We start from the raw sequence: 115343 nt of genomic DNA on the forward strand, positions 1-115343 counted from the left end.
GAGTACCCGCTCCGGTGCCGGGTCCTTGCGGACCGGGGTGCCGTCCCAGTGCACCTGCTCGATCGGTGCCCAGAAGACCCCACCGTCGTCGTCCAGGGTGTCGTCGGGCCGGCGGCCCCGCTGCCGGTGGCTCTGCTGCCGCACCGGCACCCGGCGTGGCACCGCGTCCACCGGCGCCCCGGTGGTCGGCTCCACCTCGACCGGCTCCGCGCCGGGCTCCCCGGTGGGCGGCGTCGCGCCGACCGGCGGGCCGGGTGGGCCGGGCCGGGCCGGGCTGGGTACGGGCGCGGACGGAGTCGGCCGGGCCGGAGTGGGCGACGGCGCGGCGGGCGTGGGCCGGGCCGGGGTGACGGATCTCCCCGTGGGCGTGGGTCGCTGCTCGCCCGGGTCGGCGCCGGGCACCGGTCGGGGCTGAGGTGCGACCCCGGCACCGCGCGGCGCGGCGGGCTCGAGGCCCGGATCGTCGCCGACCTCCGGTCCGGTGGGACGGTCCTCGTGGTCCCGCGCCGCTCGTCTGCCCGTCACGACGTTCATTGCACACCGGTCCGGGAGGTGGAACCGGCAGCTGAGCCGCGTGTCGGCGACAAATCGGACCAATGGGCGAGGGGGTCGGCCCGGTCCGCCGACCGGGCACCCCCCATTGGTTCGCGGACGCCCCGGACGGGTCACTAGGCTTGCTGCTCATGAGTCACGTTCTCGCGGCGGTGGCCTGGCCGTACGCCAACGGCCCCCGCCACATCGGCCACGTCTCCGGTTTCGGCGTTCCCTCCGACGTCTTCGCCCGGTACATGCGGATGGCCGGCCACGACGTGCTCATGGTCTCCGGCACCGACGAGCACGGCACCCCGATCCAGGTGCAGGCCGACGCCGACGGGGTGACCCCGCGCGAGCTGGCCGACCGGTACAACAGGGTGATCGTCGAGGACCTGCACGGCCTCGGTCTCTCCTACGACCTGTTCACCCGCACCACCACGCGTAACCACTACGCCGTGGTGCAGGAGCTGTTCGAGGGGATGTACCGCAACGGCTACATCGTGCCGAAGACCACCATGGGCGCCATCTCCCCGTCCACCGGGCGCACCCTGCCCGACCGTTACATCGAGGGCACCTGCCCGATCTGCGGGTACGACAGCGCCCGCGGCGACCAGTGCGACAACTGCGGCAACCAGCTCGACCCGATCGACCTGATCGACCCGAAGTCCCGGATCAACGGGGAGACGCCGAAGTTCGTCGAGACCGAGCACTTCTTCCTGGACCTGCCGGCCCTGGCCGAGGTGCTGCGGCAGTGGCTGGACACCCGCGAGGGGTGGCGGCCCAACGTGCTGCGGTTCTCCCGCAACCTGCTCGACGACCTCCAGCCTCGGGCCATCACCCGGGACCTGGAGTGGGGTGTGCCGATCCCGCTCGACGGCTGGCGCGACCGGCCCGACAAGCGGATCTACGTGTGGTTCGACGCGGTGATCGGCTACCTGTCCGCCTCGATCGAGTGGGCCCGCCGCTCCGGCGACCCCGAGGCGTGGCGTCGGTGGTGGTCCACCGACGGTCAGGGTAAGGACGCCCAGTCCTACTACTTCATGGGCAAGGACAACATCGTCTTCCACTCGGTGATCTGGCCGGCGCTGCTCTCCGGCTACTCCGGTGAGGGCTCCCGCGACGGTGAGCCGGGCGAGCTGGGCCGGCTCAACCTGCCCACCGAGGTGGTCTCCAGCGAATACCTGACCATGGAGGGGCGCAAGTTCTCCTCGTCCCGCAAGGTGGTCATCTACGTCCGGGACTTCCTGGAGCGCTACGACGCCGACGCGCTGCGCTACTTCATCGCCGCCGCCGGCCCGGAGAGCAACGACACCGACTTCACCTGGGCCGAGTTCCTGCGCCGCAACAACGACGAGCTGGTGGCCGGCTGGGGCAACCTGGTCAACCGGTGCGTCTCGATGGCCGCGAAGAACTTCGGGGCGATCCCGCCGGTCGACCCGGCCGGGCTCACCGAGGCCGACGAGGCGCTGCTCGCCGTCGCCCGGACCGGGTTCACCACGGTCGGCGACCTGATCGGCCGGCACCGGCAGAAGCAGGCGATCGGTGAGGCCATGAAGGTCGTCGCCGAGGCCAACAGGTACCTCTCCGAGCAGGCGCCGTGGAAGCTCAAGGACGAGGCCGACAAGCCCCGGATGGGCACTATCCTGCACGTCGCCCTCCAGGTGATCAGCGACGCCAACACGCTGCTCACCCCGTTCCTGCCGCACTCCGCGCAGCAGGTGCACGAGCTGCTCGGTGGCACCGGCGTGCACGCGCCGATGCCGGTGATCGAGCAGGTCGACGACCTGGACGGCGGCCCGGCGTACCCGGTGCTGACCGGGGACTACACCGTCGGCGCGCGGTGGGAGTCGGTGTCGATCGAGGCGGGCCGGCCGCTGGCCGCGCCGAAGCCGGTGTTCCGCAAGCTCGACCCGTCGATCGTCGACGAGGAGCTGGCCCGGCTGGCCGACTGACCACACGACGCGCGGCGGCGGGTCGCCCTGCCGCCGCGCGACGTCACATCGCGTACCGGGTGTCCATCACCTGATCGTCGGTCACCTCGACGCCCGGCGCCCAGGCCTCGTAGACGCCGCGTTCCTGGCACTGCGCGCCGGTCGTGAGCACGCTGTCCGGGTTCGGGTAGCGCAGGCGGAGCCGCAGCCAGCCGGCCTCCTCCCTCAGCACCAGGCAGGGCACGCCCCGCCACTGGGCGAACCGGAGCCGGCGGGCCACCGCATCCACCGGGTAACGGGCCGCCCGGGTCATCGCCAGCACCCGGAACCCGCCGGGCAGGTCGGCGACCGCCTCGTACTCGCTGTCGCCGTACATCCCGACGAGTTGGGTGGAGCGGGGCGCGTCGCCGTTCGGCACGTACTCCTGGTCCGGGGGGAGGCCCGGCACCGCCGCCAGCAGGTGCCGCCACTGCGGGCCCACCATCCGCAGCCAGCCACGCTGCTCGGCCTGGTAGGTGTAGAGCACCACCTCCACCCCGTCCGCCGGGTAGGCGATCAGGGCGGCGTTCGCCGGCATCGGCAGGTCGGCGAAGTCCCGGGTGATGAACTCCGGGATGAGCTGACCGTTGCTGGGGACGAAGCCGGTGCCCAGCACCGGCGCGCCGAGCCGGTCCCGGGCGGGCAGCGCGGTCAGGCCACGGTGCGCCTCGCCCACCGGCACGTCGTAGTCGCCCGGGTCGGACGCGCGCCAGCGCAGCGCGTACGCCACGTCCGGGCCGTCGCGGCCGGCGTCGCCATCGGTACGCAGCACCCGCGTCGTCGTCGGCGTCCGCAGATGCGCCACATCGTGTTCGCGATAGCAGAAGCCGTGCGGCAGCCATCCTCGTAGGTAGCCGGCGAGCTGCTGGGCGGAGAGCACCTTCATCATCCGGGTGCCCCGCCGGACCACCGCCGACGCGCGTGCCGTCGCCAGCACCGGGTCACCCGCCGTCGCCGGCTGCTGGCTGAGTTGGTGCAGGTACGCCCAGCCCCGCTCGCGGTGCGCGGGCATCAGCAGCGGCGTCTCCGGCTCGTCGGCCGGCTCGCTCGCCCCGTGCACCGCGGTCACCTCGGTGACGTGCACGAACCGGTGCCACGGCAGCGCGCTACCCGGGCGGGGCGCCCACTCGAAGCCGGCCACCTCGTCGGCGCTGAACAGCTCGTACGCGGCGCCCCGGGCGATCTCCTCGGCCGGGTAGACGCCGCCTCCGAACGCCACGTGCAGTCCGGTCCGTTCGCCGGCGGTGCCGCCGGCCCGGGGGGTGACGCTCATGTCGTCACCTCCCTCTCAGCGAGATGCCGTGTCGGCTTCGTGGCGCGCTGCGTCCACTCACGCGGCGACGGTAGAGTCGCGCGGCGTAGTCGAGGTGAACGTCGGGTGGCGGGAAGGTGGACGAGCCCGGTGTGTGATGCTGTGGCTGATGAGCGAGCCCACTGAATCCCGCCGAGAGCGTGCCGCCCGGCGGGCCGGAGAGTTTCCGCCCGCCCCCGAGCCGCTGCCCCGGCCGGTGCTGGACAGCCACACCCACCTGGACATCACGGTCAGCGAGGCCGGTGTGCCCGGCGGCGGGTCGGCCGACGACCCGGTCGGCGCGGCCGTCGGGTTGGCCACCGAGGTCGGCGTGGACCGGCTGGTCCAGGTGGGCGTGGACGTCGCCTCCTCGCGGTGGGGCGCGGACACCGCCGACCGGTACCCGGCCGTGCTGGCCACCGTGGCGCTGCACCCCAACGAGGCGCCCCGGCTGACCGACCTCGACGAGGCGTTGCGGGAGATCGAGTCGCTCGCCGCCCGCGACCGGGTCCGCGGGATCGGCGAGACCGGTATGGACTTCTTCCGGACCGGTGACGAGGGGCGGGCCGCGCAGGAGAAGAGCTTCCGCGCGCACATCGCCATCGCCAAGCGGTACGACAAGACACTGGTCATCCATGACCGCGACGCGCACGCGGACGTGCTGCGGATCCTCGACGACGAGGGCGCTCCCGACCGGGTGGTGCTGCACTGCTTCTCCGGCGACGCCGACTTCGCCCGCGAGTGCGTCCGCCGGGGCTACCTGTTGAGCTTCGCCGGCACCGTCACCTTCGGCAGCGCGGCGGCGCTGCGCGAGGCCGCCGCGCTCACCCCGGTGGACCAGCTGCTGGTGGAGACCGACGCCCCGTACCTCACCCCGATGCCGCACCGCGGTCGGCCGAACGCGTCGTACCTGATCCCGCTCACCGTCCGCGCGCTCGCCGCGACCACCGGCAGCGACCTGGACGAGCTGTGCGCGGCCATCTCCGCCACCGGCGACCGGGCCTTCGGCCCGTGGTGAGCCCGGCCCGACGGTCGAGCACGACCCCGTCGCTACGCTGCCAGCCATGACCGGTCTCCTCGGCCCGGCGGAGATCCGGGAACTCGCCGCCCGGCTGGGCGTCGCGCCCACCAAGAAGCTGGGCCAGAACTTCGTGCACGACCCGAACACCGTGCGCCGGATCGTCACCGCCGCCGGCCTGACCCCGGACGACGTGGCCCTGGAGGTGGGCCCCGGCCTCGGCTCGCTGACCCTGGGGCTGCTTCCGGTCGCCGGGCACGTGCACGCCGTGGAGATCGACCCGGTGCTCGCCGGGGCGCTGCCGGAGACCGTCGCCCGGCACGCCGGGGCCGACGCCGCCCGGCTCACCGTGCACCGCGCGGACGCGCTGCGCGTCGCCGCCGCCGAGTTGGCCGACCCGGCACCGACCGCGCTGGTGGCGAACCTGCCCTACAACGTGGCCGTGCCCGTGGTGCTGCACCTGCTCGCCGTGCTGCCCACCCTGCGGCACGGCCTGGTGATGGTGCAGAAGGAGGTCGCCGACCGGCTCGTCGCCGGTCCCGGCTCCAAGGTGTACGGCATCCCGTCGGTGAAGCTCGCCTGGTACGCCCAGGCCCGCAGCGCCGGCAAGGTGCCGCCGAACGTGTTCTGGCCGGTGCCCAACGTCGATTCCGGCCTGGTCGCCTTCAGCTGTCACGCGCCACCCCGCGCCGACGTACCCCGGGAACGGGTCTTCGCGGTGGTGGACGCGGCGTTCGCGCAGCGCCGCAAGACGTTACGCGCCGCGTTGGCCGGCTGGGCTGGTGGCGCGGACCGGGCCGCCGCAGCGCTCACCGCCGCCGGTGTCGACCCCGGCGCCCGCGGGGAGTCACTGACCGTCGAGCAGTTCGCCGCCATCGCCGCGTCGGCTCCGGTCGGTACGCCGGCCGCGAAGTAGGCTGACGCCCGTGCCCGCCCAGGACGCCGAGGAGTTGATCGTGGCCAAGCCGTTCGACATTCGCCTGCACCTGTGGGACATCACCCGGTGACCGAGGCCTGGCGACCGGACGACGAGGACGAGCGACGCGGAGCCATCGGACCGGTGAAGGTCCGGGTGCCCGCGAAGGTCAACCTGCACCTCGGGGTGGGCCCGCTGCGCCGGGACGGCTACCACGAGCTGAACACGGTCTACCACGCCATCTCGATCTACGACGAGCTGACGGCCCGCCGGGGGGACACCCTCGCTCTGACCATGGAGGGTGAGGGCACCGGGGAGCTGGCCCTGGACGACACCAACCTGGTGATCCGCGCGGCGCACGCCCTCGCCGGGTACGCGGGCGTGCTGCCGCACGCCCGACTGCACCTACGCAAGCAGATCCCGCTCGCCGGCGGACTGGCCGGTGGCAGCGCCGACGCCGCCGCCGCGCTGGTGGCCTGCGACGCGCTCTGGGGCACCGGGTTGTCCCGCGACGAGTTGGCCGGGATCGCCGCCGACCTCGGCTCCGACGTGCCGTTCCTGATCTACGGCGGCACCGCGCTCGGCACCGGCCGGGGCGAGGCGATCAGCCCGGTGCTGGTCCGCCCGACCTCCTGGCACTGGGTCGTGGCGATCGCCGACGCCGGCCTGTCCACCCCGACCGCGTACCGGGAGTTGGATCGGCTCCGCGACTCCGGTGCCGCCGGTGCGCCGTTGGGCAGCACCGACGCGCTGCTGGGCGCGCTGCGCCAGCGCGATCCCCGGGTGCTCGCCGGTACGCTCGGCAACGACCTCCAGGACGCCGCGCTGGCCATGCGCCCGGCGCTGGCCGACACCCTCAAGGCCGGTGAGGCGGCGGGCGCGCTCACCGGCATCGTCTCCGGCTCCGGGCCGACCTGCGTGTTTCTCGCCGCCGACGCGGCCGACGCGGAGCGGATCGCCGCCGAGCTGACCGCGGCGGGCGTCTGCCGGGAGGCGCGGGTCGCGCACGGTCCGGTGGCCGGCGCCCGAGTCGGCTGACGCCGGTTCGGGCCGGGGCTGCCGGCACGCGGCGCGGGCGTCCGGGGTGTCCGCGTACCCTTGGCAGAGGCGTCCAGGTGCCCGCCGGCACCCGGACGCCTTGATCATGAAGGGTGGAACGTGGCGAACATCGTCAATCTGGACCGGGTGTCCAAGGGGTACGGCGCTGCCGGGCGGCTCCTCACGGACGTCTCGCTCGGCCTGGACGACGCCGACCGGATCGGCGTGGTCGGCCTCAACGGCGCCGGCAAGTCCACCCTGCTGCGGCTGCTCACCAAGCAGGAGGACCCCGACGACGGTCGGGTGACCCACCGCCGCGACCTGCGCGCGCTCTGGCTGCCGCAGCAGCTCACCCTCGCCCCCGAGGCCACCGTCCGGGACGTGGTGCTCGGCACCGCCTGGCTCGCCGAGGGAATGGGCGCCGAACACGAGTGGGCCGGCGACGCCGGGGTGCGGGCGATTCTCGACGGCCTCGGCATGCCGCACCTCGGCCTCGACCAGCCGGTCGGCCCGATGTCCGGTGGCGAACGCCGCCGGGTGGCGCTCGCCGCGCTGCTCGTCCGCGACTCCGACCTGCTCATCCTGGACGAGCCCACCAACCACCTGGACGTCGGCGGTGTCGACTGGCTGGCCCGGCACCTGGTCGGCCGCAAGGGCGCCCTGGTCGTGGTCACCCACGACCGTTGGTTCCTGGACGCGGTCTGCACCACCACCTGGGAGGTCGCCGACCAGACCGTCCGCGCCTACGAGGGTGGTTTCGCCGCCTGGACCCTCGCCCGCGCCGAGCGCGAGCGCGTCGCCGCCGCCACCGAGGCCCGCCGGCAGAACCTGCTCCGCAAGGAGATCGCCTGGTTGCGCCGTGGCCCGCCCGCCCGGACCTCCAAGCCGCAGTTCCGCATCGACGCCGCGAACGCGTTGATCGCGGACGTGCCGCCGGCGCGCGACACCATGTCGTTGCAGCGCATGGCCACCTCCCGGCTCGGCAAGCAGGTGTACGACCTGGAGCACGTCGAGCTGCACGCCGGCCCGAAGGAGATCCTGCGCGACGTCACCTGGCTGGTCGGCCCCGGTGACCGGATCGCCATCCTCGGCGCCAACGGCGCCGGTAAGACCACGCTGCTGCGGATGCTCGCCGGCATCACCCGCCCCGACGGTGGCCGCCTCGGCACCGGCTCCACCGTGCGGCCCGCGTTCCTCTCCCAGGAGCTGGCGGAGCTGCCCGGGCACCTGCGCGTGCTCGAGGCGGTGGAGGAGGTCGCCCGCCGGGTCCAACTGGGGGACCGGGAGGTCTCCGCCGCGCAGCTGGCCGAGGTGTTCGGCTTCGACGACCGCCGGCTCTGGACCCCGGTCAGTGACCTCTCCGGTGGGGAACGCCGCCGGTTGCAGATGTTGCGGCTACTCGCCGGTGAGCCCAACGTGCTGCTCTTCGACGAGCCCACCAACGACCTGGACACGGACACCCTCGCCGCGCTGGAGGACCTGCTCGACTCGTGGCCCGGCACGATCATCGTGGCCAGCCACGACCGGTACCTGATCGAACGGGTCACCGACACCGCGTACGGGATGTTCGGCGACGGTCGGCTGGTGCACCTGCCGGGTGGCGTGGACGAATATCTCGCGCGAACCGCCGAGCGGGCCGGCCCGTCCCGAGCGGGCGTCACCTCGACCGCCGCGCCCGCTGCCTCCTCGGGGGGCGGCATGTCCGCCGCCGAGGTCCGCCAGGCGCGCAAGGAGTTGACCCGCCTGGAGCGGCAACTCGGCAAGCTGGACCAGCGCGAGACCACCCTGCTCGACCAGCTCGCCGCGGACGCCACCGACTACGCCCGGGTCGCCGAGCTGGACACCCAGCTCAAGGATCTGCGCGCCGAGCGGGAACGGATCGAGGACAGTTGGATGACTCTCGCCGAGGACCTGCCCGACAGCTGACCGGTCGGGCGCGCCGGCCCGGGGCCGTGTGCGGCGTCACACCGCCACATGCGCGACAATCGTCGGCGACACCTCACCCCACGGCGTTGGAGACACAGACATGGCCCACACCCCCGTCAACCACCCCGCGCGGCCGATCTACCGGGCGATCGGCGGGCTGACCGGTCTGTACCTGGTCGTCTTCGGTGTGCTCGGCATCATCGCGAGCACCGGCAACGAGATCCTCGCCCAGGACGACACGCGGGTCCTCGGCCAGGGCACCAACCTCGGCTTCTCACTGCTCAGCGTGCTGCTCGGGATCGTCGTGCTGATCGGCACCGTGCTCGGTCGCAACATCGACGTGGTGATCAACCAGTGGCTGGCGTACGGCCTGATGGTGGTCAGCCTGGCCGGCCTCGCGTTCATCCGGACCGACGCCAACATCTTCAACTTCAGCATCACCACCGTGATCGTGGTGATGACCGCCGCCCTGGTGCTGCTGATGGTCGGCATGTACGGCAAGGTCGGCACGGAGGACGAGGCGGAGGCGTTCCAGAAGGCTCGGCTCGTTCTCTGATCTTCGCTTCTGGTTGCGGCTCTTTGGTTGCGGCCGTGGGTTTTCGCCGGAGCCCGAGCTGCTCCGGGCGGTCAGGCTTGATCCCTGCGCAGCTCGGGCTCCGGCGAAAACCTGACCTGGTCCAGCGTCTCGGCGGACCTTTCGGCTTCGTGGTTCCTCGGACAGTTGCCTTCGTCTTGGGTGACAATCCTCCTGAAAACGGTCATATCAGGGGGTCTGGTCATGCCGCACTTTCCGGTGAACCATCCGGCACGGCCGATCTACCGGGCGCTCTCCGGTCTGATAGGCGTCTACATCCTGGTCTTCGGCGTCTGGGGTACCGCGGAGACGATCGGCGAGCCGCTCTTCGGCCGCAACGGCACGTGGGCGCTCGGGCTACGGACCAATCTGGCCTTCTCGCTCGCCTCGGTGATCTTCGGAGTCGTCCTGATCATCGGGGCCTCGCGGCGCACCAACCTCGGCCACTACATGAACCTCACCGCCGGCGTGGTGTTCCTGGTGACCAGCATCCTGATGATGTCGGTGTTGCAGACCGAGGCGAACATCCTCAACTTCTCGATGTCGACGGTAATCGTGTCGATGCTGTTCGGCCTGATCCTGCTCGGCACCGGCCTGTACGACAAGGTCGGCCCACCGGAGCACGCCGAGGCGGAGTTGGAGCACCGCAAGCACCCGGTGGCCGACGTGCACCGCCGCTGATCGGCGTCAGTGGCGCCGTGCGGTGATCGGCGTCAGCGGCGCCGTGCCGTGATCAACGTGGGCTTCGCCTCCAGGTGTGACAACCCGTTCCAGGCCAGGTTGACGAGGTGCGCCGCCACCGTCTCCTTGCGCGGCTTGCGCACCTCCAACCACCAGCGGCCGGTGAGCGCCACCATGCCGACCAGCGCCTGCGAGTACAACTCGGCGAGCTTCGGGTCGTAGCCGCGGCTCTTGTACTCGGCGCCGAGGATGTGCTCGACCTGGTGCGCCACGTCGTTCATGACGCTGCTGAAGTTGGCCGTGCCGGACATCAGCGGCGACTCGCGGACCAGCACCCGGAAGCCGCTGGTCTCCTCCTCGATGTAGCCCAGCAGGGCCAGCGCCGCCTGCTCCAGCAGCTCCCGCGGATGCCCAGCGGTCAACGCCGTGGTGATCCGGTCCAGCAGGGCCCGGACCTCCCGGTCCACCACCACCGCGTAGAGCCCCTCCTTGCCACCGAAGTGCTCGTAGACCACCGGCTTGGAGACCTTGGCGCGGGCCGCCACCTCCTCGATCGAGGTGGCGTCGAAACCGCGCTCGGCGAAGAGTTGCCGGCCGGTCGCGATCAACTGCTCCCGTCGTTGGGCCGCCGACATGCGGACCCGGGAGGTGGGTTTGGCCTTTGCTGCCGGGGCCGGCGCCGTGGCCCGTCGGCCGCCGACAGTCGGACCCTCATCGTCGTTGACCTCGGGCATCTCGCCGCCTCGCTGGCGCTCGGTGACGCCCTGCCGTGGAATGGTGCCTCCGCTGTGCCCGTTCACGTCGTCGCCTCACTGTCGGGCGGTCCGACCGCCCTGCCGCGCCGTTCGACCGTAACCCGATCAGGCCCGGCCCCCCGTCCCCCGAACCCTCCGGTCCCCCCGCGTGGCTCGGTCATCCGGCCATCCTGCCAGGCGGCAGCACCGTGCACCGCCCGGTTTCAGCGGGGTGCGACCGGCTTCACGAGCTTGGCCGCGAGGCGCTCCGGCTTTGGCCAGCGCACCTGGGTTGCCGCGCCCATCTTCTCGAACACCCAGATCACCCGGGCGGAGATGTCCACCTGACCGCGCAGCACGCCGTGTCGGGCGCTGGTCGGATCGGCGTGGTGCAGGTTGTGCCAGCTCTCGCCGAACGACAGGATCGCCAGCGGCCAGAAGTTCGACGCGCGGTCGCCCTGGCGCATCGCGAACGGTCGCTCGCCGTAGACGTGGCAGACCGAGTTGATGGCCCAGGTGACGTGGTGCAGAAGGCCGATCCGGACCAGGCCGGCCCAGAAGAACGCGGTCAGCGCACCCTGCCAGGACCAGGTCACCAGGCCGCCGATCAGCGCCGGGCCGAGCAGCGAGATGGCCACCAGCGCGGGAAAGAGCCGATCGACCCGGCTGATGTCCCGATCGGCGATGAGGTCCGGTGCGAAACGCTCGCGGTTGGACAACTCCCGGCGGAACAGCCAGCCCACGTGCGCGTGGAACAGGCCGCGGGTCAACGCCCAGAAGCTGGTGCCGAAGCGCCACGGCGAGTGCGGGTCGCCCTCCAGGTCGGAGAACGCGTGGTGGCGTCGGTGGTCGGCCACCCACTGGATGATCTCGCCCTGCACCGCCAACGATCCCGCGACCGCCAGGGTCACCCGCAGCCACCGCTTGGCCTTGAACGAGCCGTGTGTGAAGTAACGGTGGAAGCCGACGGTGATGCCGAGCCCGGAGACGACGTACCAGACCAGGCCGATGATCACGTCGGTCCAGCCCAGCCAGCCGCCCCAGGCCACCGGAACGGCGACCAGCAGGGCGACGAAGGGAATCACCACGAACGCCCACAGGGCGGCCAGGATGCCGGGGGCCTGACTGCCGTCGGTGAGTGGTTTGGGGCCGGGAGCAGCGGGGTTGGGATCGAGCAGAGCAGTGGACATGGGACCTCGCAGGGGGATGGAGATGATCACGAAGTTACGCCTACGTCACCGTAACTTACGGCACCGTAGATCGCACGACGAAGTTTGGAACGGTCTTCACGTAACCGTTGAAAGTCGCAGGTCAGACGGCCTTACGGTGGGTGGGGGAGACGGCCTGCTCGCTCGTCCGGACAGGTCTGAGGCGCGGAACGTTCGCGATGCGGCGGGATGAGCGATGGCGTCTGTCGGCCGGGGCGCTAAGGTGTAGCGGCGGGATGTCCATCCCTCATGCGACGTGCTCGCGTCGCTGATCGGCCGTGGTGTAATTGGCAACACCCGGGTCTTTGGTACCCGTATTTCAGGTTCGAACCCTGGCGGCCGAGCTGCCCACCTAAGTCCGTTTTAGGGTCCGGTGGGGGTAAGAGGGAAACGTGCCCGGCCCCGCGGCTAGCATGGCCGCGAGAGTGTCCGCCGTCCCGACGGGAGCCACGTCGTGCCCCAGCCCCACCTCCGTACCGTCGTCGTGCTCGCCGCCGGTGAGGGCAAGCGGATGAAGTCGACACTGCCGAAGGTGCTGCACCCCCTGCTCGGTCGGACGCTGCTCGGCCACGTGCTGAGCGCCGCCGCGCCGCTGGGCGCGGACCGCACCGTCGTGGTGGTGGGGCACGGCGCCGACCAGGTCCGGGCACACCTGTCCGAGGTCGCCCCGGACGCCACCCCGGTACTCCAGGCCGAGCAGCTCGGCACCGGGCATGCGGTACGGATCGCGCTCGACGCCGTACCGGACGGCGCCGGCACCGTCGTGGTGATCAACGGGGACGTGCCCCTGCTGCGACCCGAGACGGTGGGCGCGCTGGTCACCGCGCACGAGGAGGCCGCCGCGGCGGCCACCGTGCTGGCCGCCGAGGTGCCCGACCCGACCGGCCTCGGCCGGATCGTCCGGGACGCCGAAGGCCGCCTGGAGCAGATCGTCGAGGAACGCGACGCCGACGCGACGCAGCGGGCGATCCGGGAGATCAACGCCGGCATCTACGCGTTCGACGCGGTACGGCTGCGGGCGGCGCTGGGCAAGCTCTCCACCGACAATGACCAGGGCGAGGAGTACCTCACCGACGTCTTCGGCCTGCTTCGCTCGGCCGGCGAGCCGGTGGCGGTGCACGTGGCCGTGGACCACGTCGAGACGTTGGGCTGCAACGACCGGGTGGAGCTGGCGACGCTGCGTCGGCTGCTGCGCGACCGGGTCAACGAGGCGTGGATGCGCACCGGGGTGAGCCTGCTCGACCCCGCGACCACCTGGATCGACGTGACGGTCGCGCTGGACCGGGACGCGGTGATCGACCAGAACACCCAACTGCGCGGCGCCACGGTGGTCGGCGCGGGCGCGTTGATCGGCCCGGACGTCACGCTCATCGACACGATCGTCGGCCCGGCCGCGTCGGTGGTCCGCAGCCACGCCGTCGGCGCCGAGGTGGGCGCGGGCGCGAGCGTCGGGCCGTACGCGTACCTGCGGCCGGCGGCGCGGTTGGCCGAGAAGGCGAAGATCGGCACGTTCGTCGAGGTGAAGAACTCCGAGATCGGTACGGGCTCGAAGGTGCCGCACCTGACGTACGTGGGTGACGCGACCATCGGTGAGCAGACCAACATCGGCGCGGCCTCGGTCTTCGTGAACTACGACGGGGTCAACAAGCACCGCACGGTCATCGGCAGCCACGCGCGGACCGGCGCGGACAACATGTTCGTGGCGCCGGTCGAGGTCGGCGACGGGGCGTACACGGCTGCCGGTTCGGTGATCGTCGACGACGTGCCGGCCGGTGCGATGGGCGTGGCCCGGGCCCGCCAGCGCAACATCGAGGGCTGGGTGGTGAAGCGGCGCGCCGGTACGGCCGCGGCGGAGGCGGCGCAGCGGGCTGGTGACGCGAAGGGTGCACGGCGACCTGGCGACGCGAAGGGTGCGTCGGAGGGGGCCGGTGCCGCAAGCGACAGTGAGGCAATCCACGGGGCGGCCGAGACGGTGGGCGGCACATCCGGCCCGGGAGATACTGCAACCGAATAGTCCCTGACCCACCACCACCGGGTCGGGTACCGCCGACAAAACGGGAGCAGACGGGCCCATGGGCAGCATCGTCGCCGAAAACCGCAAAAGCCTGATGCTCTTTTCCGGACGTGGCTTTCCGGAGTTGGCCAAGGAGATCGGCGAGGTGCTCGGCGTCGCGCCGACCCCGGCCGACGCGTACGAGTTCGCCAACGGTGAGATTTTCGTACGGTTCAAGGACTCGGTACGTGGTTCGGACGCCTTCGTGGTGCAGTCCGTCACGCACGGGGTGAACACCTGGGTCATGGAGACCCTGATCATGGTGGACGCGCTGAAGCGGGGGTCGGCCAAGCGGATCACCGTGGTGCTGCCGTTCTACCCGTACGCGCGCCAGGACAAGAAGCACCGCGGTCGGGAGCCGATCTCGGCCCGCCTGGTGGCGGACCTGCTGAAGACCGCCGGCGCGAACCGGATCCTCACCGTCGACCTGCACACCGCGCAGATCCAGGGCTTCTTCGACGGCCCGGTGGACCACCTCTTCGCGATGGACATCCTGGCCGAGTACGTGGAGCACAAGTACGCCGGCCGGCCGATGACCGTGGTGGCACCGGACTCCGGCCGGGTGCGGGTGGCCGAGCGGTGGACCGACCGGCTGGGTGGCTGCCCGCTGGCGTTCATCCACAAGACCCGTGACCCGATGAAGCCGAACCAGGTCGTGGCGAACCGGGTGGTCGGCGAGGTCGAGGGTCGGGTCTGCCTGATCGTCGACGACATGATCGACACCGGTGGCACCATCGCCAAGGCGGCGGACATCCTCAAGGAGTCGGGCGCGGCGGAGATCGTGGTCGCGTCCACCCACGCGCTGCTGTCCGACCCGGCCACCGAGCGGCTGAAGAACAGCTCGATCAGCGAGATCGTGGTGACCAACACGCTGCCGCTGCCGCCGGAGAAGCAGTTGGACAAGCTGACCGTGTTGTCGATCGCGCCGCTGCTGGCGCGGGCGATCCGGGAGGTCTTCGACGACGGCTCGGTGACCACCCTCTTCGGTGGCCTGAGCTGAGTCGTACGCCGCGTTAGCCCTGTTTCCGCACCCGTACGCGCGGGCGGGAGCGGGGCTGGCAAACTGGCGCAAACGGGGCCGGCACGTCGGTGGGAGCGACACCGACGCGCCGGTCTTGAGCCGTGATCGGGGACTGCCGCAAACCCTGGAAACAGCTCGGGTAGACTGGTGCGGTTGCCACGGCGAGGGTGCCCGGCGGGCCGCTGAAAAGCGCCGCACGGAGGCACCGTCATCGACGCGGTGCTCCGGGCAGTCGTTCATGACGCATGAGCCCCAGCGAGCCCCTCGCCCCAGCACCGCCAGACGACAAGCCGCCGCAGCGAAAAGCATCAGGAGTTTCCCCGTGTCCGAGGTAAAGATCAGCGCCGAGCCCCGCACCGAGTTCGGCAAGGGTGGTGCCCGCCGTACCCGCCGGGCCGGCAAGGTGCCCGCCGTGCTGTACGGCCACGGCGAGAAGCCCAAGCACATCGCGCTGCCGTCGCGGGAGTTCGCCGCGGCGATCCGCAAGGGCGGTGCCAACCAGCTCTTCGCGATCGACATCACCGACGGCACCCAGGTGCTGGCGCTGCCGAAGGCGATCCAGCGCGACCCGATCCGGGACACCTTCGAGCACGTCGACCTGATCCTGGTCCGCCGGGGCGAGAAGGTCACCGTCGAGGTCCCGGTCCAGCTGACCGGCGAGGCCGCACGGGACACCCTGATCGTGCACGACCACGACACCCTCTCGGTGACCGCGGACGCCACCAAGGTCCCGGACCACCTCGAGGCGTCGATCGAGGGCCTGGAGGCGGGCACCCTGGTGACCGCCGGCGATGTCCAGCTGCCGGCCGGCGTCGAGCTGGCCGCCGACTCGGAGCTGACCGTCGCCTCGGTGACCGCCGCCCCGACCGCCGAGCAGCTCGAGGCGACGCTGCCCGAGGTCGAGGTGGCCACCGACGAGGCCGAGGCCGAGGTCGGCGAGACCACCGAGGGCTCCGAGGGCGCGGACGCCGCCCCGGCCGCCGAGGGCGACGAGGCGGCCGAGACGCGCGCCGAGGCCTGATCGGTTCGTACTCTGCGACAGGCGTCCCCGGAGGTTCGGGGGCGCCTGTCGGCGTATCGGGAGTCGGTGCAGTGCAGGTCGGAAGGGACGGGTCGTGACGGACGAGGCGGGGCCGTGGCTGGTGGTCGGCCTGGGCAACCCGGGCCGGGAGTACGCCGGGAACCGGCACAACGTCGGGTTCATGGTTGCCGAGCTGCTGGCCGGGCGGGTCGGCGCGCGTTTCGGCCGGCACAAGCGGGCGGTGGCCGAGGTGGCCGAGGCGCGGCTGGGCTTCGGTGGGCCGAAACTCGTGCTGGTGAAGCCACTGACGTACATGAACCTCTCCGGGGGGCCGGTGGCGGCGCTGGCGCAGTTCTACAAGGTGCCGACGACACAGGTGATCGCCGTGCACGACGAGCTCGACATCGGGTTCGGCCAACTGCGGGTCAAGTTCGGTGGCGGTGAGGGCGGGCACAACGGCCTGCGCTCGATGTCGAAGTCCTTGGGCACGAAGGACTACGCCCGGGTGCGGTTCGGCGTCGGTCGACCGCCGGGGCGGCAGGATCCGGCGGACTACGTGCTGTCGGATTTCGGCGCGGCAGAGCGCAAGGAGCTGGATTTCCTGGTGGACCGGGCTGCCGACATGGTGGAGTCGGTGATCGTCAAGGGCGTGGAGCCGACCCAGAACCTCTATCACGGCAGTTGAGCCGGGCGGGGCGTACCCGATCGGTCTCGGCAGGCCCGGTAGTCTGCGCCTTTCGGCGTGCCGCGACCGGCGACGCGAGTCGCGGCGGATCGGCCCGTGCGGGCAGTGCGGCGAGGCGACGGGAGCGGGCAGATGAGCAGTCCTCCGATGATCGATGGCGCGTTCGCCCGATGGTTGGCGTCCCGGGCTGGGCAGGCGCTGCTCGACCTGCGTACCGAGATGGGTTTCGCGGACGGCGGCGCGCTGAAGTCTGCCGGTGACAAGGTGTCGCACGACCTGATCCGCACGGAGTTGGCGAAGTGGCGGCCGGGTGACGCGGTCCTCTCCGAGGAGGACGAGGGGTCGCGGATGGCCTGGGCCGCCGAGGTGAACACCGGGGCGGTGTCGCGGTTGACCTCGGACCGGGTCTGGATCATCGATCCGTTGGACGGCACCCGCGAGTTCTCCGAGGAGGGCCGCTCGGACTGGGCGGTGCACGTCGCGCTCTGGGCGCGCAACGCGCCGAGTCCGCACGGCCTGGTCGCCGGGGCGGTCGGGCTCCCGGCGCAGCATCGGGTGCTGGGCACGGACTACCCGCCGGCGTACCCCCCGATGACCGTCGAGGCGGCCACGGCCGGTGAGCGCAAGATCCGGCTGGCGGCGAGCCGGAGCCGGCCGCCCGTCTTCCTGACCGATCTGGCCGAGGACGTCGGGGCGCACCTGGTGCCGATGGGCTCGGCCGGCGCGAAGATCGCCGCCGTGGTCACCGGCGAGGTCGACGCGTACATCCACGCCGGTGGGCAGTACGAGTGGGACTCGGCGGCACCGGTCGCTGTGGCGACGGCCACCGGGCTGCACGCTTCCCGGATCGACGGTTCTGCGCTGAAATACAACGAGGCGGATCCGCGCCTGCCCGACCTTCTGGTCTGTCGCAAGGATCTCGCCACCCGGTTGCTTGCAGCGCTGCAGAAACATTCCGGGTAGCCTGAGCGTCTTCTTGACATGCCCGACCGGAAAGGTCTGGAAATCGGATGAGCGAGCGAATCGAGCCGGTGTCATGACCACGCCCGCGGCGTACCAGGTGTCGCACCTGGACACCTTGGAGGCGGAGAGCATCTTCGTGATGCGCGAGGTGGTCGCCGAGATGGAACGCCCGGTGCTGCTCTTCTCCGGTGGCAAGGACTCGATCGTCATGCTGCGGTTGGCGCAGAAGGCGTTCGCCCCGGCCAACATCCCCTTCCCCGTCATGCACGTCGACACCGGGCACAACTTCCCCGAGGTCCTGGAATACCGCGACCAGCGGGTCGCCGAGCTGGGGTTGCAGCTCGTGGTGGCGAGCGTGCCGGAGGCCCTGGCCAGCGGCAGGGTCCGGGAGTCCGCCGACGGCATGCGCAACCGGATCCAGACACCGGTGCTGCTGGACGCGGTGGAGAAGCACCGCTTCGACGCGCTGTTCGGTGGCGCCCGCCGGGACGAGGAGAAGGCTCGGGCGAAGGAGCGGGTGTTCAGCTTCCGCGACGAGTTCGGTCAGTGGGATCCGAAGAACCAGCGGCCGGAGCTGTGGTCGCTGTACAACGGCCGGCACCACCCGGGCGAGTCGATCCGGGTCTTCCCGCTGTCCAACTGGACCGAGCTGGACGTCTGGCACTACATCGCCCGGGAACGCATCCCGCTGCCGTCGATCTACTACGCGCACGAGCGCGAGGTGATCGAGCGGGACGGCATGTTCTACGCGGTCAACGAGTTCTTCCGCCCCCGCGCGGGTGAGGAGCGGTTCAAGGCGCAGGTGCGCTATCGCACCGTCGGCGACGCCTCCTGCACCGCCGCGGTCCGTTCCGACGCGGACACCGTGGAGAAGGTCATCGAGGAGGTGGCGGCCACCCGGATCACCGAGCGCGGCGCCACCCGCGGTGACGACCGGGTCAGTGAGGCCGCCATGGAGGACCGCAAGCGGGAGGGCTACTTCTGATGAGCACCGAGATGGTGGCATCCGCGAATGCGGAGGCCCGGGCTGTTGCCGGGGCCGGGCCGGAGGCCCGGGCCATGGACCTGCTGCGGTTCGCCACCGCCGGCAGCGTCGACGACGGAAAGTCGACCCTGATCGGGCGGCTGCTCTACGACACCAAGTCGCTCTTCACCGACCAGTTGGCCGCCGTGGAGGCGGTCAGCGCGGCCCGCGGCGACGAATACACCAACCTGGCGTTGCTCACCGACGGTCTGCGGGCCGAGCGGGAGCAGGGCATCACCATCGACGTGGCGTACCGGTACTTCGCCACCCCCCGGCGCAAGTTCATCATCGCGGACACCCCGGGCCACATCCAGTACACCCGCAACATGGTCACCGGGGCATCGACGGCGGACCTGGCGTTGATCCTGGTGGACGCGCGCAAGGGTCTCGTCGAGCAGTCCCGACGGCACGCGTTCCTGTGCTCGCTGCTGCGGGTGCCGCACCTGGTCCTCTGTGTCAACAAGATGGACCTGGTCGACTGGTCGCAGGAGGTCTACGAGCGGATCGCCGACGAGTTCACCGCGTTCGCCGCGAAGCTCGACGTACCGGACCTCACCGTGGTGCCGATCTCCGCGCTGCGCGGCGACAACATCGTCACCCGATCGGAGAACATGCCCTGGTACGAGGGCCCGTCGCTGCTGCACCACCTGGAGCGGGTGCACATCGCGAGCGACCGCAACCTGGTCGACGTCCGGTTCCCGGTGCAGTATGTGATCCGTCCGCAGTCCACCACCGTCACCGACTACCGCGGTTACGCCGGTCAGGTCGCCTCCGGCGTCCTGAAGCCGGGTGACGAGGTGATGGTGCTGCCCTCCGGCTTCACCAGCCGGATCGCCGCCGTGGAGACCGCCGACGGGCCGGTGGCGGAGGCGTTCCCGCCGATGTCGGTGACGGTACGACTGGCCGACGAGATCGACATCTCCCGGGGTGACCTGATCTGCCGGCCGAACAACGCGCCGGCGGTGGCCCAGGACATCGAGGCGATGGTCTGCTGGATGGACGAGACGGCCCCGCTGCGGGTCGGCGCCCGGTACGCGATCAAACACACCACCCGCTCGGCGCGGGCGATCGTGCGCGGGCTGCACTACCGGTTGGACATCAACTCGCTGCACCGCGACGAGTCGGCCGACGAACTGCGGCTCAACGAGATCGGCCGGGTGCGACTGCGCACCACGGTCCCGCTGTTGGCCGACGAATACCGTCGCAACCGCACCACCGGTGGCTTCGTCATCATCGACGAGGCGACCAACCGCACGGTGGGCGCCGCCATGATCGTCGAAGCCGCCTAACCCCAACCCGCCTGCCCGCCCGCGCGCCCCGCGTCGCCGGCAAGATCGCGCTCGATCCAGGAAGTAGTGGCCTCGCACGACGCCACTACTTCCACGAACCAGCACGATCTCCCACCCCTCCCCACCCTCCAACCCCTCCCGCCCCCTCCCGGCCCACACCCCGCGCCCAGGCTCCGTGATCAAGAGGTTTGCGTCAGGATGCGGGCTCGGATTGACGCAAACCTCTTGATCAACCTGGTCGGGGGGTGGGGGTTAGGGGTGGGGGTTAGGGCAGGCGGGTGGCGCCGGGGGAGGGGAGGACCGTCGCGGTGGTGGGGGCGGTGAAACCCCGTTCCGCGTACGCGCTGGTGACGGCGGCGGCCACCGCGTCGGCCCGGTCGGCCTCGACCAGCGCGAGCACACACCCGCCGAAGCCGCCGCCGGTCATCCGCGCGCCCAGCGCACCGGCCGCCAACGCCGCCTCGACCGCGGTGTCGATCTCCGGCACGGTGATCTCGAAGTCGTCGCGCATCGAGACGTGGGAGGCGGTCAGCAGCGGGCCGATGTCGCGGACCCGAGCGACGCGGAGGAGCGCCACCGTGTCCAGTACGCGCTGGTCCTCGGTCACCACGTGCCGGACCCGCCGCCGGGTCTCCTCGTCCTCGATCTGAGCCAACGCTGCGTCGAGCTGGTCGACCCCCACGTCCCGCAGCGCGGCGACGCCGAGCACGCGCGCGCCGGCCTCACAGGAGCGGCGACGGGCTGCGTACTCCCCGTCCGCGTGTCGGTGCGGCGCCCGGCTGTCGATCACCAGCACCGCCAGCCCGGCGGCCTCCAGGTCGAACGGAATGTGCTCGACCGACTCGTCCCGACAGTCCAGGAAGAGGGCGTGCCCGGCGCGGCAGCGGATCGACGCGGACTGGTCCATGATGCCGGTCGGCGCGCCCACGTAGACGTTCTCCGCCCGCTGCGCCAGCCGGGGTTGCGACTCCGGGGCGAGTTCCAGCCCGCCGAGGTCGAGCAGCGCGGCCAGCACAGCCGACTCCAGCGCTGCCGAGGAGGACAGCCCGGAGCCCAGCGGCACGTCGGAAGCGATCGCCAGCCGGGCACCCGGCACCGGATGACCCGCCTCGCGCAGCGCCCACACCACACCCGCGACGTACGCGCCCCAGTCGCTGACCCGCCCCGGCTCGGCGACGTCGTCCGCGCCGAAGGTGATCGTCTCGCCGGAAAGCTCGGACCAGACCGTCCACTGCTCCCCGTCCTGCCGGTCGGCCGCGACCACGGTGCGCATCGGCAGCGCGAACGGCAGCACGAACCCGTCGTTGTAGTCGGTGTGTTCGCCGATCAGGTTCACCCGGCCCGGAGCAGCCCAGCGCCCGGAGGGCTGGCCGCCGAACTGCGCGGCGAAGCCGGCCGCGGCCCGCTCGGCGACATCACTCCTCGCGCTCACTGTTGTCCCTTCGTTCGCGACTGCGGGGCTCGCAAACCCGGCTCACTCCTCGCGCTCACCGTTGTCCCTTCGACCGCGACTGCGGGGCTCGCAAACCCGGCTCACTCCTCGCGCTCACCGTTGCCCCAGGATGTGTGCGCGGTAGAACGCCCAGGCATCGCCGACCATGTCGTGCAGGGTCGGCTTCCGCGGCACCCAGCCCAACTCCTCGCGGGCCAGCGCGGAGGACGCGACCAGCTCGGCCGGGTCGCCCTCGCGGCGTGGCGCGACCTCGACGGGCAGTTGGTGCCCGGTGACCTCGCGGACCACGTCGACAACCTGGCGGTTGGTGAAGCCGTTGCCGTTGCCCAGGTTGTAGATGCGGTGTTGGCCGCTGGTGGCCGCGTCCAGCGCCAGCAGGTGCGCGCGGGCCAGGTCGGCGACGTGGATGTAGTCGCGGACGCAGGTGCCGTCCACGGTGGGGTAGTCGTCCCCGAAGAGCTGGAGCTTCTCCCGCCGGCCGGCGGCGACGTCCAACGCGATCGGGATCAGGTGCGTCTCCGGGTCGTGCCGCTCGCCGAGCGTGACGTCACCGTCGAGGTGGGCGCCGGCCACGTTGAAGTAGCGCAGCGAAACGGCGGCCAGGCCGTGCGCGATCGCCTCGGAGGTGAGCGCCATGTCGACGGCGAGCTTGGTGGCGCCGTACGTGTTGGTGGGTGCCTTGACCGCGTTCTCGGTGATGGGCAGCTCGGTGGGGTTGCCGTAGACGGCGGCGGTGGAGGAGAAGACCAGCCGGGGCACCCCGGCGGCCCGGACCGCGTCGAGCAGGGCGAGCGTGCCGATGGTGTTGTTCTGCCAGTACAGCTCCGGCTTGACCATCGACTCGCCGGCGGCGATCAGGGCGGCGAAGTGCAACACCCCGTCGAAGCCGGCATCCGCGGTGACGACGCGGGCGGCGTCGTGGATGGACGCCTCGACGTGGGTCGCGTCCGGGGCGAGGGCCGCGCGGTGGCCGGTGCGCAGGTCGTCCAGGATGACCACCTCGTGGCCCGCGTCGAGCAGCATCCGGGTCACCACGCTCCCGATGAAGCCGGCGCCCCCGGTGACGAGCAGTTTCACGTCGTTGCCTCCTGCCTGGCCCGCCCGGGACGTGGCCCTCCGGTGATCACACTAGGGCGGTGGCTGGCACCCTCGCCGACACCCCCGTCAACCCCATTCCATCATAATCTTTCACGATTAAACAGAGCCGAACATCCCGCGTGGCGTCGCGTGATCCCCGGTGCGGTGGGCCCACGGTGTCTACCATCTCTTTCATGCGGGAAGCGGCCCGTTCCGGGCTCCGGCGACGCGCGCGGGTGCACCCCCGCCGCGACCCCGGCCCGCTCGCCCGGGCCGTCGCCCGGATGCTGGTGCGCGCCGCGGATGGGGCCACCCGACTCGTCACCGATCTGCTCGGGACCGGCCCGGCGGCCGGCCGGGAACGCATCTCCGAGGCCGACCTGCGGGATCTGGTCGCCGCGAACACGGTGCTCGACCCGGACGAGCGGCGGATCATCGACGAGGTCCTGGTGGCCGGTGCCAGTCTGATCCGTGAGGTGATGATGCCGCGTACCGAGGTGGTCTTCCTCCCGGCCCGGTTGACCATCGCCGAAGCCGCCCGACTGGTCCGCGCCGAGACGCACACCCGTTACCCGGTCACCGACGGCACTCACGACGACGTGGTCGGCTTCGTGCACCTCCGTGACGTGCTGCTGCGTCCGGATACGGACCCCTGCGTCACCGTCGGCGAGTTGGCCCGGGAGGTGAAACGGCTTCCCGGCAGCAAACGGGTGCTCGCCGCGCTGACCGAGATGCGTCGGGAGGGTCAGCACCTCGCGGTGGTGGTCGACGAGTACGGCGGCACGGCGGGGATCATCACCCTGGAGGATCTCATCGAGGAGTTGGTCGGTGAGATCCACGACGAGTACGACGCCGCCCCGGACCCGGTACACGCCGGCCTGCCCGCCGTGGTGGACGGCCGCCTCAACCTCGCCGACTTCGCCGAACGGACCGGGGTGGCACTGCCACCCGGCCCGTACGAGACGGTGGGCGGTTTCGTCATGGCCGCGCTGGGCCGGCTCCCGGTGCCCGGTGACGAGGTGCCGGTGCCCGGTGAGCCCGCCGATGCCGGCGCGTCCGGTCCGGCCGACCCGCCGGCCGGCTGGCTGCTGCGGGTGCTCACGTTGGACGGCCGCCGGGTGGCCCGGCTCGCGGTCTCCGCCGCGCGCCCGACCGAGCAGCGCCGCGCGCACGACCCGGAGCAGGACGCCGAGCAACGCCGTGAACCCACCGTCGAGCAGGCCCGGGAGGCGGTGGCGGGGCAGCACCGTCGGGTCGCGGCCGGGCCGACGCGCCGGATCGGCGCGGGCGAGCCTCGCGAGGTCAGCAGCCCGGCACCGGCGGGCCGGAGCCGACCCGCCGGCCCGTCATGACGGGCCGGCTTGCTTGCTGACAGAATTATCGCCATGTCCGACGTTCCCGCCCGGCCCCGCGTCTTCTCCGGCATCCAGCCGACAGCCGACTCGTTCCACCTCGGCAACTATCTGGGCGCCGTGCGGCACTGGGTGGCACTACAGGACACGCACGACGCGTTCTACTGCGTGGTGGACCTGCACGCCATCACCGCGGGCCACGATCCGGCGCTGCTGCGCCAGCGGACCCGGGTGGCCGCGGCCCAGCTCTTCGCGGTCGGGCTCGATCCGGAACGCAGCACCCTGTTCGTGCAGTCGCAGGTGCCCGAGCACCCGCAGCTGGCCTGGGTGCTCGGCTGCATCACCGGCTTCGGTGAGGCCAGCCGGATGACCCAGTTCAAGGACAAGTCGCAGAAGCAGGGCAACGAGCGGGCCAGCGTCGGGCTGTTCACCTACCCGATCCTGCAGGCCGCCGACATCCTGCTCTACCAGGCCAACGCGGTGCCGGTCGGCGAGGACCAACGTCAGCACCTGGAGCTTTCCCGGGATCTGGCCCAGCGGTTCAACTCGCTGTTCGGCGCGACGTTCACGGTGCCCGCGCCGCACATCGTCAAGGACACTGCCAAGATCACCGACCTCCAGGACCCGACCGCGAAGATGTCGAAGTCGTCGTCCTCGCCGGCCGGCATCATCGACCTGCTCGAAGACCCGGCCCGGTCCGCCAAGAAGATCCGCTCGGCGGTGACCGACACCGGGCGGGAGATCGTCTTCGACACCGAGACCAAGCCCGGCGTGTCCAACCTGTTGACCATCCACTCGGCGCTCAGTGGCCGTGGCATCGACGAGCTGGTGGCCGCGTACGCGGGCCGTGGCTACGGTGACCTGAAGAAGGAGTTGGCCGAGGTGGTGGCGGACTTCGTCCGCCCGATCCAGGAGCGCACCCGCTCCTACCTCGACGATCCGGCGCAACTGGACAAGCTTCTCGCGGCCGGCGCGGAAAAGGCCCGCGCGGTGGCCTCGACGACCCTGCGGTCCGCGTACGAGCGGGTCGGGTTCTTCCCGCCCGTGCGCGGCGAGTAACTCCGCGGTACAGGTGGCCGGGTCGGTGGTCGGAGGGGCGGCGCGAAGCGTGGATCGCAGTGGTGGGGTGCCGCCGACCGGCGACACCATCCAGATCGGCATCGCGGTGGACATCCCCGAGCCGTGGGGTGCCCAGCTCACCCGGCGACGGATCGAAGCCGGTGATCCACTGGCGGTGCCGGCGCACGTGACGTTGCTCGGGCCCACCGAGATCCGGACGGCCAACCTGCCCGCGGTCGAGCGGCACCTGGCCGCCGTCGCCGCCGCGCACCTGCCGTTCACGCTGCACCTGCGGGGCACCGGCACGTTCCGTCCGGTCACCCAGGTGGTGTTCGTCGCGGTGGCCTCCGGGATCAGCGAGTGCGAGTTGCTGGCCGCCGCGATCACCGCGACGCCGGACCTGCGCCGGGAGGCCCGCTTCCCGTACCATCCGCACGTCACCGTGGCACAGGACGTGGCACCGGAGGCCCTGGACAAGGTGTACGAGGATCTGGCCGACTTCTCCGCGATGTTCGAGGTCGACGCGTTCACCCTCTTCTCGCACAGCGGGCAGGCCCGGTGGCAGCCGCGTCGCGACTTCTGCCTCGGCGACTGAGCCGCCGGCGACGCGCCGGCCGGCGAGCATCGGAAGCCGGTTGCCACCACAGCGGTCGGAGATCGGCGAGGATGATCGCGTGAACGTGATCGGCCGGATCGAGGCGGGCATCGACCGCTGGGTGAGCGCCGCGCGCCACCGGTCGGGGCTCTTCGATCATGTGTGGCGGGCCGGCGCGCTGTACGCCGAGGTGCTGGCCGGCAGGTTGGCCGCGGCGATCGCCTACTACGGCTTCTTCGCGGTGTTCGCGCTGGCCCTGGTCGCGTACTCGATCTTCGGCGCGATCCTGGAGGACAACGACGAGGTGAGCGCGGCAGCGGCCGACTTCCTCAAGGAGAATCTGCCGTTCCTGGACGCCCAGCAGATCGCCAACTCCAGCGGCACGGTCGGCGTGGTCGGCCTGATCATCCTGGGCTTCACCGGGATCGGGTGGGTGGAGGCCATTCGGTCCTCGCAGCGGTTGATGTATCGGCTCAACCAGCAGCCGGGCAACCTGGTGGTCCGGCGGCTCGTCGACCTGGGCGTGATGATCGGCGTCTTCGTGCTGCTCGGCGTCTCGGTCGCGGCGGTGGACGCGCTGGAGTCGCTGCTGCGTTTCCTGCTGCGCAGCACCGGGTCGGTGGGTCTGACCACGATCAGCGCGGTGCTCAGCGTGTTGGTCAACACCGTGCTCGCCACCGCCCTCCTGCTCGCCGTGCCCCGGCTGCGGATGAGCCGGTCCCGGCTGCGCCCGGTGGTGGTGCTGGTGGCGGTCGGGATCACGCTGCTGAACACCGTGGGGCGGTACTACGTGGTGCGCACCGAGCGCAATCCGGCGTACACCGTGGTGGCCGGCGCCGTCGGTCTGCTGCTCTACCTCTACCTGCTCAACCAACTGGTGCTGTTCGGTGCGGCGCTCCTCGCCACCAGCCCCAACGGCCGGGTGGTCGACCTCGCGGAGACCCCCGCGCCGCGAGATGTCGACGAGGGCACCGACCCCGGTACGCCGGGCGGTGCGGGCTGATGACGGAAGGCGCGCAGGTGCTGATCTCGGTCGACCAGGACTCCCCGGTGCCCCCGTACGAGCAGGTGCGCGGGCAGCTCGCCGAGCTGATCGGAGACGGTCGGTTGCCGGTGGGCAGCCGCCTACCCACCGTCCGGCAGCTCGCCGCCGATCTGCGGCTCGCCGCGAACACGGTGGCCCGCGCGTACCGCGAGTTGGAGGCGGCCGGGCTGTTGGAGACGCGGGGACGCAACGGCACCTTCGTCGCTCCCGGCCGGGACGACGCCCTCGACCGGCTGCACCGGGCGGCTGCTGGCTACGCGGCGGAGGCGGTCCGGTTGGGCGTACCGCCGGCCACCGCGCTCGCCCTGGTCCGTGCCGCCCTGGACGCTGTCCGCCCCGGCTGACCGGCTGCCGATCGACCGCCGGATGGGCGGTAACTGAGGAGAAAGGCGTCGGCGCTCGCGTTTGCCGACCATGATGAGCGCGTGGGCGCTCTCATGACACTGGACCTGCCGGCGGACTCGCCGCTCCTCGGCCTGCCGTGGATCATCACCTTCGGTCCGCTCGGTGACCTCGACGAGTGGGAGCCGGTGGTCTGCGGGCCGTACGAGCGGCCGCACGCGTTGGCACTGGCCGAGGCGGTGGTGGCCGAGGAGCAGTTGATGGCCGTGGTGGAACCGCTGCTGCCGGCGTTGTCGGCCGACGAGATCCGCAGTGAGATCGCCGCCGCGCAGGTCGCCGCCGAGGACGAGGCCCGCCAGGTGGAGAGCGCCGATCTGTACGGGGACTTCGAGGACGTGATCGACGAGGAGTTGGACGCCGCAGCCGACGAGGCGGGCCACGGTGAGCCCGCCGAGCCGCCGGACGAGGCCGAGGTGCGCGCCGGCTTCACCAGGATCGCGGCGCTGCTCACCGCGAAGTGAGCCGCTGCTCACGGCGAAGTGAGCCGCTGCTCACCGCGAAGTGAGCCGTCAGCGAGTCACCGCGAAGTGAACCGTCAGCGGGTCGGCGCGCGGTCCAGCACGCAGAACTCGTTGCCCTCGGGATCGGCGAGCACCGTGAACTGCTCGGCTCCGGTCTGCCCGACGTCGACCTGCCGCGCGCCGAGGCTCAGCAGCCGCCGTACCTCGGCCTGGGGGTCCGCGTCGGCGACCAGGTCGAGGTGCAGCCGGTTCTTGCCCCGCTTGGCGGTGCCCGAGCCCTGCAACCACACGCTGGGCGTGGCGGCGGACGGCTGGCCCGGCGGCCAGAGCTTGGCGCTGCCGTCGTCGCCCTGCTCGACCTGATAGCCGAGCGCCGCGGACCAGAACGCCACCATCACGTCCAGGTCCTCGACGTCGAGCGTGCACTGAGCGATCCGTACCACCATGGGTCACCTCCGCAGCGATGGTGCCCGATGCGGTACCCGCGACGCCTGCGGGTCACACCACCGGCCGGGTACGGACACCGGCGCCGCACGGAGCGGACTCCGCGCGGCGCCGGTGGCACCTCACCCCCCACCACAAGGGGCCGGTAGCCCAGCCGCCCGTCGGCGCGGGGCACGACGAACGACCAGGTCGATCTGGAGTTACCCGTTCAGCGCTGTTCCAACCAGACTGCCGCGTCAATTGGCAGGAGATGACCGGAGCGCTGCTCGGTGAGCGTGTCGCTGGCGACGAGCGGCTGACCGTACCCGTCGATCGGGACCGGTGCGCCGCTCAGGTTGACCACGCAGGTCAGCACGCTCGCGCCGGCGGCGCGGGAGAAGGCCAACACGCCCGGCCCACCCTCCAGCCAGGTGACCCCGTCGGCGGCGGCGGTCAGCGCGGGGTGAACGTGGCGGATCCGCAGCGCGGTCCGGTACAGCTCCAGCGTGGAGCCGGGCACGTCGGTCTGCGCCGTGACCGACAACGCCTGCCAGACGGCCGGGGTGGGTAGCCAGCTCAGCTCGCTGCCGGCCGGCCCGAAGCCGTACGGGGCCGACTCGCCGCTCCACGGGATGGGCACCCGGCAGCCGTCACGGCTCTCGCCGGTGCGCAGGAACGCCGGATCCTGGCGCAGCTCGTCGGGAAGGTCGAGCACCTCCGGCAGGCCCAACTCCTCGCCCTGGTAGAGGTAGGCGCAGCCGGGCAGGGCGAGCATCAGCAGGCTCGCGGCGCGGGCTCGCCGCAGCCCTTCGGCGCCGTCGCCGTAGCGGGTGACGTGCCGTTGCTTGTCGTGGTTGGACAGCACCCAGGTGGTCGGCGCCCCGACCACGGTCGCCTCGGCCAACGCGGTGTCGATCACCTTGCGGAACGAGTCGGCCGACCAGGTGGCGTCGAGGAAGTCGAAGCTGAAAGCCTGGTGCAGCTCGTCCGGGCCGATGTAGCGGGCCAGCCGCTGGGGCGTCTCGGCCCACGCCTCGGCGACCGCCATCCGACCGCCGGGGTAACTGTCCAGGATGGGCCGCCAGGCGCGGTAGATCTCGTGTACCTCGTCCTGGTCGAAGTAGGGCAGCCGACCCCTGCCGAGCAGTTCGACCTGGCGCTGGCCGGTGGTCATCGAGCTGAAGCCGACGTCCGGCAGCCCTTCCGCTTTGATCATGCCGTGTGCCACGTCGATCCGGAATCCGTCCACGCCGCGGTCCAGCCAGAACCGCAGCACGTCCTCGAACTCGGCGCGGACCTGCGGGTGACGCCAGTTGAGGTCCGGCTGAGCCGGGTCGAACAGGTGCAGGTACCACTGACCGTCCGCGATCCTGGTCCAGGCCGGGCCGCCGAAGATGCTCTCCCAGTCGTTCGGGGGCAACTCGCCGTGCGCGCCCCGGCCGTCGGCGAAGAGGTAGCGGGCCCGTTCCGGTGAGCCGGGGCCGGCGGCGAGCGCGGCGGTGAACCAGGGGTGCGCGCTGGAGGTGTGGTTGGGCACCAGGTCGACGATGATTCGCAGGCCGTGGGCGTGCGCGTCGGTGATCATCGCGTCGAAGTCGTCGAGGGTGCCGAACATCGGGTCGACGTCCCGGTAGTCGGCCACGTCGTACCCGCCGTCGATCATCGGCGAGGTGTAGAAGGGGGTCAGCCAGAGCGCGTCCACCCCGAGGTCGCGCAGGTACGGCAGGCGCTGCCGGATGCCCTGGAGGTCGCCGGTGCCGTCGCCGTCGCTGTCGGCGAAGCTGCGGACGTACACCTGGTAGACGACCGCGGCGCGCCACCAGTCGTCGTCGGTGGCGTGCGGAGGGGTGGCGGCGCTGATCATTCGAGCAATATGCGGCCCGTCGCTGCAAGAGTCAAGCAGTTCTTGCGTAAGAGAGGCGCGCGGAAGTCGGCGCGACCGCGGTGGAGCCACGGACCACCAGCTCCGGGCGGAACAGGTACTCGGAGTGCGGGGCGCCGTGCCCGTTGATCTCGTCGACCAGGGCTCGGACGGCGGCAACCGCCATCGCGGTGACCGGCTGCCGCATGGTGGTCAACGGCGGGTCGGTGAAGGCCATCAGCGGTGAGTCGTCATAGCCCACCACGGAGAGGCCGTCGGGCACGTTGCGACCGCGTTGGCGGGCGGCCCGGATCGCGCCGAGCGCCATCAGGTCGGAACCGCAGACGACACCGGTGACGCCGCGGTCCAGCAGTCGGCCGGCCGCCGCCTCGCCACCCTCCACTCCGAACAGGGACAGCTCGGCCAGGGGGCCCAGGTCGGCTTCGGCGACGCCGGCCAGGCGGGTCATCGCGGAGCGCCAGCCGGCCACCTTGCGCTGCACCGGAACGAACCGGTCCGGGCCGGTGATCAGGCCGATCCGTCGGTGCCCGAGCGCGACTAGGTGGGCGACGGCCAGTTCGGCCGCCTCCCGGTCGTCGCAGGAGACGAAGGGCGCGCCGATGCCGGGCACGTACCCGTTGATCATCACGACCGGCAGTGGCCGGGCGAGCAGGGCGCGGTAGCGATCGTGGTTGGCGGCGGTGTCCGCGTGCAGGCCGGAGACGAAGACGATCCCGGAGACCTGCCGGTCCAGCAGCATCTCCACGTACTCGTCCTCGGTCACGCCGCCGGCGGTCTGGGTGCAGAGCACCGGGGTGAACCCGCTCTGCGCCAGTGTCGACTCGATGACCTGGGCGAACGCGGGGAAGATCGGGTTGTCCAACTCCGGCACCACCAGGCCGACCAGCCCCGCGCTGCGCTTACGCAGCCGGGCGGGGCGCTCGTAGCCGAGCACGTCGAGGGCGGTGAGAACGGCCTGCCGGGTCTCCGGGGCCACGCCGGGGCGGTCGTTGAGCACCCGCGACACCGTGGCCTCGCTGACTTCGGCCTGCTGGGCGATGTCGGACAGTCGAGCGCGCATGGCGGCACTTTAGCCCACCGGCAAGTTCTTGCGGGGTGCTCTGCAAGCCCTTCCATAATCTGCAACGTCTTGCTAACGTCCCCGCAACATGCGAGAGCAGCGGCGCACGTCCATGCGCCGGTTGGCAAGAACTTCCAGAGGTTTCCACTGGCGGGCCGTCCTTCCCCCGGCGGGCCCCGCCATGACGACAGGAGTACCGATGCGCATCCGTACCGCGGGTGTGGTCGCCCTCTTCGCCCTGGCGCTCGCCGCCTCGGGCTGTGGTGGCGACAGCGACGAACCGGCCGCGAAGGAAACCCCCAAGGCCGCCGGCGGCAAACTGGTGATCTGGGCGGACGACAAGCGGACCGCCGCCCTCAAGCCGTTCGCCGAGAAGTTCGGCCAGGAGAACGGCGTCACCGTCGAGGTCCAGGCCGTCAGCAAGGACCTCCAGACCAACTTCGTCACCGCGTCCCAGCAGGGCAGCGGCCCGGACGTGGTGGTCGGCGCACACGACTGGATCGGCAACCTGGTGCAGAACGGCGCCATCGACCCGGTGCAGCTCGCCGCCGAGCAGAAGAGCGCGTTCAACCCGACCGCCATCAAGGCGGTCACCTTCAACGGCCAGCTGTACGGCGTGCCGTACGCGCAGGAGAACCTGGCGCTGATCCGCAACACCGACCTGGCCCCCGAGGCGCCGAAGACCATTGAGGACCTGGTCGCCGACGGCAAGAGGCTCAAGACGGCCAAGAAGGCCACCGAGACGCTCTGCCTCCAGGTCGGCCAGAACGGCGACGCGTACCACATCTACCCGCTGTACACCTCGGCCGGCGGCTACCTGTTCGGGACCGGCGCCAACGGCGACTACGACCCGAAGGACCTGGGCGTGGGCAAGCCCGAGTCCGTCGCGGCCTTCAAGAAGATCGGCGCGCTCGGCGAGAAGGGCGCGGGGGTGCTCAAGCGCTCCATCTCGGACACCAACTCGATCGCCACCTTCACCGGCAAGAAGTGCGCGTACCTGGTCTCCGGGCCGTGGGCGGTGGCCGACGTCAAGAAGGCCAACATCAAGTACGACATCTCGCCGATCCCCGGCTTCGCCGGCGGCAAGGAGGCCCAGCCGTTCGTCGGCGTGCAGGCCTTCTACGTCGCCGCCAAGGGTAAGAACAAGGCGCTGGCCCAGGAGTTCGTGGCCAACTACACCAGCACGCCCGAGCTGGCCGTCGCGCTGTACAACGCCGAGGCCCGGCCGCCGGCGCTGACCGCCGCTCTCGACCAGGTCAAGGGCACCGACCCGGACCTGGCCAAGTTCCAGGAGGCGGGCAAGAACGGGCAGGTGTTGCCGGCCATCCCGGCGATGGCCGCGATCTGGGACCCGTTCGGCAAGGCCGAGGCCGCCGTCATCGGCGGGGCCGACCCCACCAGCACCATCACCGCGGCCGGCAGGACCATCTCCGGCCAGATCAAGTAATGAGTACGCCGCTGTCCGGCCCGGGGTCTGCCACGCAGGCTCCGGGCCGGGAGCCCGCCGGCTCCCGCCTTCCGCGCCCACGTCCGTCGCGCACCCGCGACGACGCCCCGATCACCCTGACCGGGCTCGCCGGCAAGGTGCTCCTGCTCGGCCTGACCGCCGGTGTCGCGGTCTGGGCGGCCTTCCCGCTCGTCTCCGCCGGGATGTGGGCCGGACTGGCACTGCTGGCGGCGTCCACCGCCGGGCTGTTCTACCTGTACCTCACCCGCCGGCACATCCCGGCCAAATACCTGGTCCCGGGCACCCTGTTCCTGATCGCCTTCCAGGTCTTCCCGGTGCTCCACACCGCCAGCACCGCCTTCACCAACTTCGGGGACGGGCACCGGGGCAGCAAGGACGACGCGATCGTCGCCATCGCGTCCTCGTCGGTCACCCAGGTGCCCGGCTCCGCCCAGTACGCCCTGTCGATCGCCACGAAGGGCGACCCGGCCACCGGCTCGCTGGTCTTCCTGGTCACCGATCCGGGCACCGGCACGGTCTCCGTCGGCGACACCGCCGGACTACGCCGACTCGACGCCGCCGACGTCACGGTCGGCGCCGGTGGCAAGGTCACCGCCGCCGACGGGTACACCGTGTTGAACGTCGGTCAGGCCAGCGCCCGCAGCAAGGAGATCACCGACCTGGTGGTGCCCACCCCCGGTGGCGCGCTGCGTTCCAGCGGACTGTCCCGCGCCTACGAGGGCAAGGCGGTGCGGGCGTACGAGGCGGGCTGCGACTGCGTCCGGGACACCGAGAGCGGGCAGACCTGGACCGCCGACGAGGAGGCGGGCGCCTTCGTCGCCGCCGACGGTGAGCGGTTGGCCCAGGGTTGGAAGGTCGACGTGGGGCTGCGCAACTTCACCCGCGTGCTCACCGACGAGAGCATCTCCGGCCCGTTCCTGAGCACCCTCCTGTGGAACTTCGGCTTCGCCATCGGCTCCACCGGGGGAACGTTCCTGCTCGGCATGCTGATCGCCGTCGTGCTGCACGCGCCCCGGATGCGCGGCACCAACGTCTACCGGGTGGTGCTGGTCCTGCCGTACGCCATGCCGTCGTTCGCGATGCTGTTGGCGTGGCGGGACATGTTCAACGCCGACTTCGGTCTGATCAACAGTCTGCTCGGGGTCGATGTGGACTGGTTCGGGCAGGCGTGGACGGCCCGCTTCGCGGTCATCCTGGTGCAGCTCTGGCTCGGCTACCCGTACATGTTCCTGGTCGCCACCGGCGCGTTGCAGGCCATCCCGCGCGAGCTGACCGAGGCCACCTCGGTCGACGGGGCCTCGCCCTGGCAGTCCTTCCGCGCCGTCACCCTGCCGCTGCTGCTGGTCGCGCTCTCCCCGTTGCTGATCTCGTCGTTCGCGTTCAACTTCAACAACTTCAACGCGATCTACCTGACCACCGACGGCGCGCCCTTCCCGCCCGACAACCCCGCCAACGGCGCCACCGATCTGCTCATCACGTACACCTATCGGCTGGCCTTCGGCGGGCAGGGCGCGCAGTTCGGCTTCGCCGCCGCGATCTCGCTGTTCATCTTCGCCATCGTCGCGGTGGTCTCCGCGGTCAGCTTCCGCCGGACCCGCAAGCAGGAAGAGGTGTACGCGTGAGCGCGAGGAGTGAGCTTGCGAGCCCCGCAGTCGCGAACAGCAGGAGGACCGCGTGAGCGCGAGCTCCGGTCGACGGCGTAACCGTTGGTGGGCCCAGGTCGGCTGGCGGCACCTGGTCGCTCTGCTCGCCGTGCTGTTCAGCCTCTTCCCGATCGTGTTCGTGCTCTCCGCGGCGCTCAACCCGCTCGGCACGCTGTCCACCACCGAGCTGGTGCCGACCGGTGGGGTTTCGCTGGACAACTTCGTCGGGTTGTTCGAGCGGACCGCCTTCGAGCGATGGTTCCTCAACTCGCTGCTGATCGCCGGGCTGGCGTCGTTCGCCTCGGTGTTCCTCTCGGCGCTCGCCGCGTACGCCTTCTCCCGGATGCGGTTCCGGGGCCGCCGGGTGGGCCTGCTCGCGCTGCTCCTCATCCAGATGTTCCCGCAGTTCCTGGCGATCGTGGCGATCTATCTGATCTTCGGCACGATCACCGAGCTCTGGCCGTCGATCGGCTTCAACACGCCGTGGGGCCTGCTGCTGCTCTACCTGGGTGGCGCGCTCGGAGTGAACACCTGGTTGATGAAGGGTTTCTTCGACACGCTGCCCCGGGAGTTGGACGAGTCGGCGACCATGGACGGCGCCTCGCACGCCCAGGTCTTCTTCCGGATCATGCTGCCGCTGGTCGCGCCGATCCTGGCGGTCGCCGGGCTGTTGGCCTTCATCGGCACCATCAACGAGTTTCTGATGGCCAACGTGTTCCTCACCAGCACCGATTCCAAGACCTTGGCGGTGGGGATGTTCGGCCTGCTGGAGGGTAACGAGCGCAACAACAACTTCGGGATCTTCGCGGCCGGCACCCTGCTCACCGCGATCCCGACGGTGCTGGTCTTCCAGTTCCTCCAGCGGTACATCGTCTCCGGGCTGACGTCGGGCGCCGTCAAGGGTTGAGGCCGGGGGGTGGTCAATCCCGGGGTGCCGCGAGGTAGGGTGCTTCGGCACCGCCCCAACGCTGCTCAGCGATAGCGGGCCAGCGAACGTGTGGCGCGCCTGCTTCACTAGCCGCTGGTGACCCGCCGCCCCTCCATTCGCCGTCCGGTGCCGTTCCCGGGGAGACTTTCGTGCAACTGTCGATCTTGATGCCGGTTTACAACGAAGCGGAACGCGTCGCGGAGGCCCTGAAGCAGGCCCTCGCGGTGCCATACCCGTGTGAGATCGAGATCGTGGTGGTCGACGACGGCAGCACCGACGACACCGCCGAGATCCTCGGCCGGATGGATGACGCGCGACTGCGGGTCGTGACGCATCCGCGCAACGCGGGCAAGGGCGCGGCGATCAAGACGGCGGTGCAGAGCGCCCGGGGCGAGTACATGGTGATCCTGGACGCCGATCTGGAGTACGACCCGCAGGACATCCCGAGACTGTTGGCGCCGGTGTTGGACGGGCACGCGACGGTCGTCTACGGCAACCGCACCTTCGGCAGCCACAGCGCCTACAGCTTCTGGTACGTGGTCGGCAACCGGGGTGTGACGACGGCGGCGAACGTTCTGTTCAACTCGTACATCGGCGATCTGGAGACCTGCTTCAAACTGATGCCGGTGGAGCTGTACCGGTCGCTGGACATCCGGTCGCGTGGGTTCGGCATGGAGGCCGAGGTGACGGGCAAACTGCTACGGCGACGGATCCGCCCCTACGACGTGCCGATCACCTACCGGGCGCGGGGCCGGGCCGACGGCAAGAAGATCACCTGGCGGGACGGCGTGGAAGCGCTGTGGATCCTGGGCCGGGAACGGGCCCGGCGCCGCCCCGAGGGTATCCCCGCGAAGACGCTCGCCGACCGATGACGACCACGAAGCACCCGGAGCCGACCACGATCGCCCGCGTCGCCGTGGCAATCGTCGGGGTGGGCTGTCTGCTGCTGACCGTCCAGGGCGCCGTGCAGGCCGCCGGTCGTGGTGTGGCGCTGATGACCGACCGGGAACACGACCTCGCCGCACACCAGTACCAGGTGGACTTCGAGACGCTCTGGCGTCAGTTCGTCGAACAGGTGCCGACGGGCAGCCGGATCTCCCTCATCCCGGCCCGCGCCAACAAGGACCTGTGGCATCAACGGTTGAGCGAGTTCGCCGCGATGCACGGGTGTGTGGTGGTCCAGGGGACGCGGTGGGACTATTCGGTGGGCGTCGCCCTGGTGGAGCGGAAACGACCCTCCAGCGCCGGCGCGCGGTTGGTCGTCCGGAAGGCCGACTGACGACATGGATCCCACCCCGGCTCTCGCCGTCCTCGCCCTGCTCCTCGCCGGCTTCCCGCTGGCTTTCGTGATCCTGCGCAGCCCCTTCCTCGCGCTGCTCCTCGCGCCTCTGGTGGCGGCGCTGTTGAGCACCGTCGCGGTGGTCCTGATGCTGGTCATCGGCGGTCCGCTCCCGCTCTGGACTGCCCTGGTGCTGGCCGCCGGCGCGGCTGCCGCCTGGTGGCTGTGGCGCCGCCCCGGCGAGCCGGTGGCGTACGGCGGCTGGTCGCACGCGCTGCTGATCGCGCTGCCGCTGCTGCCGCCGTTCCTGATGGTCTTCGAGCCGGCCTACCAGTGGGACGCGCACTCGATCTGGTGGCTGCACGCCGGCTACTTCGCCAACGGGAGCGAGTACGCCCGCGCGGCGATCGGCAGCCCTGCCTTCGTCTTCTCACACACCGACTACCCGCCGCTGGCCTCCGCGCCGGTCGCGGCCGTGTGGAGCGTCGTCGAGCCGGACTTCCGGACCGCCCAGCTGGTTGGCGCGGTGGTCACCGTCTCCGCGATCGCGATGCTGGTCCACCTGGTCCGGCGGGCTTTGGATCGGGTGTCCGCCGGGGGGGCGTGGGCGCTCGCCATCGGGGTGGGTCTGACGTCCTGGTCGACCGTGACGTACGGGGTGACCGGCGGTCTCGCCGACGCGCTCTGGTCGGCCGCCTTCGCCGGTGCGGTGGTGGCCCTGCTGCTCAGCGCCGATCCGCTGCGCCGCCCCCTCTTGCCGCTGTTGCTGCTGACCGTCGCGGCGCTCACCAAGAACGAGGGGCTGGTGGCCGCCGCCGGCATCGCACTGCTGGTCACCCTGCGGGCCCGCGCCGATTTGCGGCGAGCCGCGCTGGTCTGGCTGCCGGTGCTGGCCGGGGGCGCCTGGGCGGTGCTGGCCCGCTTGCTGAATGCCCAGTCCGACATCACCAACGGCAGTTCGGGTGGCGGCACCTCCCGGGACACCGAGCTGGTGGAGCGGTTCCAGCTCACCGTCACGGCCCTGTGGGACGTGGTCGGTTCGGTGCTGGTGGGCGCCGCCGTGGTGGCGGTGCTCGGCGCGCTGTTCCTGCGGGCCCGCCGCCGTGCGACCGGGTTGGCAGCGGACGGCTGGGTGTGGGCGGCCAACGGGTACTACCTGACCGTTCTGGTCGGGACCTACCTGACCGGTCCGAACGACATCGAGTGGTGGCTGTTGACCTCGGTGGAACGGGTGACGCTGCCGGTGCTGCTCCTGTCGGCGGTGAGCCTCGCGGGATGGGTCGCCGTCGCGTTCGGCGGCGGCGGTCTGCGCGCGCAGTCGCCACCGGTGCTCGACGAGCCGCGTGAGCCAGCTCTGTCGGGCGCCATGCCCAAGGCGACCGGCTGATCAACAGCCGCGGGCAGTTCCCACTACTACAATCCGTCGTTCATAGGGAAGTATGGCGAGCGTGGAAGCTCTCAGACTCATTCTCCTCTACGTCCATCTGATCGGGTTCGCCCTGCTGCTCGGCGGCTCGATCGCTCAGTACCTCAGCAACCGGCTACGGATCAACCCGGCCATGCTGTGGGGCGCGGTGATCCAGTTGCTGACCGGGCTCGGTCTCTCCGCGCCGCTGCGCGACGGCGACGAGCCGGCGCCGGCGAAACTTGTGACGAAGTTGGTGATCGCCCTGCTGATCTTCGTCATGGTCTTCTTCTCCCGGAAGCGGGACGTGGTCAACCGTGGTCACTTCCTCGCGATCGTCGGTCTGACCCTGGTCAACGCGGCGGTCGCGGTCTTTTGGCGGTAACGTCCGGGGCGAGGGGGACCCCTGGAAAACCGGACGTTGCGGACGCCTGGGCGCTCGGTTACCAGCACGAAGAGTGACTTGCCCCACGCAAGGGTTACACCCGGGTAACAGGCGCTCAACAGTCGTGCACGATTGTCGGCCGGTGGGTGGGCGCGGGCGTACGCTCCCGTCCGTAACGTGGGACAGCCGGCGGCACACCGCAGGTCGGCTGATGGGCTGCCACCGCACTAGGCGCGGTGTGCAATGGGAAGGAGACGTCTTGCGCTCGGTGCGTGGGATGCGGATCGCCTCGATCGTCGCGGTGGGTGGGCTCGCGCTCACCGCCGCCGCTTGTGGCGAGGCGCCCAAGGATGACAACAACGCCGGCAGTGGCGCCAAGAAGTTCAGCGCCTGCATGGTTACCGACGTCGGCGGCATCGACGACAAGTCGTTCAACGCCTCGGCCTGGAAGGGCCTGCAGGAGGCCAAGGCCGCCAACGACAACATCGATATCAAGTACGTCGCGTCGAAGGCCGAGGCCGACTACGAGCCGAACCTGACGCAGTTCGTCAACCAGAAGTGCGACTTCATCCTGGCGGTCGGTGGCCTCATGGCCAACGCCACCTCGAAGATCGCGAAGGCGAACCCGAACCAGGAGTTCGGCATCGTCGACGCGAACCCGGGCGACCCCAACGTCTACCCGATGCAGTTCGACACCGCCCAGGCGGCGTTCCAGGCCGGCTACCTGGCCGCCGGGCTGTCCAAGAGCGGCAAGGTCGGCACCTACGGTGCGGTACCGATCCCTCCGGTGACCATCTTCATGGACGGTTTCGTCGACGGTGTGAAGTACTTCAACACCACCAAGGGCAAGAACGTCCAGGCGCTGGGCTGGAACAAGGACACCCAGAAGGGCTCCTTCTCCAACGCGTTCGACAAGCAGGACGAGGGCAAGAAGGTCTCCGACGCGCTGGTCGCCCAGGGTGCGGACATCATCATGCCGGTCGCCGGCGGCTCCGGCCTCGGCACCACCGCCGCGGCCAAGGCTTCGGGCGGCAAGTACAGCACCATCTGGGTGGACGTCGACGGCTGCGAGAGCACCCCGGACTGCTCCGCGATCGTGACCACCGTGGTCAAGAACATCCCGGATGCCGTCAAGGAGGCCGTGGTGAAGGCCGCCGCCGGCGACAAGCTGCCGGCCAAGCCGGGCTTCGTCGGCACCCTGGCCAACAACGGTGTCTCGATCGCCCCGTACCACGACTTCGACAGCAAGGTTCCGGCCGAGCTGAAGGCCGAGGTCGACAAGATCAAGGCGGACATCTCCGCCGGCACCATCACCGTCACCTCGAAGGCTCAGCCGACCAAGTGACAACCGGCCGACCGCTCCGGTGAGATCATCGGGAAGGTCGGCGGGGGACAGGTACGACCGATCGGCCGCTCTGGCTCTGCGGGTTACCCCGCGGGGTTGGAGCGGCCGATCGCGCACCACGTCAACCGGCCGGTCCGGCCGGGTCGACGGCAGCTAGGCTGCACCATCGCTCGCACTCCAGGAGGTTGCGCTGAGACTCGAACTGCGCGGCATCACCAAGCGGTTCGGTGATCTGGTCGCCAACGATCACATCGACCTGACGGTGGAGCCTGGAGAGATTCACGCCCTGCTCGGCGAGAACGGCGCGGGCAAGTCGACCCTGATGAACGTGCTCTACGGGCTCTACCAGCCCGACGAGGGCGAGATCCTGGTCGACGGCAAGCCGCTGAGGCTGAAGGGCCCATCCGACGCGATCGGCGCCGGGATCGGCATGGTGCACCAGCACTTCATGCTGGTGCCGGTCTTCACCGTCACCGAGAACATCATGCTCGGCGCCGAGCAGGTCAAGGGCGGCATTACCGGCTTCCTGGACCGGCGGCGGGCCCGGCGCGAGGTCGCCGAGGTGTCCGAGCGCTACAACCTGCGGGTCGACCCGGACGCGGTGATCGAGGACCTGCCGGTCGGCATCCAGCAACGAGTCGAGATCGTCAAGGCGCTCACCCGCGACGTCGACCTGCTCATCCTGGACGAACCGACCGCGGTGCTCACCCCGCAGGAGACCGAGGAACTGCTGACGGTCATGCGGTCGCTGAAGGCGGCCGGCAAGTCCATTGTTTTCATCACCCACAAACTGGGCGAGGTCAAGGCCATCGCCGACCGGATCACGGTGATCCGACGCGGGAAGACCGTCGGCACCGCCTCGCCGGACGCCAGCCGGGACGAGCTGGCCGCGTTGATGGTCGGGCGCAACGTCCGACTCACCGTGGACAAGACCCCGGCCACGCCGGGCGAACCGATGCTCGAGGTGGCCGGGCTCGTCGTCGACGACGACCGGCAGATCCGCGCGGTCGACGGGGTGGACCTGACCGTACGCGCGGGCGAGGTGCTCGGCGTGGCCGGTGTGCAGGGCAACGGTCAGACCGAGCTGATCGAGGCGATCATGGGCCTGCGCCCGGTGCTCGCCGGCACGGTGAGCCTGGCCGGCGACCGGATCGACGGCTGGAAGCCCAAGAAGGTGCTCCGGGCGGGTGTCGGCTACGTGCCCGAGGACCGCAGCGTCGACGGCCTGGTCAAGGAGTTCAGCGTCGCGGAGAACCTGGTGCTGGACATCTACGACCGGCCGCCGTTCGGTGCCGGGCTCGCGCTGAAGCCGGACGCGATCGCCGCCTCCGCGGCGGAGCGGATCGAGCAGTTCGACGTCCGTACCTCATCGGCCGACGCGGCGGTGGGCACCCTCTCGGGCGGCAACCAGCAGAAGGTGATCGTGGCGCGGGAGCTGTCCCGGCCGCTGAAGCTCCTCATCGCCGCCCAGCCGACCCGTGGTGTCGACGTCGGGTCGATCGAGTTCATCCACAGCCAGATCATCCACGAGCGGGACATCGGCACCGCCGTCATGGTGGTCTCCAGCGAGCTGGACGAGGTGATCGGGTTGGCCGACCGGATCGCGGTGATGTACCGCGGTCGGATCATCGGCATCGTCGGCCCGGACACTCCGCGCGAGGAGATCGGCCTGCTGATGGCCGGCGTCAGCCCGGACGCGGCCCACGAGGCCATCGCGGCACCGGCCGCCGACGAGACCGGCGCGGCACCGGCAGCCGACGAGACCGGCGTGGCAGACGGGAGCCCGGCGCGCGACGCGGGCTCCGCGAGCGAGGACGAGGCATGAGCGAGCAGCGAAGCGGAGTGACGGCATGAGCAACCTGCCCAACCCGCAGTCCGGCTCCCCGGACAAGGAGCCGGTGAGCGAGGCGCAGGCCGCGCAGAACGCGCTCGGCAACACCGAGCGCGCCGAGACGGCGACCGTGCCGGGTAGCGCGACGCCGGAGCCAGAGCCGAAGCCCACCCTGGGCCGGTTGTTCCTGGACAACCTCTGGGCGGCCAACACGTTCACGGTGACCCTGCTGTCGTTGGTGTTGGCGATCGTGGTCGGCGCGGTGCTGATGATCATTTCTGATCCCGACGTGCTCTCCACCTACTCGTACATCACCTCGCGCCCGTCCGACGCGATCAACTCCAGTTGGACGCTCGTCAGCGAGGCGTACGCGAACCTGTTCAAGGGCTCGATCTTCGACCCGGAGGCGTTCTCCGGTTGGCTGGACGGCGCCAACGGCTGGCAGGCGGTGCTCGCGCCGATCTCGGAGACGCTGACCTACGCGGCGCCGCTGGTCTTCACCGGTCTGTCGGTGGCGCTGGCCTTCCGTGGCGGCCTGTTCAACATCGGCGCGCAGGGTCAGGCAACCATCGGCGTGATCATGGCGGCGCTGGCCGGTTTCCTGCTGCCGCTCCCGCCCGGCCTGCACCTGCTGGTGGCGGTGTTGGCCGGTGCGCTGGGCGGGGCGATCTGGGGTTTCATCCCCGGCATTCTCAAGGCCCGTGCCGGCGCCCACGAGGTGATCAACACGATCATGCTCAACTACGTCGCCACGTACTTCCTCACCTGGTTGATCGTGCAGAACGGCGTGCAGGACCCGACCCGTACCGACGCGATCAGCAAGGCGGTGGACAGCTCGGCCCAGCTGCCCCGACTGCTCGGCGACAACCTGCGGGTGCACGCCGGCATCCTGCTCGCCGTGCTGGCCACCTGGGCGGTCGCCTGGCTGCTGAACCGCTCGACACTCGGCTTCGAGCTGCGCGCCGTCGGTGCCAACCCGGACGCCGCCCGTACCGCCGGCATCAGCGTCACCCGGACGTACATCCTGATCATGGTCTTTGCCGGCATCCTGGCGGGTCTGGGCGGCTCGAACATGGTGCTCGGCTCCACCGCCAGTGCGTTGACCCCGCTGGTGGTCGCGCAGATCGGCTTCGACGGCATCCTGGTGGCACTGCTCGGGCGGGTGAAGCCCTGGGGGGTGCTGCTCGCCGCGCTGCTGTTCGGGGCGCTGCAGGCCGGGGGTAACCGGATGCAGTCGTACTCCGGGATCTCGCTGGAGCTGGTGACTGTGCTCCAGGCGCTGATCGTCATCTTCATCGCCGCGCCGGCCCTGGTGAAGGCGATCTTCCAGCTCCGGGCCGCACGCGCTGCCCGGTTGCAGACGAGCCTGGCGAAGGGCTGGTAACTCATGTCCACCATGGCTGTCCCCGACATCGCCGTCGCTCCGGTCGACGAGGGCTTCTGGACCCGCAGCCGCAAGGTCGGCCTCACGCTGCTGGGGCTCGGCCTGCTGGCCGCGGTGCTCTTCGGCGCGCTGGCCACCGACCAGGAGGCCCGGTTCACGCTCAGCGACGACGCCGCCGGCGCCGCATTGGAGATCAACGGCACGATCGGGGCGATCCTGTTCGGGATCATCGCGATCGCCGCCGGGGCGACGCTACTGGCCGGGGTGCCGAAGCGGTGGTTCGTCACCGTGCTCGGCGTCGGGCTCGTCGGCTTCGTGCTCTCGTTCCTCTGCTGGCAGGTATCCGCCGCGCCGACCGGGCAGAACTTCATGCCGCTGGTCAACATCATCCGGGGCACGTTCATCCTGGCCCTGCCGCTCATCTTCGGCGCGCTCGCCGGGGTGCTCTGCGAACGCTCCGGCGTGGTCAACGTGGCCATCGAGGGCCAGCTGCTGATGGGCGCGTTCAGCGGCGCCCTGTTCGGCAGCATCTCCGGCAGCGTCTGGGTGGGCCTGGTCGCCGCCGCCATCGGCGGGGCGTTCATCTCGCTGCTGCTTGCCGTCTTCGCCATCCGCTACCTGGTCGACCAGGTCGTCATGGGCATCGTGCTGAACCTGCTGGCGGTCGGCGTCACCGGCTTCCTCTACGAGCGGCTGATGCAGACCGACGCGGCGAAGTACAACAGCGCCCCCCGCTTCAGCAACTGGGAGATCCCCCTGCTGAAGGACATCCCGGTGCTCGGGCCGTCGCTGTTCCGGGGCAACATCTTCCTCTATCTCGGGCTGCTCCTGGTGCTGGTGATCCACATCGGGCTGTTCCGCACCCGGTGGGGGCTGCGGACCCGCTCGGTCGGCGAGCACCCCATCGCCGCCGACACCCTCGGCGTCAAGGTGCTGCGGGTGCGCTACCGCAACGTGCTGCTGGCCGGTGTGGTCGCCGGCATCGGCGGCGCGTCCTACACGCTGGCGCTCTACTCGTTCACCAAGAACATGATCGGCGGTAAGGGCTTCATCGCACTGGCCGCGCTGATCTTCGGCCGGTGGAACCCGACCGGCGCGCTGCTCGCCGCGCTCTTCTTCGGCTTCGCCGACCAACTCGCCACCTACCTCGGCGCAATCAGCAGCTCGATCCCCAGCCAGTTCCTGGCCATGCTGCCCTACCTGGCAACCATCCTGGCGGTCGCCGGGCTGGTCGGCCGGGTCCGTGCGCCCGCCGCGGACGGCAAGCCGTACATCAAGGGTTGATCGGCGAAGTCCGCCGCGCCGCAAGCGATGGCACCGGGTCGGGGGGCGGGGGGGGGGGGCGCCGCGGGGCGCTGACCGGCCAAGTGAAGGAGGATAGCCCGAACACCACCACCGAGGCGGTCAAAGAACAAAGCAGAGTCCTCTCCGCCGGCCGCCCGCCCCGCCCGGCCGCCCCCCCCCGGGCCCACCCCCGCCGCCCCCCCCCGGTGGCCCGGGGGTCCCCCGCCGTGGGCGCCCGACCCGGTGGCCCCTAGAAGGTGATCCGGTCGCAGCGACCGCCACCGGCGACGATCCGGTGGTTCATCGCCCTGGCGGTCTGCGGCCCGTAGACACCGTCGCTCGTGATCCCGAGCGAGCTCTGCACACTCTTGAGAGCGTCGCGGGTCTTCCCGCCGAAGTCGCCGTCCACGGTGAGGCCCTTGCGGTAGCAGGTGTTCAGGTTGGTCTGCAATTCCCGCACAGCGTTGCCGTAGGCCCCGTAGCCCATGGTGCAGCTCGGTGACAGGTCGTCGCTGCCTGGCACGTAGTTGTTGTCGTAATAGAGCGCCAGCACGCACTGTGGAGCGGCCGCGGCCGGGCTCGCGGTCAGGACCACCGGCAGGGTCGCGCTGGCGGCGACCACCGCGAGCGCCATCGTTACCTTCAACCTACGCATCGGGAACGGTCCTTCCTGATCGAAAACTGGTGGCGAGTGACGGGACCATCGTGACGATGCCCGCCACCGCCTCCACACCGTCGCGACACCGAACTGCCACATCCACCGGAGCACACCGGGTGCCGGCGATCAGGGACCGACATGGTGTTGGTACGTGCGCCGGACGGCCGGCCGTTGCTCGGTCTGCGCCGGAGGAAGGCCGGGAAGCTCGACGTATCCCGGTCGCCCCGCCCCGAGCAGCTCGAACGCCGCCCGGATGTGGGCGTACGCCGTTTCCAGGTGATGGGTGATGTTGCCGTCGAGGTTGATCTCGGCGCGGTCCGGTTGCCGGTGTGGGGCCGGCGGGGCGGCCAGCCGGCTGACCCCGGCGCGGTTGTCGACGGCGACCTGCGTCGGCGTGTTCAGCGATTGCAGCAGGTGCCGCTCCCTGGCCTTGGCGACCGGCCCCGGCTCGACGCCGAGTTCTGCTCGGAGCCGGTCGCGATAGCTGCGGTAGACCGTCAGCGAGTCGATGGACCTGCCGCTGTCGGCGAGCGCGTCCATCAGCAGTATCGAGACGTTCTCCCGGAGCGGCTCGATCTCGATCAGGGCCCGTAGCTCCGCGATCGCCCGGTCGTGGCGTCCCAGCCGCAGGTTGGTCGTCGCCAGCCGCTCCATCGCGGCCAGCCGCAGCTCGTCCAGCCGGGCCGCGTGGGCACGCAGCTCCTTGGCGTTGAGGCCGTCGAGTGCCGGGCCGGACCAGTGCGCCAGCGCCTGTTGCAGCCGTCCGGCCGCGTCGGCCAGCCGGCCGTCGGCGATCAACTCGTCGGCCGTGCGCACCTCGCGCTCGAAGCAGTCGGCGTCCGTCTCGAAATGATCGCCGCGAAGCTGGTAGCCAATTCTGTTGCGGTCGATGGTGAGGTCCCCCGGAACGGACCGGAGATTTCGTCGCATGAGCGACACGCAGTTCTGGATCTGTTCTCTGGCGGTCGCCGGAGGAGTCGACTCCCAAACGGCGTCGACCAGCCGATCAAGGGAGACCGACTTATGGTGATTTACCGCCAACATCGTCGCAATGATGGTTGCTCTCCGGCCGGCCACTGCGAACACTTCTTTTGCGCAGGGTGAACCCAGAAGCAGAAACCGCATGCCTTGCCCCCGTAGCCGTGGTGTGCGGTGCCAATGCTGTCCATAGTGCCCGGGACATTGAAGAGTGTCAAGATCATCGAGGGGCGTCGGCGCTGCCCGGGAGCGACGGTCAGAGCAGCCCTCTGCTGATCAGTGTCGGTGGTACGTCCTGCCGGCGATCCACCCACCGACCCTGGTCGGTGGACCACCAGTAGTAGCGCTCGTCGAGCAGGCGGACCCAGATCGCCAGCAGGTCGGCGAGGGACGCCGTGCGGGCGACGCCGACGTCCTCCGGCTGGGCCGACCACAGGTGGACGGGCGAGCCGCCCTGCGCGGACCGGCCGAGGTCGACGAAGACCAGGTTGCCGTCGAGGGCGAACAAGGGCAGCCAGGACGGCCGCCAGTAACCGTCCCAGTCCCGATCGTCGGCCGGATAGTGGGCACGGCCGCACACCCGCAGCATCAGGCTGCGCTCGTCCATCGCCTCGGTCAGGCTGAGGAACTCCCAGCCGCCCGGCCCGATCTGGCTCTCCACGCCCAGGCGGGTCCCCGGCTCAAGGCGGCGCACCCCGTCATGCCAGCCCCACCACCGTCGCACCTCCGCCGGCAGGTGGAGATCCGCCGCCCGGAACGCGGCGGCGAGGTGGTCGTCGGAATGCCCGGGGGCGAGCCGCGCGGCGATCGGCGCGTTGTTTCGACGCCACTGCAATTCGAGTCGCCCGAGAACGGTGGTCAGTTTCTGGTCGGCGTCGGACACGGTTGCAGGATCGCACGGTCGGCCGGGCGACACAATCCTGGGAAACGAAGAACCGGCCGATCGCCGCGCTTCTGTTTCGAAACGCGTCGACCGGCCGGTCGCTTGCCGTCAATCGCCGAAATGGTTCGTCAGCAGATGTAGAGCGTCTTGGGGATGTTTGTCGTACCGGTCAGCGGAATGGTCAGGTAGGGCTGGCCGTTGCTACTCAGGAAACGTGGCACCAGCGCGCTGTACGTGCCACTGCTCATCTGACACTTCGTGTACATCGCGCCGACCATCGACCCCTCGGCCCGGTTCTCACCGGTCGGCACCAACCGGAGCCGGGTGCTGGTCGGCGAGTTCTCACCGAGGTGGTAATCCCATGCCGCGCCCTGCTCACTGGTGAAGAACGGGAACTCGTCGCACTGCATGCCACTGGGGCGAGGGCTGGGACAGGTCGTCTGCTTGATGGCGGACAGGTTCATCCAGCTACGCGACCACCCCCGCTCCTTCTCGCTGCTCTTGACGTAGTGCAGCGCCACCCACGACGGGTTTGCCTTCAGCGCCTCCATGTCGTTGTTCGCCGCCCCGGCGGCGTCCGCCGCGGTCGGGAAGAGGATGGGCATGGTCATGCAGGGGTCCTCGACGAGCCCGCCCACCCGCGCCAGTCGCAGGCAGGTCTCCGCGGCGTTCTGCGCCTGGGCCGCGGTGATCGTCCAGCCGTCCGCGGCCCGGGTGGCCACGTAGTTGCTGATTCGACTCTGCACGGCCGAGGTCGAGCTGTAGCCGGCCAGGCTCGAGTTGACCAACCCGGCGAGCTGCCGCTGACCCTCCACGTTGGGGTGCCAACTGCCCGCCCCCGGGGTGTCCCGGCCACTTCCCGACTCCGACGTGGCGATGACGGCGTGTATCCAGCTGCCGTCCGAATCCGGGCAGGCCCCGTGAGAGTCGGGGCCGGTGCCGATTCGCCACCGGTGGTTGGGGTCGACGAAGCGGATATTGACGCCCTGCCCGTGGACGGTCTCGACGGCCTTCGCGATGCTGATGTTCAACAGGTTCGCGAAGGAGTTGAGCAGCCGCTTGCGCTCCGGGGTGATGAGATAACAGCCGTCCGCCGGATCGTCCTCGAAGAACCGCGGATAGCCGACGACCACGATCTGGGCGTTCGGCGCCCTCGTGTGGATCGCCCGGTAGGTGGCCAGCAGATGGCTCGGCAGCTGGTTACGGATCAGGTTCGTCTCGTACTGCTTGAGCGGTGCGGGGTCCACCACGTCGTTGTTCCGGGTCAGCCGGAAATCGTCGTCGTAACAGTCGCCGATCGCCAGTGAGCAGGCCTTCATCACGTCGCCGAAACGAACGTCGTTGCCGCCGACCGAGATGCTGACGTGGGTGGTGTCCTCGTCCAGATAACCCTGGTCGACCTGCGTCAGTTCCCCGTAGTGATAATCGGTTCTGCCCCAGTCGGTGCTGCCCCGCTGGTCGTCGGCGCTCGGCGGATTGTTGACGGCGTCCGCGGTCACGCTCGTGGTCATCGCCCCCGAGCAGGCGATCATCGCGAACGAGGCCTTGCCCTCGGCCGCCTGCGCGGCGATCGGTTGCGTCTGGCCCGGCAGGGTCACCAGGCGCGGATAGGCGTACTGCTGGGACCGGTGGCAGGCGTTCCGGTCGAGGGAACTGCCGCTGTCCCGGTTGTAGTCGGAGTTGCGGTCGTACGGGGCGCCGCCCTCCCCGGCCGTGTACGAGTCGCCCATCGCCACGTAGAACGCGGACGGTTTGCTGGTCGGCACGAAGGCGACGGCGTCGAAGATGATGCTGTCCTCGCCGCGTCCGTCGGCGGTGACGGTGCTCAGCGCGACACTGGCGTTGCCGCCGAGGTTGAAGGTGCCCAGGTCGACCCACCGGTTCGTCTGCCAGGTCTGGTTGAGCACCCGGTAGCGACTCTTGCCGTTGCCGAGGTTGATCGTGTATTTGGCCTGGCCGGTCCACGCGCCGTGGTCCGGCACGGAGACCATGACCCTGGTCCACCCGCTCATCGGCTGGGACAGGGTCCAGGTGCCGGTCGTCTTCAGCTTTCCACCCTCGTCGCCCGCGGTCCGGGTGTGACCGCGCCAGAAATGGCCGCCGAACCCGGCGCCGATCTGGTGGAGGTCGACCTTGGCCGGGTAGCGGCCCTGGCTGTCCGAGGCGAAGTCGAGGCGGAAGGTTCCGGCGTTCGACCACGGTCGGCCGCAGTTCGGTCGGATCGACGGGGTGCCATCCGGCATGTCGTCGATCACCTTGGCGCCGGACGGCAGGCCGGAGAGGTCGCACTTCGGCGGGAAGCTGGTCCCGTCATCCTGGTACGCGTACCCCGGGTCGAAGCGCAGGACCTCGTTGCCGCAGGCCACGCACGCCTCTCCGGGTGCTGCCTTCCAGCCGACCGGTTGGTTGTACCAGCACCGTAGATCGTAGAGGCCGGCCGCGTTCCGGTTCTCGCACGGCCCGGCCGGCTCGCCGATCACGTCGGGGTCGTCGGGAGTGATCTTCTTGGCCGGGTCGCAGTGGTTCGACTGGTTGCAGAACAGGTCGAACGGCGGCTTGGCGAGCACCCGCATCGGCACGGTGGTCCACCAGGCGGCCCGGTAACCGGCCACCAACGTCTCCGGCGACTCGTTCAGCTCGATCGGGTGGCCCGCCCAGCCGATCACCTTCTCCGGGTAGGGCCACTTCTGCGGAGTGCGGGCGTCGTCGTACGTCACTTCGAGGAAGGGCAGCCGCTGCGGGTCGTAGCGCGGGTTGATCGGATTGTTGAGCCAGCCCACGCCCCATGGCTGACCGTCGCCCTTGTTCGGGTAGAAGCCCGAGTTGTACGCCCAGACCGCGAAGAACCAGTTTTCGATGGCGGCCGGGTCGGCGTCGTGCACGGTCAGGCCGGCCGCCCTGGTCTCGTTCCACTTCTTCTGCAGGATCTGGAGACCAGCCGCGATGTTGGCGGCGAAGTCGAGGGCGACGGCCCGTTGCGTCTGGTATTCCCACGCCTCGTCGCCAGGTCCCTTCTCCTTGCCGGCGAGTCGCATGTGGTCGGTGACCTGGGTGGCGCCGTAGCCGCAGTCGGCGTCGGCCCAGTCGATGTCCCAGTCGTCGCCGGTGCTGGCGTTGTAGATGTCGATGCCGTAGTAGTTGCCGATCAGCGGGTTGGCGGTGACACCGGGCAGCGCGAACCGCGCCGCCTGCCACATGTTGGACTCCTGCGCGATGATGCCGAGCATGATCTGCGCCGGCACGCGCCCCCCGCCGGTGAGCGGCACCAGGGGAAAGAGTCCCTGCGGGCTGTAGGCGGGCATGCCCAGGTTCTTCCAGTTCGCCTCCCGGGTCATGTGCAGGGAGTCGGTGATCGCCTGGTCGACGGCCCACTCCACCTGCCGTGGCTTGGGCTGTAGAGCCTGGTTACGCGGGTCGTTGCGGGGCACCGAGCAGGTGCGCTCGGCCTCGACCGGATCGTTCGGCGAGGCGGCTGCCCGCTGGTCGGTGCCGGGTGCCCGGCCCTGCGGTGACGTGGCTCGGGCGGCCGGCCGTCCGAGCTTCGGGTGCGGCGTTCGGCCCGACGCGGCGGAGGCATTCGTCGCCACGGGTGCGACCTCGAAGGCCACGCTCTCGCCGGTCGCGGTCATCCGGGCATCGATCCGGACCGGCTCGGGGGCATCCGGCGTCACCGTCCGGGCGGTCGGGGCGCCGGTGGTCGGAGTCTGGCTGATCCTGGTGAGCGCCACGGCGCCCTCCGAGGAGACCTCCGCGCTGGCCGGGACGTCCAGCCGCCGCGTGCCGGGCGGCAACGTCGCCACCCGGGTCGCGGCGCCGGTCACAAAGGCGCGTCCGCCAGCTCCCCGGGTGAGCCCGAGGCCGCTCAGGGTGCCCTCGGCGAGAGTGGTCACGGCCGCACCGGGTCGCGGCACGGTGCGCTTGACCCGCGCGCTCTCGGCGGAGCGGTCCATGAAGACCACCCCGCCGGTACGGTCGGGCACCAGCCGGAAGGCGGTTCCCTCGGTGGCCGCGAGCGGGGTCATGCTGCCGTTCGCGGCGACGCGCACCAACCGGCCACTGCCGGCGGCGACGATGCCGCCGTCGGTCGGCACCGCCGCGCCGAGTTCCGTGTCGAGCAGGATCGGCGCGGACAGCGAACCCGCCTTGGCGTCCACCGTCAGCAGTCGGCTCTGGACGGTCCGGACGGTGGGTTCGTTGATCCGTTCGCCGCCGAACTGCGCGACGACGGCCTCCTCACCGGCGCCACAGCCAGGATTGAAGTACGCGAGCGAACTCTGCACCGGCAGCTTGGTGACCTTGCCGTCGACGAGGTCCACGACGGCGGTGAAGCCACCCCGGTCGAAGAGGTCCGCCTTGTTGGTGAAGGTTCGTGGCGCGTACACGACGACCAGCCGTCGCCCCGAACCGGTGAGGCAGGCGTTGCCGATCCACTGGTCCGCGTCGAAACCGGGTTCGGCCAGGGTCGCCACCGTCTGCCAGGTGTATCCGCTGCGAGCCGTCGCCGCGAGCACGTGGAAACCCCGTACGTCGCCCGAGGTCGTCCAGCTCACGTCCGTCGACGTGCGCCAGCCACGCGGCAGTACCTCGTCCCGTCGCTCGGGAGCGACCCGGTCGGTGCGGGCATCCGTCCCGGCCGTCGGGGCTGCGGGCCGCACCTGGGTTGCCGGACTCTCCGGTCGTGCTGCCCGCGCCTGCGTCGCGCCGAGCGGGATCGTCATGGCGGAGAGGGCTACGGCACCGAGTGCCGCCACCATCCGCCACTTCCCCGTTGATCGTCTTGTCAGCAAGCCATCCTCCTGATCTCTCCCCGTCTCCTGACCGCGAGCAGGGGGCCGCCGAAGTGACGGCGGGCGAATCATTCGGAGCGGGCACATCATCCGGCCATCACCGGCCGGGACGATCTGCTGCGGGTGGGGCGGCGACCGGGCCGCGCGGCTGTCTCGCGGGGGAGCTACCTGCGGAACCGCCGTCTTCGTCTGCCGGAACGGGCACCTGTCCGCCGCGAGCGGTGCGCGCCCCGGCGGAGAGCCGCACGGTGGCGACGTGATGTCGGCGTGATGGGGGGCGGCCCTAGCGTCCGGCGCGACGCCGACGTCACGGCGTCTCATCGGGGAAGGACCAGCAGAATGCGCAAGTCATCGATCCTCCGCAGGGGCGCGCGAATCGCCGTCGCCCTCGTCGCCGCCGCCGGGCTCGGCGCCGTCATCACGCCGGCTGCCCCCGCGGCCGCCGCCTGCAGCTCCGTTGTCGACGCGAAGTACGCAACGCTGAACGGCTCGATCATCGGCGGCTGGAAGCTGGTCCAGAACAGCGCGTGCACCGAGCGTTGGGGTCAGATCGTCGTCGACTACCAGCCCGACCCGACCGGGATCCCGTACGCCATCCGGGTCGAGCGGCAGATCTACTCGCCGTACGGCTACGCCCTCCAGGCCGCGTACAACAAGATTTCGGGCGTCGGCTCCGAGGGCACCTGGAACACCAGCCACACCACGAACACCGGTGGGGACACCGACCGGCACCGGATCTGCTGGGGCTACGCGGTGTACAGCGGCGGCTGGAAGGCCCCGTCGAGCTGGCCGAACTGCACCGCCTGGAAGTACTGAGCCGACAGGTTCACGGCGCGGTCGGTGGGGGTGTCCCCACCGACCGCGCTTCGTCGTTCCCGGGCTGACCCGGGTCCGACCGGTGGCTGCTGTTCGGGCCCAGGCCGCAGGTCGGATGGCTGATGCGGCAGAATTGCCGGCATGGAGATCGACTGGGCTCGCCTGCGCGCCGCCGCCACCGAGGCGATGCGGCACGCGTACGCGCCGTACTCGACGTTTCCGGTCGGCGCGGCAGCGCTGGTCGACGACGGCCGTGTGGTGGTCGGCTGCAACGTGGAGAACGCCGCGTACGGGGTGACGCTGTGCGCCGAGTGTGGAGTCGTGTCCAGCCTGCACGCCACCGGTGGCGGTCGGCTCGTCGCGCTCTCCTGCGTCGACGCGACGGGTGAGCCGTTGATGCCGTGCGGCCGCTGCCGGCAGCTGCTCTGGGAGCACGGCGGGCCGGAGTGCCTGATCGAGAGCAAGACCCGCCCGCTGCGGATGGCCGAGCTGCTGCCGCACGCCTTCGGCGTGGAGGATCTGGAGGCCGTCACCGGAGAGACGCCGGTGCCGGTGGTCCCGGAGCGGTTGGCCGCCTGGCGCGGGCGCGGCACCGTTTTCGTGCACCCGGACATGTCCGCCGGTCAGCAGGTCTGGACGGCGTACTGGGAGCGCTCGGCCGGAGACGACGCCGGCGCCGAGACCGGGGTGTTGGAGGAGGCGCCGAGCTGGGACGACCCGGCCGAGGCGATCACCTGGGGTCTGGCCCGTACCCCGCGGGTGGTCGTGGTGGACGCCACCGGCACCATCTTCTGGGCGGGCGAGGGTGAGCCGCCTGCGGAGATTCCGGTTCGCTGGGGTTGATTGTCGTTGCGGTTGAGGGCCGGGGCCGACCGTGCCCGGCCCCGGGGGGTCAGGCTTGATCCCTCCGCCGGGCACGGTCGGCCCCGGCCCCGTCGTGGTCATCGGCCGTACGCCGGTGCCACCATTCGACTAGGAAAGATCTTCTGATGAGTAGTGGGTTCGCTGCGGTTGATGTCATTCGGGCGAAGCGGGACGGGGGTGTGCTGTCGGACGCGCAGATCGACTGGGTGGTCGACGCGTACACCCGGGGGGTTGTCGCCGACGAGCAGATGTCCGCGCTGGCGATGGCGATCCTGCTCAACGGCATGACCGGGCCGGAGATCGCCCGGTGGACGGCCGCGATGATCGCCAGCGGTGAGCGGCTGGACCTGTCGGCGGTACGCCGGCCGACGGTCGACAAGCACTCCACCGGAGGAGTCGGCGACAAGATCACTCTGCCGCTCACCCCGCTGGTGGCGGCGTGCGGCGCGGCGGTTCCGCAGCTCAGCGGCCGGGGTCTCGGCCACACCGGCGGCACGCTCGACAAGTTGGAGTCCATCCCGGGCTGGCGGGCCACGGTGAGCAACGACGAGTTCATCGCCCAGCTGGACGAGGTCGGCGCGGTGATCTGCGCGGCCGGTGCCGGGCTCGCGCCCGCCGACCGCAAGCTGTACGCGTTGCGCGACGTCACCGGCACCGTGGAGGCGATCCCGCTGATCGCCAGCTCGATCATGAGCAAGAAGATCGCCGAGGGGACCGGGGCGCTGGTCCTCGACGTCAAGGTCGGCTCGGGCGCCTTCATGAAGTCCGTCGACCAGGCCCGCGAGTTGGCGCGCACCATGGTCGAGCTGGGCGGTGCGCACGGCGTGCGGACGGTCGCCCTGCTCACCGACATGTCCACACCGCTCGGCCTGGCGATCGGCAACGCGGTCGAGGTGACCGAGTCGGTCGAGGTGCTGGCCGGTGGTGGACCGGCCGACGTGGTGGAGCTGACCCTCGCCCTGGCCCGGGAGATGCTCGCGGCCGCCGGACTGCCGGACGCCGATCCGGCTGCGGCGCTGCTGGATGGCCGGGCGATGGACTCCTGGCGGGCGATGGTCCGGGCCCAGGGCGGTGACCCGGACGCGCCGATGCCGACGGCCGCCGAGGTGGAGGTGGTCCGCGCCGAGCGGGACGGGTACGTCGCCGCCGTCGACGCGTACGCGATGGGGGTCGCGGCGTGGCGGCTCGGCGCGGGCCGGGCCCGCAAGGAGGACCCGGTCAGCGTGCCGGCCGGGGTGGTGTTGCACAAGCGGCCGGGCGACGAGGTGCGGGCCGGTGACCCGCTCTACGAGCTGCGTGCCGAGGACGCGACGCGGATTCCGGCGGCGCTGGCCGAGGCCGCCAAGGCGGTACGGATCGCGTCGACCGCACCGGCGGCGACGCCGCTGGTCATCGAACGTATCGGCTGACCGACCCGGGGTCGCCCTGGCATGGTGCCGGTCACCTGGGAGCGCTATTGTCGCAGGCCAAGGGGGGACAACCGGCCTTGCGCCGGCGCGAGCAGACAGGAAGATCCGCCGTGACCGTTGCTGCCCCCGACCCACGTGAGGTGCGCGAAGCGAGCCTGGACGAGCTGTCCCGGCTCGGCCTGCCGTTGCCGCCGGCCCAGTTTCCTCTGGTCTGGGAGCCGGGCGACCAGATCGACCTGCGTCCCACGGCGGAGATCGAGGCGCGGATCGCGGTGCTGCACCTGATCCTGGCCCGCTGCTTCGGGATGCCCCCGCAGGCGGCGATGAGCTGGCTGCTCGGCTCGCACCTGGTCGAGATGGTCACCCCGCCGGAGTGGCAGTTCGTGATGGGCGGCAAGGGCGACCACCGGTCGTTCGTGCTGCATCACGACGCGCTCTTCGCGCTGGCCTGGGTGCTCGGGCTGAGCAAGCAACTCGACCCCACCCTCGCGGTCGACGAGCGGCTGGTCGAGCGGCTGCCGCACATCGCCGAGGGGGAGACCTTCCCGCACTGGCGCTCCCGGATCCTCACCGCACCGCAGCATCCGGCCGACGCGGCCGCCCTGCTCGACCTGCACTACTGCCTGGACTGGGCGTACCTGGAGACCGAGCGCGGCGGCCGGCGCGCGCCCGGCCTGGTCGACGCGAACGCGATCGGGCAGCGGCGCTGGGCGTTGGAGTGGGCGGTGATCCTACGCGGGCCGTACCACGACGAGCCGCCCGGCTGGGAAGAGGTCGACCTCTCCACCTGAGCTCAGCGGGGTCGGTACGCGTCCACCCGGACCGACACGGTCACCCGGACCGGTTCCGGCAGGGCGGCCAGCCGGGCGGCGAGCGCGCCCGGGTCGGTGTGCCAGGCGCTCGGGCCCATCCCGACCAGGGTGGCGACCTCCGGCCGGGTCAGCGCCAGCTCCGTGCGGTGCACCGCCGAGCTGATGAGGGTGAAGTGCCCGCCCAGGCTGCCGGTCACCCGCTCGGCCTTGTCCGGGTCCACCCGCAGCAGGTCGAGGGCGTCCACCAACTCGGCGAGGTGGTCCAGGTCGGGCGTCACCACCAGCAGCGTCCCGGCCGGATCGAGCACCCGGTGGAACTCGGCGCCGTTACGCGGGGCGAAGACGTTCAGCAGCACGGCGGTCGAGGCGTCCGCGAGCGGCAGTCGCCGCCAGGTGTCGGCGAGCGCCGCGGCGGCGCGCGGATGCGCACGGGCCGCGCGGCGCAGCGCCGGCTTGGACACGTCCAGGGCCAGACCCACGGCGTCCGGCAGCGCCGCCAGCACCGCACCGAGGTAGCGGCCGGTGCCCGCGCCGGCATCCACCACCAGGGGGTACGCCCCGAAGCCTGACACGGCCCGCGTCGCGGCGTCGGCGAGCGCGTCCGAGACGAGGTCGTAGTGCCCGGCGGCCTGGAATTCGGCGCGGGCGGCGACCATCTCGGCGGTGTCGCCGACGTGTGGTGCCCGCCCGGTGAGCAGATTGACATAGCCCTGACGCGCGAGGTCGAAGCTGTGCCGCCGTGGGCAGCGCAGGGCCCTGATTTCGGTGGCCTGCTCCAGCGGTTCGCCGCAGACCGGGCAGCGCAGCCGGTCGAGGACCCGAGGGTCGATGCCCGGCCGCGGCTTGTCCAACCCCCGGAACGCGTCCATGCCGTCGAGCCTAGTGGCCTGGCTCGGCGGGCCTGAGCTGGCTGACTAGGGTCTGAGCATGGTCGCAACTATCCGGTACGAGGACATCGTCAAGGTCCCGAAGGCACTGCTGCACGATCACCTCGACGGCGGGCTGCGGCCGGCGACGATCGTCGACCTGGCCGCCGAGGTGGGCCACGAACTGCCCACCACCGACCCGGAGGCGCTCGGACGCTGGTTCGCGGACGCGGCGGACTCCGGCTCCCTGGAGCGTTACCTGGAGACGTTCGCGCACACCGTGGCGGTCATGCAGACCGCGCCCGCGCTGCGTCGGGTGGCCCGCGAGTGCGCCCTGGACCTGGCCGCCGACGGAGTGGTCTACGCCGAGGTGCGCTTCGCCCCGGAGCAGCACCTGGAGCGGGACCTGAGCCTGGACGAGGTGGTCGAGGCGGTGCTGGCCGGGTTCGCCGAGGGCACCGCCCAGGCGGTCGAGGCGGGCCTGGGCATCCGGGTGGGCACCCTGCTCACCGCGATGCGGCACGCCGCCCGTTCGCAGGAGATCGCCGAACTGGCCGTGCGGCACCGGGACGCCGGGGTGGTCGGCTTCGACATCGCCGGCGCTGAGGCGGGCTTTCCGCCCACCCGGCACCTGGACGCCTTCGAGTATCTCCAGCGGGAGAACTTCCACTTCACCATCCACGCCGGCGAGGCGTTCGGTCTGCCGTCGATCTGGCAGGCGATCCAGTGGTGCGGGGCGGACCGGCTCGGCCACGGGGTGCGGATCGTCGACGACATCGCCCCCGACGGCTCGCTCGGTCGGTTGGCCGCGTACGTGCGGGACAAGCGAATCCCGCTGGAGCTGTGCCCCTCGTCGAACGTGCAGACCGGCGCGGTGGACTCGATCGCGGACCACCCGATCGGCCTGCTGCGGGACCTGCGCTTCCGGGTGACCGTCAACACCGACAACCGGCTGATGAGCGGCACCTCGATGTCGCGGGAGATGGCGCTGCTGGTGGAGACGTTCGGCTACGGCTGGAAGGAGTTGCAGTGGTTCACCATCAACGCGATGAAGAGCGCCTTCATCCCGTTCGACGAGCGGCTGCGGATCATCGATGAGGTGATCAAGCCGGCGTACGCGAAGTTGCTGGCCTGAACTCAGCCGTGCGGGTGGCCGGCGAGCAGGCCGGCCACCCGGCGCAGCACGTCCCGGGCGCGGGCCGCCTCCGCGCCCAGGCCCATCTGCCGGCGCAGCACCGCGGGCTCGGCCCGCAGCAGCGTCACCCCACGTCGAATCAGCACCCGTGGCGCCTTGCGCTGCTCGGACAGGTCCCGGGCGAGCCGGCGCAGGAAGGTCGCCCCGCGCGGTCGGCGCAGCGCGTACGCCCCGGCGAGCAGGCCACGGCGTCGGCACTCCTCCACGATCTCGGCGGCGAAAATCCCTTCAGCCACGAAAAGTGGCGATCCGTCGACCGCAAATGGCCGGGTGGCCACCCGTCGATCTGCGCCGATCGCATAAACCGGCACATCGGCCCGCCCCTCGTGGGCAAGTCGGGCAATGATTTCCACCGCACTGTCGGCGTCCCAGGACAGCGGCGATTCCCAATCCACCTGGCCGTTTCGTCGCGGCAACGTAGGGTCATCGCCGTCTTTGTAGAAGTCGTCCAGGCAGAGCACCGGCAAGCCGGTTTGCTGCGCTATGTACGACTTTCCGGACCCCGAGGGGCCGGCGAGCAGGACAACGCGATGCGGATGTTCCATTACCTTCAGTTACTCCGGCCAGACAGACTGCTATCAAATCGCACCAACATCTCATCACACCTTCGGTCCGGGACAACCTGGGCTTTCTTCTTGTCGACCGGCGTGATGGAATCTCGGGGGTCCGACCCGCCGGGTCGGTCGCTGGGCGTTGCCCGGGGCAACGCGTTCAAGCTGTAATCGCGAGGGCGGTGACGTGAGCAAACGGCCAAAGACGGCGGGCTCCTTCCTGTCGCGGCTGCGCCGGCCGGCCAGCCGGCTCCGGGACATGCCGATCTGGTCCAAGCTCGGTCTCATCATGATCGTGCCGACCATCGCCACGGTCGTGGTGGGCACCAGTGGTCTCATCGACCACGTGGAGACGCTCAACAATGCCAACCGAGCTGGCGACCTGGCGGACCTGTCGAGCTACTCGGGTGACCTGGTCGACAGCCTGCAGGACGAGCGGACCGCCGCCGTGCTGCTGCTGGGTGCGGACGGAACGCAGCCGACGGCGCAGTACCAGGAGGCCTACAACCGGGTGAACTCCCGGGTGGACCAGGACTCGATCCCCTACCGGCAGCAGCGGACCGAGATCGAGGACCTGCCGAGCAGCCTGGAGAGTCTGCTCGACAGCATCGACCAGAACCTGCAGGACCTGTCCGGCATCCGCAGTCAGGTCTTCAACGGGAAGCTCGCGCTCACCGAGACCGTGCAGGCGTACGAGGGTCTGATCAGCGACCTGCTCGCCATCCGTGACTCGTCCACGCAGCTCGCCGGCGACAACCAACTGAGCGACCGGATGCGCGCCGCCGCGGCGGTCGCCCGGGAGAAGGAGTTCCTCGCCGTCCGCCGGGTCGTGGTGCACCGCGCGCTGGGCGTGAAGGGCGGAAAGCGCCTGACCCCGGCCCTGCGCCGGGACTACGTCGCCAGCGACACCGGCCAGCAGCAGGCACTGCAGAGCTTCAAGGCCGTCGCCACCCCGGACGACGCGAAGTTCCACGACCAGACGGTCGCGGGCGGTGACCGCCGGCAGGCACAGAACTACACCGGCTGGATCGACGGCAACACCACCGGCGACATGCGCGGCGCGCCGTTCGGCCCGGACCAGTGGGAGGCCGCCATGACGGCCAACGCCAAGCTGATCCGCACCGTCGAGACGAAGCTCGACAGCGAAGTGGTCAACGAGGCCGACACCCTCCGCTCGGACGTCCAGCGACAGGTCTTCCTGGAGACCGGCCTGCTGCTCAGCATGCTGCTGCTGGCCATCCTCTTCGCGTACCTGGTCGCCCGCTCGATGGCCCGCTCCCTGCGTGAGCTGCGGCAGGGTGCGCTCTCCGTCGCCCAGTACGGCCTACCGCAGGCGGTGGCCCGACTGCGCGACCCGCAGGTTGTCGGGCAGCTCTCCCCGGTGCAGCTGGCCAACCAGATCGCCGAGCCGCTACCGGTCCGCAGCAAGGACGAGTTCGGCCAGGTGACCGAGGCGTTCAACGCCGTCCACCTGGAAGCCGTCCGCACGGCCGCCGAGCAGGCCGCGCTGCGCGCCTCCGTCGCGACCATGTTCGTCAACCTGGCCCGCCGTTCACAGATCCTGGTCGACCGCCTCATCGGTCACCTCGACCGGCTGGAGCGCGGCGAGGAGGACCCGGACCGGCTGGCCGAGCTGTTCCAGCTCGACCACCTGGCCACCCGGATGCGCCGCAACGACGAGAACCTGCTGGTGCTCGCCGGTGCCGACTCCACCCGCGTGCAGCGTGAGCCGGCCGCCCTCATCGACGTGCTCCGCGCCGCCCAGTCCGAGGTCGAGCACTACACCCGGATCGAGTTCGGTGTCATCGACCGCGACATCGAGGTCGCCGCGCACGCGGTCAACGACCTCGTGCACCTCGTCGCGGAGCTGTTCGACAACGCCACCGCGTTCTCCCCGCCCGACTCGCAGGTCATGGTCGAGGCCCGCCGCGTCGGCGACCGCGCCTCGCTGTACGTCGAGGACCGCGGCATCGGCATCAGCGCCGAGCAGTTGCACGACCTCAACGAGCGGCTCGCGACGCCGCCGCAGGTGGACGTGGCCGTGTCCCGGATGATGGGTCTGGTCGTGGTCGCCCGGCTGGCGTCCCGGCATGGTGTCCGGGTCGAGCTGCGCCCCGGCAGCGACCGTGGCACGGTCGCCGACGTGACGCTGCCCACCTCGGTGCTGGTACCCCGGGCGCTCTCCGGTCGGGTGCAGCAGCCTCCGGCCCTGCCGGCCGTCGGTGCCCCCCAGTTCGGCGGTCCTCAGCAGGGCGGCCCCGCGCCGGTCTTCGGCGCGCTGCCGGCGCTGGGCAACGGCCCCCGCCCGAGCGAGTCCGGAAACCAGGTCACCCTCGGCGGTCGTCCGTTCGACCCCGCCTCGCGCAACGGTGCCGGCACTCCCGCCAACGGCGGCGCGTACCGCTCGATGCCGGCCTGGTCCGACCTGACCGGCGCGGCCGGGACGAACGGCGTCAACGGCGGCGACGGGTTCACCCCCCGACCGGCCAACGGTCAGGGGACCGATCCGCTGCCGCAGCGTCGCTCGGGCGACGACGCCCCGACCTCCGGCCAGCAGCCGTCCATTCCCCGGCAGCTGCCGAGCAGCCCCGAGACGCACCCGTACTCCGCGCCGCCGGTCTCCGCGCAGCCCTACTCCGGTGCGCCGGTCTCCGCCTCGCCCGCCTCCGGCCAGCCCTACTCGGGTGCGCCGTACGGCGGCATGCCGGTGTCCGCCGCCCCGGCCTCCGGGCAGCCGTACGCCGGTCCGCCGGTGTCCGCCGCCCCGGTCTCGGCCTCGCCGGCGTCCGGTCAGCCGTACTCGGGCCAGCCGTACTCGGCGCCGCCCGCCTCTGGCCAGTCGTTCAGCGGGTTCGCGCCCCGATCCGCCCCACCCGCACAGGCGCCCAGCGCCCCCGCACCGCCGGCCTGGCCGCCGGTGCCGGGTGGCGACCGGGACACGGCGACCCCGCCGGTGCCCGAGCGGCTCGCCGCCGCTCTGGACATGACGACGGAGCTGCCGCGGGTGCCGCGACCCGGCGAGCAGCCCGCCGCGGCTCAGCCTCCGGTGCCAGCTCCAGCTCCTGCACCGGCACCGCAGAGTCGGCCGGCGCCGCAGCAGCCGCAGGCGCAGAACCGTCAGCGGTACGCGGACGAGACGATGGAGCTGCCGATCTTCCGGGAGCTTGAGTCGGCCTGGTTCCGTACCCGCCGTCCGGGCTCCGAGGAGACCGCGGCCGGAGCCCAGCCAGCGACGAACGGCGACTCCGCGACCCAGCAGTTCGCCACGGTCGAGGCCACCGGTCGGGCAGTCCACAAGACACCACCCGGGACGACAGGTAACACACCGATGGCAGACACTCCGACGGTCGGAGGAGCGCCGCGGGACAACGGCTCCACAGCGAACGAGGGCACCCGCCCCAGCCTCGCCGAGAGCCTGCCGAACCGCCGGCCCCAAACGCAGACCAACGGCTGGCAGACCGCTGCCGACGACGGCTGGCGAGCTGCCTCCGCGGCGGCTGGCGCGGTGCCGGTGAGCGAGACCACCACGACCGGCCTGCCGAAGCGCAAGCCGATGGCGCAGCTGGTGCCCGGTGCGGTGGAGAAGCCCACCACCTCGGTCCAGCGGCGCTCCCCGGAGGCGGTCCGTGGCCTGCTCTCCGCCTACCACCGGGGCGTGCAGCGAGGGCGTAGCACCTCGGACAACCCGACCAGCCCGGAGGCGACTCCGGGAGGGCAATCCTCGCAGTCTGGCTCAGGCCCGGTGGCCGGGAGCGGGCAGAAGGAGCAAGAAGGATGACAACTACGCAGGATCTTGGTTGGCTGCTTGCCAACTTCGCCGACCGGGTGCCCGGCGTCGCGCATGCGGTCGCCGTATCGGCGGACGGCCTACTCCTCGCGTCGTCACGGGATCTGCCGCGCGACCGGGCAGACCAGCTCGCCGCGATCTCATCGGGTTTGGTCAGCCTGACCCAGGGGGCAGCACGCTGCTTCGAGGGAGGCGCGGTGTTGCAGACCGTCGTGGAGATGGACAATGGCTTCCTGTTCCTGATGTCCATCTCGGACGGCTCGTCCTTCGCCGTGCTGGCAGCCCGCAGCTCCGACGTGGGCCAGGTCGGCTACGAGATGGCGTTGCTGGTCGACCGGGTGGGCGACGCGTTGACCCCGCAGCCGCGTGCGGCTGCGGGCATGCTGGGCTGACACTCAGCCGATCGTGAGGTCGGCACGACTGCAACGACAACAACGACGGGTTTCACCGGTGGGAGCCGGTTACGGGTGCGAAGGAGGTGAGCGGCGAGATGGCCGATCGTGACGAACCGACCGGAGCGTTGGTCCGTCCATACGCCGTGACCCGTGGTCGTACCCGTCCCCGGCTCGACATCGCGCTGGAGGCGCTCGTCGAGACGACGGTGCGCGGCCGGGCCGCTGCCAATGGCAACGGCGGCCAGGGCCGCGAACACCAGTACATCGCCGCGCTGTGTGACGGACGCGTGCAATCGCTCGCGGAGATCGCGGCGCGGATGCAGCTCCCGCTCGGTGTGGCCCGGGTGCTCATCGCCGACATGGCGACGGACGGCCTGGTCGCGGTCCACGAGCCGACCATCCTGGACGACTCCGACGACGCGGTGGGCACTGAACTGCTGGAGAGGGTGCTGAGTGGACTTCGCAGGCTCTGACATGTCGCACCGCCCGCCGAACCCGAGCGGCCGCGTGACGTCGGCGAAGATCGTTATCGCCGGTGGATTCGGCGTCGGTAAGACGACGCTGGTCGGCTCGGTCTCGGAGATCACGCCGCTGACCACCGAGGCCATCATGACCTCCGCTGGCGTGGGCGTCGACGACACCCGGCAGGTGCCGGGCAAGACGACGACCACGGTGGCCATGGACTTCGGCCGGATCTCGATCGACCGTGACCTGATCCTGTACCTGTTCGGTACGCCGGGTCAGACCCGTTTCTGGTTCATGTGGGACGAACTGGTGCGGGGTGCGATCGGTGCGGTCGTGCTGGTGGACACCCGCCGGCTGGCCGACTGCTTCGCGGCGATCGACTTCTTCGAGCACCGCCGCCTGCCGTACCTGGTGGCGATCAACTGCTTCGACGGAATGCAGTACCACGACCCGCAGGACGTTCGGGACGCCTTGGCGATCTCGAGCGACGTGCCGGTGGTGGCCTGCGACGCCCGTAACCGGGAGTCGACGAAGCACGTGCTGATCTCGCTGGTCGAGTACGTGCTGACCATGCGTCGTACGCGCGCCGTCGCCCCGGCCTGATCGGGGCGCTGCCCGCCCGGTGGTGGCTCTGGCCGCCACCGGGTGCAGCACCCTGCCCGCACGTCGCACCGGCGCGTCCCTACGCCGCCTCCCGAGCGTCTCGGAAGCCGTCGGGCCCCCGCACCCTGGGTCCGTGGCTCTTCCGGGATCGTCGAGAGGCGGCGTTGCCGTGTCCGGGGTTCTTGGCGGTACGCGAGAGCGCCCGCAGTCAGCTGACTGCGGGCGCTCTCGCGGATGAGCAGGATCAGGACTGGTAACCGGCCGAGCGGTACTCGTACTCCCGGTCGTCGTCGCGGTCCCCGTGGTCGCGGCTGAAGTCCCAGCCGCCGGCGGCCTCGCGACCGGGGCGACCACCCACCGCGAAACCGCCGATCTCCTGGCCGCGACGCCAGCCACGGAAGTAGCCGGTCGTGTTCTCCGCGAGGCTTGCCGCATCACGCACTATCCGCAATGGGCGCTCCTCGCGCAGCGGCGAACCAGGGACCAGGTTGGCCTGCGGCACGCGCTTCGGCAACCCGGCGTTGGTTTCGGCGCCCACCGCCGGGCGGGCGGCCTGCTCGGCAGCCTGCCAGCCGGTGTCGGCCGTGGTCGACCAGTCCAGATCGGACTCGTCGGCGTGCCCGACGAACCAGGCCGACTTGGCCTGCGCGAAGATCAGCAGATCGCCGTCGCCCTCGTCGGCGACCGGCGGCGGCCGGTGCTCCATGGGCGGCGGCCGGTGCTCGACCGGGGGCGCCGGCCGGTGCTCGGCGGGGCGCTCGGTGCGGGCGGCGGCCCGACCGTTGCGAGCGGCCTGCTCCCGGTCGACGAGACGCAGCGGGGGCGTCTCCAGGTGCTGGTCCGCGGCCGGGTTGGGCCCCTCGCGCAGCGCCCGGTCGGCCAGCGGCGGCGGCTCCACCAGCCGCAGCATGGGTGGTTCCTGCGGCAGGTCGTCCGCCAGCCAGGGCGGGGTGACCCGACCGTCGGCCCGGCCCGGATCGGTCGGGGCGTCGACGCCGCGGTTGCCGCCGTACGAGTAGGCCACCGGGTTGTTCGGCGAGCTGTCGGACGGGTCTTCCGGGTTGTTGACCAGCGGCCAGTTGGCGCGGGAGCCGGGCGGCGCGGCCTCCTGACCGGGTCGGGGGGTCGGCACCGGAATGCTGAGATCGGTGGCGCTGAACCCGCCGGTGGGCGGCTCGTCGACCGGTCGTTGCAGGTGGCTCGGCCGGGGCTCCCCGTTGGTCTTGGGCCGGGGCGGAATGACCGTGCGCTGCCGTTCGGCCCGCGCGTTGTTGATCGCGGCGGTGGTCAACGTCGGCCGGAACGGCTCGCCGGCCTCGGCCGGAGGCACCAGGCCGCGCTGTGCCGGCGCGATCGGCGTGATCCCGGGCGGCGGAGGCGGCGGCGAGGACACCGGTCGATTGGTCGGACCGTCGATCCGGCTGGGCAGCGGCTCGCTACGACTGGGCAGCGTGGACGCGGGCGGAGCGGCCATCGCCGCCGGGGTCATCGGGGCGGGTGCGACCGGTGGTGGCGTGACCGGCGCCGGGGCGACCGGCGGCGGCCCGAGCGGGCGGGGCGACGCCAGCGGCGCGGCACCGGGGGCCGGCTCGGGACGGCTGCGCCGCCCACCGGTGGGTGCCGGGTCGGCGGCCGGCGGCGTGGGTCGAACCGACCGCAACCCGGCGTTGGTGCCGGCCAGGCCGGTCAACCCGGCGTTGGTGCCGGCCAGGCCGGTCAACCCGGCATTGGTGCCGGCCAGGCCGGTCAGCTCACCGACGGACTCGCCACGGCGGGCAGCGGCACGGCGGCCGGGTGCCTGCACTGGCGTGCTGACCCGTGAGCTGAGCGCGCTGACCAGCGCCTCACAGCCGGCGTCGCAGGCCCGTACCGAGGCGACGGCCTGCCGGACCGTCTCCGCCACCGCGGACGTGAGCGCCCGGTTGACCGCGGCCCGTCGCGGTGTCTCGGAGATGGCGACCCGCAGGGCGGTGACCGCCTCGTTGATCTCCTCGGCATCGGCGACCCCGTCCGCGGCGAGGTGCGCGGCGATGGCGTCCGCCGCGACCGACACCTCACGGCCCCGGGCCACGGTGCCGCCGAGCATGCCCGGCTCGGGCAGCGCGTCCAGCACCGCCAGAGAGACCGGCTCGGCCGGATCCGGGTACGCGCGCAGGGCGGCCGGGTAGAGCTCCCGCAGCACCTCACGCAGCGCCACGGCGGCGGAGTGTCGACCACTGGCCAGCGCGGCGTGCGCGGAGAGCACCTGCTTGTAGCCGGCGAGGTCCCGGGGTGCCGGCAGGGTGACGGCGGAGAGCGCCCCCGCCTGCAACGCGCGGGCCAGGCCGACGGCCCGTCGTTCGGCCGGGGGTGACTGCATCTCCTCGAGGGAGTCGTCATCGGCGAACCGCTCGGCGAAGTCGTCCACCGAGTCGTCGTCGGCGATCGCCAGGGGTCGCCCCGCCGCGCTCAGCAGCGAGGTGACCGTGTGGTCGTCGCTGTCGGCGGCGATGGCCGCACCGCTCGGCCCGCCCGACCGCTCCACGAGCAGCGCGACGAGCTGGGCGTAGCCAGCGGCGTCGTCGCTGATCTCGCAGACATGCAGCAGACGGCCTGCGTCGTCGACCACAGCGGACGTCAGCGTCGAGCCGGCGGAGGCCGGTCGGTCAGCCGGATCCGCCGAGGCCAGACCGCAGTAAACGCGCACGAGCGCCACGGCGTCGTCCTCCTCCCGGGACAGGTCTTTCCTCTGCCAGCAACTGATGCTCCCCGGTACGGGTCAGTCGCGCCAGTCCACGACCGCAGAGATCTTGCCGACAATGGTGCGCCAACCCAAACTCGCGGTCTGCGCTCCGATCTTCTTCAGCCGCCGTCGACCCATGAAAGCACCGATCCCACCGTTGGCGGTGGCGCGCAGCGCCTCGTCCAGGTCGTCGAGGCTGGAGCCGGCGGAGAGCATGTCGAGTACCGCAGGCAGCCGCAATGCGTACGAGATGTCACGCGCGACCTCGCCGGCCTCGATCAGCAGGGTGGAATCCCACGTGTCGTGGCCGCCGCGGAGGTTCTCCACGACCAGGTCGAGTTCGTAGGTGTCCTCGTCGAGCGGCGCGATGTCCGCCGGCTCCACCCGTTCGGACAATTCATTCCAGCTGTCCAGTTGGGACAGATCGTTGGGCGCCCCGGACCGGATGAAACTGACGAGCGACTCGGGGGTCTTGAACAGCAGCAACTTGCCCCGGTTGCTGAGGAAGACCGGCACCTCCTCGTCGTCCGCCTGGTCCGCGTCGTCCTCGTCCACCTCGTCGGCGTCGCCGTCGGCGGCGGCGTCACGGCGGCGCCGCGTCGACTCGTCGTCCTCGTCCTCGGCGGCGAACTCCTCGGCCAGCTCCTCGTCGAGGATGACGACGGTCTCGTCGTCCTCGTCCTCCTCGAGCGCCTGGCGGCGGGCGAGGAACGGGTCGTCCTGGTCGCGCTCGGTGACGTCGGTCGGGGTCAGCGAGCTGGCCGGCCGGTACGCCCGCAGCGTGAAGCCCGTGCCGGCGGGCAGTGCGATCTCCACTGGGTCGATGCGCAGCTCGTCCCAGAGCGAACGGTCGACCGAGGCCGACACGCGGTCGGTCTCGTCTGGCTCGGCCGCGCCGGTGGTGTCGTCGAGCTCGGGCTCGTCGGCGTCGGGCCGTTGGGGCGACTGGCGGGCCACGCTGACCTCCGTGTGCTTCGGGTTGCCCACCCGCCGGGGTCTCTGACCGGCGAGTGACTCTGGGCACATACCCTAGTCGGCGGCGCTGGGTGACCGATGCCCGCACCCCGGTGGCCGGTTGGCGCACGGGTCCGACCTGCGGGTGGTCACCGGTGGCGAACCGGCGGTTCGACAAGTAGCGTAGCTACGTATGAAGGCCCAGGCGCTGCACGGCCATCTCGACGCTCTGCTGCTCGCCGTCCTCGAACAGGGCGCGCTGCACGGCTACGCGATCATCGAAGCGCTGCGCGCACGCAGTGACGGCAGTCTGGATCTGCCCACCGGCACCATCTATCCGGCGCTCCGGCGCCTGGAACGCGCCGGTCACGTGGCGAGCAGTTGGAGCACCGTCAACGGTCGCGAACGGCGGACGTACCAGCTCACCGACTCCGGCCGGCGGGCCCTGGCGGGGGAGCGCGCCGGGTGGCACGAGTTCCAACTGACCGTCGGCCGCTTCCTCGATCCGGGCAGCCCGCCCACCCCGGCCTGACCCTCGCGGCCGCCGATCAGCGGGTGACGGTCAGCAGCCAGCCGCGCGCCGCACGGGTCAGCGAGAAGTACGCGCCGCCCACCAGCACCGCACCGACGATCATCGGGGGCCAGCGCAGCGCCGCTTCCCAGAGATTGAGGGACCAGCTGAAGAGGGCGCAGCCGGTCAGCATGGCGAGGGCCAGCAGGCCGGTCAGGCCGGCGCCCACCGCGCGTTGCGCCAGGGCCAGGCCGGGCCGTGGCGCACGGGCACTCGCCCAGACCACCAGCAGGCCGGCCGTGGAGAGCAGCAGCGTGCTCAGCCAGATCCAGTCGACCGAGTTGGACAGCAGCAAATAGCCGGCCGGCGGGCGTGGGCCGTCGCTCCAGCTCGCCCCTCGCCAGGTCAGGTCGCCGGCGGCCATCCCCAGCCCGGCGACCGCCAGCATCCGCAGCGAGAGCCCACGCAGGGCGCCCACCGCCAGCTCGGCCTGCCAGGACGGGAGCAACTGCGCCGGCGACCCGAACTCGACCACCGCCCGGCGCTGCGCCTCGGTGGGTGGCACGCCACTCTCGCGGTACGCCTCGACGGCGTCCAACAGCCCGTGCCGGGCCTCGGTCAGCAGGTCGGACTTGAGTCGCGCCGGCCCCTGCAACCGGGCGGCCAACTCCCGCAGGTGCTCGTCGACCACCACATCCTCACCGCGCTGCATGGCACCACCCTGCCATGTCGGCACGGCGCTGACGTCGGGGAGAACCCTGGTACGTCCCCGAGCGCGGTCAGGGGGCGAGTGCCAGGTAACCCCGCTCGGCGGCGGCCTGGAGCAGCCACTGGTCCCGGTACCAGCCCGGGGCGGCGACCAGCTCGGCGTGCCGACCGCGCTGGATCACCCTGCCGCCGTCCAGGACCACGATCTCGTCCAGCGCCTCCAACCCGCTGAGCCGGTGGCTGATCAGCAGCACCGAGTGCCCGGCCGGGGTGGCGGCGAGGGCGGACGCGAGCACCGCGTCCGCGGCGGCCGGGTCGAGCCCTTCGGTGGGCTCGTCGAGCACCAGCACCGGCGGAGCGGCGAGCAGGGCCCGGGCCAGCGCCAGCCGCTGCCGCTGGCCGCCGGAGAGCTGCCCACCCTCCTCGCCCACGAGGGTGTCCCAGCCCGCCGGCTGGGCGCGGACCCAGTCCAGCAGGCCGGCTGCGGCGGTCGCCCCGGTCAGCTCCTCCTCGCCCGCCCCGGCCCGCCCGAGCAGCAGGTTCTCCCGCACCGTGGCGTGGAACACGTACGCCTCGGCCAACAGGCCGCCGACCGCGCGGGGCAGTGCCTCCTCGGCGTACGCCGAGAGGTCGTGACCGTCCAGGGTGACCCGCCCGGACACCGGCCGGACCGTGCCGGTGAGCACGGCGGCCAGGGTGCTCTTGCCGGCGCCGCTCGGGCCGACGACCGCGATCCGACGCCCGGCCGGCAGGTCCAGGTTGACGCCGTCCAGGGCGGGCGCCGCGCCGGGCCGGTACCGCACGGTCACGTCGGCGAAGCGCAGCTCGTGCGGGCCGGCGAGGTCTGTCGGCGGGGTCGGCGGGGTCGGCGGGGTCGGCGGGACGGCGTCGATCAGGTCGGCCACCCGGGTCAGGCCGGGCCGCAGCTGCGTCCACTGCCGGGCTGCCGCGAGCAGCGCCAGCGTCACCTCGACGGCGGCCAGTGCGCCGACGGCCAGGACGCCCACCAGCACCCCCGGCACGTCCGCGTGGAGGGCGATCAGCACCACCGCTGCGGCGCTCACTCCGGCGGTCAGCACGCCGACCGCGTCCACCGCGAACCCGGTGGCGGCCAGCCGACGTTCCAGCCGGGCCAGCCGGTGCGCGCGCTGCTCGGCGGCGCGCAGCGTGCCAGCGGTCGCCCCGAACGCGGCCAGGTCGGCGGCGCCGTGGGTGAGGTCGATCGCGTCGGTGGCCAGCGCGCCCCGCAGCGGGGCCACCTCGGCCGCGCTGCGGCGGGTGACCACGGTGGCCAGTGCGGGCAGCGCGACCCCGGCAACCAGCAGCCCGACGGCGAGCGCGCCGGCGGCCGGTGGCGAGATCAGCGCCGCCACGGCGACCGCCAGCACACCGACCAGGGCCGCCGCCGCGCCGGGGACCAGCACCCGCAGCAACAGGTCCTGGACGGCCTCCACGTCGGAGACCAGGCGGCTCAGCACGTCCCCCGAGCGGTGCGCCGTGCCACGGCGGGCCGCCAGGGTGGCGAAGACCCGGGCCCGGACATCGGTGATCATGCGGAGTACCGCGTCGTGCCCGGCGAGCCGTTCGGTGTAGCGGAACACGCCCCGACTGATGGCCAGCGCCCGGACCGCGACGATCGCCACGGTGAGGCGGTCCAGCGGCGGCCGACCTGCGGCGCTCATCAGCAGCCAGGTGGCGGTGGCCATCAGGGCCAGTCCGGCGAACTCGGTGGCGGCGGCCAGCAGCCCGGCTCCGACCAGGCGGCCCAGGTACGGCCGGGCCAGTCGCAGCACCGCCCGCTCGGCGGCGACCCGCCCGGTCGGTGCCGCGCCAGCCGCCGGCTCGTGTTCCCCGGTCATCGGGCGGCCTTCCCGGTCGGTTCGGGTGTCAGCTCGGTGACCCGACCGTCCTCGACGCGCAGGATCCGGTCGGCGTCGGCGAGCAACGCCGGTCGGTGCGCGACGAGCAGCGCGGTCCGTCCGGCCACCAGCCGGCGGGTGGCGTCGAGCACCACCGCCTCGGCCGCCGTGTCGAGCCGGGCGGTGGGTTCGTCGAGCAGCACCACCGGGGCCGACCGCAGGAACGCCCGAGCCAGTGCCACCCGCTGCCGCTGCCCGCTGGACAGCCCGTGCCCGCGCTCGCCGAGCAGCGTGTCGAGGCCGTCCGGCAGGCCGGACACCACGTCGTCCAGGGCGGCGTCGTGCACCGCGGCGGCGAGTGCGTCGGGCGGGGTGTCCGGTGCGCCGAGGCGGATGTTGTCGGCCAGCGAGGCGGCGAAGAGGTGCGCCCGCTGCGGCACCCAGGCCAGTTGCCGACGCCAGGCGTCCGGGTCGGCGGTGGCGAGGTCGACCCCGTCCACGGTGATCCGACCGCTGGTCGGGGTCACGAAGCCGAGCAGCAGGCCGAGCAGGGTGCTCTTGCCGGCGCCGCTGGGCCCGATGATGGCGATCCGCTCGCCGGGCCGGATGGTCAGTGTCACGTCGCGCAGCGCGGTGGTCCGCTCGTACGCCACGGTCACGCCCTCGAACCGGATCTCGGCCCGCGCGTCCGGCGCGGAAGCGCCTTCGGCGGCCCGGGGCGGGGCGGGTGCGGCGGAGACCGTCAACGCCTCGTCGAGCGCGGCCAACCCCTCCATGCTGGCGTGGAAGCGGCTGCCGGCGGCCCGCAGCGGCAGGTACGCCTCCGGGGTGAGCAGCAGCACCAGCAGCGCGGTCTGCAGGGCCAGGCCGCCGCCGAGCAACCGGATGCCGACCGGCACCGCGACCAGCGCCACCGAGAGGGTGGCGACCAGCTCCAGCACCAGCGCGGAGAGGAACGCGATCCGCAGCGTCTTCATGGTGGCGACGCGGTGACCGTCGGCCATCCGGCGTACCACGTCGGTCTGCGCCCGGGCCCGGCCGAACGCGCGCAGCGTCGGCAGCCCGGCGACCATGTCCAGGAAGTGCCCGCCGAGCAGCGCGAGCCGCCGCCACTGCCGTTCGGTGGCGGCCTGCGCCTGCCAGCCGAGCAGCGCGCCGAAGACCGGGATCAGCGGCAGGGTCAGCGCGATGATCACCGCCGAGCTCCAGTCGGCGAAGACGACCCGGGCCAGCACCGCCAGCGGCACCGTCACGCTCAGCACCAGCTGCGGCAGGTACCCGGTGAAGTACGCGTCCAGCGCGTCCAACCCCCGCCCGGCCAGGGTGGCGATCTCGCCGGCCCGCTGCCCGGCCACCCAACCGGGCCCGTGCCGGCCCACCGCGCCGAGCAGGTCGGCCCGCAGCGTGGCCTTGACCGTGGCGGCGACCCGCGCGGAGACCGTGCCCTGCGCCCAGACCAGGGCCGAGCGTGCGGCGACCGCGACCACGAAGCCGGCCAGCGCCGGTCGGTCCAGCCGCCCGTCGATGGCGGCGGCCAGCACCGACGCGAGCGCGGTGGCCTGCGCCACGATCAACCCGGCGGCGAGCACGCCCAGGAGCGCGAGCACGGCGAGATCGCCCCGGGCCGCGGGGACCCGGCGCAGCAGACGCGGGTCGAACGGACGGCGGCTCACCAGTACACCGGTGCCCTGCCGTCGGTTCGTCCTCGGAAAACCCACCAGCACATCGCCTGGAAGCCTAGTAGGGCCGGAAGTAGCGGCAGCGCCACCCAGCCGAGGAGCCGCAGGGTCGGCGCGCTGGCGGCGGCGTCGGCCACCAGCAGCGAGGCGTCCGGGTCGGTCGTGGACACCAGCACGTAGGGCCACAGGGCGGCCCCGACCAGCGCCACCGGCAGTGCCAGGGCCGCGCCGGTGGCGACCAGGGCCCACCCCGGCCGCCGCCGCGCCAGCGCCGCGCGGGCCGCGAGCAGCGTCGCCACGAGCAGCACCGGCAGGAGTACGGCCAGCGCCGGCCGTTGCACGGCGTCGCGTACCCGGGTGGAGAGCAGGCCCACGACGGTGGCCAGGGCGACCGTGGTGAGCGCCACCGGCACCAAACGGCGGGCCGTGCGGCCGGCCTCGGTGGCGGCATCGGCCGAGAGGCGCAGGGTGAGGAAGGTCGCGCCGTGCACCGCGACCAGGGCGAGCATGGCCAGTCCGGCGGCGGCCGCGAACGGGGTGGCCAGGTGCGTCACCCCGGCGACGTGCCCGTCGGCCTGCAGCGGCACACCCTGCAACAGTGCGGCGAGCAGCACGCCCCAACCCAGCGCGGCGAGAGCGCTGCCGACCACCACGACGCGGTCCCAGCGGGCGCGGATCCGCTCGTCGTCGGGCCGGCTGCGCAACTGCACCCCGACGGTGACCAGGATGACGCCGACCAGGGCGCCGGCGACGGCCGGATAGCAGCCGGCGAGCAGCTCGCCCTCCAGGAGCGGGAACGCGCCGAAGAGGATGCCCACGGCGGCCACCAGCCAGACCTCGTTGCCGAGGAAGAACGGGCCGAGGGCGTTGAGCGCCGCTCGCCGCCCGGCCGGACCGCCACAGCGGGCGAGCAGCAGCCCGACGCCGTAGTCGTAGCCGGCGAGCACCAGGTAACTGGCGAAGAAGAGGCCGAGCAGGGCGTACCAGGCGAGGTCCACGGTCTTCTCCTCAGGTGCTCAGATGAGGGCGGGTTCGGGGTGGGCCGGTGCGCTGGGCGGTGCCGGTGGGCGGCCGAGCGCCGGGTCGGCCGCGCCGCGTCTGGCGTGCCGGGCGAGCAGCACCCAGTTGGTGACGGCGAGGGTGCCGAGCAGCAGGCTGAACCCGATCAGCGAGGCGAGCATCAGCGGTGCGCCGACCGGGGAGACGGCCTGCTCGGTGGGGAGCAGCCCGTACGCCACCCAGGGCTGGCGGCCGACCTCCCGGGAGATCCAGCCGAGGATCACCGCGACGAACGGCAGCGGCAGGCCGAGCAGGATCAGCCAGAGCGGGAAGCGCAGTCGGATGATCCAGTCCCGGAAGAGCAGCGGGAGCAGCAGCCAGACGCAGCCGAGGGTGAAGCCGATCAGGATCATGAAACCCAGCCCGACGCTGGCCAGCACCGGTGGCGTGTAGTCGCCGGGGCCGAACCGCGAGGTCCACTCGGCGATCAGCGCCTGGGCCTCCGGGCCGTCCCCGCCGAACTTGGTCGGCTGCACCGCGCCGACCGGGCTGAACTGGGCGAAGCCGAAACCCTGCACCATCGTGATGGCCAGCGCGGCGGTGACCAGGCCGATCCGCAGCGAGGTGCGGAAGAGCGCGAAGTCGGGGGTGCGTCGGATCAGGTGCCATGCGCCGACCGCCGCCATCAGCACCCCGCCGACCAGCAGCGCCGCCGAGACCACGTGCCCGAAGGCCATGCCGAGGCTGGGGTTGGTGAGCAGCGCGCCGAAGTCGGTGAGGTGGGCGATCCCGTCGCGGACCTCGTAGCCGACCGGGTTCTGCAACCAGGAGTTGGCCACCATGATCCAGAACGCCGAGGCGTACGCGGTGATCGCCACGCCCCAGAGCAACGCGAGGTGGACGCCCCTGCCGAGCCGGTGCCAGCCGAATATCCACATTCCGAGGAAGGTGGACTCCAGGAAGAACGCCACGAGCGTCTCGATGGCCAGCGGCGCGCCGAAGACGTTGCCGACGTAGCGCGACAGGCCGCTCCAGTTCAGCCCGAACTGGAACTCCATCACGATGCCGGTGGCGATGCCGAGCACGTAATTGATCACGTAGAGCTGACCCCAGTATCGGGTCAGCCGCTCCCACTTCGGGTTGCCGGTGAGTACCCAGGCGGTCTGCATGCCGACCAGCAGGGTGACCAGGCCGAGTGTGACGACCACGAACAGGAAGTGGATCGAGGTCGTGGTGGCGAACTGCAGGCGGGCGAGGAGCAGGGTGTCCATGACCAGCCCTCCGTAGGTTGGCTCTCTTGTCGTAGTCACCCTACACGTAGCTTCGCTACATGTCCGCCTACTACGTCCTGTCGTAATGAAGTCTACGACAGAACGTAGTAGATAGGCTGGGAGGAAGATCGCGCTGGAACCTGGTTGTAGTGGCCTCGTGCCACTCGGATGCCACTCGATCCTGGATCGAGCACGATCTTGAAATGGGGCGCGGTGGGGGCGGACGTCAGCTGTCAGCTTGGCGCCGGCGCTGTCAGCCTGGCGCGGGCGCGCGGGCGCGCGGGCGTCAGCTCAGGAACAGCGTGACCGGCAGGGCGACCAGGGTGGTGGCGACCGCGAGGGCGGTGGCCCCGAGCACCCGCGGCGGCCGGTCACTGACCAGCAGACGCTGCACCCGGACGTCGAGATCCCGGTCACCCACGCCCAGCGCGCCGGCCGGTGTGATCCGGTGACCGGCGGCGGCGAACCGGCGTAGCGCCCCCGCCAGCGGGGCGTCGGCGTGCAGCTCGCGGGCCTTGTCGTCGGCGCGCATCTCGACCAGCAGGGCGACCCGCTCGTGCGCGTCACGCACCCAGCCGAACCACGGCAGCGCCCGGCACAGCGCGGTGAACGGCAACAGCACCAGATCGTGCCGCTCGTGGGCGTGCGCACGCTCGTGGCTGAGCACCGCGGCCAGCTCGGCGGTGTCCAACAGGCTCAGGGTGCCCGCGCTGACCACCACCTGCGGCTTCACGCCCGGCAGGCAGTACGCGGCGGCGCTCGGATGATCCAGCACCAGCGCCCCCGGTGCGGCCGGATCGTTCCGCGCGACCAGGGAGAGCAGGTCCCGGTGGCGACGCTGGGCGCGCACGGTGCCGTGGATGCTGCGGACCGTCGTGGTGACCAGCACGGCCCCGATGCCGAAACCCACGCCGACGCCGGCCAGGTGGAAGGTGCCCACCCCGATCGGCAGTGCGCCGTGGGCGAGGTCGTTGGCCAGGGCGAGCAGTGCGCTGCCGGTCGGCCGGTCGTACCCGCTCAACCCGAGCGCCATCGGCAGACCCATCGCCGACAGGCCCAGCGCCAACCCGACGGCCTGCCAGCAGACGATCGCCACCCGAGGGCTACGCCACGTCCAGGTGGAACGGGCCAACACCTGGGCGGTCAGATAGCAGGCCAGCATCGTGGCGGCGAAGTGCACGGCATAGGCCATGGCGCGCGCCCTACCGCTCCGCTGCCTCACCGGCGGGTCGTCGGCCCGCCGGCCCGTCCACCCGATCGGTCAGGGCGTCGCCCCCACCCGCGTCGCCGCCGGTGGAGCCGGGCGCGGTCAGGCCGGCCTCGCTGCCCAGGGCCGCGCGCAGCACCTCGGCCTCGGTGCCGGTCACCGAGCGGGCGAATCGCACCAGCGCGGCGTCCCGGCTGCCACCCAGGTCGAGGGCGTCGAGCATGAGCTGGGCGATGTGCGCCTCGCGGCTGGCCGCCGGCCGGTACCGCCAGGCCCGGCCCTCCCGCTCCCGCTGCACCATGCCCTTGCCGGCGAGCCGGTCCAGCACGGTCATCACCGTGGTGTACGCCAGCTCGCGGCCGTCGAGCGCGTCGGCCACCTCGCGCACGGTCACCCCGTCCGACGTGCCGGGAACCACGTCCCACAGCACGTCCATCACCGCACGCTCAAGATCGCCCAACCGAGTCACGAGCCAATCCTACCCCCGGTAGTAGACCCCCGACCCACCCCACCAGGCACTGCCCCGCCCAAGATCCCCACAAAAACAAGGATGTAGTGGCCTCCATCCGCCAGGAAGCCACTACATCAAGGAAACTGCGCGATCTTGGAGCAGGAAGCAGGAAGCAGGAAGCAGGGAGCAGGGGCCCGCCCTGGCCGGTAACCCAACCCGAGGCGGCACCCGCAAGCTGACCCGCCCGACGGACCCGGCCCACGTCAGGTTTTCCGGGGAGCCCCGCCCGCGGAGGGATCAAGCCTGACCGCCCGGAGCGGGCGGGGCTCCCCGGAAAACCAAAGAGGCCGAGAACCGACTCATACCCCCTTGGGATGCCACACCGTCTTCGTCTCCAGCAGGGCGGTCATCGGCGCCACCCCCGGGTCGGCGGTCCAGTCGTGGTCGCCCGTGGCCGGTCGGAGCACCCGCTTGAGGTTCTCGGCCGCCTTGACCTCCAGGTCGGTGGCGAGCGCGGCGTCGGTGACCCCGGTCAGGTCGATCGCGTTGACGTCCAGGTGTGCCGCCAACGTCGGCGCGGTCTCGGTGATCGCGCCGGTGAGGATGTTGACCACACCGCCGGGCAGGTCGGAGGTGGCCAACACCTCGGCCAGCGTCACCGCCGCCAGGGGCTCGCTCGGGGAGGCCACCACCACCACGGTGTTGCCGGTCACGATCGCCGGGGCGATCACGCTGACCAGGCCGAGCAGCGCCGGGCGCTCCGGGGCGACCACCGCGACCACACCGGTGGGCTCGGGCGCGGAGATGTTGAAGTAGGGGCCGGCGACCGGGTTGGCCCCGCCGTACACCTGGGCGAGCTTGTCGGCCCAGCCGGCGTACCAGACCCAGCGGTCGACCGCGGCGTCCACCTCGTCGCCGGGGATGCCCAGGGCGACGAACTGCTCGCGGCGGCCCTCCAGCATCTCGGCGGCGCGGTAGAGGATCTGACCCCGGTTGTACGCGGTCGCGCCGGCCCAGCCCTTGACGGCGGCGCGGGCGGCGACCACCGCGTCCCGGGCGTCCTTGCGGGAGGCCAGTGACACATTCGAGGACTGCACGAGATACGACCGTCCCGACTCGCTGCGCGGGAACTTCCCGCCGATGAAGAGCTTGTACGTCTTACGTACCGCGACCCGCTCAGACATTGAGGTAGCCCTCCAGCCCGTGCCGGCCGCCCTCGCGACCGTAGCCCGACTCCTTGTACCCGCCGAACGGCGAGGTGGGGTCGAACTTGTTGAACGTGTTGGCCCAGACGACACCGGCGCGCAGCCGGTCGGCCATCCACAGGATTCGGGAGCCCTTGTCGGTCCAGATCCCCGCCGACAGCCCGTACGGCGTGTTGTTGGCCTTCTCCACGGCCTCGGCCGGGGTGCGGAAGGTGAGCACCGACAGCACCGGGCCGAAGATCTCCTCGCGGGCGATCCGGTGTGCCTGGGTGACGCCGGTGAAGATGGTGGGCGCGAACCAGAAGCCCCGGTCGGGCAGGTCGCACGGCGGCGACCAGCGTTCGGCGCCCTCGGCCGAGCCGGCGTCGGACAGCTCGCGGATCCGCTCCAACTGGGCGGCCGAGTTGATCGCGCCGACGTCGGTGTTCTTGTCCAGCGGATCGCCGACCCGCAGTTGGGCCATCCGCCGCTTCAGCGACTCCAGCACCCGGTCGGCGACGTTCTCCTGGATCAGGAGGCGGGAGCCGGCGCAGCAGACGTGCCCCTGGTTGAAGAAGATGCCGTTCACGATGCCCTCGACGGCCTGGTCGATGGGGGCGTCGTCGAAGACGATGTTGGCGGCCTTGCCACCCAGCTCCAGGGTGAGCTTCTTGCGGCTGCCGGCCACCGACCGGGCGATGGCCCGGCCCACGTCGGTCGAGCCGGTGAAGGCGACCTTGTCCACGCCGGGATGCTCGACCAACGCCCGGCCGGTGTCACCGGCGCCGGTGAGGATGTTGACCACACCGGCCGGCAGGTCCGCCTGCTGGCAGATCTCGGCGAAGAGCAGCGCCGTCAGCGGGGTGGTCTCGGCCGGCTTCAGCACCACCGTGTTGCCCGCGGCGAGCGCCGGAGCGATCTTCCAGGCGAGCATGAGCAGGGGGAAGTTCCACGGGATGACCTGCGCGGCCACCCCGATCGGCTGCGGGTTCGGCCCGAAGCCGGCATGACCCAGCTTGTCGGCCCACCCGGCGTAGTAGAAGAAGTGCGCGGCGACCAGCGGCAGGTCGACGTCGCGGCTCTCCCGGATCGGCTTGCCGTTGTCCAGCGACTCCAGGACGGCCAGCTCCCGGGAGCGCTCCTGGATGAGCCGGGCGATCCGGTACAGGTACTTCGCCCGGTCCCGGCCCGGCATTGGACCCCAGACCCTGTCGTACGCCTTCCGGGCGGCGCGCACCGCGCGTTCCACGTCGGCCGCGCCGGCCTCGGCGACCTCGGCCAGCACCTCCTCGGAGGCGGGGTTGATCGACTTGAAGCTGCCACCGTCGGTCGGGTCGACGAACTCACCGTCGATGAACAGCCCGTACGAGGGCTTGAGGTCCACCACCGAGCGGGACTCGGGGGCGGGGGCGTATTCGAACATCGGCTATCAGTCCAGGGTGAAGTAGTCGGGACCGGAGTAAACGCCGGTCGTCAGCTTGGTGCGCTGCATCAGCAGGTCGTTGAGCAGGCTGGACGCGCCGAAGCGGAACCAGTCCGGGTCGAGCCAGTCGGTGCCGACGGTCTCGTTGACCATCACCAGGTACTTGATGGCGTCCTTGGTGGTCTTGATGCCACCGGCGGGCTTCACACCGACCTGCCGACCGGTCGCCGCGCGGAAGTCACGGACCGCTTCGAGCATCACCAGGGTCACCGGCATCGTCGCCGCGACCGGGACCTTGCCGGTGGAGGTCTTGATGAAGTCGCCGCCGGCCAGCATGGCCAGCCAGGAGGCCCGCCGGACGTTGTCGTAGGTGGCCAGCTCGCCGGTCTCCAGGATCACCTTGAGGTGGGCGTCCCCGGAGGCGTCCTTGGTGGCCACGATCTCGTCGTAGACCTCCTTGTACCGCCCGGACAGGAACGCACCCCGGTTGATCACCATGTCGATCTCGTCGGCGCCGGCCGCGACGGCGGCCCGGGTGTCGGCCAGCTTGATCTCCAGCGGTGCCTGGCCCGACGGGAACGCGGTCGCCACGCTGGCCAGGTGCACGGAAGATCCGCGCAGCACCTCGGCCACGTGGGGGACCATGGCCGGGTAGACACAGACCGCGCCGACGTGTGGGCAGGACGGGTCGGCCGGGTCCGGACGCAGCGCCTTCGCGGCGAGGGCGCGCACCTTGCCCGGGGTGTCCGCCCCCTCCAGGGTGGTCAGGTCGACCATCCGGATCGCCAGGTCGATCGCCTGCGCCTTGGCGGTGGTCTTGATGGATCGGGTGCCGAGCTGTGCCGCCCGCTGCTCCGCGCCGACCTGGTCCACGCCCGGCAGGCCGTGCAGGAAGGTCCGCAGAGCGGTCTCGGATCGTCCCAGCTCGGAGAGGTCCGACCGGGCCGACGTCGTTGTCGCCGTCATGCCGGGAAGTCTACGCACCGGACCGCCGAGTGATCTTGCTCACGAAGGCCCGGTGACGCCCCGACGTGAGCGACGTGCCTGGTCCGACCGCACCCGCACCGCCGCGCGCTACGGACCGGTAGGTTGAGCGATCGTGGACGTACACGTCATTGACCACCCGCTGGCCCAGTCCAGGTTGACCGCCATGCGGGACGCGCGCACCGATTCCTCGACGTTCCGGGCGGCGCTGCACGAACTGACCACCATGCTGGTGTACGAGGCGGCGCGTTCCTTCCCCGTCGAGCGGTACCCGGTGAAGACGCCGGTCACCGGCACCGAGGGCACCCGGCTGGCCAACCCGCCGCTGCTGGTCCCGGTGCTGCGCGCCGGGCTCGGCATGGCGGACGCCGCGCTGGGGCTGCTGCCCGAGTCCTCGATGGGTTTCGTGGGCCTGGCCCGGGACGAGGTGACCTTCGAGCCGCGCGCGTACATGGAGTCGCTGCCGCGCGACCTGGCCGGGCTGCCGGTGCTGGTGCTCGACCCGATGCTGGCCACCGGTGGCTCGCTGGAGCACTGCTGCCAGCTGCTGGCCGACCGCGGCTGCACCGACATCACCGTGCTCTGTGTGCTCGCCGCTCCGGTCGGCATCGAGCGGCTGGAACGCTCCGGCCTGCCGTTGCGCCTGGTCACCGCCTCGATCGACGAGGGGCTCAACGACCGGATGTTCATCGTCCCCGGGCTCGGCGACGCCGGCGACCGCCAGTTCGGTGGCATGCCCCGCTTCTGAGGCGTTACCCGGTCGGTGCCGGGTCCGGCGGGTCCGCGCGCGCCGGTGCGCGGACCCGCTACCGTCTTCGGCCATGACTGGTGTTGCGCTCGCCGAGGAGTTGCTGCTTCTCGCCTACGACGACACGACCGGCAAGGCGACCATGCCGCGGATCAGCCTGGACCTGGGCATGGCCGCCGCGGTGCTGGTCGAGCTGGCCCTGGCCGGCCGGATCGCGTACGCCGACGGGTCCCTGACGGTGGTCGACCCGACACCGACCGGCGAGCCCTTCAGCGACGAGGTTCTCGGCCGCATCGCCGCCGACACGCCGCACACCCCGGCGTCGTGGGTGCAGCGACTGCGGCACGGCCTGCGTGACCGGATCCTCGCCGACCTGTGCCGGGAGGGCGTCGTCCGGGACATCGACGAGACCGAGTTGGGCTTCATCCACGTGCACCGTTACCCGGTCGTGGACAGGTCCGTCGAGGCGGAGACCCGGCAGCGGCTGGCCGAGGCCCTGACCGGCGCGGCGGCCCCGGACGAGCGGACCGCCGCGCTGGCCACCCTGGTCGTGGTGCTCCGGATGGAGTCCGCGCTCGGGGTGAGCGGCGAGGCCGCAGCCGACGCCCGCCGCCGGTTGACGGAGATCGCGACCGGCGCCGGGTTCTCCGGCGAGGTCAGCACCGACGACTCGGTGGTCCGCCCGTCCGTCGGCCTGGTCGTCGCCGCCCTGGCCCGGGCCGTCGACCAGGCTCTCGGCCCACGCCGCTGACCGTCGGGTCGACCCGCTCGGCCCGCCTTCCGCTGCGCACCCGCCGACGCGCCACCGGCCGACGGTCCGGCGGTGCTTTCGTGGGTGCGGAGCGAGGGGCGGACCTGTTCCGGGTGGGTGCTGCGGGTTCAGATACCAAGGGCGGCGCTGACCTCGTCGCGCAGCGCGGCGACCGCCGACGCCGCCCGGCCACGGGCCGTCCGGACGTCACCGTCCACGACCGGCTCCACCACCTCCAGGTACGCCTTGAGCTTCGGCTCGGTCCCGGACGGGCGGATCACCACCCGGGCCGCCGCGGTGCGCAGGATCACCACGTCCGACTCGGGCAGCAGGTCCTTGACGCTGTCCACCGGCTGCCCGAGTAGGGCGGTCGGGGTGGCCGCCCGGATCCGGGCCATCGCGTCGGCGATGATCCGCAGGTCGTCCACCCGGGCGGAGAGCTGGTCGGTGTGGTGCACGCCGAACTCGGCGGCCAACTCGTCCAGCCGGTCGGTGAGCGTGCGGCCCTGTGCCTTCAGGCCGGCGGCCAGCTCGGCCACGGTCAACGCGGCGGTGATGCCGTCCTTGTCCCGGACGTGTTCCGGGGCGACGCAGTACCCGAGCGCCTCCTCGTAGCCGAAGACCAGCGGCGCGCTCCCGCCGCCGGCCCGCACGATCCACTTGAAGCCGGTCAGCGTCTCGTCGTAGGGCAGACCCCGGGCCGCGCACATCGCCCGCAGCAGCGACGACGACACGATGGTGGTGGCGTAGAGCCCGGTCACCCCGCGGCGCATCAGGTGGTCGGCGAGCAGCACGCCCACCTCGTCGCCGCGCAGCATCCGCCAGCCGTCACCACCGTCCCGGACGACCACGGCGCACCGGTCGGCGTCCGGGTCGTTGGCGATGGCGAGATCCGCGCCGGTGGAGTCGGCCAGGGCGATCAGCCGGTCCACCGCCCCCGGCTCCTCCGGGTTGGGAAACGACACGGTGGGGAACGCCGGGTCCGGCTCGGCCTGGTCGGGCACCACGCCGGGAACCGGGAAGCCGGCGCGGGTGAAGGCGGCGGTGAGCACCGCCGCGCCGACCCCGTGCAGCGGGGTGTACGCCACGGTGAGGCCCCGTGGCCCGGCCGGGTCGATCACCGCGGTGGCCCGTTCCACGTAGGCGGCGACCAGGTCGTCGCCGAGCACCTGACCGGGTTCGCCCAACGGCACCCGGGTCAGCGGCCCGACCGACCGGATGGCCGCCTCGATACCGGTGTCGGCGGGTGGCACGATCTGCGCGCCGGCGCCCAGCTCACCGCCCAGCTCCGCGCCGAGGTAGACCTTGTAGCCGTTGTCCTGCGGCGGGTTGTGGCTGGCCGTGACCATCACCCCGGCGACACCGCCGAGGTGGCGCACGGCGTACGCCAGCACCGGGGTGGGCAGTGGGCGGGGCAGCAGCAACGCCGGGCGGCCGGCTCCGGTGGCCACCTGGGCGGTGCGCTCGGCGAACTGCCGGGAGCCGTGCCGGGCGTCGTACCCGATCACCAGGGGGCCGGTGCCGCCCTGGGCGGCGAGCCAGCCGACCAGGCCGGCAGCGGCCTGGGTGACCACGGCGAGGTTCATTCCGTTCGGGCCGGCGCGCAGCGGACCGCGCAGGCCCGCCGTGCCGAAGGTCAACGGGCCGGCGAACCGGTCGGCCAGCTCCGGCGCGCTCGCCGGCAGCCCGTCGAGCACCGCCGTCAGCTCGTCCCGGCTGACCGGGTCGGGGTCGTCGGCCAACCAGCGCCGGGCTTGCTCGCGAATGTCGTCGATGTCAGTGGTGTCCGCCGCCATGCCCCTTGATAGCACGGCGACGGATCACCCCTGTGGGTTCCCTCCGGCTCAGCCGTTCCCGGTGAGCTGGAACGTCCGCACCATCTCGTCGAAGATCGGCTTGCTCTCCGCGAACTTGGCGTCCGTCGCGGTGAGGTAGAACGAATACGCCTTGCCGTCCTGGGCCACGCCCCGCCAGACGCCGTGCCGCATCACGTCACCCGCGCCGCAGGTGTACTCGAATTCGGCGGCCGGTTTGCTGGCCAGCTCGGTCTCCGTGGAGGAGATCTGGTTGTACGGCTTGACGCAGGAGGTGCTCCGGGTCTTGAGACCGTTCTCGGCCGTCTCCGCCCACCGGGCGGAGCTGCTGGTCCACTTCTCGGTGATGATGCGAACCTTGCGGCCGCTGTCCTCCGGGTCGACGTAGTCGGTGTACGAGCCGCCGGTGGTCTTCTTCCAGCCCTTCGGCACCATGACCTGGATCCCGCGGGCGGCGTGCTCCTGCATCTCGACGGCGGGAGCCGCCGGGGCGGACGCGGTGGGCTTCGCCGCCGAGGTGTTCGGCGGGGTCTCGTCGTCGCCACCGGAGAGCGCCACCACGGTGAGCAGCAGCACGACGACCAACCCGCCCGCCGCGGCGAGCTGCACCTTGCGGGGCCAGCCCTTGACGGTGGTGACGAGTTGACCTCCGGTGGCCCGGGCCTTGTCCAGCGCGCCACCGCCCGAAGCGGCGGGCGTGGCGGCCCAGGGCTGGCCGGTGCCGGGCACCGACCACTGGTTGCCGCCGCCGTAGGTGCCACCGATGCGCTGGGTGGCCTCCGGCGCCCCGCCGAACCCGACCTGCTGGGTGGCGTCGGCGGGACTGCCGTAGCTGACCCGCTGGGTGGCGTCCGGGTGCCCGCCGGCGTCCACCCGCTGGGTGGCGTCCGCGTTGCCACCGTAGGTGCGCCCGGCGGCCGGTCGGCCGGGTGTCGGCATCGCGCCCGTGGGCGTGTGCAGCGGGCCGGCCAACGCGTCGGCGCTGGTCTCGTCGAGCCCGCCGGTGGCCCCGGCCGCGCCGGCCGCCCGCTTGCGCTCGCCTCGACGCAGCGCGGCCAGCCGGTCGGTCAGGGACTCACCCGGGGCCAGCATCGCCGGGCCGCCGATCTGGCTGTCCGGCTTCGGCTCCGGCTGGGCCGGCGGGAGGACAGGCACGGGGCGCTGCTGCACCGGCACCACGGCGTACGGGTCGGTGACCGAGTGCACGGCGGTCGCCGTGCTGCCCAGCGGGCCGGCGAGCAGCTCGCGCAGCATGGCCCGGGAGGTGTGCACGTCCAGTCGACGCGCCGGGTCCTTCTCCAGCAGACCCATCAGCACGCGGGTCAGCGGGCCGCTGCGTTGCGGCGGGGCGGGCGGGTCCTCGACCACGGCGTGCATGGTCTCGATCGGGTCACCCTTGTCGAACGGGGGCCGCCCCTCGACCGCGGTGTAGAGCGTCACACCCAGCGAGAAGAGGTCGCTCGGCGGGCCGAACTCCTGGCCCATGGCCCGCTCGGGCGAGATGAAGTGCGGCGAGCCGAGCACCATGCCGGGGGTGGTGAGCTGCACGTCGGTGGGCATCCGGGCGACCCCGAAGTCGGTCAGCACGCAGCGCCCGTCGGTGCAGATCAGCACGTTGGCGGGTTTGACGTCGCGGTGCAGCACGCCGATCGCGTGCGCGACCTCCAGCGCGCCGAGCAGCGCGATCCCGATCTTGGCGACGGCGCGCGGCGCGACTGGCCCGTCCTCGATCACCATGTCGGCGAGGCTGCGGGCGTCCAGCAGCTCCATCACGATCCACGGTCGGCCGGCCTCGGTGACCACGTCGTACACCTGCACCACGGCGGGGTGCTGGATGGCGGCGGCGGCGCGGGCCTCGCGCAGGGTGCGTTCGTACATCGCGTCCCGGTCGCTGGGGGCCAGCCCCGGGGGTAGCACAACCTCCTTCACCGCCACGTCACGGCGCAGCAGTGTGTCTGTGGCGCGCCACACCGTGCCCATGCCGCCGTTGCCCACCGAGGACCGCAGCGAGTACCGGCCACCGATGGTGGTGCCGGGCGCCGCTCGTCCGTTGGCGGGACTAACTGGTCCGCCGCTCCACGTCGGGATCTGAGTCACAGAAAAGCCACCGGGGGAAATCGAGGGGGGCTGGGACACAACCCCCCTATCTTGCTGGTTCCGACGCCCGATGCGAAAGCCGACGCGACGGACGTTTGTCGAAGTCGACAGAACGTGCCCTGTCGTTCACCTGGTGTCGACCGGTCGGGACGCACTGTGCGGTATCCCTCACCCGACGACGTGGCCAGGCGTCCTACCATCCGGGGATGAACCAACGGCGGTCAAGCGAGTCCGGTTTCCCGATCAACGGCGTCTACACCGAGGCCGATCTTCCGGAAGACCTGGACTCCCGGCTGGGCAGCCCGGGCGAGTTCCCGTACACCCGGGGGGTCTATCCCACCATGTACACCTCCCGCCCGTGGACCATGCGTCAGTACGCCGGCTTCGGCACCGCCACCGAGTCCAACGCGCGGTACCACCAACTGTTGCGGGCCGGCACGATGGGCCTCTCGGTCGCCTTCGACCTGCCGACCCAGATGGGCTACGACTCGGACGAGCCGATCGCGCACGGCGAGGTCGGCAAGGTGGGCGTGGCGATCGACTCCATCGAGGACATGCGGCTGCTCTTCGCCGACATCCCACTGGACAAGGTGTCCACCTCGATGACCATCAACGCGCCCGGCTCGGTGCTGCTGCTGCTCTACCAACTCGTCGCCGAGGAGAACGGGGTGCCCGGCGCGGCGCTCAACGGCACCATCCAGAACGACATCCTCAAGGAGTACATCGCCCGGGGGACGTACATCTTCCCGCCGAAGCCGTCGCTGCGCCTGGTGGCCGACACGTTCGCGTACTGCCGCAAGGAGGTGCCGAAGTGGAACACCATCTCCATCTCCGGTTACCACATGGCCGAGGCCGGCGCCACGCCCGCGCAGGAGATCGCGTTCACCCTGGCCAACGGCGTGGAGTACGTCCGGGCGGCGCTGGCCGCCGGGCTCGCCGTCGACGACTTCGCGCCCCGGCTGTCCTTCTTCTTCGTGGCCCGCACTACGTTGCTGGAGGAGGTGGCGAAGTTCCGCGCGGCCCGGCGGATCTGGGCGCGGCTGATGCGTGACGACTTCGGCGCCAAGGATCCGAAGTCGATGATGCTGCGGTTCCACACCCAGACCGCCGGGGTGCAGCTCACCGCGCAGCAGCCCGAGGTGAACCTGGTCCGGGTGGCGGTGCAGGGGTTGGGCGCGGTGCTCGGTGGCACCCAGTCGCTGCACACCAACAGCTTCGACGAGGCGATCGCGCTGCCCACCGAGAAGGCGGCCCGACTCGCGCTGCGTACGCAGCAGGTGCTGGCGTACGAGACCGACCTGACCGCCACCGTCGACCCGTTCGCCGGCTCGTACGTGGTGGAGGCGATGACCGCCGAGATGGAGGCCGCCGCCGTCGAGTTGATGGAGCGGGTGGCCGATCACGGTTCGGCGGTGGACGCGATCGAGGCCGGGTTCCAGAAGCGGGAGATCGAGCAGTCCGCGTACCGGATCGCCCAGGAGATCGACTCGGGGGAGCGGGTGGTGGTCGGGCTCAACCGGTTCACCGTGGACGAGGAGGAGCCGTACGAGCCGTTGCGGGTCGACCCGACGATCGAGGCGGCCCAGGCCGACCGGCTGGCCCGGCTGCGCGCCGAGCGGGACGCCGACGCGGTGGCGCGGGCGCTCGCCGATCTGCGGGCCGCCGCCGACGGCACCGACAACGTGCTGTACCCGATGAAGGAGGCGCTGCGGGCCCGGGCGACCGTGGGCGAGGTCTGCGGGACGCTGCGCGAGGTGTGGGGCCTGTACCGGCCGACCGATCGCTTCTGACCGTCCGGCCGCGGCCCCGGTCGGGCGCGGTGTGTCCAGCGGGTCGAGCGGGTACCGGGTCGGTTGAGCCTGGACGCACACCGTGTGCGCCCACGATGTGAGCGTGCGTGTGAGCGTCCTTATCCGGCTCGTTGCGGAGTGTGGTCGGCTAATTGTCGGAGTGTCAGTTCACCACCCCGACTAATGCGACAATTCGCAACAGGGGGCCGAGTGCCGTCGGGTATTCGTGACCGCCTCGATCGGTTACGCGTTGTAGGAGGTGAGGGGCAGATGACGGCGTTCGACCGCGATCTACCTGCTGTCCCCCACCTTGACGAGCGCTCTCAGCAGGGCATACGTGACGCTGTGCGGTCTGATCATTACCGTAACGAGGTTGCGCAGCGTCACCGTCGGAGGTCTAGGCTGTCTGCTGTCCCCGATGATCCATCCATCTCTAGTGATCGAGAATTCGACGTGACGAGTGCGTTGACGCTGCCCACGAGTGGCCAGCTGGCGTCGTCCTGGCCGGAGCCGCCGCCCGGATCCCAGCCCCTGCCCCGCGAGCTGGACCACCTCCTCGCGCTCCGGGTACCGGGGCTGATCGCTACGCGCCGTCACCTCCACTCGCACCCTGAGCTCTCCGGCAACGAGTTCGAGACGGCCGCGCTGATCGCCCGGGAGCTGTCGCTCGCCGGGCTGACCCCGCGCCTGCTGCCCAAGGGCAATGGCGTGATCTGCGACGTCAACGGCCGGCCGGACGGCCCGGTCATCGCGCTGCGCGCCGACATCGACGCCCTGCCGCTGGACGACCCCAAGGACGTCGCGTACCGGTCGACGGTGGAAGGCGTGTGCCACGCCTGCGGGCACGACGTGCACACCTCGATCCTGCTCGGCGTCGGCATGCTGCTTGCCCAACTCGCCGACCTCGGCGAGTTGGACGGCCGGGTCCGGCTGATCTTCCAGCCGGCCGAGGAGATCCTGCCCTGCGGATCGCTGGAGGTCATCGAGGCCGGTGGCCTGGACGACGTGGTGCAGATCTTCGCGCTGCACTGCGACCCGAACCTGCCGGTGGGCCAGGTCGGTCTGCGGGTCGGCCCGATCACCGCGGCGGCCGACAACGTGACCGTCCGACTCTCCGGCCCGGGTGGGCACACCGCCCGCCCGCACCTGACCGTCGACCTGGTCGACGCGCTCGGTCGGCTGATCACCGAGGTGCCCGCCCTGGTCAGCCGCCGGGTGCCGGCCAACAGCGGCCTGCTGCTGGTCTTCGGCCACGCCTCGGCCGGCACCCGTTACAACGTCATCCCGTCCGAGGCGAGCGCCTCCGGCACCCTGCGGGTGATGGACCGCGACACCTGGGAGCAGGCTCCCAAGATCGTCGCTCAGGTGGTGCGGGACGTGATCGCGCCGACCGGCGCCACGGTCGACCTGGAATACCTGCGCGGCCGGCCACCGGTGTGCAACGACTCCCGCGCCATCCAGGTGCTGACCGCCGCCACCTCCGCCGCGCTCGGCCCGGACGGGATCGCCGAGACACCGCAGAGCATGGGCGGCGAGGACTTCTCCTGGTATCTGGAGTACGTCCCCGGCGCCCTCGCCCGGCTCGGCGTGGGCCGCTCCGGCCCCAACGTCGACCTGCACCGGGCGAGCTTCGACGTGGACGAGCGGGCCATCCCGGTCGGCGTACGGGTCATGGTGCAGACCGCGCTGCGGGCACTTGCGGCGGTGCGCTGACCGGCGCGACCAGCGCCGAGGGCCTGCGCCGCCGGCGCAGCACCACCAGCAGCACCACCAGCAGCACCCCCAGCGGCACGCCGAGCGCCACCAGCCACGGCAGCAACGCGCCCAGCACCGTGAGCAGGACGGTCATCGAGACGACGAACGCCTTCCAGCCGCCCCTGAGCCCGACCAGGAAACCGGTCTCGGCCTTCTCCTCGGTGGCCGTCGCCGCCGGCCCGACCAGCGACACGGTGATGGTGGAGAGGGCGGTGAGGTCGGCCAGGCGTCGCTTCTTGGCCTCCAGCGAGGCCAGGTCGGCCTCCCGGCGACCCAACTCGTTCTCCAGCGACACCAGGTCGGTGATCGAGGTGGCTCGGGCCAGCAACCGGCGGGCGCTGTCCACCCGGGCCCGCTGACTGGCGATCCGCGCGTCGAGGTCGACGGTCTCCTCGGTGACGTCCTGAGTGTCGATCTCCCGGCTCTGCTGCCGACCGAGCTTCGCGATCTCGTCCACCACGCCGGTGAACCTCGCCGCCGGCACCCGCAGCTCCAGCTCGGCCACCGCGTCGGCGTCGGCACTGCGCCGCTGGTCGCCGCCGACGAAGCCACCGGCCCGGGTCGCCACGGCGGTGGCCTCGCGGGCGGCCGCGTCCACATCGTTCACCTGCACCCGCATCGTTCCGGTGTAGATGATCGCGCGCTGGTCGACCCGCAGGTCCGGCGCGCCGGCGCCGGCCGCCTCCGGCGCCCCGGCGGCGGCGTCCTTGCCCACCGCACCGCCGTTGGCAGCCGGCGCCTCCGCCGCCGAGCCCGCGGTGTCCTTCGACCCGCTGTCGCCGGCACCGCATCCCGTCAGCGCCAACGCCGCCGCCAGTGTCGTCGCCGCCAACAGCGCGCCGCGGCGTCGTACCACCTGTCCGTCCATCCCCGCTCCCATCGTCGTCAACCGGTGTGGCGATAGCTCGGACGCGGCGCACACGTCGGCCGGTTCCGGCAGACTGCGCTGAGGACGTCACGATTCGATAATCGAGGAGTCACGATGCGGCTCACCAAGTACGCCCACTCCTGCCTCCGGGTGGAACACGACGGGGGAGTGCTCGTCATCGACCCCGGGATGTTCAGTGACCCCGCGACGGCACTGGACGGCGCGGACGCGGTGCTGATCACCCACGAACACCCCGACCACCTGGACCTCGCGGCGGTACGCCTCCAGCTCGACCGACGGCCGTTCCCGATCCACGGACCCGCCTCGCTCGCCGGGGCTCTGGGCGACGCGGCCGAGGTGTTGAACCCGGTCAGCGTCGGTCAGTCGTTCACCGCCGCCGGGGTCGCCGTTCGCGCGTACGGGGGACGGCACGCCGTGATCCACCCGGACATCCCGGTGGTCGACAACCTCGGTTACCTGATCAACGACGTGGTCTACCACCCGGGCGACGCGCTGGTGGTGCCCGACGAGACACCCGTCGACACGCTCTTCGCGCCGATCCACGCCCCCTGGTCGAAGTTCTCCGAGGTGGTCGACTTCATCCGCGCGGTCGCACCCCGGCGCGCGTACGCCCTGCACGACGCGCTGCTCAACGACAACGGGCTGGGCGTGCTCGACCGGCAGTACGCCGCGCTGTCCGGCACCGAATACCAGCGACTGGAGCCCGGTAGCCGGGTGGACGTCTGACCCGATGCCCGGCCTCTCCGCGGAGCTGGTGCAGCAGCTCTACCGCACCCCACCGGACCGGTTCGTGGCCGCCCGGGACGCCGCCGTGGCCGAGGCCCGCCGCTCCGGCGACCCGACCACGGCTCGACAACTCGCCCGACTGCGTCGCCCGACGGTGGCCGCCTGGCTGGTCAACCTGCTCGCCATCCGCCGTCCGGAGCTGGTCGCCGACCTGGTGCAGCTCGCCGACGCCCTGCGAACGGCCCAGCGGGAGCTACGCGGGCCCCGACTGCGGGAGCTGTCCGCGCAGCGCCGCGCGGTGGTCGGCGCGCTGGTCGCCGAGGCCCGCAAGCTCGCCGCGGCCGAGCCGGACGCGCCACCGGCGAGCCGGCTGCCCCTGGCCGAGGTGGAGGCGACCCTGAACGCGGCGTTCTCCGACGTCGAGGTCGCCGAGCAGGTGCGCGCGGGTCGCCTGCTGCGGGCGGCCAGCTACGCCGGTTTCGGCGAGGTGCCCCGGCCCCAACTGCGGCTGGTCACCGGCGACGAGGGCGAGGAGGACGAGGAGCGCGAGGAGGAGCGCCCGCCCCGCCGACCCGGCGCCCAGCGGGGGCGTCCCGAACCGGCGCCCCGCACCGACCGAGCGGCCGAACGCGCCGAGCAGGCCGAGCGCGCCGCGCAGCGGGCGGCCCGAGCCGAGCGGGCCCGGCAGCGTCGCGCCCTGGACCGGGAACTGGCCAAGGCACGGGCCGACCAGGAACGCGCCGAGGCCGAGTTGACCGAGGCGACCGGGCACGAGCGCGACGGCGCCGCCGTACTCGATGGCCTGGAGGCCGAGCTGGCCGAGCTGGAGCGGCGGCGCGCGGTGGCCGAGCAGGATCTCAGCCGGGCCAAACTCGCCCGACGGGCCGCCGAGCGGGCGGTCACCGTGGCGCGGCGGCGAGCGGGTGAGGTCGAGGCGGCGGTCGAGGCACTGGCGGCCGAAGAGGGGGATGCGGACGCGGGCGGTGGCGCGGCAGACTGACCATCGATGGACGACGACGAGTGTGCGGGCCGTCCACGGCGAGTGGCCCCGGGTCGGGGCGTGGTCGTGGTCGACGGGTCGGGTTGCCCGCCGAGGGCATCGCGGTGACTCCGGAGCAGGTCGCGGCCGCCAGCAAGCCGGTCGTTCTCGACCTGGGTGACGCGTTCAGCCGGGACCCGACGACGTTGCGCCGGGCCCGACTGCTCGGCATCTCCGGCTGGGCCTTCTACATCAGTGGCCGGGCCGGGGCTCTCGGCGAGGTGCGGGCCGAGACAGCCGCCGCGGCCCTCGGATTCATCGCCCCGGACGCGGTCGCCGACGGTTGGGACGCCGCGGCCCGGGTCGTCCCGCCGTTCGAGGTGGCCGCCGCGAGCCTCGCCGAGTGCTGCCGATGGGGTGTGCAGCAGCTCGGCCCCCTGCCCGGCACCGAACGCCTGTCGGCGCTCGTCGAGCGGGCCGTGGTGGCGGCGGAGGCCAGCGGGATGCCGCTCTTCGCCGCCTGGCGGGCGATGCCGCTTCCGGATCTGTCTCCCGGTGCCCGCAGCGCCGCCGGGCTGCGGCTGCTGCGGGAACACTTCACCGGCGCCTACCTGCTGGCGGTACGCGCCGCCGGGATGAGTCCGCTGGAAGCCGTGCTGGCCGGGCCGGAGGGCGAGGCTGGGGCGGTGGCCTGCGGCTGGCCGCCTCCGTACCCGCCGATCGGGCCGCTGGTGCGCCGCCGGCTCTGGGCGGAGGCGGTGACCAACCGGCTGGCCGCGCCGGCGTTCACGGCCCTCGGCCCCGCCGACGGCGCCGAGTTGGTGGAGTTGCTGCACCGCACCCGGGTCGAACTCGGCTGAGCCTCCCGGCGGCCAGAAAGCTGAGCCTCCCGGCCGCCAGAAAATGGGCGGCGCCCGAGGAGATCGGCTGCCAGGATCTCCTGCCGTGACCCTTCCCGCTGGTTGGACGACGCGCCGGCCCACCCTCGACGACGTGGCGGCGATCCTCGCGGTGGTGCACGCCGCCGACACCTTCGCCATCGGCCATCCCGACTTCGACGCCGAGGACGTCGTGGCGTCGCTGACCGGACCCCACTTCGATCCGGCCCGGGACTCCTGGCTGGCCATCGACCCGGAGGACGCCGTGGTCGGCTGGGCGACAGTGGACAACCCGACCGGGGTGGGCCGGGAGTTCGTGGAGGTCTACGTCGATCCGGTACGGGCCGCCGGCGTCCGCGCGCCGTTGCTGGTCCGCCAACTGGACCGGGTCGCCGAACGCGCTGCCGAGCGGGGGCTGCCGTCGCTCACCGCCCGCTGCGCGGTCTTCGCCCCGGAACGGGACTGGGAACGTGCCCTGCGCGGGCTCGGGTTCACCCTCGTCAAGCGGTACGTCCGGATGAGCCGACCGCTGGACGACCTGCCCGACGAGCCGGCCGACCCGCCGGCCGTGACGGTGCGACCGGTCCGCCCGGACGACGAGACCGACCTGGTGGAGTTCCACCGGATCTACCAGGCCGCCTTCGGTGACACCCCGGATCACGAGCCACTGTCGTACGAGCGGTGGCGGGCCCGGATCGGCGACCTGACCGCCTGGGACGAGTGGTTCGTCGCCGAGCTGGACGGGGTGCCGGTCGGCGCGTTGCAGTCCTCGGACCAGGCGCTCGACCAGAATTCCGGCTGGGTGAAGAGTCTGTCGGTGCTGTCCGCGTACCGTCGCCGGGGCGTGGGTGCGGCGCTGCTGCGGCGCGCCTTCGCCCGCTACGCCGAGAAGGGGCGGCGGGCGGCCGGCCTGGGTGTCGACCTCACCAATCCGACCGCCCCGCTGTCGCTCTACCGCTCGGTTGGCCTGCGGGAAACCCATTGGACCGACATGTACGAACTTCCCGTACCGGCGGTCGGTGTGTGATTGGCGACCCCGGTCGGGCCCGACCGGCGATCCGATCGACGGCGGTAGCAGACTGGACGCGTGCGATACGCGCTGCTACGCCGACGCGGTGCCGGTGGGGCGGGCCCGAAGCTCGGTGACGTAGTCGTCCGGGGCGCCCGCCTTCTCGGCGGCGTTCGCGATCTCCGACAGATACCACGACGTCGGCAGACCACCCTCGTACCCGTTGAAGACGTAGATCCACGCGGTCACGTCGCCGTCGAGGGTGGAGACCCGCACGTGCAGCTTGCGGTACGTGCCGGCGGTCACGCCCTCGATCTCGTCGAGTTGGCCCGCGTCGTACGGGTGGATGTCGTAGAGCGCCACGAAGACCCGGTCACCGGGAGACTCGACCAGGGTGCTCACCGCGCCCTCCCAGCCGATCACGTCGGCGCCGGCGAAGGTCAGCCGCCAGCCCTCCAGCCAGCCGGTGCCCACCATCGGCGAATGCGGACAGTAGGCCCGCATCCGGGCGGGATCGAGATTTGAGCCGTAGGCGGCGTGATGACGCACGGCGATGACGATAGCCCGGCCGACGGGTGGGGGAGAATACGACAGTGCGTGTCGAATGCGCTCGGGAGAAGAAAGTCACTGTGACCATGGACGAAGGGCGAACGCTGTGAGCCGGATCGTGATCATCGGCGGGGGGCCGGCCGGGTACGAGGCGGCACTGGTCGCCGCCCAGCTGGACGCCGATGTCACCGTGGTGGAGGCCGACGGTGCGGGCGGCGCGTGCGTGCTCTCCGACTGCGTACCGTCGAAGACCTTCATCGCCAGCTCCGGGGTGGTCACCGGCTACCGCGACACCGAGGAGTTCGGGGTGCACTCGGACGGCCTGGAGGCGGTCACCGTCGACGCGCGGGCGGTGCACGAGCGGGTCAAGCGGCTCGCCCTGGCGCAGTCCGCCGACATCCACGCGAAACTGCTGAAGGCGGGGGTCACCTTCGTGGCCGGCACCGCCCGGCTCGGCGAGGACTCCCTCGGGCACACCCACCGGGTCGTCGTCAGCCCCGCCGACGGGGGCGAGGAATACTCGATCGACGCGTCCACCGTGCTGGTGGCGACCGGCTCGACCCCCCGCCAGCTGCCCACCGCCGTACCGGACGGTGAGCGCATCCTGACCTGGCGACAGGTGTACGACCTGCCGGAGCTGCCCGAGCACCTGATCGTGGTCGGCTCCGGCGTGACCGGCGCGGAGTTCGCCAGCGCGTACCTGGCGATGGGGGTGCAGGTGACCCTGGTCTCCAGCCGGGACCGGGTGATGCCCCACGAGGACGCCGACGCCGCCTCCGCCATCGAGCGGGTGTTCCGTAACCGGGGCATGGAGATCCTCAACAACTCCCGGGCCGACGCGGTCCGGCGTACCGACGACGGCGTCGAGGTGGAGCTCTCCGACGGCCGTAAGGTGACCGGTTCGCACGCGCTGATCACCGTCGGTTCGATCCCGAACACGGCCAACCTGGGTCTGACCGAGTACGGGGTGGAGCTGGGTCGGGGCGGCTACGTGACCGTCGACCGGGCGTCGCGGACCAACGTGCCCGGCATCTACGCCGCCGGCGACTGCACCGGGGTGCTGCTGCTGGCCAGCGTCGCCGCCATGCAGGGCCGGATCGCCATGTGGCACGCGCTCGGCGAGGCGGTCCGGCCGTTGCGGCTGCGTACCGTCGCGGCGAACGTCTTCACCGACCCGGAGCTGGCCACCGTGGGTGTCTCCCAGGACGAGGTGGACGCGGGCAAGGTGCCGGCCCGGCAGGTGATGCTGCCGCTGTCCGGCAACGCCCGGGCCAAGATGGACGACCTCTCCGACGGTTTCGTGAAGCTGTTCTGCCGGCCCGCCAGCGGTCAGGTGATCGGCGGTGTGGTGGTCGCTCCGAAGGCCAGCGAGCTGATCCTGCCCATCACCATGGCGGTGGAGAACAACCTCACCGTCAACGAGCTGGCCCAGACCATCACCATCTACCCGAGCCTGTCCGGCTCGATCACCGAGGCCGCCCGCCAGCTCATGCTGCACGAGTTGGAGTAACGCCCGCCCCTTGTCGTCGATCATGGAGTTGTGGTGGGCGGTTCACGCCGCGACGCCGCTTCGGTGAGGCACCACGACTCCATGATCGACCACGGCGCGGGCCTGGGTCAGCGCGACGATTGCCAGCACCGCCACCTCGACGAGGATGAGCAGCCGTTCGGCCAGGCCGATCAGCAGACGGTCACCGGGGTAGGCGGACCAGACCATCGCCGCCGCCAGGGTCAGGCTCAACAGGACCAGGATGCGTAGCGTCCGGGCGGCCGGCGCCAGATCGCGCCGACGGGCGAGCAGCCAACCGGCCGCCGGCAGTGCCAGGAACGCGGCCACCGACGCGTACCGGTGCACGTAGGCCGCCGTGGTCATGGCCGTGCCCGGATCGTTCGTCGGCACCACCGCGGCCAGCAGCAGGCCACCCGCCCACGCGCCGAGCAGCAGCTCGGCCGCACGGCCGGACGGTGCTGGTGCGCTGCGACGCAGCCCGTACAGCAGCGCCACGGTGGCGAGCGCGAGCACCACCATCGCGACGTCGATGACGCCGCCCCGGTCGGAGACCGCGAAGTCGCTGATGGTCAGCGCCCACGGGTTGAGGTCGTCGTTGACTTCCAGGTGACCGATCACGGTGAGCAGCGCCGCCAGGGCGATTCCGCCCAGGGCCAGCAGGCCGGTACTCCGGGTTTCAGGCATGCCTCAGCCTGTCGCCGCGGACACCCCAGCCGAATCCGGGACGGCCACCGAAATCGCCCCCCGGGACCACCCCTAGAGGCCTTCAGTGGTGCGCGGTCAGTCGATGGGGACGTCGACTGCGGCGGCGGCGCGGGCGTGGCGGGCGCTGACCAGGGTCATGGCCCAGCCGGCCGCGGCGAAGCCGGCCGCCGCGGCGGTGGCGATGATGGCCAGCCGCCAGGCCGACTCGGTCAGCGCGGTGCCGCCCAGGTGCCCGACCAGCGCGCCGTAGGTCGCCCAACCCAGCGCGGCGACGGCCTCGTAGAGCACGAACAGGCGGTACGGGTAGCGGCTACGGCCGGCCGAGAAGCAGGCAGCCATCCGGCCGCCGGGCACGAACCGGCAGAGCAGGATGACCAGCGGCCCGGGTTGTCGCAGCCCCTGGGTGACCCGGCTGGCCACCCGGCGGGCGCGGCTCAGCTCGGCGTGCCGTGGTTGCCGCCGGTCCGGCGCGCTCCGCCCCAACAGGTAGCAGGCCAGGTCGCCGGCGAACACACCGAGCGTGCCGACGGCGATGGTGACCGGCAGGCTTAGCCCGCCGTAGACGGTGAGCGCCCCACTGGTGATCATGACGATCTGGGTGGGGATCACCGGGACGAAGGCGTCCGCGATCAGCAGGGCGAGCAGCACCAGGTACGCCCACGTCGGCGACGCGACGTCAGTCAGAAGTTCGGGCACGCCTGCCACCTCGCCGGATGCGGCCGATTGGGTGTCTTGAGCCTGACGTCGTGTCCGGCGTCACCGTGGACGGCCCCGGCCCGTGGTGATCGTCGACACGGCCGGGCCACCCAGCTACAACGAGGCCGATCGCTGTCGGGTGACGGGTTTCGTGGCTGTCCCGCCCGTTCCGGGCGGGCGGCGGATCGGCGTTCGTCGGCGTACCGTTGGCGGCGCGGCCATGCCCGTCGGGTCCCCCGTTCCTGACGATTCGGCCGCCAGGGCCGCCGGCGGGTCCCGCGCCGGCGGCCCACCCCTCTCCCGCCGCCGCAAATCCGGGTGCGTCCCCGACTGCCGGGCGGGTACGGTCGCGGTATGCGCAGTGCGGTAGTGGTGACCACGACGCCGGGTGTCCCCGGCGCGCCGCTCTGACGTAACCACCGTCGACCAGGCCCCGGGGCGATCCGCCCCCGAGGGCCGCGCGGCGTTCGGTGTCCAGGTCGCCTCCGGGTCGTACCCGATCCAGGAGCCCGACATGATCGACCACCGTAGGCTCGGCCGCGAGCTGGACCTGTTCGTCTCCGATCCGCTGGCCGGTGCCGGCCTGCCGATCTGGCTGCCGGCCGGCGCCGCCGCCCGGCACGCCGTCGAGGAGTACGTCCGGGAGTTGGAGCGTCGCTCCGGCCACCAGCACGTGTACTCGCCGCCGCTGGGCAAGCGTGAACTCTTCGAACTCTCCGGCCATCTCGGCTACTTCGCCGACGACATGTTCCCGCCGATGCGGCTGAGCGCCGACGACGAGTTCGTGCTCCGGCCGGCGCTCTGCCCGCACCACGCGTTGGTCTTCCGGGCGCGGGGGCGTTCCTACCGGGAGCTGCCGTTGCGGATCGCGGAGCTGGGCGGGATGTACCGCTCGGAGCGTTCCGGCGTGCTCGGCGGGCTGTCCCGGGTACGCGCCATCTCGCTCAACGACGCGCACACCTTCTGCGCCCCCGACCAGGTTGGCGCGGAGGTCGTCGAGATCCTCGGGCTGATCCGTGCCGCGCACGCCGCGCTCGGCGTCCGGCCGGCCGGGTTCCGGCTGTCGCTGCGCGGCCCGGGTGGGAAATACGTCGGCGACGACGCGCAGTGGGCCCACGCCGAGGAGTTGCTGCGCGAGGCGCTGGCCGGGGTGGAGTACGTCGAGGCGCCGGGGGAGGCCGCCTTCTACGGCCCGAAGATCGACATCCAGATCGTCGACGCCGCCGGTCGGGAGTCGACCATCTCCACCATCCAACTGGACTTCGACAAGCCCGAACGGTTCGACCTGTCGTACACCGACTCGGACGGGAGCCGCCGTCGGCCGGTCATGGTGCACCGCAGCCTGGTCGGCAGCATGGAGCGGCTGTTCGCGTACCTCATCGAGGTGCACGAGGGCGCGTTCCCGGCCTGGTACGCGCCGGTCCAGTTGGTGCTGCTGCCGGTCGACGACGGCCAGGTCGACGCTGCGGTCGAGCTGGCCCGGCGCGCTGTCGACGCCGGCCTGCGGGTCGAGGTCGACGTGGCCGGCTCGTTGGGCGCCCGGGTCCGGGACGCGGCGCGCCGCCGCGTCCCGTACCTCGGGGTGTTGGGTGCCCGGGAGGTGGCCGACGGGCATCTCGCGCTGCGCCTGCGCGGCGGCCACGCCCTGGGCCCGATGCCCGCCGACGCCGCGCTCGCCCTGATCGGTGGGCAGGTCGCCGCCCGCGCGGCCGACCTGCTGCCGCCGGCCTGACCCGCCCACCGATCGGAGGATGCGACGCATGCGCTAGACCGTCGCGGGTTGAGCGGCCGGTTCCTCGTCCACCACCGCGCCGGTGAACTGTGAGCGGTAGAGCCGGTGGTAGGCGCCCTGGGCGGCGAGCAACTGCTCGTGGGTGCCCTGCTCGACGATCCGGCCGTTCTCCATCATCAGGATCAGGTCGGCGTCGCGGATGGTGGAGAGCCGGTGTGCGATGACGAAGCTGGTCCGGTCCGAGCGCAGCGCCGCCATCGCCCGTTGCAGCAGCACCTCGGTGCGGGTGTCCACGGAGCTGGTGGCCTCGTCGAGGATCAGCAGCGACGGCTCGGCGAGGAACGCCCGAGCGATGGTGATGAGCTGTTTCTCGCCGGCGCTGACGTTGCTGCCCTCCTCGTCGATGACCGTGTCGTAGCCGTCGGGCAGGCTGCGCACGAACCGGTCGACGAAGGTGGCCCGGGCCGCGGCGAGGATCTCCTCCTCGGTCGCGTCCGGCCGCCCGTAGGCGATGTTGTCCCGGATGGTGCCACCGAACAGCCAGGTGTCCTGGAGCACCATGCCGATCCGGCCGCGCAGGTCGTCGCGGCGCATCGTGGTGATGTCCACCCCGTCGAGGGTGATCCGGCCGGCGTCCAGCTCGTAGAACCGCATGACCAGGTTGACCAGTGTGGTCTTGCCGGCGCCGGTCGGGCCGACGATGGCCACCGTGTGCCCCGGCTCGGCGACCAGCGACAGGTCGTCGATCAGTGGCTTGTCCGGCTCGTAGCGGAACGAGACGTGCTCGAACTCGACCCGTCCGTGCGGGTCGGCCACGCGGGCCGGCTCGACCGGGTCGGGGGTCTGCTCGTCGGCGTCGAGCACCGCGAAGACCCGCTCGGCCGACGCCACCCCGGACTGGAGCAGGTTGGCCATCGAGGCGAGTTGGGTGAGCGGCTGGGTGAACTGGCGGGAGTACTGGATGAACGCCTGCACGTCGCCGAGGCTCATCGTGCCCGAGGCGACCCGCAACCCGCCGACCACGGCGATCGCCACGTAGCTCAGGTTTCCGATGAACATCATCGACGGCATGATGATCCCGGAGATGAACTGCGCCCCGAAGCTGGCACGGAACAGCTCCTCGTTCTTCGCGTGGAACGCGGCCTCCACCTCACGCTGCCGGCCGAAGACCTTCACCAGCTCATGACCGGTGTACGCCTCCTCGATCTGGCCGTTCAGCTGCCCGGTGTGCGTCCACTGGGCGATGAACTGCTTCTGTGAGCGCTTGGCGATGCGCTGGGTGACCAGCACCGACAGCGGCACCGCGACCAGGGCCACCAGGGCCAGCACCGGCGAGATCCAGAACATCACGGCCAGCACGCCGACGACGGTCAGCAGCGACGTGAGCAGCTGGCTGAGGGTCTGCTGGAGGCTGGTGGAGATGTTGTCGATGTCGTTGGTGACCCGGCTGAGCAGCTCACCGCGCGGCTGCCGGTCGAAGTAGGGCAGCGGCAGCCGGTTGAGCTTCTCCTCCACCTCGGCGCGCAGCCGCAGCACGGTGCGCTGGACCACGCCGTTGAGCAGCCAGCCCTGCCACCAGGACAGGAGGCTCGCCGCCAGGTAGAGCCCGAGCGCCAGCAGCAGCACCCGACTCAGGGCGCTGAAGTCGATGCCCACACCGGGCACCACGTCCATCCGGGCCAGCATGTCGGCGAAGCTGTCGTTGCCGCTGGCTCGGGCCGCCGCGACGGCCTGCTCGGCGGTGGTGCCGGCGGGCAGTTGCCGACCGATCACCCCGCTGAAGATCAGGTCGGTGGCGTGGCCGAGGATCTTCGGCCCGGCCACGCTGAAGCCGACGCTCACCACCGCGAGGGTGATGATCGCGGCCAGGTGCATCCGGTGTGAGCGCAGTCGGCCGAGCAGCCGGCGGGCCGAGGGCCCGAAGTTCATCGACTTCTCGGCGGGCATCCCGGCGCTCATCCACCCCGGGCCGCCACCCGGGCGCCCCGGCGGCAGCCGCTTCGGCGTCCCCGCGTCGCCGCCGGGTTGCTGCGGGGTGCCGCCGGCCGGCTTCTGACTGGGTACGGCCGCGGCGCGCGGCTCGTCCTGCTCGCTCATGCCGCCACCTCCGCCGTCTGCTGCGAGGCCACGATCTCGGCGTACGTCGGGCAGGTGTCCAACAACTCCGCGTGTCGTCCCACTCCGACGACCCCTCCATTTTCCAGAACGATGATCTGGTCGGCGTCGATGATCGTGGAGACCCGTTGGGCCACGATCACCACCGCGGACTGCGCGGTGACCGGCCGCAGCGCCGCTCTCAGTCGCGCGTCGGTGCCCAGGTCGAGGGCGGAGAACGAGTCGTCGAAGAGGTAGATCTCCGGCTGCCGGACCAGGGCCCGGGCGATGGCCAGGCGCTGCCGCTGCCCACCGGAGACGGTGGTGCCGCCCTGCGCGATCGGCGCGTCCAGCCCACCGGGCATCTGGGCCACGAAGTCACGGGCCTGGGCGATCTCCAGCGCCGTCCACAGCTCCTCGTCGGTGGCGTCCGGGTTGCCGTAGCGCAGGTTGCTGGCGACCGTCCCGGTGAACAGGTACGGCCGCTGCGGCACCAGGCCGATGCGCCGCCACAGCTCGTCCGGTGCCAACTCCCGCACGTCCACCCCGTCGACCAGCACCGCGCCTGCGGTGACGTCGACCAGGCGCGGGATCAGCGAGAGCAGGGTCGTCTTGCCGGCGCCGGTGCTGCCGATGATCGCCGTGGTGGTACCCGGGGTGGCCCGGAAGGAGATGTCCCGCAGCACCGGCTCCACCGCTCCCGGGTACTGGAAGCGCACGCCGCGCAGCTCCAGCTCCGCTCGGGTGGGCAGCTCGGTGACCGGCGCGCTGGCCGGGACCACCGAGGAGTCGGTGTCCAGCACCTCGACGATCCGCTCGGCGCAGACAGCGGCCCGCGGCACCATCATCAGCATGAAGGTGGCCATCATGACCGCCATCAGGATCTGCATCAGGTACTGCAGGAACGCGGTGAGCGCGCCGACCTGGATCGCGCCGGCGTCCACCCGCTGCGCGCCGAACCAGAGCACCGCCACGCTGGAGACGTTCAGCACCAGCATGACCACCGGGAAGATCAACGCCAGCAACCGTCCGGTACGCAGCGCGGTGGCGGTCAGGTCGGCGTTGGCGACGCCGAACCGGTCCGTCTCGTACGGCTCGCGGACGAACGCGCGGACCACCCGGATGCCGGTGATCTGCTCACGCAGCACCCGGTTGACCGTGTCGATGCGGGTCTGCATCAGCCGGAAGCCCGGCACCATCCGCCGGATGATCGCGCCGAGCGCGATGGCCAGTACGGGAACGCTGACCAGCATCAGCCAGGAGAGCCCGATGTCCTCGCGCAGCGCCATGAACACGCCGCCGACGCTCATGATCGGTGCGGCGACCAGCATCGTGCAGCTCATCAGCACGAGCATCTGCACCTGTTGCACGTCGTTGGTGTTACGGGTGATCAGCGACGGCGCCCCGAACCGGGCCACCTCGCGGGCCGAGAAGCGGTTGACGTGCCCGAACAGCTCGGCGCGTACGTCGCGGCCGAAGCCCATCGCGACCCGGGCGCCCAGATAGACGGCGGCGATCGAACAGACGATCTGGATCAGGCTGACCAGCAGCATCCAGCCACCGGTGCGCACGATGTAGTCGGTGTCGCCCCGGGCCACGCCCTGGTCGATGATGTCCGCGTTGAGGCTGGGCAGGTAGAGCGAGGCCATGGTGCCCACGAACTGGAGCAGCACCACCGCCAGCAACGGTCTCTGATAGGTGCGCAGTTGGCCGCGCAGGAGTCGGATCAGCACGCCGGGTCCTTCGTTTCGGTAGGGCGTCCGGTCATCCGCGGGTCGTCGCCGCTGCCGATGACTTCGAGCAGGAACTCCCGGATCACCTGGGCCTTCGCCGGGTCGGCGTCGACCGAGGTGAGGGGCCGTCCGGAATGCATGAGCGCGCCGAGCGCGGCCACCCGCTCCCGCCCGGCGGGGGTGATGGCGAGTCGGATGCTGCGCCGGTCGCTGTCGTCGCGCTGCCGCTCGACCAGGCCATCGCGTTCGAGCGTGTCGACGATGCCGGTAAGCGTCGCCGGGCGGACGAACCCCTTCTCGGCGACCGCCCGGTGCGGCAGCTCGCCGTGTCGGGCGAGCGTCATCAGGGTGATCATGCCGGCCTGGGTGAGGCCGTGCTCCTCGGCGAGGTAACGGTTCCACCGTTGCCCGACCAGGTGCCCGGCCACCACCAGCAGCCGTCCGAGCGGCACGTCCTGGAGGGTCACGAGTTCCACGACAAGTAGATTAGCCCCCTGATAGTCAGGCACCAAACGAAATTGCCGTGGCGGCGGCCACGAACACGATCTGTAGGGCGGTGCGCTGGCCGAGCGGGGTGACCGGCCGGCCGGCGAGGGTCAGCCCCCGGCGGGCGGCGGAGACGTTCGCCGGGAACATCGCCAGCATGAGTAGGCCGAGCCCGGCCGCCGCGACCCGCGCGGTCGCCGGCACCAGCAGGCCGATCGCGCCGATCAGCTCCAGCGCGCCGGTGACGGTGACCAGCAGACCCGGCCGGGGCGGTCGGGGCGGGACCATCGCGATCAGGTCGGCGCGGCGCTGGCCGACGAAGTGCGCGACGGAGGTCAGCGTGAACATCACGGCCAACCCGACGCGCAGCGCGGGAATCCAGCCGTCCAGTGCCCAGACGCCGGCCAGTCCGGTGAGTCGAGCCAGCGCGGTGCCGACGATCAGGGCGATCAGGGGTGCCATCGGATCCTCCTCTGTCGAACTTGTCGATGACAAGATTGCGCGTCAAGGTGGCATCTTGTCAATGGCAAGATACGATTCGAGGATGACCGACACGCGCGCCTACCACCACGGCGACCTGCGCCGCGCCCTGCTCGCCGCGGCACTGGAGGCGATCGAGGAGGTCGGGCCCGCCGCGCTGAGCCTGCGTGACCTGGCCCGTCGGGCCGGTGTCTCGCATGCCGCGCCCGCCCACCACTTCGGCGACAAGGCGGGCCTGCTCACCGCGCTCGCCGCCCAGGGCTTCGACCTGCTGGCCCAGACGTTGACCGAGGCGGATGACGATCTGTTGGAGGCCGGCGTTGCCTACGTCGACTTCGCCGTCACGCGCCGCGCGTACTTCGACGTGATGTTCCGGCCGGAGCTGTACCGGGCCGACGACGCCGAGCTGGTCGCCGCCCGGGAACGCGCCGGTGCCGCGCTCCGCTCCGGGGTGGCGGCGCTACCCGCCGGCGGCGTGCCCGTCGACACCGGCCGGGACGCGCTCGCGGCCTGGTCGATCGCCCACGGCTTCGCCACTCTCTGGCTGGCCGGCGCGCTGCCCGACCGAGTGGGCGATGACCCCCGGGAGGCGGCCCGCGCAGTCCTGAGCCGCCTAACCGCCTAACCGCCTAACCCCCGCCCCGCCCCCGGCCACCCCGCCCCCGGTTGATCATGAAGTTATGGCCACGGCACGCCGAGGCGGGAGACGATAACTTCATGATCGACGAGGGGTGGGGGGTGGGGTTACCAGCTGGTGGGGAGGGGCATTCCCTCGGTGTAGCCGGCGGCGCTCTGCACGCCGACGATCGCCCGCTCGTGGAACTGCGTCAGGTCCCGTGCGCCGGCATAGGTGAAGGCGCTGCGTACCCCCGCAATGATCTCGTCGATCAGGTCCTCGACGCCGGGTCGGTTCGGGTCCAGGTGCATCCGGGCCGAGGAGATGCCCTCCTCGAACACCGCCTTGCGGGCCCGGTCGTACGGGCTGTCGTCGGCGGTTCGGGCGCTGACCGCCCGAGCCGAGGCCATCCCGAAGCTCTCCTTGTACCGCCGGCCGTCCGCGTCGGTGTACAGGTCACCCGGCGACTCGTAGGTGCCGGCGAACCAGGAGCCGATCATCACGTTCGACGCGCCGGCGGCGAGCGCGAGTGCCACGTCCCGGGGGTGCCGCACCCCGCCGTCGGCCCACACGTGCCGGCCCAGCTGACGGGCGGCGGTCGCGCAGTCGAGGACGGCGGAGAACTGCGGCCGACCCACCCCGGTCATCATCCGGGTGGTGCACATCGCGCCGGGGCCGACGCCGACCTTGATGATGTCCGCCCCCGCCTCCACCAGGTCGCGTACGCCCTCGGCGGTCACCACGTTGCCGGCCGCCACCGGTACCCCCGGGTCCAGCTTGCGGACCGCCTGGAGTGCGGAGATCATCCGCGCCTGGTGGCCGTGCGCGGTGTCCACGACCAGCGTGTCCACCCCCGCCTCCAGCAGCGCCTCGGCCTTACCGGTCACGTCGCCGTTGATCCCGACGGCCGCCGCGATCCGCAACCGGCCCCGGTCGTCCACGGCCGGCGTGTAGAGGGTGGCCCGCAACGCGCCCTGCCGGGTCAGCACCCCGACCAGCCGACCGTCGGCGTCCACCACCGGCGCGAGCCGGCGACGACCCGCGGAGAGCAGATCGAAACCGGTACGCGGATCCGCGTCCGCCGGAACGGTGTGCAGCTCGGTGGACATCACGTGCCGCAGTTGGGCGAAGCGGTCCACGCCCGTGGTGTCCGCCTCGGTGACCACACCCATCGGCCGGCCGGCGTCGTCGACCACGATCACCGCACCGTGCGAGCGCTTGGGCAGCAGGTGGATGGCGTCGCCCACGGTCTCGGTCGGGCCCAACGTGATCGGCGTGTCGTAGACCAGGTGCCGCTGCTTGACCCAGGCGACGACGTTCGCCACCACCTCGATCGGGATGTCCTGCGGGATCACCGCGATGGCGCCCCGGCGGGCGACCGTCTCCGCCATCCGCCGTCCGGCGACCGCGGTCATGTTCGACACCACCAGCGGGATGGTGGTGCCGGTGCCGTCGCCGGTGGACAGGTCGACGTCGAGCCGGGAACCCAGGTCGGATCGGCCCGGCGCCATGAAGACGTCGGTATAGGTCAGGTCGTGCGCGGGGACCGCGCCGTGAAGGAACCGCACCCGGCAATCATTCCCGCTCGCGGTCGGTTCCGCCGCCGGTGGTCGCGGAAAACACTCGCACCGCCCCGGCCGCGCTCGGAGTGTGGGCATCACCGAGGCGTCAGCCCAGCAACAGCGCCACGGCGAGCCCGGCCATCACCACGGCGATGATCGCGTCCAGCACCCGCCAGGCGCCGGCACGGGCGAGCAGCGGTGCGAGGCGTTGCGCGCCCACGCCGAGCGCGGTGAACCAGACCACGCTGGCCAGGACTGCGCCGGCGCCGAACACCCACCGGTGTGGGTGCTGTTGGGCCACGCCGCCGAGGAGCAGCACGGTGTCCAGGTAGACGTGGGGATTCAGGTAGGTGAAGGCGGCGCAGGCGAGCAGGGTCGCCCCCAACGTGGCCGGCGGCCGCTCGGTGGGCAGCAGGGCGCCGGGGCGCACGGCACGGCGGGCGGCGAGCGCCGCGTAACAGAGCAGGAACGCCGCACCGCCCCAGCGGATCGCGGTGAGGAGACCCGGTCGGCCCGTCACCAGCGTGCCGACCCCGGCCACCCCCGCCGTGATCAGCAGAGCATCCGACGCGGCGCAGGTCAGCACCACGGGTACGACGTGCTCCCGGCGCAGGCCCTGGCGCAGGACGAAGGCGTTCTGGGCGCCGATGGCGACGATGAGCGCGATGGAGATCGAAAAGCCGGCGACGGCGGAGGTGAGCACGGGTCGACGCTAGGGTCGCCGGCCACCACCAGTCCAACTAAAGATTCTGACGCAACTTAAGCTGAGCTGATGAACGGTCTCGACTCGGCGCAGCTGCGGACACTTGCGGCGGTGGTGGCGGAGGGCAGCTTCGACGCGGCGGCCCGACTCCTGCACGTCACGCCGTCGGCGGTGAGTCAACGGATCAAGGCGCTTGAGGAGACCGTCGGTCAGGTGCTGGTCCGCCGCGCCCGACCGTGCGTGGCAACCGACGCCGGCCGCCCGCTGCTGCGCCTGGCCGGCCAGCTCACGCTGCTGGAACGGGAGGCCCTGGCCGACGCCCGCGGCCCGCTGGCCGGCGGCGGGCGGGTCCGGGTCGCCGTGGTGGTCAACGCGGACTCACTGGCCACCTGGTTCCCCGCCGCGCTGGCCCGGTTGCCGCAGCGGGCCGGGCTCTCGTTCGACCTGCGACAGGACGATCAGGACCACACCGCCGAGCTGCTCCGCGACGGTTCGGTGACGGCGGCGGTCACCGCCCAGCGGGAGGCCGTGCAGGGCTGCCGGGTGCTGCGACTCGGGGCGGTGCGCTACCGCGCGCTGGCCGCGCCGGAATTCGCGGCGTCCCACTTCGCCCAAGGACTCACCGCCACCGCGCTGGCGAACGCGCCGCTCATGGTCTTCGACCGGAAGGACCGGGTGCAGCACCGCTTCATCCGGGCGGTGGCCGGCCGGCCGCTCGACCCGCCGGTGCACTACGTGCCGTCGGTGCCGGCGTTCAGCACGGCGATCCGGCTCGGGTTGGGCTGGGGCCTGGTGCCGGAACAGATCGCCCAGGCCGACCTGGCCTCCGGTCACTGTGTCGACCTCGCGCCGGGCCGACACCTGGACGTCCCGCTGTACTGGCAGCACTGGCGGCTGGAGTCGGACGTGCTGAACGCCCTGACCGCCGCCGTCCGTGAGGTGGCCGCGGAGCACCTGCGCTGACCGCTGACCGGACACGATGGCCCGCCCGCACGGCGGGGCGGGCCCTCCGGAACCGGTCAGGCGATGGTGCAGATGGGAGCGCCAGCGGTGATCACGGCACCGACCTCGGCGCTGAGACCGTTGACCGTGCCTGCCTTGTGGGCGTGCAGCGGCTGCTCCATCTTCATCGCCTCCAGCACCACGACCAGGTCGCCCTCCGCCACGGTGTCGCCGTCCGCCACCGCGATCTTGACGATGGTGCCCTGCATCGGCGAGGTGAGCGCGTCGCCGCCGACCGGAGCGCCGGCCTTGGCCCCGCCGCCGCGCCGGGTCGGCTTGCGGGAGGCGGGAGCCACTGTGGTCGTACTCCCGCCGAAGCCGGCGGGAAGGCTGACCTCGAGGCGCTTGCCGCCCACCTCGACCACGACGGTGTCGCGTTCCGCCGGTGCGCCGGCGGCGCCGGCGGCGGCGGTGAACGGCGGCACGGTGTTGTGGAACTCGGTCTCGATCCACCGGGTGTGCACGGTGAACGGCTCGGCGGTGAACGCCTCGTCCCGCACGACCAGTCGGTGGAACGGCAGCGCGGTGGCCATCCCGTCGAGGACCATCTCGTCCAGGGCGCGCCGGGCGCGTTCCAGCGCCTCGGTCCGCGTCTCACCGACGATGATGACCTTGGCGAGCAGCGAGTCGAAGTTGCCGCCGATCACGTCGCCGGCCGAGACGCCGGTGTCGACCCGCACACCCGGGCCGGTGGGCAGACGCAGAGCGGTGACGGTGCCCGGGGCGGGCAGGAAGTTGCGGCCCGGGTCCTCGCCATTGATCCGGAACTCGATCGCGTGCCCGCGCGGCGTCGGGTCCTCGGTGATCCGCAGCTTCTCCCCGTCGGCGATCCGGAACTGCTCGCGGACCAGGTCGATGCCGGCGGTCTCCTCGGTGACCGGGTGCTCGACCTGAAGTCGGGTGTTGACCTCCAGGAAGGAGATCGTGCCGTCCGCGCCGACCAGGTATTCCACCGTGCCGGCGCCGTGGTAGCCGGCTTCCCGGCAGATCGCCTTGGCGCTCTCGTGGATCTGCGCCCGCTGCGCGTCGGTGAGGAACGGCGCGGGCGCCTCCTCGACGAGCTTCTGGTGGCGGCGCTGCAACGAGCAGTCCCGGGTGCCCACCACGATCACGTTGCCGTGCTGGTCGGCGAGGACCTGAGCCTCGACGTGCCGAGGCTGGTCCAGGTACCGCTCGACGAAGCACTCGCCCCGACCGAACGCCGCGACCGCCTCGCGGGTCGCCGACTCGAACAGCTGGGGGATCTCCTCCATGGTCCGGGCGACCTTGAGGCCACGCCCGCCACCACCGAACGCGGCCTTGATGGCGACCGGCAGGCCGTGGTCGACGGCGAACGCCATCACCTCGTCCGGATTGGCCACCGGGTCCGGGGTGCCGGGGACCAGCGGCGCGCCGGCGCGCTGGGCGATGTGCCGGGCGGTGACCTTGTCGCCCAGGTCGCGGATCGCCTGCGGGGTGGGACCGATCCAGGTCAGCCCGGCGTCGATGACGGCCTGGGCGAAGTCGGCGTTCTCACTGAGGAAGCCATAACCCGGGTGTACGGCGTCGGCGCCGGCCCGGGTGGCGACGTCGAGCAGCTTGTCGATGCGCAGGTAGGTCTCGGTGGCGGTGTCCCCGCCGAGCGCGTACGCCTCGTCCGCGAGGGTGACGTGCAGGGCGTCGCGGTCGGAGTCCGCGTACACGGCGACGCTGCCGAGGCCGGCGTCGCGGCACGCGCGGATCACCCGAACGGCGATCTCGCCGCGGTTGGCGATGAGTACCTTGCGCACCTTCGTGGCTCCTCCCGGGCAGGTTACTGACGGGGAGTGTATCGGCCGTCCGCAGGCGACCCTAACGATCGCTCAGTGTGGGATGCCGCACTGAGCCCACCACGGTTTAGTCAAACTTGGCTATTACGCTTGTCGGGTGTCTTCGACTCGGATGATGATTCTCGGTCTGGTGCGGTGGATGCAGCCCGTGCACGGCTACGACGTGCGCCGTGAGCTGTTGAGCTGGAGTGCCGACAAGTGGGCGAACGTACAACCCGGATCGATCTATCACGCGCTGCGCAAGCTCACCGAGGAGGGGCTGCTCCGCGCCGTCGCGACCGAGCAGGTCGGCGCTCGTCCCGCCCGGACCACGTACGAGGTGACCACCAAGGGGGACGACGAGTTCGAGACCCTGCTGCGTAACCACTGGTGGAACATCAGCGAGCCCGCAGACCCGTTCGTGGCGGCCTTCTCCTTCCTGCCGGCGATGCCCCGGGCCGAGGCCGCCGCGGCCCTGCGCAACCGGGCCAACCTGCTGCGCGCCGGTGTCGAGTCGATGCGCGCCTCGCTGGAGTCGGACTGGGTGCGCAACCGCAAGCCGGCACACGTCGGCTGGATGTTCGAGCTGTGGTCGGCGCGGGCCGAGGCGGAGATGAGCTGGTGCGAGCGGGTCGCCGACCGGATCGATTCCGGAGTGTCGTACCTGCCTGCTGAGCTGGATGAAGCGCAGGGTTGGTCGGGGTGGCGAGACGGCGGGGAGTCGGCCGCGGCCGGCTCGGAATAATCAACGTTGACCAAAAACGCTATATCGCGTTAGCCTGCTGGCGGCACAGCGGGGGAGTGCGCCGTCCGGCGTCGTCCCACCCGACGGCCGGCACAGTCGGCCCGAACGACCAGGAGCAAAAATGATCGAGACCAGGGGGCTGCGGAAGTCGTTCCGCTCCCGCGCGGGTCGAGAGACGAAGACGGTGGACGCCGTGCGGGGCGTCGACCTCGCGGTCGCCGAGGGCGAGATCTTCGGTTTCCTCGGCCCGAACGGCGCGGGCAAGACCACCACGCTGCGGATGCTCGCCACGCTGATCGAGCCGGACGGTGGCGAGGCCACCATCGCGGGCGCCGACCTGCGCAAGGACCCGGCCGAGGTGCGCCGTCGCATCGGGTACGTCCCGCAGGGCGGCAGCACCTGGGACGAGTCCACCGCCCGCGAGGAGCTGGTGCTGCACGCCCGGATGTACGGCATCGGCAAGGCCGACGCGCAGCGGCGGGCCGCCCGCGCCCTGGACGCCTTCCAGCTCACCGAGTACGCCGACCGCAAGTGCAAGACGTACTCCGGCGGCCAGCGTCGGCGGGTGGAGATCGCCCTCGGCATCATCCACGAGCCGAAGATCGTCTTCCTGGACGAGCCGACCACCGGCCTCGACCCGCAGAGCCGCGCCCACATGTGGGACGAGATCCGGCGGCTACGCGGCGACGGGATGACCGTCTTCATCACCACGCACTACCTGGACGAGGCCGACGCGCTCTGCGACCGGATCGCAATCATGGACAACGGCGAGGTGGTGGCCGAGGGCACCCCGGCCGAGCTGAAGCGTGAGATCTCGGGCGACGTGGTGCTGGTCGGTCTCGACCTGGCCGCCACCCCGCAGGCCGCCCAGGCGCTCGACGGCGAGCCGTACGTCAACAAGCTGGAGACCGCCGACGAGGGCGGCCTGCGCCTCTACGTCGACGAGGGCGCCACCGCCATCCCGCAGGTGCTGCGCCGGCTCGACCACGCCGGGTTGGAGCTGCTCTCGATCGAGCTGCACCGACCCAGCCTGGACGACGTCTTCCTCACCAAGACCGGCCGCTCGCTGCGCGAGTCCTGACCACCGGAGACGACCCTCATGAAATTCGCCCGTGACACGTGGCTGATCTTCCAGCGCCAAACCCAACTCCTGCTGCGCAACCCGGTGTGGGTCTTCGTCGGCGTGTTCCAGCCGGTCATGTACCTACTGCTCTTCGCCCCGCTGCTCAAGCCCGCGCTGAACGCGCCCACCCAGGCCGCCGCCTACAAGATCTTCGTCCCGGGCCTGCTGGTGCTGCTGGCCATCTTCGGCGGCCTGTTCCAGGGCTTCGGCCTGATCGCCGAGCTGCGCGCCGGCGTCATCGAACGCTCCCGGGTCACCCCGATCAGCCGGCTCGCCCTGCTGCTCGGCCGCTCGCTGCGTGACGTGGTCTCGCTCCTCGCGCAGGCGGTCATCATCACCCTGCTGGCGCTCCTGTTCGACCTGCGGGTGTTCCTCGGTGACCTGCTGCTGGCGTACCTGATGCTCGCCCTGATCGCCCTCATGACCTCGGCCGTCTCCTACGGCGTCGCCCTCAAGGTCAAGAGTGAGGACGCGTTGGCCCCGCTGATGAACACCGTGGCGCAGCCGGTGCTGCTGCTCAGCGGCATCCTGCTGCCGCTGACCTTCGCCCCCGGCTGGTTGCAGGGCATCGCCAACTGGAACCCGTTCTCCTGGGCGGTCGACGGCACCCGGGCCCTATTCGCCGGTGACCTGGGCAGCGACAAGGTCTGGCAGGGCCTGAGCATCACCGCGGTCCTCGCCGCGCTGGGCGTCTACTGGGCGGCCCGCCAGTTCGCCCGCAGTGTCCGCTGACGCTGGTTCGCGCTGTTCCTGAAAGTCGGGGTGTCCTCCACTGGAGGACACCCCGACTTTCCGTGTTCGGTGGTTGCCGGCGTTCAGCGGACCCGGGCGAGCGTCAGGCCGTCCGCGATCGGCAGCATCACCGGGTCCACCCGTACGTCGGCGAGGACCTCGTCGTTGAACGCGGCGATGGCCCGGTCGCCTTCGTCCTGCGGGGCGATCACCCGGCCGCCGCGCAGCACGTTGTCGACGGCGATCACCCCACCCGGACGCATCCGGGGCACCAGCTCCGCCCAGTAGATCGGGTAGCCGGTCTTGTCCGCGTCGATGAACGCGAAGTCCAGATGACGCTCGTGCGGCAGCTCCCGCAGCCCGTCCGCGGCCGGCCCGATGCGCAGGTCGATCAGATCCTGCACCCCGGCCCGAGCCCAGTAGCGCCGCGCGATGCCGGTGAACTCGTCAGAGATGTCGAAGCAGGTCAACCGCCCGCCCTCGGGCAGACCACGGGCGATCGCCAGCGACGAGAGCCCGGTGAACGTGCCGACCTCGACGGCCTGCCGCACGTCGAGCAGCCGGGTGAGGAACGTCAGGAGCGCGGCCTGCTCCGGGGCCACCTGCATGGAGGCCTGCTCGGGCAGCACCGTCCGGGTCTCGTCGGCCAGGTCCCGGATGATCTCGTCCGGCGGGGAGCCGTGGGCGATCAGATAGGAGTGCAGCTCGTCGGTGAGCGGGAGCGACTTGGTGGTCATGACCGGACGTTACCGAGCGGCTCGACGGATTGTCCGCCCGGCGCGACCTTCGTCCACAGGTCGGTGATCCGCAGGCCCAACTCGGCGAGGAGCCGGCGCAGCAGCGGCATCGACAACCCGACAACCGTTCCCGGATCACCCTCGATCCGCTCCACGAACGGCCCACCCAGCCCGTCGATGGTGAACGCGCCGGCCACCGCCAGCGGCTCACCGGTGGCCACGTACGCGGCGATCTCGTCGTCACCGATGTCGGCGAAATGGACCGTGGTCGAGGCGACCGCCTCCGCCCGCCGCCCAGCGACCACGTCGACCAGGCAGTGCCCACTGTGCAGGACGCCACTGCGCCCCCGCATCCGCATCCACCGCCGGGTCGCGTCCGCCGCGTCCGCCGGCTTGCCGAGAATCTCCCCGTCGAAAGCGAGCACCGAGTCACACCCGATCACCAACGTCCGCTGATCGGCGGCCGCGTTGAGTCGGGTCAGCACCGCCTGCGCCTTCAGTCGAGCCAACTCCAGGCACAGCTCCTCGGCCCGATCCGTCACCACCAGGGACTCGTCCACCCCGCTGACCAGCACCTCCGGTTCGACGCCAGCAGCCTGGAGCAATTTACGACGGGCAGGGCTCGCCGAGGCGAGCACGAGGCGGAGCGGCAAGGTTTCAGACACGAGCCCGACGTTACCGCCCAGCCGGCAAGGATTCCGAGACCCGCCCAGCCGGCAAGGATTCCGAGACCCGCCCAGCCCCGGCCGTTGGTGGCCCGCCCCCCGCTCGCGCCCGCGCCGCCCCGGGTGTCGGGCCGCCCGGGTGTCGGGCCGCCCCGGGTGTCGGGCCGCCTTGATGTTGGGGCGCCCGGGTGTCGGGCCGCCCTGGGTGTCGGGCGCCTTGATCCACTCGACTTTCAGGAAACCGCGCTATCCCTTCGCGTTGGACACCGCGACTTCCTAAAAGGCGAGTGGATCACGCTTCTTTGACCGGTCAGCGGCTGATTCTGGGCGGCGGATCATCACCGCGCCGGCGGCGCCGCGCAATCACCGCCCACCCGACCCCGGCAGCGACGAGCACCCCGAGAGTGGCCAACCCACGCGCGGTCGCGCCATCGCCGTCGTCACCCGGCTGGGCATCAGCCGTCGTGGTCGAGCCAGCATCGGCCGGTGCGCTCACTGATTCAAACCCCAGCGGCGGTACGTCCGCGGTCAGCGCCGCCACAAGATCGATCACCCCATAGCCGTACTCGTTGTCACGCCCAGGAGGGCCTTTGTCGACGGCGGTAGCCGTGAGCCTGTGGGCTACCTCTCGCGCCGGCAGGTACGGGTACTTGGACCTGATCAACGCAGCCGCACCCGCCACGATCGCCGTCGCGTCGGAGGTTCCAGTGCCCTTGCGGTACTTGCCGTCGATGCTCGTGCTGTAGATATCAACCGCTGGTGCAACCACGTCAATCTCCGGACCAGTCACCGACACGGCAGCATGGTTTCCGTCTCGGTCGACTCCACCAACGGCGATAACTTCCGGGTAACGTGCTGGGTAGCCCACCATCTGGCTCCAGGGCGCGTTGCCGGCGGCCGCAACAACTACAATGTCAGCTTGTAAGGCGATTCTGACCGCCTGTTGCAGTCGAGCGCTTACCCCGCCAGCGATTGAAATGCTGATGACATCGGCGCCGCCGTTGATGGCGTACTCTATTGCCGCTGCCAATGATTCGGAATCGCCATCTGCGCCAGGCGGTGAGCAAAATATCGGCAGGATCTTGGCCTTTGGTGCAATGCCAAGCGCACCAGAAAGTTCGTCGCCATGGGCCGCGATGAGGCCAGCCATCCCCGTGCCATGGCCGTCTCTATCGGTCAGTCCGTCACCGCCACCTCCAGCGATCACGTCCTTTCCAGGTAGCAGGTTGTCCCTTAGGTCCGGATGCTGATCTACGCCACTATCGGGGAGGGCAACGATTATCCCATCGCCTTGGCTGACCTTGTGGACATCGGTGATCTTCAGAAAATTGAGATGCCATTGCTCGGCACGGGCGTAATTGTCGTCCGCTGGTAAAGCAGCTTTTGGAATTCCTCCCGAAAGGCTCAAGGCCAACAGAAGGGGGAGGGCAAGGTATGACCTCACCGAGGAAGGCCGAGAGCGGGGCCCGGGTCGATCGGGCCGTCCTCGTCGGGCGGGAGGACCACGGGTGCGACCCCTTGCTCCGTCCTCCACGGATGATCCGGGTCCCATCGGTTGGACTCGCCATCACCGTCACTGTCATCGCGGATCCATCGGCTAGGCCGAATAGGCGGGGTACCCGCATGCCAACTGGCCCCAGTCCCAGGGGCACCGCCAATGGGCGACATTCCGCTGACGCTCCCGAGGGCGCGCGGAGCACTCGGCCGCGACCCTGCCCCTCCCGTTGGGGTTGTCCCAGCGCTACCACCACCGATGACACCTCCGACGGGATTGACCCGGCGCGGTGCGGTCGGACCGCTATTAGGCGGCCCCAGGCCAAGCCCCGGTGCCCCACCGATTAAGCCGCTTGGTGGAACTGGTCGAGGTGCTGGGGTCGCATTAACCCCATTGGTTCTCGGCGCCTCGGGTAATGGCCGCCCCGTCGATCCGTGTTGCTGAGTTGGCGACCTAAGGGTCCTTGACCTGTTAGGAGTGGGTCCAGGGCTTGGGGGTGGTATCCCGATGCCGGTTGGCTGGCCGGCGGGTCCTGCCTGTTGGCCGCGTGGCAAGTCCTGAGTGTTGGGGATTGGCGCTGCGGGCGCCCCGCCAAGGACAGGGCCAATTCCTCTTGTGATCGGCAGTCGGTCGCCTCGTGAATCGCCTGCGAATCCGCTGGAAGGTGATATTTGTGCGGTTGATCGAATGGGAACCGTGACAATGGGTGGAATGACGGGAGCAGCCGTTGTTGTCACAGCAGTTCCCTCCTCGTCGACGCGAGAAGCGGGTCGCGGCGGGGGTTTTTGGAGGGTGGCTTGGGCTTGTTGTAGTTCGCCGCTCAGGTTGAACATCATCGACCGGGCCCGCACGTTCAGGCGTTCCAGCTCCCCATCAGTGACAGGTGGCTGGGTGACCCTGTTGCCCATCACCGCTTTCGGGTCGGCGGCCATCGCCTCGTACGCCTGCTTCTGCTGGAACTTGGTCGCGTACTCCTCATAGACCTTGCGGAGTGCGGCGCGGGTGGTGCCGATGGCCTGGGTTGCGGCGGAGAGCGCGGTGTAGTTCGCGGCGGCGGCGTCGTGGGTGCGCTGCACCTTGTCGATGAGTTCGTCGAGTTGGGCGAGGTACGTGCTGGAGGCCGCGCTGGTCTCAGGCGGCCACGCCTCGGCGAGCCCGCGTCGGTATTGCTGGAGGCGGCCGAGGTGGGTTTGCGCCAGGTCGCAGACCTTGCGCCAGCCGGCGACCTGTTTCCAGTGGTTGGTGGTGTCGTGGTCCTGGAGGCAGGCCCACATGCTGTTGACGTCCATGAGCTGCCAGTCGGTGAGGCCGGAGGTGCGGCCGCTGCCTCGTTCGATCACGGCAGCACCACCGGCCCTTCGGCGTCGGGGCTGGTCGGGTCGGTCAGGGTCGGGGTCGGACCGCCGGGCAGGACGGTGGCCGGATTGGCGAGGGCGCGTTGCACGTCCACGACCCGGGCAGCGGTGAAGGCGTCGCTGTCGGCGTAGTGGGTGGCGACCTGATCGGCGGCGGAGGCGAGGTGGCCGGTGGCGCCTCGGACGGCGTACACCATGTCGGCGGTGGCCTGCTGCGTCTCGTGATGTGCGTGCAGGAACGTGACCAGCTCGATGAAGGCGTCGCACGGGTTGGGCAGCTTGGCGGACATGTCTTCGGCGATGTACGACAGGTGCGGCGCGTAGTTGCTCTCCACCTCGGCGGCGAGCCGGTCGGCGAACTCGCGGAGCTGGCTGATGTCGGCCTCGATGCCGCCGTAACCGCGTAGCCAGGGTGCTGGCCGGTCCTCTTCGGGGATCATGGAACCTCCCTACCCGTAACGGCACCGTTTCCCTGAGTGAGGTTAACGGCTCAAAGCGACCCTGGCAGCCCCCGTACGGCGGGTCGGGTCAACGCGGTAGGCCGGCGGCGCGCCAGGCACCGGGGCCAACGCCGCGGCCGGCCGGTCGACCACTGCGCGCCCAGGCGGACGTCGTCGCGGGCGCGGGGACGGCGGCCGGGCGGGACCGGATGATGATCGCCCCCACCAGAGC

Annotated in this window: 100 protein-coding genes, 1 tRNA gene and 1 pseudogene (2 of these 102 running past the window's edge); 57 read left to right on the plus strand and 45 right to left on the minus strand. The window is 71.4% G+C overall.

The genetic code is table 11. The annotated features are described in order from the left end of the window. On the minus strand, nt 1-525 hold the 5' portion of the coding sequence (locus tag AB0J33_RS04310) for a hypothetical protein (RefSeq protein ID WP_363609680.1). Its footprint begins 537 nt before the window's first position; the window shows 525 of its 1062 coding nt (coding positions 1-525); the start codon lies at nt 523-525; its stop codon lies off the left edge, out of view. A 158-nt stretch (nt 526-683) separates the two neighbouring features. Here AB0J33_RS04310 and metG point away from each other — a divergent pair, with 158 nt between their 5' ends. Beyond that, nucleotides 684-2486: a methionine--tRNA ligase gene (metG, locus tag AB0J33_RS04315; RefSeq protein ID WP_363609682.1), complete on the plus strand. Its 1803-nt coding sequence runs from the start codon at nt 684-686 to the stop codon at nt 2484-2486. A gap of 43 nt (nt 2487-2529) precedes the next feature. On the opposite strand, the gene AB0J33_RS04320 is transcribed toward metG, so the two are convergent. Further along, the gene (locus AB0J33_RS04320) at nt 2530-3777 is read right to left on the minus strand and encodes a hypothetical protein (RefSeq protein ID WP_363609684.1); all 1248 of its coding nucleotides are present in this window, start codon (nt 3775-3777) and stop codon (nt 2530-2532) included. 136 nt (nt 3778-3913) lie between these two features. Between AB0J33_RS04320 and AB0J33_RS04325 the strand changes: the two genes are divergently transcribed. The 6 genes from AB0J33_RS04325 (at nt 3914) to AB0J33_RS04350 (ending at nt 9948) form a co-directional block, all read left to right on the plus strand. Beyond that, on the plus strand, nt 3914-4813 hold the full coding sequence (locus tag AB0J33_RS04325) for a TatD family hydrolase (protein ID WP_363610220.1): 900 nt from the start codon (nt 3914-3916) through the stop codon (nt 4811-4813). Between the two features lie 46 nt (nt 4814-4859). Next, nucleotides 4860-5729, plus strand: a complete 870-nt coding sequence (rsmA, locus tag AB0J33_RS04330; RefSeq protein ID WP_363609686.1) for a 16S rRNA (adenine(1518)-N(6)/adenine(1519)-N(6))-dimethyltransferase RsmA — start codon at nt 4860-4862, stop codon at nt 5727-5729. A gap of 87 nt (nt 5730-5816) precedes the next feature. After that, entirely contained in the window at nt 5817-6767 is a 951-nt protein-coding gene (locus AB0J33_RS04335; RefSeq protein ID WP_363609688.1) for a 4-(cytidine 5'-diphospho)-2-C-methyl-D-erythritol kinase, read from the plus strand. Nucleotides 6768-6887: 120 nt separating this feature from the next. Continuing rightward, the gene (locus AB0J33_RS04340; RefSeq protein WP_363609690.1) at nt 6888-8693 is read left to right on the plus strand and encodes an ABC-F family ATP-binding cassette domain-containing protein; all 1806 of its coding nucleotides are present in this window, start codon (nt 6888-6890) and stop codon (nt 8691-8693) included. A 100-nt stretch (nt 8694-8793) separates the two neighbouring features. Further along, complete coding sequence (locus tag AB0J33_RS04345; protein ID WP_363609692.1) at nt 8794-9249, plus strand: DUF4383 domain-containing protein; 456 nt, start codon at nt 8794-8796, stop codon at nt 9247-9249. Between the two features lie 222 nt (nt 9250-9471). Beyond that, nucleotides 9472-9948 carry a DUF4383 domain-containing protein gene (locus AB0J33_RS04350; RefSeq protein ID WP_363609694.1) on the plus strand — a complete coding sequence of 159 codons (477 nt, stop codon included), beginning with the start codon at nt 9472-9474 and terminating at the stop codon, nt 9946-9948. Nucleotides 9949-9980: 32 nt separating this feature from the next. On the opposite strand, the gene AB0J33_RS04355 is transcribed toward AB0J33_RS04350, so the two are convergent. After that, complete coding sequence (locus tag AB0J33_RS04355) at nt 9981-10682, minus strand: TetR/AcrR family transcriptional regulator (protein ID WP_363610222.1); 702 nt, start codon at nt 10680-10682, stop codon at nt 9981-9983. A 224-nt stretch (nt 10683-10906) separates the two neighbouring features. Then, nucleotides 10907-11872, minus strand: coding sequence for an acyl-CoA desaturase (locus AB0J33_RS04360; protein ID WP_363609696.1), 966 nt, complete (start codon nt 11870-11872; stop codon nt 10907-10909). 290 nt (nt 11873-12162) lie between these two features. On the opposite strand from AB0J33_RS04360, the gene AB0J33_RS04365 reads away from it, so the two are divergent. The 8 genes from AB0J33_RS04365 to AB0J33_RS04400 all read left to right on the plus strand — a co-directional run bounded on the left by AB0J33_RS04365 (nt 12163) and on the right by AB0J33_RS04400 (nt 19946). Further along, a tRNA-Gln gene (locus tag AB0J33_RS04365) sits at nt 12163-12234 on the plus strand. Between the two features lie 110 nt (nt 12235-12344). Continuing rightward, nucleotides 12345-13904, plus strand: coding sequence for a bifunctional UDP-N-acetylglucosamine diphosphorylase/glucosamine-1-phosphate N-acetyltransferase GlmU (gene glmU, locus AB0J33_RS04370; protein ID WP_363609698.1), 1560 nt, complete (start codon nt 12345-12347; stop codon nt 13902-13904). 58 nt (nt 13905-13962) lie between these two features. Continuing rightward, on the plus strand, nt 13963-14943 hold the full coding sequence (locus AB0J33_RS04375) for a ribose-phosphate diphosphokinase (protein WP_030329105.1): 981 nt from the start codon (nt 13963-13965) through the stop codon (nt 14941-14943). A 343-nt stretch (nt 14944-15286) separates the two neighbouring features. Then, nucleotides 15287-15985 carry a 50S ribosomal protein L25/general stress protein Ctc gene (locus AB0J33_RS04380; protein WP_363609701.1) on the plus strand — a complete coding sequence of 233 codons (699 nt, stop codon included), beginning with the start codon at nt 15287-15289 and terminating at the stop codon, nt 15983-15985. Between the two features lie 94 nt (nt 15986-16079). Further along, complete coding sequence (gene pth, locus AB0J33_RS04385) at nt 16080-16670, plus strand: aminoacyl-tRNA hydrolase (protein ID WP_363609703.1); 591 nt, start codon at nt 16080-16082, stop codon at nt 16668-16670. 132 nt (nt 16671-16802) lie between these two features. Next, nucleotides 16803-17633, plus strand: a complete 831-nt coding sequence (locus AB0J33_RS04390) for an inositol monophosphatase family protein (protein WP_363609705.1) — start codon at nt 16803-16805, stop codon at nt 17631-17633. 73 nt (nt 17634-17706) lie between these two features. Next, on the plus strand, nt 17707-18618 hold the full coding sequence (cysD, locus tag AB0J33_RS04395; RefSeq protein WP_363609707.1) for a sulfate adenylyltransferase subunit CysD: 912 nt from the start codon (nt 17707-17709) through the stop codon (nt 18616-18618). 11 nt (nt 18619-18629) lie between these two features. Beyond that, on the plus strand, nt 18630-19946 hold the full coding sequence (locus AB0J33_RS04400; RefSeq protein ID WP_363610224.1) for a GTP-binding protein: 1317 nt from the start codon (nt 18630-18632) through the stop codon (nt 19944-19946). A gap of 265 nt (nt 19947-20211) precedes the next feature. On the opposite strand, the gene galK is transcribed toward AB0J33_RS04400, so the two are convergent. Both galK and galE read right to left on the minus strand, forming a co-directional pair. Beyond that, the gene (gene galK / locus AB0J33_RS04405; RefSeq protein ID WP_363609709.1) at nt 20212-21378 is read right to left on the minus strand and encodes a galactokinase; all 1167 of its coding nucleotides are present in this window, start codon (nt 21376-21378) and stop codon (nt 20212-20214) included. 114 nt (nt 21379-21492) lie between these two features. Further along, on the minus strand, nt 21493-22422 hold the full coding sequence (gene galE / locus AB0J33_RS04410; RefSeq protein WP_363610226.1) for a UDP-glucose 4-epimerase GalE: 930 nt from the start codon (nt 22420-22422) through the stop codon (nt 21493-21495). Nucleotides 22423-22670: 248 nt separating this feature from the next. On the opposite strand from galE, the pseudogene AB0J33_RS04415 reads away from it, so the two are divergent. The 6 genes and pseudogenes from AB0J33_RS04415 to AB0J33_RS04440 all read left to right on the plus strand — a co-directional run. Continuing rightward, a pseudogene (locus AB0J33_RS04415) lies at nt 22671-23642 on the plus strand (hemolysin family protein); the annotation flags it as partial. A gap of 219 nt (nt 23643-23861) precedes the next feature. Continuing rightward, nucleotides 23862-24887 carry a tryptophan--tRNA ligase gene (trpS, locus tag AB0J33_RS04420; RefSeq protein WP_363609711.1) on the plus strand — a complete coding sequence of 342 codons (1026 nt, stop codon included), beginning with the start codon at nt 23862-23864 and terminating at the stop codon, nt 24885-24887. Between the two features lie 25 nt (nt 24888-24912). Further along, a complete protein-coding gene (locus AB0J33_RS04425; protein WP_363609713.1) occupies nt 24913-25482 on the plus strand; it encodes a 2'-5' RNA ligase family protein in 570 nt (189 codons plus the stop codon). Between the two features lie 79 nt (nt 25483-25561). Then, the gene (locus AB0J33_RS04430; protein ID WP_363609715.1) at nt 25562-26485 is read left to right on the plus strand and encodes a YhjD/YihY/BrkB family envelope integrity protein; all 924 of its coding nucleotides are present in this window, start codon (nt 25562-25564) and stop codon (nt 26483-26485) included. Then, nucleotides 26485-26871 carry a GntR family transcriptional regulator gene (locus tag AB0J33_RS04435; protein ID WP_363609717.1) on the plus strand — a complete coding sequence of 129 codons (387 nt, stop codon included), beginning with the start codon at nt 26485-26487 and terminating at the stop codon, nt 26869-26871. The genes AB0J33_RS04430 and AB0J33_RS04435 overlap by 1 nt, the downstream gene beginning before the upstream one ends. An 81-nt stretch (nt 26872-26952) precedes the next feature. Further along, nucleotides 26953-27390: a hypothetical protein gene (locus AB0J33_RS04440; RefSeq protein WP_363609719.1), complete on the plus strand. Its 438-nt coding sequence runs from the start codon at nt 26953-26955 to the stop codon at nt 27388-27390. A 74-nt stretch (nt 27391-27464) separates the two neighbouring features. Here AB0J33_RS04440 and AB0J33_RS04445 read toward each other — a convergent pair whose 3' ends face one another. The 3 genes from AB0J33_RS04445 to AB0J33_RS04455 form a co-directional block, all read right to left on the minus strand. Beyond that, nucleotides 27465-27836, minus strand: a complete 372-nt coding sequence (locus AB0J33_RS04445) for a VOC family protein (protein WP_363609721.1) — start codon at nt 27834-27836, stop codon at nt 27465-27467. A 206-nt stretch (nt 27837-28042) separates the two neighbouring features. Continuing rightward, nucleotides 28043-29677: a glycoside hydrolase family 13 protein gene (locus AB0J33_RS04450; protein WP_363609723.1), complete on the minus strand. Its 1635-nt coding sequence runs from the start codon at nt 29675-29677 to the stop codon at nt 28043-28045. A gap of 31 nt (nt 29678-29708) precedes the next feature. After that, entirely contained in the window at nt 29709-30755 is a 1047-nt protein-coding gene (locus tag AB0J33_RS04455) for a LacI family DNA-binding transcriptional regulator (RefSeq protein ID WP_363609725.1), read from the minus strand. 199 nt (nt 30756-30954) lie between these two features. Between AB0J33_RS04455 and AB0J33_RS04460 the strand changes: the two genes are divergently transcribed. The 11 genes from AB0J33_RS04460 to AB0J33_RS04510 all read left to right on the plus strand — a co-directional run bounded on the left by AB0J33_RS04460 (nt 30955) and on the right by AB0J33_RS04510 (nt 43707). Then, entirely contained in the window at nt 30955-32202 is a 1248-nt protein-coding gene (locus tag AB0J33_RS04460; protein WP_363609727.1) for a maltose ABC transporter substrate-binding protein, read from the plus strand. Then, nucleotides 32202-33845: an ABC transporter permease subunit gene (locus AB0J33_RS04465; protein WP_363609729.1), complete on the plus strand. Its 1644-nt coding sequence runs from the start codon at nt 32202-32204 to the stop codon at nt 33843-33845. The genes AB0J33_RS04460 and AB0J33_RS04465 overlap by 1 nt, the downstream gene beginning before the upstream one ends. 52 nt (nt 33846-33897) lie before the next feature. Continuing rightward, nucleotides 33898-34773 carry a sugar ABC transporter permease gene (locus AB0J33_RS04470; protein WP_363609731.1) on the plus strand — a complete coding sequence of 292 codons (876 nt, stop codon included), beginning with the start codon at nt 33898-33900 and terminating at the stop codon, nt 34771-34773. A 170-nt stretch (nt 34774-34943) separates the two neighbouring features. Continuing rightward, nucleotides 34944-35666: a glycosyltransferase family 2 protein gene (locus tag AB0J33_RS04475; protein WP_363609733.1), complete on the plus strand. Its 723-nt coding sequence runs from the start codon at nt 34944-34946 to the stop codon at nt 35664-35666. Beyond that, the gene (locus tag AB0J33_RS04480; protein ID WP_363609735.1) at nt 35663-36073 is read left to right on the plus strand and encodes a hypothetical protein; all 411 of its coding nucleotides are present in this window, start codon (nt 35663-35665) and stop codon (nt 36071-36073) included. The genes AB0J33_RS04475 and AB0J33_RS04480 overlap by 4 nt, the downstream gene beginning before the upstream one ends. 4 nt (nt 36074-36077) lie before the next feature. Continuing rightward, entirely contained in the window at nt 36078-37460 is a 1383-nt protein-coding gene (locus AB0J33_RS04485) for a hypothetical protein (RefSeq protein ID WP_363609737.1), read from the plus strand. A 61-nt stretch (nt 37461-37521) separates the two neighbouring features. Then, entirely contained in the window at nt 37522-37863 is a 342-nt protein-coding gene (locus AB0J33_RS04490; RefSeq protein ID WP_363609739.1) for a hypothetical protein, read from the plus strand. A gap of 277 nt (nt 37864-38140) precedes the next feature. Then, nucleotides 38141-39208 (plus strand): BMP family ABC transporter substrate-binding protein, encoded by a 1068-nt coding sequence (locus AB0J33_RS04495; RefSeq protein WP_363610228.1) that lies wholly within the window; start codon nt 38141-38143, stop codon nt 39206-39208. A 250-nt stretch (nt 39209-39458) separates the two neighbouring features. Then, complete coding sequence (locus AB0J33_RS04500) at nt 39459-41033, plus strand: ABC transporter ATP-binding protein (protein WP_363610230.1); 1575 nt, start codon at nt 39459-39461, stop codon at nt 41031-41033. Between the two features lie 34 nt (nt 41034-41067). Next, a complete protein-coding gene (locus AB0J33_RS04505; protein ID WP_363610232.1) occupies nt 41068-42423 on the plus strand; it encodes an ABC transporter permease in 1356 nt (451 codons plus the stop codon). Nucleotides 42424-42426: 3 nt separating this feature from the next. Next, the gene (locus AB0J33_RS04510; protein ID WP_363609741.1) at nt 42427-43707 is read left to right on the plus strand and encodes an ABC transporter permease; all 1281 of its coding nucleotides are present in this window, start codon (nt 42427-42429) and stop codon (nt 43705-43707) included. A 250-nt stretch (nt 43708-43957) separates the two neighbouring features. Here the strand turns inward: AB0J33_RS04510 and AB0J33_RS04515 are convergent, their stop codons facing one another. The 4 genes from AB0J33_RS04515 to AB0J33_RS04530 all read right to left on the minus strand — a co-directional run bounded on the left by AB0J33_RS04515 (nt 43958) and on the right by AB0J33_RS04530 (nt 50944). Beyond that, entirely contained in the window at nt 43958-44362 is a 405-nt protein-coding gene (locus tag AB0J33_RS04515) for a peptidoglycan-binding domain-containing protein (RefSeq protein WP_363609743.1), read from the minus strand. A 129-nt stretch (nt 44363-44491) separates the two neighbouring features. Beyond that, a complete protein-coding gene (locus tag AB0J33_RS04520) occupies nt 44492-45295 on the minus strand; it encodes a BTAD domain-containing putative transcriptional regulator (RefSeq protein ID WP_363609745.1) in 804 nt (267 codons plus the stop codon). 304 nt (nt 45296-45599) lie between these two features. Further along, the gene (locus AB0J33_RS04525; RefSeq protein WP_363609747.1) at nt 45600-46226 is read right to left on the minus strand and encodes an SMI1/KNR4 family protein; all 627 of its coding nucleotides are present in this window, start codon (nt 46224-46226) and stop codon (nt 45600-45602) included. A gap of 128 nt (nt 46227-46354) precedes the next feature. Then, on the minus strand, nt 46355-50944 hold the full coding sequence (locus AB0J33_RS04530; protein WP_363609749.1) for a hypothetical protein: 4590 nt from the start codon (nt 50942-50944) through the stop codon (nt 46355-46357). Between the two features lie 408 nt (nt 50945-51352). Between AB0J33_RS04530 and AB0J33_RS04535 the strand changes: the two genes are divergently transcribed. From AB0J33_RS04535 to AB0J33_RS04550, 4 genes are all read left to right on the plus strand, one after another. Further along, nucleotides 51353-51829, plus strand: coding sequence for a hypothetical protein (locus AB0J33_RS04535; RefSeq protein ID WP_363609751.1), 477 nt, complete (start codon nt 51353-51355; stop codon nt 51827-51829). A gap of 141 nt (nt 51830-51970) precedes the next feature. Beyond that, nucleotides 51971-52672, plus strand: coding sequence for a cytidine deaminase (locus AB0J33_RS04540; RefSeq protein WP_363609753.1), 702 nt, complete (start codon nt 51971-51973; stop codon nt 52670-52672). A 146-nt stretch (nt 52673-52818) separates the two neighbouring features. Beyond that, nucleotides 52819-54102 (plus strand): thymidine phosphorylase, encoded by a 1284-nt coding sequence (locus AB0J33_RS04545; RefSeq protein WP_363609755.1) that lies wholly within the window; start codon nt 52819-52821, stop codon nt 54100-54102. 110 nt (nt 54103-54212) lie between these two features. Continuing rightward, entirely contained in the window at nt 54213-54893 is a 681-nt protein-coding gene (locus tag AB0J33_RS04550; protein WP_363609757.1) for a DUF4272 domain-containing protein, read from the plus strand. Nucleotides 54894-54895: 2 nt separating this feature from the next. On the opposite strand, the gene AB0J33_RS04555 is transcribed toward AB0J33_RS04550, so the two are convergent. After that, the gene (locus AB0J33_RS04555) at nt 54896-55744 is read right to left on the minus strand and encodes a putative RNA methyltransferase (protein WP_363610234.1); all 849 of its coding nucleotides are present in this window, start codon (nt 55742-55744) and stop codon (nt 54896-54898) included. Between the two features lie 97 nt (nt 55745-55841). Here AB0J33_RS04555 and AB0J33_RS04560 point away from each other — a divergent pair, with 97 nt between their 5' ends. Beyond that, nucleotides 55842-56915 carry an adenosine deaminase gene (locus AB0J33_RS04560; protein WP_363609759.1) on the plus strand — a complete coding sequence of 358 codons (1074 nt, stop codon included), beginning with the start codon at nt 55842-55844 and terminating at the stop codon, nt 56913-56915. Nucleotides 56916-56917: 2 nt separating this feature from the next. Here the strand turns inward: AB0J33_RS04560 and AB0J33_RS04565 are convergent, their stop codons facing one another. Further along, nucleotides 56918-57211: a hypothetical protein gene (locus AB0J33_RS04565; protein WP_363609761.1), complete on the minus strand. Its 294-nt coding sequence runs from the start codon at nt 57209-57211 to the stop codon at nt 56918-56920. A gap of 502 nt (nt 57212-57713) precedes the next feature. Between AB0J33_RS04565 and AB0J33_RS04570 the strand changes: the two genes are divergently transcribed. The 4 genes from AB0J33_RS04570 (at nt 57714) to AB0J33_RS04585 (ending at nt 62776) form a co-directional block, all read left to right on the plus strand. Continuing rightward, nucleotides 57714-61304: a nitrate- and nitrite sensing domain-containing protein gene (locus tag AB0J33_RS04570; RefSeq protein WP_363609763.1), complete on the plus strand. Its 3591-nt coding sequence runs from the start codon at nt 57714-57716 to the stop codon at nt 61302-61304. Continuing rightward, nucleotides 61301-61705 (plus strand): roadblock/LC7 domain-containing protein, encoded by a 405-nt coding sequence (locus AB0J33_RS04575; protein ID WP_030329023.1) that lies wholly within the window; start codon nt 61301-61303, stop codon nt 61703-61705. The genes AB0J33_RS04570 and AB0J33_RS04575 overlap by 4 nt, the downstream gene beginning before the upstream one ends. Nucleotides 61706-61803: 98 nt before the next feature. Continuing rightward, nucleotides 61804-62181: a DUF742 domain-containing protein gene (locus AB0J33_RS04580; protein WP_030329021.1), complete on the plus strand. Its 378-nt coding sequence runs from the start codon at nt 61804-61806 to the stop codon at nt 62179-62181. Between the two features lies 1 nt (nt 62182). Further along, the gene (locus AB0J33_RS04585; RefSeq protein WP_007455465.1) at nt 62183-62776 is read left to right on the plus strand and encodes an ATP/GTP-binding protein; all 594 of its coding nucleotides are present in this window, start codon (nt 62183-62185) and stop codon (nt 62774-62776) included. 244 nt (nt 62777-63020) lie between these two features. Here AB0J33_RS04585 and AB0J33_RS04590 read toward each other — a convergent pair whose 3' ends face one another. Both AB0J33_RS04590 and AB0J33_RS04595 read right to left on the minus strand, forming a co-directional pair. After that, the gene (locus tag AB0J33_RS04590) at nt 63021-65495 is read right to left on the minus strand and encodes a transposase (protein WP_363610236.1); all 2475 of its coding nucleotides are present in this window, start codon (nt 65493-65495) and stop codon (nt 63021-63023) included. 39 nt (nt 65496-65534) lie between these two features. Further along, nucleotides 65535-66485, minus strand: coding sequence for a DNA primase (locus tag AB0J33_RS04595; RefSeq protein ID WP_363609766.1), 951 nt, complete (start codon nt 66483-66485; stop codon nt 65535-65537). A 160-nt stretch (nt 66486-66645) separates the two neighbouring features. On the opposite strand from AB0J33_RS04595, the gene AB0J33_RS04600 reads away from it, so the two are divergent. Further along, nucleotides 66646-66984: a helix-turn-helix transcriptional regulator gene (locus AB0J33_RS04600; RefSeq protein ID WP_363609768.1), complete on the plus strand. Its 339-nt coding sequence runs from the start codon at nt 66646-66648 to the stop codon at nt 66982-66984. Between the two features lie 16 nt (nt 66985-67000). Here the strand turns inward: AB0J33_RS04600 and AB0J33_RS04605 are convergent, their stop codons facing one another. The 10 genes from AB0J33_RS04605 to deoC all read right to left on the minus strand — a co-directional run bounded on the left by AB0J33_RS04605 (nt 67001) and on the right by deoC (nt 78710). Next, complete coding sequence (locus AB0J33_RS04605) at nt 67001-67675, minus strand: permease prefix domain 1-containing protein (protein WP_363609770.1); 675 nt, start codon at nt 67673-67675, stop codon at nt 67001-67003. 67 nt (nt 67676-67742) lie between these two features. Next, on the minus strand, nt 67743-69530 hold the full coding sequence (gene cydC / locus AB0J33_RS04610) for a thiol reductant ABC exporter subunit CydC (RefSeq protein WP_363609772.1): 1788 nt from the start codon (nt 69528-69530) through the stop codon (nt 67743-67745). After that, entirely contained in the window at nt 69527-71203 is a 1677-nt protein-coding gene (gene cydD / locus AB0J33_RS04615; RefSeq protein WP_363609774.1) for a thiol reductant ABC exporter subunit CydD, read from the minus strand. Before cydD ends, cydC begins: the two co-directional genes overlap by 4 nt. Next, a complete protein-coding gene (gene cydB, locus AB0J33_RS04620) occupies nt 71200-72207 on the minus strand; it encodes a cytochrome d ubiquinol oxidase subunit II (RefSeq protein WP_363609776.1) in 1008 nt (335 codons plus the stop codon). The genes cydD and cydB overlap by 4 nt, the downstream gene beginning before the upstream one ends. Nucleotides 72208-72225: 18 nt before the next feature. After that, on the minus strand, nt 72226-73479 hold the full coding sequence (locus AB0J33_RS04625) for a cytochrome ubiquinol oxidase subunit I (protein ID WP_363609778.1): 1254 nt from the start codon (nt 73477-73479) through the stop codon (nt 72226-72228). Between the two features lie 286 nt (nt 73480-73765). After that, nucleotides 73766-74671 carry a M56 family metallopeptidase gene (locus AB0J33_RS04630; RefSeq protein WP_363609780.1) on the minus strand — a complete coding sequence of 302 codons (906 nt, stop codon included), beginning with the start codon at nt 74669-74671 and terminating at the stop codon, nt 73766-73768. Between the two features lie 10 nt (nt 74672-74681). Further along, nucleotides 74682-75155: a BlaI/MecI/CopY family transcriptional regulator gene (locus tag AB0J33_RS04635; protein WP_363609782.1), complete on the minus strand. Its 474-nt coding sequence runs from the start codon at nt 75153-75155 to the stop codon at nt 74682-74684. Nucleotides 75156-75496: 341 nt separating this feature from the next. Next, a complete protein-coding gene (locus AB0J33_RS04640) occupies nt 75497-76321 on the minus strand; it encodes an aldehyde dehydrogenase family protein (protein WP_363609784.1) in 825 nt (274 codons plus the stop codon). Then, entirely contained in the window at nt 76314-77744 is a 1431-nt protein-coding gene (locus AB0J33_RS04645) for an aldehyde dehydrogenase family protein (RefSeq protein WP_363609786.1), read from the minus strand. The genes AB0J33_RS04640 and AB0J33_RS04645 overlap by 8 nt, the downstream gene beginning before the upstream one ends. Nucleotides 77745-77750: 6 nt before the next feature. Then, complete coding sequence (gene deoC, locus AB0J33_RS04650; RefSeq protein WP_363609788.1) at nt 77751-78710, minus strand: deoxyribose-phosphate aldolase; 960 nt, start codon at nt 78708-78710, stop codon at nt 77751-77753. 133 nt (nt 78711-78843) lie between these two features. On the opposite strand from deoC, the gene upp reads away from it, so the two are divergent. Both upp and AB0J33_RS04660 read left to right on the plus strand, forming a co-directional pair. Next, entirely contained in the window at nt 78844-79476 is a 633-nt protein-coding gene (gene upp, locus AB0J33_RS04655; protein WP_363609790.1) for a uracil phosphoribosyltransferase, read from the plus strand. Nucleotides 79477-79549: 73 nt separating this feature from the next. Then, nucleotides 79550-80227, plus strand: coding sequence for a GPP34 family phosphoprotein (locus AB0J33_RS04660; protein ID WP_363609792.1), 678 nt, complete (start codon nt 79550-79552; stop codon nt 80225-80227). Nucleotides 80228-80355: 128 nt separating this feature from the next. On the opposite strand, the gene AB0J33_RS04665 is transcribed toward AB0J33_RS04660, so the two are convergent. Together AB0J33_RS04665 and AB0J33_RS04670 are read right to left on the minus strand one after the other, a co-directional pair. Continuing rightward, nucleotides 80356-82023, minus strand: a complete 1668-nt coding sequence (locus tag AB0J33_RS04665; RefSeq protein WP_363609794.1) for a phospho-sugar mutase — start codon at nt 82021-82023, stop codon at nt 80356-80358. 48 nt (nt 82024-82071) lie between these two features. After that, nucleotides 82072-84138 carry a serine/threonine-protein kinase gene (locus tag AB0J33_RS04670; RefSeq protein WP_363609796.1) on the minus strand — a complete coding sequence of 689 codons (2067 nt, stop codon included), beginning with the start codon at nt 84136-84138 and terminating at the stop codon, nt 82072-82074. A 206-nt stretch (nt 84139-84344) separates the two neighbouring features. On the opposite strand from AB0J33_RS04670, the gene AB0J33_RS04675 reads away from it, so the two are divergent. Then, on the plus strand, nt 84345-85928 hold the full coding sequence (locus tag AB0J33_RS04675; RefSeq protein ID WP_363609798.1) for a methylmalonyl-CoA mutase family protein: 1584 nt from the start codon (nt 84345-84347) through the stop codon (nt 85926-85928). A 453-nt stretch (nt 85929-86381) separates the two neighbouring features. Next, on the plus strand, nt 86382-87641 hold the full coding sequence (locus AB0J33_RS04680; RefSeq protein WP_363609800.1) for an amidohydrolase: 1260 nt from the start codon (nt 86382-86384) through the stop codon (nt 87639-87641). Here AB0J33_RS04680 and AB0J33_RS04685 read toward each other — a convergent pair. Further along, a complete protein-coding gene (locus AB0J33_RS04685; RefSeq protein ID WP_363609802.1) occupies nt 87598-88572 on the minus strand; it encodes a DUF4349 domain-containing protein in 975 nt (324 codons plus the stop codon). The two genes, AB0J33_RS04680 and AB0J33_RS04685, sit on opposite strands and share 44 nt — an antisense overlap. A gap of 93 nt (nt 88573-88665) precedes the next feature. Between AB0J33_RS04685 and AB0J33_RS04690 the strand changes: the two genes are divergently transcribed. From AB0J33_RS04690 to AB0J33_RS04705, 4 genes are all read left to right on the plus strand, one after another. After that, nucleotides 88666-89298, plus strand: a complete 633-nt coding sequence (locus AB0J33_RS04690; protein WP_363609804.1) for an MBL fold metallo-hydrolase — start codon at nt 88666-88668, stop codon at nt 89296-89298. A gap of 4 nt (nt 89299-89302) precedes the next feature. Continuing rightward, entirely contained in the window at nt 89303-90298 is a 996-nt protein-coding gene (locus AB0J33_RS04695; RefSeq protein WP_363609806.1) for a hypothetical protein, read from the plus strand. 104 nt (nt 90299-90402) lie between these two features. Then, nucleotides 90403-91137 carry a hypothetical protein gene (locus AB0J33_RS04700; protein ID WP_363609808.1) on the plus strand — a complete coding sequence of 245 codons (735 nt, stop codon included), beginning with the start codon at nt 90403-90405 and terminating at the stop codon, nt 91135-91137. Nucleotides 91138-91222: 85 nt separating this feature from the next. Continuing rightward, nucleotides 91223-92182, plus strand: a complete 960-nt coding sequence (locus tag AB0J33_RS04705; protein ID WP_363609810.1) for a GNAT family N-acetyltransferase — start codon at nt 91223-91225, stop codon at nt 92180-92182. Nucleotides 92183-92257: 75 nt separating this feature from the next. Here the strand turns inward: AB0J33_RS04705 and AB0J33_RS04710 are convergent, their stop codons facing one another. Continuing rightward, nucleotides 92258-92713, minus strand: a complete 456-nt coding sequence (locus tag AB0J33_RS04710; protein WP_112588201.1) for a gamma-glutamylcyclotransferase — start codon at nt 92711-92713, stop codon at nt 92258-92260. 106 nt (nt 92714-92819) lie between these two features. Here AB0J33_RS04710 and AB0J33_RS04715 point away from each other — a divergent pair, with 106 nt between their 5' ends. Next, nucleotides 92820-94223, plus strand: a complete 1404-nt coding sequence (locus tag AB0J33_RS04715) for an NAD(P)H-quinone dehydrogenase (RefSeq protein WP_363609812.1) — start codon at nt 92820-92822, stop codon at nt 94221-94223. Nucleotides 94224-94265: 42 nt separating this feature from the next. Here AB0J33_RS04715 and AB0J33_RS04720 read toward each other — a convergent pair whose 3' ends face one another. Both AB0J33_RS04720 and AB0J33_RS04725 read right to left on the minus strand, forming a co-directional pair. Then, nucleotides 94266-94907 (minus strand): DUF998 domain-containing protein, encoded by a 642-nt coding sequence (locus tag AB0J33_RS04720; protein ID WP_363609814.1) that lies wholly within the window; start codon nt 94905-94907, stop codon nt 94266-94268. A gap of 96 nt (nt 94908-95003) precedes the next feature. After that, on the minus strand, nt 95004-95624 hold the full coding sequence (locus tag AB0J33_RS04725; RefSeq protein WP_363609816.1) for a DedA family protein: 621 nt from the start codon (nt 95622-95624) through the stop codon (nt 95004-95006). 514 nt (nt 95625-96138) lie between these two features. Between AB0J33_RS04725 and thrS the strand changes: the two genes are divergently transcribed. Then, nucleotides 96139-97356, plus strand: a complete 1218-nt coding sequence (gene thrS, locus AB0J33_RS04730; RefSeq protein WP_363609818.1) for a threonine--tRNA ligase — start codon at nt 96139-96141, stop codon at nt 97354-97356. Between the two features lie 33 nt (nt 97357-97389). On the opposite strand, the gene AB0J33_RS04735 is transcribed toward thrS, so the two are convergent. The 4 genes from AB0J33_RS04735 to AB0J33_RS04750 are packed head-to-tail and all read right to left on the minus strand — an operon-like array spanning nt 97390 to nt 102131. Next, a complete protein-coding gene (locus AB0J33_RS04735) occupies nt 97390-99453 on the minus strand; it encodes an ABC transporter ATP-binding protein (protein ID WP_363609820.1) in 2064 nt (687 codons plus the stop codon). Next, nucleotides 99450-101183 carry an ABC transporter ATP-binding protein gene (locus tag AB0J33_RS04740; RefSeq protein ID WP_363609822.1) on the minus strand — a complete coding sequence of 578 codons (1734 nt, stop codon included), beginning with the start codon at nt 101181-101183 and terminating at the stop codon, nt 99450-99452. The genes AB0J33_RS04735 and AB0J33_RS04740 overlap by 4 nt, the downstream gene beginning before the upstream one ends. Continuing rightward, nucleotides 101177-101659, minus strand: a complete 483-nt coding sequence (locus AB0J33_RS04745; RefSeq protein WP_363609824.1) for a MarR family transcriptional regulator — start codon at nt 101657-101659, stop codon at nt 101177-101179. Before AB0J33_RS04745 ends, AB0J33_RS04740 begins: the two co-directional genes overlap by 7 nt. Before the next feature lie 25 nt (nt 101660-101684). Next, entirely contained in the window at nt 101685-102131 is a 447-nt protein-coding gene (locus AB0J33_RS04750) for a DoxX family membrane protein (protein ID WP_363609826.1), read from the minus strand. Nucleotides 102132-102213: 82 nt separating this feature from the next. Here AB0J33_RS04750 and AB0J33_RS04755 point away from each other — a divergent pair, with 82 nt between their 5' ends. Beyond that, a complete protein-coding gene (locus AB0J33_RS04755; RefSeq protein WP_363609828.1) occupies nt 102214-102774 on the plus strand; it encodes a TetR/AcrR family transcriptional regulator in 561 nt (186 codons plus the stop codon). Between the two features lie 119 nt (nt 102775-102893). On the opposite strand, the gene AB0J33_RS04760 is transcribed toward AB0J33_RS04755, so the two are convergent. Then, the gene (locus AB0J33_RS04760; protein ID WP_363609830.1) at nt 102894-104333 is read right to left on the minus strand and encodes a GuaB1 family IMP dehydrogenase-related protein; all 1440 of its coding nucleotides are present in this window, start codon (nt 104331-104333) and stop codon (nt 102894-102896) included. A 100-nt stretch (nt 104334-104433) separates the two neighbouring features. Next, entirely contained in the window at nt 104434-105030 is a 597-nt protein-coding gene (locus AB0J33_RS04765; protein WP_363609832.1) for a LysE/ArgO family amino acid transporter, read from the minus strand. Between the two features lie 69 nt (nt 105031-105099). On the opposite strand from AB0J33_RS04765, the gene AB0J33_RS04770 reads away from it, so the two are divergent. After that, entirely contained in the window at nt 105100-105993 is an 894-nt protein-coding gene (locus AB0J33_RS04770) for a LysR family transcriptional regulator ArgP (protein ID WP_363609834.1), read from the plus strand. Nucleotides 105994-106049: 56 nt separating this feature from the next. Here the strand turns inward: AB0J33_RS04770 and AB0J33_RS04775 are convergent, their stop codons facing one another. Further along, the gene (locus AB0J33_RS04775) at nt 106050-107801 is read right to left on the minus strand and encodes a biotin carboxylase N-terminal domain-containing protein (protein WP_363609836.1); all 1752 of its coding nucleotides are present in this window, start codon (nt 107799-107801) and stop codon (nt 106050-106052) included. A gap of 151 nt (nt 107802-107952) precedes the next feature. Here AB0J33_RS04775 and AB0J33_RS04780 point away from each other — a divergent pair, with 151 nt between their 5' ends. The 3 genes from AB0J33_RS04780 to AB0J33_RS04790 all read left to right on the plus strand — a co-directional run bounded on the left by AB0J33_RS04780 (nt 107953) and on the right by AB0J33_RS04790 (nt 110419). Further along, nucleotides 107953-108564 carry a PadR family transcriptional regulator gene (locus AB0J33_RS04780; RefSeq protein ID WP_363610238.1) on the plus strand — a complete coding sequence of 204 codons (612 nt, stop codon included), beginning with the start codon at nt 107953-107955 and terminating at the stop codon, nt 108562-108564. A gap of 121 nt (nt 108565-108685) precedes the next feature. Beyond that, nucleotides 108686-109645 (plus strand): ATP-binding cassette domain-containing protein, encoded by a 960-nt coding sequence (locus AB0J33_RS04785; RefSeq protein ID WP_363609838.1) that lies wholly within the window; start codon nt 108686-108688, stop codon nt 109643-109645. Nucleotides 109646-109663: 18 nt separating this feature from the next. After that, complete coding sequence (locus tag AB0J33_RS04790) at nt 109664-110419, plus strand: ABC transporter permease (RefSeq protein ID WP_363609840.1); 756 nt, start codon at nt 109664-109666, stop codon at nt 110417-110419. Nucleotides 110420-110502: 83 nt separating this feature from the next. On the opposite strand, the gene AB0J33_RS04795 is transcribed toward AB0J33_RS04790, so the two are convergent. The 5 genes from AB0J33_RS04795 to AB0J33_RS04815 all read right to left on the minus strand — a co-directional run. Beyond that, nucleotides 110503-111156 (minus strand): O-methyltransferase, encoded by a 654-nt coding sequence (locus tag AB0J33_RS04795; RefSeq protein ID WP_363609842.1) that lies wholly within the window; start codon nt 111154-111156, stop codon nt 110503-110505. Then, nucleotides 111153-111821: a Maf family protein gene (locus AB0J33_RS04800; protein WP_363609844.1), complete on the minus strand. Its 669-nt coding sequence runs from the start codon at nt 111819-111821 to the stop codon at nt 111153-111155. The genes AB0J33_RS04795 and AB0J33_RS04800 overlap by 4 nt, the downstream gene beginning before the upstream one ends. Nucleotides 111822-112131: 310 nt before the next feature. After that, on the minus strand, nt 112132-113211 hold the full coding sequence (gene mycP, locus AB0J33_RS04805; RefSeq protein ID WP_363610240.1) for a type VII secretion-associated serine protease mycosin: 1080 nt from the start codon (nt 113209-113211) through the stop codon (nt 112132-112134). Nucleotides 113212-114652: 1441 nt separating this feature from the next. Continuing rightward, complete coding sequence (locus AB0J33_RS04810; protein WP_363609846.1) at nt 114653-115111, minus strand: hypothetical protein; 459 nt, start codon at nt 115109-115111, stop codon at nt 114653-114655. 88 nt (nt 115112-115199) lie between these two features. Then, a protein-coding gene (locus tag AB0J33_RS04815; protein WP_363609848.1) for an acyl-CoA carboxylase subunit epsilon crosses the window boundary here: on the minus strand, nt 115200-115343 show its 3' portion. Its footprint extends 63 nt past the window's final position; the window shows 144 of its 207 coding nt (coding positions 64-207); its start codon lies beyond the right edge, outside the window; its stop codon occupies nt 115200-115202.

The sequence above is a fragment of the Micromonospora sp. NPDC049645 genome, from assembly GCF_040675155.1.
Lineage (GTDB): Bacteria > Actinomycetota > Actinomycetes > Mycobacteriales > Micromonosporaceae > Micromonospora.

Excerpts from the sequence above, each read along its gene's own strand:
- metG (WP_363609682.1), top strand. The coding sequence starts at position 684 with ATGAGTCACGTTCTCGCGGCGGTGGCCTGGCCGTACGCCAACGGCCCC.
- AB0J33_RS04320 (WP_363609684.1), bottom strand. The coding sequence starts at position 3,777 with ATGAGCGTCACCCCCCGGGCCGGCGGCACCGCCGGCGAACGGACCGGA.
- AB0J33_RS04325 (WP_363610220.1), top strand. The coding sequence starts at position 3,914 with ATGCTGTGGCTGATGAGCGAGCCCACTGAATCCCGCCGAGAGCGTGCC.
- rsmA (WP_363609686.1), top strand. The coding sequence starts at position 4,860 with ATGACCGGTCTCCTCGGCCCGGCGGAGATCCGGGAACTCGCCGCCCGG.
- AB0J33_RS04345 (WP_363609692.1), top strand. The coding sequence starts at position 8,794 with ATGGCCCACACCCCCGTCAACCACCCCGCGCGGCCGATCTACCGGGCG.
- AB0J33_RS04350 (WP_363609694.1), top strand. The coding sequence starts at position 9,472 with ATGCCGCACTTTCCGGTGAACCATCCGGCACGGCCGATCTACCGGGCG.
- AB0J33_RS04355 (WP_363610222.1), bottom strand. The coding sequence starts at position 10,682 with ATGCCCGAGGTCAACGACGATGAGGGTCCGACTGTCGGCGGCCGACGG.
- AB0J33_RS04360 (WP_363609696.1), bottom strand. The coding sequence starts at position 11,872 with ATGTCCACTGCTCTGCTCGATCCCAACCCCGCTGCTCCCGGCCCCAAA.
- AB0J33_RS04375 (WP_030329105.1), top strand. The coding sequence starts at position 13,963 with ATGGGCAGCATCGTCGCCGAAAACCGCAAAAGCCTGATGCTCTTTTCC.
- AB0J33_RS04390 (WP_363609705.1), top strand. The coding sequence starts at position 16,803 with ATGAGCAGTCCTCCGATGATCGATGGCGCGTTCGCCCGATGGTTGGCG.
- cysD (WP_363609707.1), top strand. The coding sequence starts at position 17,707 with ATGACCACGCCCGCGGCGTACCAGGTGTCGCACCTGGACACCTTGGAG.
- AB0J33_RS04400 (WP_363610224.1), top strand. The coding sequence starts at position 18,630 with ATGGTGGCATCCGCGAATGCGGAGGCCCGGGCTGTTGCCGGGGCCGGG.
- galE (WP_363610226.1), bottom strand. The coding sequence starts at position 22,422 with ATGCTGCTCGACGCGGGCCACGAGGTGGTCATCCTGGACGACCTGCGC.
- trpS (WP_363609711.1), top strand. The coding sequence starts at position 23,862 with ATGTCCGACGTTCCCGCCCGGCCCCGCGTCTTCTCCGGCATCCAGCCG.
- AB0J33_RS04435 (WP_363609717.1), top strand. The coding sequence starts at position 26,485 with ATGACGGAAGGCGCGCAGGTGCTGATCTCGGTCGACCAGGACTCCCCG.
- AB0J33_RS04445 (WP_363609721.1), bottom strand. The coding sequence starts at position 27,836 with ATGGTGGTACGGATCGCTCAGTGCACGCTCGACGTCGAGGACCTGGAC.
- AB0J33_RS04450 (WP_363609723.1), bottom strand. The coding sequence starts at position 29,677 with ATGATCAGCGCCGCCACCCCTCCGCACGCCACCGACGACGACTGGTGG.
- AB0J33_RS04455 (WP_363609725.1), bottom strand. The coding sequence starts at position 30,755 with ATGCGCGCTCGACTGTCCGACATCGCCCAGCAGGCCGAAGTCAGCGAG.
- AB0J33_RS04460 (WP_363609727.1), top strand. The coding sequence starts at position 30,955 with ATGCGCATCCGTACCGCGGGTGTGGTCGCCCTCTTCGCCCTGGCGCTC.
- AB0J33_RS04465 (WP_363609729.1), top strand. The coding sequence starts at position 32,202 with ATGAGTACGCCGCTGTCCGGCCCGGGGTCTGCCACGCAGGCTCCGGGC.
- AB0J33_RS04480 (WP_363609735.1), top strand. The coding sequence starts at position 35,663 with ATGACGACCACGAAGCACCCGGAGCCGACCACGATCGCCCGCGTCGCC.
- AB0J33_RS04485 (WP_363609737.1), top strand. The coding sequence starts at position 36,078 with ATGGATCCCACCCCGGCTCTCGCCGTCCTCGCCCTGCTCCTCGCCGGC.
- AB0J33_RS04495 (WP_363610228.1), top strand. The coding sequence starts at position 38,141 with ATGCGGATCGCCTCGATCGTCGCGGTGGGTGGGCTCGCGCTCACCGCC.
- AB0J33_RS04510 (WP_363609741.1), top strand. The coding sequence starts at position 42,427 with ATGTCCACCATGGCTGTCCCCGACATCGCCGTCGCTCCGGTCGACGAG.
- AB0J33_RS04515 (WP_363609743.1), bottom strand. The coding sequence starts at position 44,362 with ATGCGTAGGTTGAAGGTAACGATGGCGCTCGCGGTGGTCGCCGCCAGC.
- AB0J33_RS04520 (WP_363609745.1), bottom strand. The coding sequence starts at position 45,295 with ATGCGACGAAATCTCCGGTCCGTTCCGGGGGACCTCACCATCGACCGC.
- AB0J33_RS04530 (WP_363609749.1), bottom strand. The coding sequence starts at position 50,944 with ATGACGATCCCGCTCGGCGCGACGCAGGCGCGGGCAGCACGACCGGAG.
- AB0J33_RS04535 (WP_363609751.1), top strand. The coding sequence starts at position 51,353 with ATGCGCAAGTCATCGATCCTCCGCAGGGGCGCGCGAATCGCCGTCGCC.
- AB0J33_RS04540 (WP_363609753.1), top strand. The coding sequence starts at position 51,971 with ATGGAGATCGACTGGGCTCGCCTGCGCGCCGCCGCCACCGAGGCGATG.
- AB0J33_RS04545 (WP_363609755.1), top strand. The coding sequence starts at position 52,819 with ATGAGTAGTGGGTTCGCTGCGGTTGATGTCATTCGGGCGAAGCGGGAC.
- AB0J33_RS04560 (WP_363609759.1), top strand. The coding sequence starts at position 55,842 with ATGGTCGCAACTATCCGGTACGAGGACATCGTCAAGGTCCCGAAGGCA.
- AB0J33_RS04575 (WP_030329023.1), top strand. The coding sequence starts at position 61,301 with ATGACAACTACGCAGGATCTTGGTTGGCTGCTTGCCAACTTCGCCGAC.
- AB0J33_RS04580 (WP_030329021.1), top strand. The coding sequence starts at position 61,804 with ATGGCCGATCGTGACGAACCGACCGGAGCGTTGGTCCGTCCATACGCC.
- AB0J33_RS04585 (WP_007455465.1), top strand. The coding sequence starts at position 62,183 with ATGTCGCACCGCCCGCCGAACCCGAGCGGCCGCGTGACGTCGGCGAAG.
- AB0J33_RS04600 (WP_363609768.1), top strand. The coding sequence starts at position 66,646 with ATGAAGGCCCAGGCGCTGCACGGCCATCTCGACGCTCTGCTGCTCGCC.
- AB0J33_RS04605 (WP_363609770.1), bottom strand. The coding sequence starts at position 67,675 with ATGCAGCGCGGTGAGGATGTGGTGGTCGACGAGCACCTGCGGGAGTTG.
- cydC (WP_363609772.1), bottom strand. The coding sequence starts at position 69,530 with ATGACCGGGGAACACGAGCCGGCGGCTGGCGCGGCACCGACCGGGCGG.
- AB0J33_RS04625 (WP_363609778.1), bottom strand. The coding sequence starts at position 73,479 with ATGGACACCCTGCTCCTCGCCCGCCTGCAGTTCGCCACCACGACCTCG.
- AB0J33_RS04630 (WP_363609780.1), bottom strand. The coding sequence starts at position 74,671 with ATGGCCTATGCCGTGCACTTCGCCGCCACGATGCTGGCCTGCTATCTG.
- AB0J33_RS04640 (WP_363609784.1), bottom strand. The coding sequence starts at position 76,321 with ATGTCTGAGCGGGTCGCGGTACGTAAGACGTACAAGCTCTTCATCGGC.
- AB0J33_RS04645 (WP_363609786.1), bottom strand. The coding sequence starts at position 77,744 with ATGTTCGAATACGCCCCCGCCCCCGAGTCCCGCTCGGTGGTGGACCTC.
- deoC (WP_363609788.1), bottom strand. The coding sequence starts at position 78,710 with ATGACGGCGACAACGACGTCGGCCCGGTCGGACCTCTCCGAGCTGGGA.
- AB0J33_RS04660 (WP_363609792.1), top strand. The coding sequence starts at position 79,550 with ATGACTGGTGTTGCGCTCGCCGAGGAGTTGCTGCTTCTCGCCTACGAC.
- AB0J33_RS04665 (WP_363609794.1), bottom strand. The coding sequence starts at position 82,023 with ATGGCGGCGGACACCACTGACATCGACGACATTCGCGAGCAAGCCCGG.
- AB0J33_RS04675 (WP_363609798.1), top strand. The coding sequence starts at position 84,345 with ATGAACCAACGGCGGTCAAGCGAGTCCGGTTTCCCGATCAACGGCGTC.
- AB0J33_RS04690 (WP_363609804.1), top strand. The coding sequence starts at position 88,666 with ATGCGGCTCACCAAGTACGCCCACTCCTGCCTCCGGGTGGAACACGAC.
- AB0J33_RS04695 (WP_363609806.1), top strand. The coding sequence starts at position 89,303 with ATGCCCGGCCTCTCCGCGGAGCTGGTGCAGCAGCTCTACCGCACCCCA.
- AB0J33_RS04720 (WP_363609814.1), bottom strand. The coding sequence starts at position 94,907 with ATGCCTGAAACCCGGAGTACCGGCCTGCTGGCCCTGGGCGGAATCGCC.
- thrS (WP_363609818.1), top strand. The coding sequence starts at position 96,139 with ATGATCGACCACCGTAGGCTCGGCCGCGAGCTGGACCTGTTCGTCTCC.
- AB0J33_RS04735 (WP_363609820.1), bottom strand. The coding sequence starts at position 99,453 with ATGAGCGAGCAGGACGAGCCGCGCGCCGCGGCCGTACCCAGTCAGAAG.
- AB0J33_RS04750 (WP_363609826.1), bottom strand. The coding sequence starts at position 102,131 with ATGGCACCCCTGATCGCCCTGATCGTCGGCACCGCGCTGGCTCGACTC.
- AB0J33_RS04755 (WP_363609828.1), top strand. The coding sequence starts at position 102,214 with ATGACCGACACGCGCGCCTACCACCACGGCGACCTGCGCCGCGCCCTG.
- AB0J33_RS04770 (WP_363609834.1), top strand. The coding sequence starts at position 105,100 with ATGAACGGTCTCGACTCGGCGCAGCTGCGGACACTTGCGGCGGTGGTG.
- AB0J33_RS04780 (WP_363610238.1), top strand. The coding sequence starts at position 107,953 with ATGATGATTCTCGGTCTGGTGCGGTGGATGCAGCCCGTGCACGGCTAC.
- AB0J33_RS04785 (WP_363609838.1), top strand. The coding sequence starts at position 108,686 with ATGATCGAGACCAGGGGGCTGCGGAAGTCGTTCCGCTCCCGCGCGGGT.
- AB0J33_RS04790 (WP_363609840.1), top strand. The coding sequence starts at position 109,664 with ATGAAATTCGCCCGTGACACGTGGCTGATCTTCCAGCGCCAAACCCAA.
- AB0J33_RS04795 (WP_363609842.1), bottom strand. The coding sequence starts at position 111,156 with ATGACCACCAAGTCGCTCCCGCTCACCGACGAGCTGCACTCCTATCTG.
- AB0J33_RS04810 (WP_363609846.1), bottom strand. The coding sequence starts at position 115,111 with ATGATCCCCGAAGAGGACCGGCCAGCACCCTGGCTACGCGGTTACGGC.